We start from the raw sequence: 113,410 nt of genomic DNA on the forward strand, positions 1-113,410 counted from the left end.
ACCAGCGCGACCTGCCGCTTCTTCGACGCGTCCAGCCGCGCCTGCGCGTCGATGTGCGCCTTCGCGGCCTCCTCCAGCGCCTTCCGCAGCGTCCGGGTGCCACCCTCGTCGTCGCCGCGGTCCGGTTCCCGTCGCCCGGCCACCGCCACCGCCCCGGCCGGCGGCACCGCCACCGCCCCGGCCGGCGGCACCGCCGCCGCACCACCGCCCGGAACCGCCGCTGCGGCGTCCGGAGGTGAGAGCGGCGGAACCGCGCGCGCCGGCGGGACTGTGCTGAGAAGGACGAGCGTCGCCCCGACGACCGGAAGAATCCTCCTCATGGCGCGCGCCCGCCTCCTCGGTAGACCTGGATCGCGCGCCAGCCTATCTAGACTTACCCAGGTCAGAGCCCATACCGCGCGTACGGGGGACAACATGTTCCGAGAGCTCTACCCGATCCTGAGCACCACCCGCATGACCGATATGATCCATTTCTACGGCGACCTGCTCGGCGCACGCCAGACCTACCGGTTCCCGGACGACGGCCCGCCCGCCTACGTCGGCCTCACGCTCGGCACCGTCTCGGAGTTCGGCCTCGCCGCCACCGAGACCCCGCCGCCCGCGCGACGCCACATCGACCTGTGCGTCTACGCCGACGACTGCGACGCGGCCGTCGCCCACCTGCGCGACCACGGCGTCACGATCACCGAGGAGCCCGCCGATCAGCCGTGGGGGGAGCGCACAGCCCGCGTCACCGACCCCGACGGCAACCCGCTGGTCATCCTCTCCCGGCTCTGACCCCACGCCCGACGGCCCAGATCGCCAGTCCCGCCCCGGCCATCGCACCGGCCGCGGCCGCCACCCGGCGTCGCGTCGTCCGCGCTCGGGCACGCGCCTGACGCGCCTGGAAGGCCGCTCGTTCATTCGCCTTCGGAAATGGTTCGTCCGGCACCGGGACACCGAGGAACGCGCAGAGCGGCTCCCACCCGTCCCGGACCTCGAACACCAGCAGGCGTTCGGCCGCGACATGCGTCCGTACCGCATCGGTATGTCCCCGAAACGCGGCGACGGCACGGTCCCGGTCGGCGAACCGGCCGCCTTCGCGATCGCGCACCAGGTGCTGGACCTCGTCGAGCGCCGCCGCCCGACGCCATGGGAGCCGGAATCGCGGCGCCGAGGTCAGCGCCCGACCGATCGTCCCGGCCGCGCTCTCGTACCAGGTTTCCGGCTCACGCACGGTGAGGATGACCTTCGCCGCCGGGTAGGCGTCGACGAGATGCCGCCAGAAGGCGGTGCCCGGCGAGCCGACACTGGACCGGTAGCCAGCGAAGATCCGCTCCCATTCGGCGGCCTCCGGGTTACGCGCCGCCTCCGCCCAGTCCTCGGCACGCCACGGTTCGCCGTTGAGCACCCGCATGTGGTAGCACGGTCCGTAGCCGAGCCGCTCCAACGCCAGCATGAGCGAGGTGGTGCCGGTGCGCAGGAAACCCACGCCGATCACGTCGAGACTCACCGCAGACTTCCCTCCTCGGCGGCCTGCCCGGTGGTGGCCGGCACACGCCAGGCCAGCCAGCCCGCACAGGCGGTGGTGATGACAATCATCAGGATGAGCAGCGCCCGGTAGCCGAGGACGAGCGACAGTCCGGCGCCGAGCGCGATGGACACGGTCTGCGGCAGGCTCACCGCGCCCATCGCCGTGCCGAGCGCCCGGCCGCGCAGGTCAGCCGGCGTGCGACGTTGCACGGTGGTGATCAGACCGGCCGTCGTCCAGCAGATCGCGGCGCCGAACAGCAGCGCGCCCGCGGCCACGCCGGCCAGGTGCGGCACGAGGTAGAGCAGCGCGGCGGCGGCGATACCGGCGATCCCGGCCGTGACCAGGCGGATGTCGCCGAACCGCCGGGTGAACCAACCGGTGACGAGACCCGCGACGATAGTGCCGGCACCCTGGACACTGCTGAGCACGCCGACGAACGCGGCCGGTCGGTGCAGACCCTGGTCCACGATGGCGAAGATCAACGTCTGGGAGAAGCCCATCACCAGCAGTGCGAGGCCGAGCGCGAGTACCACGTCCCGCAGCACCGGCGTACCGAAGACGTGGCGCAGGCCCTGCGCCGTCTCCGCCGCCCAGCCGGCCGGCGCGGTGGACCGGCCCGGCCGGGCCGGCACGCGGACACCGAGCACGCAGAGCGCGGCGACCACGAACGTGAGCGCGTCGATCATGGCGACCACATGCCCACCGACCAGCGTGAACAGGCCCGCCCCGACCAGTGGCGCGAGCAACCGGACACCGCCGGACACGGTCTGCATCAGGCCGTTGGCGTCCGCCAGTTCGTCCTCCCGCGCGATCGTCGCCACGATCGTCGCCTGCGTCGGTCCGATCACGATGCCGGACAGTCCGTAGCAGAGAATGACCAGGTACAGCAGCCAGATCTGCTCCGGGCCGCGTACCAGCAGGGTCAGCAGCATGACGGCGGCCATGGAGAGGTTGGTGACGAGGAAGACACCGCGCGCGGAAAATCGGTCGATCAGCGCCCCGGCGAACGGTGCCAGCAGGTACGGGAATGCGACGAAGAAGAACGCCACACCGGCGGCCGCGTCGCTGCCAGTCAGCTCCTTGGCCCAGATCCCGAACGCGATGATCAGTGCGCGGTCGCCCAGCTGAGACAGCGTCTGCCCGATCAGCAGCAACCGGAAGCCCGGGTTACCCAGCAGCGCGCGCACCGACTCACACTCCTTCCGTCCGGGCCGCGGCAAGCACGTCGTCGACCTCCATGGCGAAACGGCCCACCTCCCAGCCGACCGCGCGTGCGTTACGGTCGTACTCAGCCATGTCGATGTTCGCGAGCCGGTCGCACGGCTGGTGATAGCAGGGGTCGAAGAGCCTCCCGACCTCTCCGCCGTAAAGTTTTACCTGCTCAGCGGTCTTCACCGCGTTCGCCCCACCGTCGTATCCACCGATCGGTATCCCCGCGTCGGCGAACGGCTCGTGGTCGGAGCCGAGGGCGGAGGCCGGCACCAGCTCATGCGCCAGCGTTCGATCCGCGTAGTGCTCCGAGATGACCGCGGAGACGACCGCCGACCCGGGCGGCACGCCCACACCGTCCACCACGAACCGTCCGAAGTTCGGCGATCCGAGCAGCTCCCAGTTCAGGTACAGTGCGATCTGTGACCGCTGTTCCGCGGTCAGCGTCGCCACGTAGTGGGTGGACCCCACGACGATCAGCTCCTCCGCGCCCCACCAGGCGAAGCGCACCCGGTTACGAACCCGGTGGCCGTCCGGAGCCAGGCGTAGCGCGGTCTCCAGCAGCGCCGCAGCGCTACTCGCGTTGTCGTTGATGCCGGGGCTCTCGGTCACGCTGTCCAGGTGCGCACCGGCCATAACCGTGCGATCCGCCCGGCCACCGGTCGTCTCGGCCAGGATGTTCTCGGTGACGCCGGACACCACATGCCCACGCAGGTCCAGGTGCAGCCGTACCGGTGCCGGCGCGGCGGCGAGTTGCTCAGCCCGGCGTTGCGTGATCGTGGCGACCGGCAACCTGGCGGCCGAGGTGTAACCGGCGTGCAGTGCCACCCGCAGCGTGGTGGCGAGCACGGCAGGCGCAACGCCGTAGGAGTCGGCACGTCGCGCGACGAAGCCGACCAGTCCGCCCGGCTCGGGGTCGGCGAGCCAGCGGGCGGTGAGCGAGGCCAGTTCGGTCCGCGCCGCGGTCGCCGTCGGCAGCTTCTCCGGGTAGAGGTGACCATCCATGCCGTCGGAGATGCTGTCGGCCAGCGGGACGAACCACGCTGGATCCGGTGCCGGTACTCCGAGCAGGCGGGAGATGGTCGACAGGGCGAGGGGCGCGGCAAAGTCCGTGACGAAGTCGAACGAATCGCGCCGCGCGAGAACGGCGAGACGGCTCGCCGCCTGCTGGGTCACCTCCTGCCGTACGCCGTCGTCGAACGCACCTCGCATGGCCTCGACGAACAGACGGCGCACCGGGGTCTGCTCCGGCGGATCGAGCGACTGGATGCTGCGGCCCGCCGGCGGAACGGTCTCGCCCACCCGCGACCAGTCCGCACTGAAGGATTCACCGTCGCGCAGCACCGCGACGCAGTCGTCGTAGCGACACAGCACCCAGGACTTCAGTGGCTCGTACCAGAAGGTCGGCTGCTCGCGGTGCAACACCGCGTACCAGCTGTTCGGATCATGCTGTGCGGCCGGTTCGGCCAGCGCGCGAAGCGGATCGAGCCGCGTGCGTGTATCACCGGCTGCCGTCATGACCGTCGCCCCGTCCCGTATGCCGGCCGAGACCGCGGCCGGTAGAGCATTTCGACGCTCGCCATTGTGTGGATCTTCGGCACAGCGTCGTCACAGGTTTTTCACCGGTCGCACGTGTTGACTGTTGTTAATTGGTGTTAACAATGCGTTCGATTCCCGCGCACCGTCGGTACACTGTGGACCTTGAGCCGTATAGGGGATCTCGGATGAAGTACGCCGTCTTGGGGCCGCTGCTCGTGTCGGCCAGCGGGCGGGAGGTCGCGATCGGCGGACCTCGATCGCAGCGCATCCTCGCCATGCTCCTGCTGCACGCCGAGCAGGTGGTCTCGGTTGATCAACTCGCCGAGGCCGGGTGGGACGACCGGTTGCCGAAGACGGTCCGGCGGCAGGTGCAGAACCGGGTGGCCGCGTTGCGTACCTGCCTGACCCGCGTCGGTGGCGTGATCGAGACTCATCCGGGCGGCTACCGGTTGCGGCTGACCGGCGACGAGCTGGACCTGCGGGTCTTCGACCGGCTTGTCGTACAGGCGCAGGAGGAGACCGATCCGTCGCGGGCCGCACCGGCCTTGCGGGCCGCGCTGGCGCTCTGGCGCGGGCCCGCCCTCGCCGGCCTCACCGGCTACGTCGTGGAAACGCTGGCCGGCGGGTTGAACGAGCGCCGGCTGACCGCGTACCTGGCATGCGTCGATGCCGAGCTGGCCGGTGGCGGCCATGCCCGGCTCGTGCCCGAGCTGCGCGAACTGGTCCGCCGGCATCCGCTGCGCGAGCGGTTCGCCGGCCAGCTCATGCAGGCGCTGGCCCGGTCCGGGCGCCGCACCGAAGCCCTGGAAACGTACCGTGACCTGCGGGATCGGCTGGTGGGTGAGCTGGGCGTCGAGCCGTCGGAGCCGGTGCGCGCCGTGCACCGGGCGGTGCTGTCCGGCGACGCCGAGATGACCGGTCCGGTGGCCGCGTTGCCGGTGCCACGTCAGCTTCCCGCCGACGTACCGGCGCTGGTCGGCCGGGCGGACGAGCTGGCCAAGGTGCGGGAAGCGCTCACCGCCGGCGCGGGCACGCCGCTCGTGGTGATCGAGGGAGTCGGCGGCGTCGGCAAGTCCGCGCTCGGCATCCGGGCCGCCCACCGGTCCGCCGAGGCGTTTCCCGACGGGCAGCTGTACGTCGATCTTCAGGGCTCCAGCGACGTCCTGCCGGCGCTGTCACCGCTGGACGTCCTCGGCCGTTTCCTCCGTGCGATCGGCGTCCGGCACGACGCGATCCCGGTCCAGCTGGCCGAGGCCGCCGCGCTGTTCCGTTCCGAGCTCGCGCGCCGCCGGCTGCTCGTGGTGCTGGACAACGCCCGCGACGCGACCCAGGTGCTGCCGTTGCTCCCCGGTGCGCCGGGCTGCGCGGTACTGATCACCGCGCGTCGCACCGTGGCGAACCTGCCGGGCGCGTATCACCTGCGCCTCGACGTCCTGACCGCGGCCGCGGCCGCCGAGCAGCTGGCGTTGCAGGCACGCCCGGCCCGGATCGACGCCGATCCGGCCGCGGTCGCGGAGGTGGCGCGGTGGTGCGGCTACCTGCCGCTGGCGCTCCGGGTCGCCGGGGCCCGGCTGGCGGCACGCCCGCACTGGACGGTCCGGGACCTGGCCGACCGGCTAGCCGACGCGCACCGCCGGCTCGACGAGCTGGAACTGCCCGACCTGGGGGTACGCACGAGTTTCGCCGCCTCGCACCGGGAGCTGGCCACCGGCGGCGACCGGGACCGGGCCGCGGCGGACGCCTTCGTGGCGCTCAGCCTGCTCGACGGGCCCGACGTACCGGTCATCCTGGCGGCGTGGCTGATCGACCGGCCGGTGCGGAAGACGGAACAGCTGGTCGAACGTCTGGTGGACGAGAGTCTGGTCGAGACGTCGGCGCCCGGCCGCTACCGGCTGCACGACCTACTCCGGCTGTACGGACGCGAACTGGCCGCGTCGTACCCGCCGGATCGGATCGCGGACGCTGTGGTCCGGGCGGTCCGTGGGTGCACGGCGACGGCCTGGACCGCGGTGGAGCTGATCGCCCCCGGGGACCGGCTGCTCGTCCACGCCGGGACGCGGGCGGACGGCGGCGTGCGTTTCGCCGGCACCCGCGCGGCGCTGGACTGGCTGGAGTCCGAACGGCACAACCTGACCGCCCTGGTCGTCCAGGCGGCCGCCACACCCGGCGTGCCCGGCGTCCTCGCCGCCCACCTGGCTCAGGCGCTGTACCCGTTCTTCCGGCTGCGGGGTCACTGGGGTGATGCCGCAGCGGCGAACCGGGTCGCCGTCGCGGTCGCTGAACGCGCCGGTGACCGCGACGCGCTGGCCGAGGCCCGGGTCTCACTCGGCGCCGCGCTCCGGCACCTGAACCGGCCGGCCGAGGCCGAGGCCGAGTTGCGGGCCGCCCTCGCCGCCCATCGCGAGTCGGGCAACGACGCCGGCCGGGCGCACGCGCTCCAGGTGCTGGGTCTGCTCCGGCACGACCTCGGCGACCGTGACCGGGCCGAGGAGTGCTACCGGGAGAGCCTGCTGCTCTACGACAGGGCCGGCAACATCCGCGGTCAGGCGACGGTGCTGGACAACCTCGGCACGGTCCATCGCGATCTGGGCCGGCATCGCCAGGCCCGCGACTGCCACGACCGGGCGTTGAGGATCTTCGAACAGCTCGGCGACCAGTACGGCATGAGCACGACGCGCCTGCTGCTCGGCATCCTGCTGCGGGAGAGCGGCTCGTCCGGCGCGGCGCTGGTGCACATGGACGCGTGCCTGGCCGGGTACCGGCGGCTGAGCGACCGACACGGAGAGATGGAGGCTCTGCATCATCGCGCGCTCCTGCATCGCGACGAGGGCCGGTTCTCCGCGGCGATGCGGGACCACGAGGCGGCGCTGTCCGCCTGCCGCGATCTGCAACGCCGCGACGCGGAGGCGCGGGAGCTGCGGGAGATGAGCCGGACCCTGGCCACCCGGGGGTACGCGGAGCGCGCTGATGCCACGCGGCGCCGAGCGGCCGCCCTGGCCGGCACCGGGCCGGCCATCGCCGACATGGTGCGCGACGTGGCCCGGCCGGGCGAATGAGCTAGCGGGTGCCCAGCAGGGTCGCGCGGACGTCCGCCCAGATGTCGTCGTTGGCCGCGACCAGCAGGCCCTTCTGCGGGTCGGTGACCTGGAACTCGGTGCCGTCGAGGCGGCGTGCGACGCCGCCAGCCTCGCGGGTGAAGAGGACGCCCGGCGCGTGGTCCCAGGGCAGCGTCTTCCAGAACAGCACGAAGTCCTGGACACCGCTGACCACGTCCGGATATTCCGCGCCCGCGCAGTGCTGGCTGGGCAGGATCGCCGCGATGTCGCCCGCGCGCATGCTGATCTCCGCGGCCATCTCCTCGGGCAGGTATTTCAGCATCACCGCGCCGCGCAGCGTGCTGACCGGCGCGGGACCGCCGCGGGTGGTCACGCGGACGCCGTCGACCCAGGCGCCGGAGCCGCGCTCGGCGACCGCCATCCGGTCGCGGGTCACGTCCAGGATCCAGCCGGCGCAGAGTTCGCCGTCCGCGATCAGCGCGGCCATCACCGCGAACGGCGTCCGGCCGAAGGCGAAGTTGCCGGTGCCGTCGAGCGGGTCGACGAGCCAGACCGGGCCGGTCTCGCAGATGCGGCGCAGCAGGCCCGGGTCCTCCGCGACGCTCTCCTCGCCGACCACGGTGGAACCGGGCAGCAGCCGCAGCAGGCCCTCGGTGAGCAGCTTCTCGGAGCGCTGGTCGGCGACGGTGACCAGGTCACCCGGTGCCTTCTCGCGCACGTCGGACGCGTCGAGCTTCTTGAAGAGCGGGAGCACGACGGTCTGGGCGGCCTCGCGGACGAGGTCGCCGACCCGATCGATCAGCTCACTCAAGGCCGCGGCGGCAGCTTCACGACGCTGACGAAGAACTCGTCGATCTGACGGACCACCGCGATGAAGCGGTCGAAGTCGACCGGCTTCGTCACGTACGCGTTCGCGTGGAGCTGGTAGCTGCGGAGGATGTCCTCGTCGGCCTGGGAGGTGGTGAGGATGACGACCGGGATGCGGCGCAGCTTCTCGTCCCGCTTGATCTCCTCCAGCACCTCGCGGCCGTCCCGCCGGGGCAGGTTGAGGTCGAGCAGGATCAGGTCGGGCAGCACCACGCCCTCGTACTTGCCCTCCTGGCGGAGGTAGGCCAGCGCCTCCGCACCGTCGGACACGACCGTGAGCCGATTGCGCAGCTTGTGCTCGTCGAACGCCTCCTGTGTCATGAGCACGTCGCCGGGATCGTCCTCGACGAGGAGCACCTCGATCGGGCTCTTGCCATCGGCCGGCGCGGTCATGCGGTCTCCTCCTGAAGCTGCGGGGTGCCCTGATCGGAGGGCAGTTCGGCCGCCTCGGAGGCGATCACCGGGAGCGTGAACCTGATGGCCGTGCCCCCGCTGTAGTCCGAATCGATCCAAATCCGGCCACCATGGTACTCGACGATCTTCTTGGCGATGGCCAGTCCGATCCCGGTACCGGGGTAGGCGTCCTTGGCATGCAGCCGCTGGAAGATCACGAAGACCTTGTCCGCGAACTCGGCCTCGATGCCGATGCCGTTGTCCTCGCAACTGATCTCCCACTGGTCGCCGACCTGGCGGGACTTGATCTCGACGCGCGGCGGCACCTCCGGCTTGCGGAACTTCAGCGCGTTGTTGACCAGGTTGGCCAGCAGGTTGGTGAGCAGCGGCTCCTCGCCCCGGATGGTGGGCAGGTCATGGAAGACGATCTCGCCGTCCGCGTACTCGCGGGCCGCGTCGAGCTGGCCGCTGACCTCGTCCATCACCTTGTTCAGGTCGACCTCGGTGAAGCCGGATGTGATCCGGCCGATCCGGGAGAACGCCAGCAGGTCGTTGATCAGGCGCTGCATGCGCTGGGCGCCGTCGACCGCGAAGTAGATGTACTGGTCGGCGCGTTCGTCCAGCTTGCCGCCGTACCGCCGCTGGAGCAGCTGGCAGAAGCTGGCCACCTTGCGCAGCGGCTCCTGAAGGTCGTGCGAGGCGACGTAGGCGAACTGCTCCAGGTCGCGGTTGGACCGGGTGAGCTCCTCGTGCTGCTCCTCCAGCCGCTTGTTGGTGGCCTCGATCGCAACGCGCGCCGCGATCACCTCGGCCAGGTCTTCGGCGATCTTGCGGCGCATACCGTCGATGTCGTCGGCGAGCGCGGCCAGCTCCGGCACGCCGGAGGCGGAGATCCGGTGCTGGTAGTCGCCGGCCGCGACCAGGCGGGCCTCGGCCGCGAGGTCGGTGACCGGCTTGATGACGAATCGCTCCAGCAGCAGGAGCAGCGCGGCACCGGCCACGATGATCACCACGGCCGCGAGGATCAACAGGAAGATCAGCAGGTTGGCGGTGGCCTCTGTCTGGTCGGCGAAGAGGTTGCGCAGCGCGAGGATGTCGCCCTGCAGCGTGGCGACGTCCGCCCGCAGCACGTCGAACCGTTGCCGGCTGCCCTGGTCGATGATCTCCTGGGCACGACGGCTGTCACCGTCCTGCACCGCCTTGATCACCGGCTCCGCGATCACGGCTCGCCACTCCCGGGAACCGGAGGTCACCGCTTCGAGCTGATCGGCCACGGCCCGGTCGTGGGAGCTGTCGCCGAGCAGGTCGGACATCTCCGCGATGAGCTGCTGCTCAGCGGCGAGACCGCTCCGGTACGGCGCGAGGTCCTCCTCGTCCGCGGTGAGCACGTACCCGCGGATCGCGGTCTCCTGGTCCAGCAACGCGCTCTGCAGGCTCTGACCGGCGACCCGCATCGGCCCGGTCTTCTCCAGGATGACCCGCAGCCCTTCGCGGTTCTCCGCCGCGGTGATCGCCGCGACCACGGCGAGCGCGCCGAGGATCACCGCCACCACGACCGTCAGCGCGATCGCCCGCGTCCGCAGCGTCCAGCCCTTACCGGCCGCCATCAGCGACCCCTCCCCCGCGAGATCAACAGCATGGCGACGTCATCGGCGAGCGCGCCGCCGTTCAGCTCCTCCGCGCGCCCGACCAGCCACGGCGGCAGTTCGGCGAGCGGTATGTCGGTGGCCGGCGGCTCGGCGAGCAGCCGGCAGAGGCCGGAGACGTCCAGCCGCTCGGTGCCCTGGCCGACGTGGCCCTCGATCAGGCCGTCCGTGTACATCAGGATCGACCAGTCCTCGGACGGGAACTCGATGTCGAACGACCGGACCGGGCGCGGGCTGACGCCGAGCAGCAACCCGTTCGGCGCCGGGATCGGCTTCACCTCGCCACCGGCGAGCAGCAGCGGCTGCGGGTGCCCGGCGAGGCGGACCGTGGCCCGGTTCGCGTCCAGGTCCAGCTTGATCGCGGCGACCGTGGTGAAGATCTCCGGCAGCCGGCGCTCGCTGATCAGCACCTGCTCCAGCGCGGGCAGGATCTCGTCGTCCGGCACACCGGCCACCACCAGAGCGCGCCACGCGACCCGCAGCTCGACGCCGAGCGCGGCCTCGTCCACGCCGTGCCCGCAGACGTCGCCGACGATCAGCTGCAGGTGCCCCTCCGCGGTCTGCACCACGTCGTAGAAGTCGCCGCCGATCAGGCCCCGGCTGCGGCCCGGCCGGTAGAACATGTGCACGGCCGCCTGCTTGGTGTCGCGCAGCAGCGGCTGGGGCAGCAGGCCACGCTCCAGGCGGGCGGACTCGGCCTGGCGCAGCTCCGCCTCGCGCAGACGCAGCGCGTTCTCGTCGGCGCGCTTGCGCTCGACCGCGTAGCGCAGCGCCCGGGTCAGCAGCACGCCGTCGACCTGGCCCTTGACCAGGTAGTCCTGGGCGCCCTCGGCGACCGCGTCCACGCCGAGGTGCTCGTCCTGCCGGCCGGTGAGCACGCAGACCGCGGACCGGCCGGCCATGGTCAGCACGCGGCGGAGACCGTCCAGGCCCTGCGCGTCGGGCAGACCCAGATCGAGCAGGATGCAGTCGACACCGGCGATCCGGCTCTGCGCCTCGGTGAGGCTGCGCGCCACCTGCAGCTCCACCGACGCGTTCGCCTCGGCCAGCAGCTCGCTGACCAGGAACGCGTCACCCTCGTCGTCCTCGATGAGGAGCACATGAAGGCGCCCGGCCACCGTGGGCAGGGCGCCGTCGCGGGGCAGCCCCCGCGTCGCGGGCGGGATGCTCATGCCCCGACCTCACTGTTATGGGTCACCGCTACTCGTTCCGGGTGATGGGCGGGAGAAGCATCGCTGATCGTGGCCCAAACGGAGCGGACGCACAACACGTCTATCCGTTTCATGAGGGAGGCGACGCTCCCCAGGACCGGATGTGTTCGGCGCGGGCCGCGAGTGTCGCACCGAAGATGCCGCCCACCGTCCCGCAGTCGTAGCAGGTCAGTGACGTGTCCAGTCGGCGTGAGCCGCAGGAGGGGCATTGCCCGCGGTCGCCGGGGTCGGTGTAGGCGTCCAGCGCGGCGGCGAGTGCCCGCGCGGTGTACCCGGTCAGGTCGGCCCGCAGCCCCGCCACCTGCACCGTGGCAACCGGCCCGTCGCCGGGCGCGGTGTCGTACGGCTCGACCCGTTCGAGGAATCGCTCGAGCGCGGCCGCGAGGTCGGGGATGCGCGACATGTGTCCACGCTAGGGCACTCGCCGTAGCGGCCCCCAGCGGGGCGTCCCGGGAGCGGTCGGCATACCGCCCCCGGAACGCGTCCTTCACCCGCAGACGGTGCCGTTCAGCCGGAAGAGGCCGGGCGCCGGTGCCGCGCCGTCACCGGTGAACCCGAAGGTCACGGTGGCGCCGGGCTTGATGACCGCGTTCCACGGGTACGCCGCGGCGGTGACGCCGGTCCCCTTCTGGGTGATCTGGGCGCTCCACCCGCGGGCGATGCTCGCGCCGGCCGGGAGTTCCCAGCCGAGCCGCCAGCCGTCGATCGCGGTACTGCCGGTGTTCCGCACGCTGACCTGCGCGGTGAAGCCGCCCGGCCAGCTGCCGTGGTTGCGGTACGTGACGTCGCAGCTCTGGGTCGAGCCCGCGAACGCCGCCATCCAGGCCAGCGGCGCGTTCCAGTTGATGGTCAGCTCGTTCGTGGCCCAGCTCTCGATGTCGTCGACGTAGCAGAACTGTGCGGCGCACCCGGTGAGCAGCCGCTGCGCGACCGGGTCCTGGATGTCCGAGTTCGGCCCGCCGGCCAGCGTGCCGGGCGGCGGATTCGGCAGATCCGGGTTGAGCTGCCGGGCATACCAGCGGCTGTGCTGGTTCTTCGAGTCCTGCTCGCCGTACCCGGTCACGTAGGACTGGCCGAGCGCGTTGCGGCCGAGCACGTAGTCGAAGCCCTGCAGCGCGCCGTCCCGGAACCGCGCGTCGCCGCTCAGGTCGTACGCGACGGCCAGCACGATCGCGTTGTTCAGGACGCTGCTGTTCGAGCCCCAGTCGAAGCGGTGGTTCGCCGGGTCGTAGGTCAGCCCGAACGCGGAGCCGGCCTGGATCGCCAGGTACTTCTCCGCACCGGCCAGCACGGACGCCCGGACCCGGTCCCGGTCCGGCAGCGCGTTCGGCACCGTGGCCAGGTCGAGCCGGCCGAGCTGCGCGACGCTGCCCCAGCTGAAGCCGCGCTCGTCCCAGATGTCCGCGGTGTGCAGCGGCGACGCGGTCAGGTAATCCTGGAACGCCCGCTCGCCGGTGGTGATGTAGAGCTCGGCCGCGGCCCAGTAGAACTCGTCCGTGACGTTGTCGTCGTTGTACGCGCCGCCGCCGATGCCGTCCGACGCCGGGGCGTAGATCGCCGGGTTCGCCAGCGCGGCCGCCCAGGCCGTGCGCGCGGCGGCGAGGTTGCGAGCCGCGAAGTCCGCGTCGTATCCGGCGAACACGCGGGCCGCCTGCGCCGCCGTGGCGGCCAGGTTCAGCGTGGCCGCGGTGGACGGCGCGTGCAGCTCGCGCGGCTGCGGGTCGAGGTGCGGCAGCAGCGGCAGACCGGTCCAGGCCGCGTCGTGGATCTTGTGGTGCGCCATGCCGGCCCGCTCCTCACCGGCCGGGACCTGCATGCTGAGCAGGAACTCCTGCTCCCAGCGGGCCTCGTCGAGCAGGTCCGGCACGCCGTTGCCGCTCTCCGGGATCGCCAGCGCACCGTCGCGGTGCAACGCGGGGGCACGCTCGAACTCGCTCATCAGCTGATACACCGAGATGCCGCCGTTCACCACGTACTTTCCGTGGTCGCCGGCGTCGTACCAGCCGCCGGAGACGTCCAGCGTGTAGTCGCACACGCCGGGCTGGCACGGCACCTCGATGTCACCCTGATTCGGCGCGACCTGCACGTGGCCGGCCGGGCGGCCATAGCCGGGGCGCAGCTCGTCGGAGATCTCGATGCCGCTGCGCTGCGTGTAGTAGAACTTCAGCGCGTCCGTGGCCAGCGTGCCGTAGAGGTCGGCGGCGATGTCGAACGGATGGCTCGTCTCACCGTCCGCGACCAGCGTGAATCCACGGCCGGTGGCCCGCGCGGCGCTGAAGTCGATGCTGTGCGTGGTCAGCCCGGAGCTGGCGTCCGCGCCGCGTGGCACGGTCCGCCCACTCGCCTCCTCGGTGCCGTCGGCCGCGCGGAGCGACCACTCCACCGGCTCGGTCGCGTCCGTGACCAGCGTGGCGTTCTTCGGGCCGGACGGCAGGTAGCCGACCTGGTTGACCTTGACGCGCGGGCCGGTCTCCGGCTCGTACGGCTCCTCCTCGGCGCCGCCGGTCAGCGACACGTCGTCCAGGCACAGCCGCCACGGGTTCGCGCTGCCGCCGATCTGGAACGCGACCTGCGCGTTCGGCAGGTCGACCGGCGCGGTGAACGTGTACGAGTAGACGTCACCGGAGACGTTCACCACCGGCACCTGCGCGAGGTACTGCGTCCACGGGTCCACCGGCAGCTGAACCAGCGCGCGAACCGGCGTGGCCGGCGTGGCGATGCCGAAGAACGAGAACGCGTACGTCTCGCCCGCGGCCAGCGGAATGTCATCCTGCCCGATGATCACGTCCCACGGGTTGACGGTGCCGCCGGGCACGTCCACGCAGAATCGCCCGTCCACCACCGCCGGTGTCAGGTTCGGGGTGGTCCACCAGGGCGCGGTGAGCCCGTTGTCGAAGGTGCCATTGACGATCTGCTCCGGGCCGGGGTCGGCCTGCGCGGGCGCGGGGCCGGTGGTGATCGCGACGGTGGCGACGAGCGCCGCTGCGATCGTGCGTAGCGGTCTATTCACGCGATGTCACTCCTTCTGATATTGGGAGCGCTCCCACATGTCAGGCATCGTGACAATTTGTTTCGCACATGTCAATGGATCGATGTTACGGCGCGCAGTGCGGCCGCGAGTCGCGCCACGCCCTCGGCCAGCTGTGCCGGGGCCGCCAACGCGAACGTGAGCCGCAGATGTGGCCCCTCCGGCTCGGCCGCGAACCAGGGGCGGCCGGGCGAGACCACCACGTCCCGGGCCAGTGCCTCGGCCGCCAGCGCGGTGTCGTCCACGCCGTCCGGCAGTCGCCACCACAGATGCAGACCACCCGCCGGTACGGACAGCGTGCGCGCCTCGGCCGGCAGCTCCCGGTGCAGCGCCGCGACCAGCGCGTCCCGCCGCTGCCGCAGGTGCAGCCGCAACGTGCGCCGGTGCCGGGCCCAGGCCGGCGACGTGACGAAGTCCAGCGCGGCCTCCTGCAGCGGGCCGGCCACGAAGAAGTCGTCCAGCACGCGCACCGCACGCAGCCGGGCACCGGCCGCACCGCGCGCGCCGATCGCGGCCACCCGCAGCCCGGCCGCGGCCGCCTTGGTCAGTGAGCGCAGGTAGACCACGTGCCCGGCGGTGTCCGCCGCGGCCAGCGGGGGCGGCGGGTCGCCGTCGATGGCCAGGTCGCGGGCATAGTCGTCCTCGATCAAGAAAGCACCGGCCCGGCGCACCGCGGACAGCACGTCCGCGCGCCGCCGCGGCGCCAGCGTGGCGCCATGCGGGTTCGCGTACAGCGGCTGGCAGTAGTAGAGCCGGGCGCCGGTCCGGTCGAACGCGGCCGCCAGCAACTCCGGGCGCACGCCCCGCGCGTCCGACGGGACCGGCACCACGCGCAGCCCGGCCGCGCGGGCGGCCGCGATCGCACCGAGGTAGGTGGGCGCGTCGACCAGCACGGTGTCGCCCGGCACCGTGAGCGCGCGGAACGCGGTGGCCAGCGCGGACTGGCCGCCCGGGCAGATGCTCATGTCCTCGGCGCGCAGCGCGGACCCGGTCTGGCGGGCGAACCAGGCGCGCAGGTCAGCCCGCCCCTCGACCGGTCCGTGCTCCCAGGAGGCGGGCCGCCGGGCCGCGCGGGCCAGCGCGGCGCCGAGCGCGGCCGTCGGGGCCAGCTCGCCGTCCAGATAGCCGCCGGAGAGCGGTATCGCTCCCGGTCGCGGAAGCGATAACAGTGCCTGCATCGACTCCTCGCCACCGGGACGTTCGCCGAGCGCGACGGCCTGCCAGCCGAGATCGTCGACGTCGGCACCGACCGGCTGCGGCAGCACGAACGTCCCGCTGCCGGGCCGCGACTCGACCAGCCCTTCCGAGATCAGGCGCCGGATCGCGGCCTGCACGGTGAGCGGGGAGACGCGGTGCCGGGCGATCAGCTCACGCACCGAGGGCAGCCGGGTGCCGGGCGGTGCGGCGGCCACCCGATCCCGGAGATCTTGGATAACGCGCGCCGCTGCGTTATCGTCCTTCATGAAGGACGAGAGTAACGGTATCGCCCACAACCCGATAACGGGTGTCGGGCTCGGACTGCTCGGCGTGGCCGGTTTCAGCTTCTCGCTGCCGGCCACCGCGCTCGCGCTCGACGGCTTCGACCCGTGGCTGGTCGGCGTGGGCCGGGCCGCCGGTGCGGGCCTGCTCGCGGTCGTCTACCTGCTCGCGGTGCGCGCGCCCCGGCCGGCGCGCGGGCACTGGCCGCGGCTCGCGCTGGTCGCGCTCGGCGTGGTCTTCGGCTTCCCGGTCTGCACCACGCTCGCGCTGCTCACGTCCACGTCCGCGCACGGTGCCGTGGTGATCGCGCTGCTCCCGGCGATGACCGCGGTCTTCGCGGTGCTGCGCGGCGGCGAGCGTCCGCCGCCCGCGTTCTGGGGCGCGAGCCTGGCCGGGCTGGTCGCGGTACTCGGGTTCCTGCTCGCCGGTGGCGGCGTCGGCGGCGGGTTGCACCCGGCCGACCTGCTGCTGATCGGCGCGGTGCTGCTGGCCGCGCTCGGCTACGCCGAGGGCGGTGCGCTGGCCCGCGAGCTCGGCGGCGCGCGCACGATCTGCTGGGCGCTGGTGCTGTCGCTGCCGGTCACGATCCCGGTCGCCGGCGTCTCGCTGGCGCTGCACCCGGTCGCCGCGCCGTCCGGCACCGCCTGGTTCGGCCTCGGCTACGTCACCGTGGTGTCGATGTTCCTCGGCTTCTTCGCCTGGTACGCCGGCCTGGCCGCGGGCGGCGTCGCGCGGGTCGGGCAGGTGCAGCTGATCCAGCCGGTGCTCACCCTCGGCTGGTCCGCGCTGCTGCTCGGCGAGCAGGTCAGCGGCCTGACGATGGCCGCGGCCGCGCTGGTCTTCGGCTGTGTGCTGCTGACCCAGCGCACCCGGTCCGCGGCGAGGCGCCCCACCCGGGACACCCCGCCCGCGGCACCGGTCAGCCAGCCGCGCGCCGGTCGGCCCGCTCGTGAATGTTGACCAGGCCCTCGACGCGGCGCAGCGCGTCCTCGTACTCCGGCTGCTGGTGCATGGCCAGCGCCAGCCGCAGGTACGGCAGCGCCTCGGTCAGCCGGCCGCCGCGCTCCAGCGTGCGCCCCAGGACGTGGTGCGCGTAGTGGTCGGTCGGGTCGAGCTCGATCAGCGCCCGCAACTGCTTCTCGGCGCCCTTGAGCTGGGCGGACATAAAATAGGCCCGGGCCAGGAGCTGCCGCACCGAGGCATTGTGCGGCTCGGCCTCCACGATCGGCTCCAGCAGCCGGGCCGCCCCCAGGGGGTCGCCCGTCTCGAAGTACATCGTCGCCCGCCGGTACTCAGCCAGAAGATCCACAGCCGCCTCCTCCAACCGGGTGTCACGTCAACGCTTCCACAACAACGGTCAAACGGCGACTGTTCCGCGTAACGCTCAGGTGTCGTCACCCACGGCCGATGGGACGAGGAGCGACTCTCTACCACCCGGAGGAGGGCCCCTTGGGTCTGCCCACGACGCCCTCGGCCGAGACGAGACGCCTGCGCGCGATCGTCGCGATCGCCCGCGCGGTCAACGACGCCGTGATCGACGAGCGCCGGTTCGGTGACCTGGTCGCGCGCACGGTCGCCACCCACGTGGGGGACGGCGCCACGCTCTGGCTCTACTCGCCGGACAACTCCTCGCTGGTCCGGGTGGGCGCCGGCCACCGCGACGCGATCTCCGCGATGCTGCTGCGCGAGGGCGCGGCCAGCGTGCTGCGCGGGCGTGGCGACGCGGTGGTGGACGCGGTGCTGGATTCCGGCGCGGCAGCCGTGCTGAACCAGGAGGAGATGGGCCGGCACATCGCGGAGTTCGACCCGCAGCTCGCGCCCTGGCTCGCGGTCTGCGGCGTGAGCAGCGTCGCCGTGCTGCCGCTCGGCGACGGCGCCTGGCCGTGCGGCGTGCTGATCGCCACCCGGGACGCCGACCGCCCCTCGTACACCGACGACGAATTTGCCTTTCTGCAGGCGATCGCGGAGACCGCGGCCTCGACCGTGAACACCGCGTCGCTGCTGACCGGCTCCGCCGCCGCGGTCGAGGAACTGCGCCGCCAGGCCACCGCGCTGGACCAGCTCTCCGACGTGGTGGTGGCCTGGGACAACGAGGGCAAGGTGATCGGCTGGAACGCGGCGGCCGAGCGGGTCTACGGCTACAGCGCGATCGAGGCGCTCGGCTGCGACGCGTTCACGCTGCTGGACACGCACGTCATCGACCCGGAGACCGGGCAGCGCAACCCGGCCGACCGCGCGTACACGGACCTGCTGGACGGGCTGACCGGCGCCGGGTCCGTGACGCTCGACCTGACCCAGCGGCGCGCGGACGGTGAGACGGTCGCGGTCACCCGCACGCTCACCGGCCTCGCCGACCGGCAGGGACGGCTCATCGGCGTCATCGCGATCGACCACGACCTCGGCGACCGCGGGCCGCGCGAGCGGACCGCGCTGCACGACGCGGTCACCGGGCTGCCGAATGCGCGGTTCCTCCGCGACCACCTGGATCGTGTGCTGATCTCGTGGGCCGGCGGCGCCGGGCTCGCGGCCGCGCTGGTGATCCAGCTCGGCGACCTCAACACGCTGCTCAAGGGCCTGCCGACGGACGTGGCCGGGCAACTGGTCAAGGTGCTGGCCGGCCGGCTCGCCGCGTCGCTGCGCCGCGGTGACGTGATCGCCCGGACCGGCCAGGACGAGTTCGTGGTGATCGCGGAGAGCGTCGGCGACGTGGCGAACGTGGAGCGGCTGGCGAAGCGGCTGGTCACCGCGGCCCGGCAGCCGCTCGCCGCGGGCGGCCAGACCATGCTGCTGCACCCGGCCGTCGGCGTGTCCATGCTGGACGACCGCCAGCCGGTACAGATCACACCGGAGGAGCTGATCGGGCAGGCGGCCGACGCGCTCCCGGCCGCCCGCGCCGATCCCACTCACATCTCGTTCGCGCCACTCACGTCGTGACGGTGCCGATCAGGCCGTCGCCGCGGCCTCGGCGAGCTGCTCCGCGTCCGGGGTGACCTGCGGGGTGGACAACGAGACCGCGATGTTCACCACCGCGAACGCGGCCGCGACCAGGATGCCCCGGTGGAAACCGTCGACCAACGCCTGCTGCGGCCCGGCGCCCGCGGCGAGCTGATCGGTGACGAACGTCAGCGACAGCGTGGTCACGACCGCGAGCCCGAGCGCGCCGCCGATCTGGTAAACCGCGGAGACCAGGCCGGACGCGGCACCGGCCTCGTGGTTCGCCACCTCGGAGACCGCGGCGATCTGGGCCGGCACGCTGACCGCGATGATCCCGGCGCCGAACAGCAGCAGGCCGGGGAGCAGGCCGGTGGTGTACGCGTCGTCCGTGCCGACCAGCGTCAGCATCAGCAGGCCGGCCACGCTGAGCACGGCGCCGCCGAGCTGGACCGGGCGGGTGCCGACGCGGGTGACCAGCTGGCTGGCCACCACGGCCGCGAGGATCGCCGCGCCGCCCATCGGCAGGAAGTGCAGCCCGGCCTCGAGCGCGGAGTCGCCGCGCACCTGCTGCAGGTAGATCGCGGTCAGGAAGAACATGGACAGGAACGCGGCCCCGTTCAGGCCGAGCGCCACGCCGGACGTGGCCAGCGACCGGGACCGGAACAGCCGCATGGGTACGAGCGGGTCCGCCGACCGCCGCTCGACCAGTACGAACGCGGCGAGCAGCGCCACGCCGCCGATCAGGAAGCCGAGCACCTCGGCCGAGCCCCAGCCGCTGTGCTCCGCGCGCACCACGCCGTAGACCACCGCGAGCAGCCCGGCCGTGCTCAGCACCGCACCGGCCAGGTCGAACGTGCGCCGGCCGGGCGCGGCGTGCCGCACGTCCCGGACGAAGAACGGCGTGATCGCGACCAGCGCCACCACCAGCGGCACGTTGACCAGGAAGACCCAGCGCCAGTCCAGCGCGTCGACCAGCAGGCCACCCGCGACCACGCCGAGCGTGCCGCCGAGGCCGGCCAGACCGCCCCAGACGCCCATCGCGATGTTGCGGTCCCGGCCGGGCGGGAACGTGACGGTGAGCAGCGCGAGCGCGGCCGGGGAGAGCAGCGCGCCGCCGAGCCCCTGCACCGCGCGCGCCGCGATCAGGCTCTCCGAGTTCGGCGCCAGGCCCGCGCCCAGCGAGGTCACGCCGAAGAGCAGCAGGCCGCCGATGAACAGCCGGCGCGGGCCGAGCAGGTCGGCCGCGCGCCCACCGAGCAGCAGGAAACCACCGAAGAGCAGGGTGTACGCGCTGATCACCCACTGCAGGCCGTCCGGTGTGAAGTCCAGGTCGGACTGGATGTTCGGCAGCGCCACATTCACGATCGTCACGTCCAGGACGACGATGAACTGTGCCAGGGACAGCACGACGAGCGTGGCCCAGGGACTCCGTCTCATTCCGGAAAGCCTCTCTTTGTCTACGGCATACGTATACGTCGTACACGTACGCCGTAGACGCTAGGTCTACGGCGTACACTTGTCAACGTGACCGCACCCGCCACCTCCGCCCGCGAACGCCTCGACCCGGAAAAGATCGTGGTCAGCGCGCTCGCCATCGCCGACGCCGAAGGCCTGTCCGCCATCACGATCCGGCGGCTGGCGCAGGAGCACGGGGTCACCCCGATGGCGCTCTACCGGCACTTCCGCGACAAGGACGAGCTGATCAACGCGCTCGCCGACCACGTGCTGCTCACCGTGGCCGTGCCGGAGCCGTCCGGCGAGCCGTGGCACGTACAGTTGCGCGCGGTCTTCGCCGCACTGCTGGAGTCGCTCTCCGCACACCCGGTGATCGCGCCGCTGATCATGCCGCGCCTGCTGGTCTCCCCCGGCGGTCTCGCGCTGGCCGAACGCGCGCTGGACCTGCTGGCCCAGGCCGGCTTCGACACCGACCGGGCCGCCACGGCCGGCACCCAGGTGGTCTGCACTGTGATCAACCTGATCCCGTACCACCCGGGCGCCCCCGCTATCCAGGACGAGGAGCAGCGCGAGGACCGCATCCGCGCCAAGCGCGCCGCGCTCGCCACCCTCTCCCCCCGCCGCTACCCCCGCGTCACCGCCGCCGCCGACCCGCTCACCGGCTGCGTCGTCAAGGAGAACTACATCGAGCTGGGCCTCGACCTGGTCATCGCCGGCCTCCGCGGCCTCCCCACCAGCCGCACCGCGCCGGCGGTGGAGACCGTCGACGCCTGAGGTCAGGATGATTGGAGGGCGCGCAGCACCTCCTCCAAGCGCAACTCACCCTCGCGGGTCTGCACGCCCGCCTCGAGTTGCCGGTGCGCGAAGGCGGCCACGTCCGGGAAGGAGAACCGGGCGGCCAGCGCGCCCTCGGTAGCCACGTCGTAGACGTTGGTGTCGGCCGCGTTCACCGCGGTCTTGACCACGTCGATGATGACCGGCCCGAGCGCCGCGATTCGCCGGGCCAGATCGGTGACGAAGCCGTCCAGCTCGTCCGCGGGCAGCGCGCGGTTGATCAGGCCGTAGCGCTCGGCCAGTTCCGCGCCGGCCAGCTCGCCGCCGAGGATCAGTTCCAGAGCGCGGGCGCGGCCGATCAGCGCGGTCATGTACTGCGTACCGCCACCGCCGGGGTAGATGCCCTGCAGCGTCTCCGGCTGCGCCTGGCCGGACCGCCCGATCGCGGCGAACCGCATGTCCAGCGCCATCAGCAGCTCGTTGCCGCCGCCGCGGGCGTGACCGGCCAGCTTGCCGATGGTCACCTGCGGCAGCGACCGGACCGCCTCGTTCACCGCCTGAACGATGTTGGTGCCGGGCGGAAGGTCGGCGGGGAACGCGTGCTCTTCCGGTTCGGTGAGGAAGCGCATGTCACCGTGGGCGATGAAGAAGTCGGGGTCGGCGCTCTCGAAGACGATCACCCGGACCGTCCGGTCCTCCCGGACCCGGGCGACGAACCGGTGCAGGTCCGCGATGAGGGTCGCGTCAAGCAGATTGAGCGGGGGGTTGTCGATGGTCACGGTAGCGACGCCGTGCTGCACGTCGACGTGGAGCGCCGACAGGTCGGTGTAGGTCATGGGCGTACGCTAAATCCTCACATCCATGTGAGTTTCAACTGTCTGTGACCATCGACACGGAGGCTCGGCGTGCGGATCGGGGAGCTGGCGGACCGGACCGGAGTGAGCGTCCGGTCGCTCCGCTACTACGAGGAACAGGGCCTGCTGGAGAGCCGGCGCAGCGCGGGTGGCCACCGGCACTACGGCGAGGACAGCGTGGAACGGGTCGCCCACCTGCGGCAGCTGTATGCGGCCGGCCTGTCCAGCGCCACCATCGTCAGCATGCTGCCCTGCTGGAACTCGCCGAGCGTGGCCACGTCCGACGCCGCGTTCGCCCGTCTCGTCAAGGAGCGGGACAAGCTGATCGCGCACATCGCGGAGCTCACTCACACGCTGGATTCCCTGAACGGCATCATCGACCGCAACCGGGCCGCCCGCCCCTGACGGCCGCGCCCCCGGCGAGACGGTGACCCGATCGCCGGCGGTTCTACGACTCGGCTTTCCGGCGGGCGGCGGCGCGGCGTTTGCCCTCGTGCATGGCGGCTACCCGGGCGACCGGGATGGTACGGCCCTCGTCGATCAGGTCTTGTGGGATCGGCTGCGGGCCGGGGAGCGCGCCGGTCCACGGGTCGGTGGTGGTGAGCAGCGCCGGGGCGGTGTGGATGGTGAAGTCGGCCGGGGTGATGTCGCTGAGGTCGTCCCAGGCGACCGGGAACGAGACCGGGACACCGGGGCGCAAGCGCGGGCTGTAGGCGGCGGCGACGGTGGCGCCGCCGGCCCGGGTGGCGTCCAGGAAGACCTTGCCGTGGCGGTCCTCGCGGATGAACGCGGTGGTGGCCAGCGCCGGGTCGACGCGTTCCGCGCGGGCGGCGAGCGCGCGGGTGGCGGCGGCGACCTCTTCGGTGTCCGCGTCCCGGATCGGTACGAAGACGTGCAGGCCCTTGGCGCCGCTGGTCTTCACGGCGCCGGTCAGCCCGGAGGCGGTCAGCGCCTCGCGGACCAGCGCGGCGGCGCGGACGGCCAGGCCGAACGAGCCGTCCTCCTCGGGCGGGTCCAGGTCGATGATCAGGTGGGTCTGCCGGTCCGGCGCGTCCGCGCGGGCCAGCGCGGGGTGGTACTCGACGGCGCGCTGGTTGCCGAACCAGAGCAGCGTGCGGCGGTCGTCGCAGAGTGCGTAGCGGATCGCGCGGTGCGACGCCTCGGCCCACACCTCGGTGGTGCGCACCCAGGACGGCGTGTACTTCGGGACGTTCTTCTGCATGAACGCGTCCTGGCCGCGGAGCACCCGGATGACGGAGAGCGGGCGGCCGGCGAGCTGCGGCAGGAAATGGCCGGAGACCGCGTCGAAGTAGTCGATCAGGTCGCGCTTGGTCGCCCCGGCACCGTCGAAGAGTGGTGCGTCGAGGTTGGTCAGGTCCACCCCGTCCCGCGTCTCGCCCATCGTGTCACCTTCCCACGCGGTGGCCTATCCGGCGAGGCGAAGCGCGGCCCAGACCGCCTTTCCCTGCGGCAGTGCGGCGCAGCCCCAGCGGTGCGCCTCGGCCTCGACGACGCGCAGGCCACGGCCGCGTTCGGCGAGCGGTGCGCGCGGGTCACCGGCGCTGACCGGGCGGAGCCGGGGCGGTGCCGGGTTGCCGTCCGCCACCACCAGATAGAGGTACGGCCGGCGCAGCGTCACGGTCACGTCTATCGGTGTGCCGCCGTGCTCGACCGCGTTGTTGACCAGCTCGGAGATGACCGCACGAGCCGAGTAGAGCAGCTCGTGCACGTCCCAGCCGGTGCACGCGTCACCGACGATCGAGCGCGCGAACGAGGCCGCCAGCGGGCCGGCGTCCAGCCGCAGATGCTCCCAGCGGCTGGACGCGCGCAGGTCACCGGCGGCGGCCAGCGCCTTGTCCAGCGTGGGATGCACGCGTACGCCGCGGTTCAGCACGCGCAGCCGCGCGGCCACCGCGGGCCGGGCCACCAGCAGCAGCGGCGCCTCGGGTGAGTGACCGGCCCGCCAGCGCGGGGCGACGAAGACCGCGAGCGCGCCGTCGTGCGCGATCCGCACCCGGTCCAGCGAGACGATCACCACGACCGGGCACTCGGCCAGCGCCTTGGTGATCACGGATCGGGCGCGGGCGGCGCTGCGCAGCGTCAGCTCGCCCTCGAACGCGATGAGAACGGCACCGCGGCTGTCGTCGCGTGCCACTATCGCGGACAGCTGTCTGGTTCCGCTCACTCCGGGCCCACCCCGTCCGGTCGGGAACGTTGCCGGGTTCGTCATCGGACCGAGTCTCCAAGCCTGCCACCTCTGACAACAGACCGGAAGTGCGTCGTTCCCCCGGACGGGCGGCCGGGTCACCGGCCGCCCGTGGAACCTGAGGTGGCGGACGCGGGCCGGAGCGGCGCGCAGGCCTCGATCGCGGCCGCGGTGGTGGCGTCCGCGGTGTTCAGCGCGGCGGTGTCGGTCACGCCGTTCTCGGTGAGGCAGTTGTCGTACGCGGCCGCGGCACCGCCGTCATCCCCGGTGCCACCCGGAGCCTGATCGCCGCCGGGGCCGCCCTGGCCGCCGTTGCCCATCTGCGGCAGCGAGTCCGCGCATGCCTCGGTCGCGGTCGCCCAGGCCGCCTCGTCGACGCCGTCCGGCTTGAGCATGTTCGCGAAGCCACCGCCGCCCCGCTGCCCACCGTCACCGGGGCCGCCGGACGGGAACGCGGTCGGCCGCCCCGAGCCCTGCGGGCCGGGCCGGCCGGAGGAACCGGGCTGGCCGGACGGGCCCGGCCGACCGGAACCCTGCGGGAACGCTCCGCCGGACGGGCGGGTGCCGCGCTCCGGGTTGGCGGTCGGGATCGTCACCTCGATGCCCTGCTCCTTGAGGCAGGCCGCGTAGGCGGCGAGCGCGTTCTGGCCGTCCCCGCCGGAGCCACCCGCGGTGTCGGACGAACCGGAACCGTCACAGCCCGCGGCCAGCAGCAGCACCGCGGACCCGGCCAGCGCGACGGCCGCGAGCCGCCGGTGGACGTGAGAACTCACAGCTTCCTCCTAGGTCGGAAGAGCCCATGCAACCGGGCGGACCTCCGGGCCAGGTCGGACCGCACTCGGAGCGGGCTCGAAGACGTACCCTCGGAGGATTTTGATCTTCTGGGTCTCCCGCACGTCCACAGGTGTTACACAGGGTCGGTAAAGGTGCTGCTCAGATGGCGGGCACACGATCGGACCATGACGATGACGACGCACTCCGACACACGCCAGGACCTGCGCCGCGCGGACGGCAGCCCGGTCCGGGTGCTGGTGGTCGACGACGAGTCCACGCTGGCGGAGCTGCTGTCGATGGCGCTTCGCTACGAGGGCTGGGACGTGCGCTCGGCCGGTGACGGCGGCGGCGCGGTGCGGGCCGCGCGCGAGTTCCGGCCGGACGCGGTGATCCTGGACGTGATGCTGCCGGACATGGACGGGCTGGAGGTGCTGCGCCGGCTGCGTGGCGAGGCGCCCGAGGTGCCGGTGCTGTTCCTCACCGCGAAGGACTCGGTGGAGGACCGGATCGCGGGCCTGACCGCGGGCGGCGACGACTACGTGACGAAGCCGTTCAGCCTGGAGGAGGTGGTGGCGCGGCTGCGCGGGCTGATGCGCCGGGCCGGCCGGGCCGCGATGCGCTCGGACGCGGAGCTGGTGGTCGGTGACCTCACGCTGGACGAGGACAGCCACGAGGTGCGCCGCGGCGGCGACCAGATCACTCTGACCGCGACCGAGTTCGAGCTGCTCCGCTACCTGATGCGCAACCCGCGCCGGGTGCTCTCCAAGGCGCAGATCCTGGACCGGGTGTGGAACTACGACTTCGGCGGCCAGGCGAACGTGGTGGAGCTGTACATCTCGTACCTGCGCAAGAAGATCGACGCCGGCCGGAAACCGATGATCCACACCATGCGCGGGGCCGGCTATGTCCTCAAGCCCGCGGACTGACCTGCCGCGCGGTCCGAAGGGCTGGCCGCTGCGCACCCGGCTGGTCGCCACCATGCTGGCGCTGCTGGCCACGGCCTGCCTGCTGATCTCCGTGGTCACCGAGCTGGCACTGCACAAGAACCTCCAGGACCAGCTGGACCGGCAGCTGGACACGACCGCGGAACGCGCCGAGACCTTCGGACCACCGCCGGACGACGCGCCGATGCCGGGGAACGACAACCGGCCGGACGAGTGGATCGGGCGCGGCCAGCCGGCCGGCACGCTCGTCGCCTACCTGAACAGTGACCACCGGACCGGCGTCCGCATCCTCAGCGACGACCTGGCGGAGATCGACGCCACCGCGGCGCTCTCCGACGTCCTGGTCACCGTTCCGGTGGACGGCCGTCCGCGCACCTTCCACCTGCCGGGGTACGGCGACTACCGGCTGAAGGCGCAGTGGACCCGCAACGGCGACCTGGTCGTCACCGGTCTGCCCACCGCGCAGGTGGAGAACACGCAGGTGCAGGTCGCGGTGATACTGGCCGCGGTCACGGTCGGCGCGCTGATCGTCGCCGGGTTCGCCGGGGTGGTCATCATCCGGCGTACGCTGCGCCCGCTGCGCCGCGTCGCCGCCACCGCGGGCCGGGTCGCGGAGCTGGAACTGGACCGCGGCGAGGTGGCGCTGGCCGATCGGCTGCCGGACGAGTTCACCGACCCGCGCACCGAGGTCGGCCAGGTCGGTGCCGCGCTCAACCGCATGCTCGGCAACATCGAGGCCGCGCTGGCCGCCCGGCACGCCAGCGAGACGCAGGTGCGCCAGTTCGTCGCGGACGCGAGCCACGAGCTGCGCACGCCGCTGGCCGCGATCCGTGGGTACGCCGAACTGACCCGCCGCAGCCGCGCGGAGGTCGCGCCCGAGGTGGCGCACGTGCTGAACCGGGTCGAGTCCGAGGCGAAGCGGATGACGCTGCTGGTCGAGGACATGCTGCTGCTGGCCCGGCTGGACGCGGGACGCCCGCTGGAGCACGAACCGGTCGACCTGGCGATGCTCGCGGTCGACACGGTCAGCGACGCGCACGCGGCCGGCCCGCACCACGTCTGGCGACTCGACCTGCCACCCGAGGGTACGGACGTGGAGGTGCTCGGCGATCGGGCCCGGCTGCATCAGGTGCTGGCGAATCTGCTGGCCAACGCGCGCACGCACACGCCACCCGGCACCGAGGTGACGGTCTCCGTGCAGCGCCGCAACGACCGGGCCGCGGTGCTGGTGGCCGACACCGGGCCGGGCATCCCGGCGGAGCTGCTGCCGCACGTCTTCGAGCGGTTCGCGCGCGGCGACAGCTCCCGCTCGCGCGCCGCGGGCAGCACGGGGCTGGGGCTGGCCATCGTGCACGCGGTGGTCACCGCGCACGGCGGACGCATCGACGTGCGCAGCCGGCCGGGCCGGACGGAGTTCCTGGTGTCGATGCCGCTCGCGGTGGGCGCGGTCCCCGCGGGGGCGTAACCTCACGGCCGTCGTCCCATCGGCGAGCGCGTATTCCCAGCTTCTTTACAGCTTCGCCAGAGCGCACGGTGAGATGTCCGGTCGATCCTGGTTACCAGGGCTGAGGTCTGACCGAATGGCCCGTCTTGTCGTGATTCCACATGCCCGCCGCACCGATCTCGCTGAGCGAAGGACGAAGCTCATGACCTCGACGTTGCCCACCTCGCCTCCGCCACCCCCGGAGGCGCCGGCCACCGCGGAGGTACCGGCCACCGCGGAGGCACCGGCCACCGCGGAGGCACCGGCCACCGCGGAGGCACCGGCCACCGCGGAGGCACCGGCCACCGCGGAGGCACCGGCCACCGCGGAGGCACCGGCCACCGCGGAGGCACCGCTGGATGCGCCCGCGGCGGCGCCGGCCGTGCCGCGGTCGCGGCGGGAGCGGATCCTCCGCGGGCCGGATGACGACCCGGCCTGGGCCCGTCCCGCGCTCTACGCGCTGCTGATCGCGACCGGCGTCCTCTACATCTGGGGCCTCAGCGCCTCCGGCTGGGCGAACTCGTTCTACGCGGCCGCGGTGCAGGCCGGCTCGGAGAGCTGGAAGGCGTTCTTCTTCGGCTCCTCGGACGCGGCGAATTTCATCACCGTCGACAAGACGCCGCTCTCGCTGTGGCCGATGGCACTCACCGCCCGGATCTTCGGCATGAGTTCGTGGAGCATGCTGGTCCCGCAGGCGCTGATGGGCGTCGGCTCGGTCGCGCTGCTCTACGCCACGGTCCGGCGCTGGTTCCCGCCCGCGGCCGCGCTGCTGGCCGGCGCGGTGCTGGCCACCACCCCGGTCGCGGCGCTGATGTTCCGCTTCAACAACCCGGACGCGCTGCTCGTACTGCTGATGATCGCGGCGTGCTGGGCGATGGTCCGCGCGCTGGAGACGGGCGCGACCACCTGGCTGCTGCTCTGCGGCGCCTTCATGGGCCTCGGCTACCTGGCCAAGATGCTCCAGGTGCTGCTGATCCTGCCCGCGCTCGGCCTGGTCTACCTGATCGCCGGCCCACCGCGGCTCGGCAGGCGGATCCTGCAGTTGCTCGGCGCGGCCGGCGCGATGATCGTCGCGGCCGGCTGGTGGATCCTCGCGGTCGAGCTGTGGCCGGAGGACTCCCGGCCGTACATCGGCGGTTCGCAGAACAACAGCATCCTGGAGCTCACACTCGGCTACAACGGGCTCGGGCGGCTCAACGGCAACGAGACCGGCAGCGTCGGCGGTGGCGGCACCGGCGGTCCTGGCGGCATGGCCGGGCCGGGCGGCGGCGGTGGCATGTGGGGCGAGTCCGGCATCCTGCGGATGTTCGACTCCGCACAGGGCGGTCAGATCGCCTGGCTGCTGCCGGCCGCGCTGCTGCTGATGATCGCCGGACTGGTGATCACCGCGCGCCGGGCGCGCACCGACCGTACCCGTGCGGCTTTTGTGCTCTGGGGTGGCTGGCTCGTCGTCACCGCGCTCACGTTCAGCTTCATGCAGGGCATCTTTCACGCGTACTACACGGTCGCGCTGGCGCCGGCGATCGGCGCGCTGACCGGCATGGGCGGAACGCTGCTCTGGTCCCGGCGGCGCAGGCCGTGGGCGATCGCGCTGCTGGCCGTGACGGTCGCGGGCACCGCGGTCTGGGCCTGGGTGCTGCTCGGGCGCAGCGCGGACTGGCTGCCCTGGCTGCGCTGGACCGTGCTGATCGGCGGGATCGCGGCCGCGGTGGCGCTGGCGGCGACCAGCCGGCTGGCCGCGCGGATCGCGGTGCCGGTCGGCGTGGTCGCGGCCGCGATCACGCTGGCGGCACCCGCTGCCTACGCCATCGACACCGCGGGTACGCCGCACACCGGCTCGATCCCGTCGGCCGGGCCGATGACGGCCGGTGGCTTCGGCGGCGGTCCGGGCGGCGGCGGACGCGGCGGCCGAGGCGGTTTCCCCGGCGGCTTCCCGGGCGGCGGCCAGGCCATCCCCGGTGGAGGGCAGACCATGCCCGGCGGCGGCCAGGCCATGCCGAACGGCGTTTTTCCCGGCGGCGCGCAGGGGCAGCCGTTCTACGGCTTCGGTGGCCGGGGCAACGCCGGAGGCATGGGTGGGCTGCTCAACGGCTCCGCGCCGAGCGACGAGATGATCGCGCTGCTGGAGAAGGACGCGGATCGATACACCTGGATCGCGGCCGCGGTGGGCTCGAACCGCGCCTCCGGGTATCAGCTGGCCACCGGTGACCCGGTGATGGCGATCGGCGGCTTCAACGGCACCGATCCGGCACCCTCGCTCGCGCAGTTCCAGGAGTACGTCGAAGAAGGAAAGATCCACTACTTCATCGGGGACGGCGGCTTCGGCGGCGGCGGACGCGACGGCAGCAGCCAGGTCAGCGCGGAGATCGCCACGTGGGTCCAGGCCAACTTCGCGTCGCAGACCGTGGACGACACAACCGTCTACGACCTGACCGTGCCCGCCTCCGCGTCGCAGGAGAGCTGAGCCATGCCGATCACCGCCGGAGAGAGCGCACCGCCGGCGACCGCACCGGTCACCGCCGCGCTCGACGTGGTCATCCCGGTCTACAACGAGGAGCGCGACCTGGAGCCGTGCGTGCGCCGGCTGCACGAGCACCTCAGCGCGTCCTTCCCGTACCCGTTCCGGATCACCGTCGCGGACAACGCCAGCACGGACGGCACGCTCGAGGTCGCGCGGCGGCTCGCGGCGGCGCTACCCGGCGTGTCGGTCACCCACCTGCCGCGCAAGGGCCGCGGCCATGCGCTGAAGGAGGTGTGGTCCGCGTCCGGCGCGCCGGTGCTGGCGTACATGGACGTGGACCTCTCCACCGACCTGGCCGCGCTGCTGCCGCTGGTCGCGCCGCTGATCTCCGGGCACAGCGACGTGGCGATCGGGTCCCGGCTGTCCCGCAACGCGCGGGTGGTCCGCGGCGCCAAGCGCGAGATCATCTCCCGCGGCTACAACCTGATCCTGCGCGGCACGTTGCAGGCCAGCTTCTCCGACGCGCAGTGCGGCTTCAAGGCGATCCGCAAGGACGTGGCCGACCGGCTGCTGCCGCTGGTCGAGGACACCGGCTGGTTCTTCGACACCGAACTGCTGGTCCTGGCGCAGCGCGCCGGCCTGCGGATCCACGAGGTGCCGGTGGACTGGGTCGACGACCCGGACAGCCGCGTCGACATCGTGTCGACCGCGGTCGCGGATCTGAAGGGCATCGCCCGCCTCGGCCGCGCGCTCGCCACCGGCCGGCTGCCCGTGGCCGAGCTGCGCACCCAGCTCGGCCGCGCGCCGCTCGCCCCGGTCCCTGGCGTACCGGTGGGGATGACCGGCCAGCTGCTGCGGTTCGCCGCGGTCGGCGTGGCCAGCACGCTCGCATACCTGGTGATCTATGCACTCCTCCGGCTCGGTCTCGGAGCGCAGGCCGCGAACCTGCTGGCGTTGCTGATTACCGCGGTCGGCAACACGGCCGCGAACCGGCGCTTCACGTTCGGCGTGCAGGGCACCGAGGGCGCGGCGCGGCACCACCTCCAGGGATTGATGATCTTCGGTCTAGGCCTCGGCTTGACCAGCGGATCACTGGCCGCGTTGCACGCAGTCACAGAGACCCCACACAGGGTCATTGAGCTGCTGATACTCGTCGGCGCCAACCTGATGGCCACCTTGCTGCGGTTCCTCCTGATGCGGGCCTGGGTCTTCACGAAGGCGTGACGAAACACCCCCGTTCCGACGCCGTCCGGCTCCCCGGAAACGACTAGAGTGGTCGCTCCGGGGAGCGCTGGAAGCAGATTCGAAGACGGGGTGAGTCCTGCCGTGGGCGATTCGTTCGTGCACCTCCACGTGCACACGGAGTATTCGATGCTCGACGGAGCGGCCCGGTTGAAGGATCTCTTCAAGGAGGCGAAGCGGCTCGGCATGCCGGCCGTGGCGATCAGTGACCACGGCAACATGCACGGGGCGTACGACTTCTACAAGCAGGCCAAGGCCGCGGAGATCACGCCGATCATCGGCGTCGAGGCGTACGTCGCACCCGAGTCCCGCTTCCACAAGCAGCGCGTGAAGTGGGGTCGGCCGGAGCAGAAGTCGGACGACGTCTCCGGTAACGGCGCGATCACCCACATGACCATGTGGGCGCAGTCCGCGGAGGGCCTGAAGAACCTCTTCAAGCTGAACTCGCGCGCCTCGTTCGAGGGCCACTACGTCAAGTGGCCGCGGATGGACATGGAGCTGATCTCCGAGCACGCCAAGGGGATCATGGCGACCACCGGCTGCCCGTCCGGCGCGGTGCAGACCCGCCTGCGCCTGGGCCAGCCCGAGGAGGCGCTCAAGGTCGCCGGGCAGTACCAGGACATCTTCGGGAAGGACAACTACTTCCTGGAAATCATGGATCACGGGCTGGAGATCGAGCGCCGGGTCCGCGACGGCCTGCTGGAGATCAGCCGGAAGCTGAACATCAAGCCGGTGGTCACCAACGACTCGCACTACACCTACGAGGAGCAGTCCGCCGCGCACGACGTGCTGCTCTGCGTGCAGACAGGCGCGAACGTGGACGACCCGAACCGGTTCCGGTTCGACGGCAACGGCTACTTCGTGAAGTCCGCGGACCAGATGCGGGCGATCGACTCCTCCGACGCCTGGCAGGAGGGGTGTAAAAACACGCTGCTGGTGGCCGAGAAGGTCGACACCACCGGCATGTTCACGTTCAAGAACCTGATGCCGCGCTTCCCGGTGCCGGAGGGCCACACGGAGGAGTCGTACTTCCGGCAGGAGGCGTTCGAGGGGCTCAAGCGGCGCTTCCCGAACGGCATCCCGGAGACGCACGTCGCGCAGGCGGAGTACGAGCTCGGGATCATCATCCAGATGGGCTTCCCGTCATACTTCCTGGTGGTCGCGGACTTCATCCAGTGGTCGAAGCGGAACGGCATCGCGGTCGGCCCGGGTCGTGGCTCCGCGGCCGGCTCGCTGGTGGCGTACGCGCTGGGCATCACCGACCTGGACCCGCTGCCGCACGGCCTGATCTTCGAGCGGTTCCTGAACCCGGACCGCGTCTCGATGCCCGACGTCGACATCGACTTCGACGAGCGCCGGCGTGCCGAGGTGATCCGCTACGTGACGGACAAGTGGGGCGAGGACCGGGTCGCCCAGATCGCCACGTTCGGCACGATCAAGGCGAAGGCCGCGATCAAGGACTCCGCCCGCGTGCTCGGCTACCCGTACGCGGTCGGCGACCGGATCACCAAGGCCATGCCGCCGGCCGTGATGGGCAAGGACATCCCGCTCTCCGGCATCTTCGACTCGAACCACCCGCGGTACTCCGAGGCGACCGAGATCCGCGCGCTCTACGAGGCGGAGCACGACGTCAAGAAGGTGATCGACACCGCGCGCGGGATCGAGGGCCTGATCCGGCAGACCGGCGTGCACGCCGCCGGCGTCATCATGTCCGCCGAGCCGATCATCGAGCACATCCCGCTGATGCGCCGGGACGCGGACGGCGCGATCATCACGCAGTTCGACTACCCGACCTGCGAGACGCTCGGCCTGCTGAAGATGGACTTCCTCGGCCTGCGCAACCTGACGATCATCGACGACGCGGTCAAGAACATCGAGATCAACCACGGTCTCAAGCTGGACCTGCTCGCGCTGGAGCTGGACGACAAGGCCACCTACGAGCTGCTGGCCCGCGGTGACACGCTCGGCGTGTTCCAGCTCGACGGCGGCCCGATGCGCTCGCTGCTGCGCCTGATGAAACCGGACAACTTCGAGGACATCTCGGCGGTGCTGGCGCTCTACCGGCCCGGCCCGATGGGTGCGGACTCGCACACCAACTATGCGCTGCGCAAGAACGGCCTGCAGGACATCATCCCGATCCACCCGGAGCTGGAGGAGCCGCTCAAGGAGATCCTCGGCCCGACCTACGGGCTGATCGTCTACCAGGAGCAGGTGCAGCGCGCCGCACAGAAGCTGGCCGGTTACTCGCTCGGCCAGGCCGACCTGCTGCGCCGCGCGATGGGCAAGAAGAAGAAAGAGGTGCTGGAGAAGGAGTTCGTCCCGTTCCGCGACGGCATGCGCGGCAACGGCTACTCCGACGAGGCGATCCAGAAGCTCTGGGACGTGCTGGTCCCGTTCGCGGACTACGCGTTCAACAAGGCACACACCGCCGGCTACGGGCTGGTCTCCTACTGGACCGGCTACCTCAAGGCCAACTACCCCGCGGAGTACATGGCCGGCCTGCTCACCTCGGTCGGCGACGACAAGGACAAGATGGCGCTCTACCTCGCCGAGTGCCGGCGGATGGGGATCAGCGTGCTCCCGCCGGACGTCAACGAGTCGGCCGGCCCGTTCACCCCGGTCGGCAAGGACATCCGGTTCGGTCTCGCCGCGGTCCGCAACGTCGGCACGAACGTGGTGGAGGCGATCCGCCGCTGCCGGGACGAGAAGGGCAAGTACACCGACTTCTACGACTTCCTGTCCAAGGTCGACGCGGTCGCCTGCAACAAGAAGACGATCGAATCGCTGATCAAGGCCGGCGCGTTCGACTCGATGGGCCACACCCGCAAGGGCCTGCTCGCCGTGCACGCGGAGGCGATCGACGCGTACTCCGGCGTCAAGAAGAACGAGGCGGTCGGCCAGTTCGACCTGTTCGGCGCCGGCTTCGGCGACGCGGCCCCGTCCGCCACCGTGGCCATGCCGACCATCCCCGACTCGGAGTGGGACAAGCGCGACAAGCTGGCGTTCGAGCGCGAGATGCTCGGCCTCTACGTCTCCGACCACCCGCTCTTCGGCCTCGAGCACGTCCTCCAGCAGCACGCCGACACCAGCATCGCCGCGCTCGCCGAGGAGGGCACCGTCCCGGACGGCGCCGTCGTCACGCTGGCCGGCATCCTCTCCGGCGTCCAGCGCCGCGTCACCAAGCAGGGCAAGGCCTGGGCCTCCGCCACGCTGGAGGGCCTGGCCGGCGGCGTCGAGGCACTGTTCTTCCCGAACACCTACGAGATGGTCGGCCAGTACATCGCCGAGGACGCGATCGTCGTCGTCAAGGGCCGCATCGACCGCCGCGACGACACCCCGCGCATCATGGCGATGGACATGATGATGCCCGACGTCACCGCCAACCCCGACGCCAAGCCCGTCGTGCTCACCATGCCGATCACCCGCTGCACCCCACCCCTGGTCGAACGCCTGAAGGAGGTGCTGATGCTGCACCCCGGCGACAACGAGATCCACGTCAAACTCGTCAACGGCGGCCGCACCACCGTCCTCCGCCTCGGCACCCGCGTCGCTCCGACCACCGCCCTGATGGGCGACCTGAAGAGCGTCCTCGGCCCCGCAGCCGTCGGCTGAACCCTCGAAGTGATCTACCGGTTCCCACCGTTCATAGCCGCGTCCCACCGTGCGGCAGGCGCCATTTGTCACGGTCAGGCGCGGCAGAGGAGTTCGCCGTGGAGGATGGTGAACCAGCCGTCGGGCGCGTCGGACCAGCGGCGCCATGCGGTGGCGAGGCGTTGGAGGTCGTGCTCGGTGGCGGTGCCGGCGGCCAGGATCTGGTGGGCCATGGCGGACTGGGTGATCCGGTCGGCCCAGAGGGCGCCCCACCAGCGGCGGTCGTCGGGGGTGGCGTAGCACCAGACGGCGGCGCCAGGTGTGATGTCGGTGTAGCCGGCGGCCAGGGCCCAGGAGAGCAGGCGGCGGCCGGCGTCGGGCTCGCCGCCGTTGGCGCGGGCGGTGGCGCGGTAGAGCGCGAGCCACTCGTCCAGTTCCGGGACTGCGGGGTGCCAGGCGAAGCGGTCATAGTCGCTGTCGCGGACCGCGACCACGCCGCCGGGCCGGCAGACGCGGCGCATCTCGGTGAGTGCGCGGACCGGGTCGGTGACGTGCTGGAGCACCTGGTGGGCGTGGACCACGTCGAACGTGTCGTCGGGGAACGGCAGCGTGTGCACGTCGGCCACCGTGAAATCGACGGTGGTGATGCCGCGGGTGGCGGCCTCGGCCCGGGACAGTGCCAGCGCGTCCTCGCTGATCTCGGTGGCGGTGACCCGGCCCGGTGCGACCAGCGCGGCCAGGTCCATGGTGATCGTTCCGGGGCCGGCGCCGATGTCCAGCAGTGACTGGCCGGGGCGCAGGTGCGGCAGCAGGTGGGCGGCCGAGTTCTCCGCGGTGCGCCAGCGGTGCGAGCGCAGCACCGACTCATGATGACCGTGCGTGTACATACCCCGACGGTAGACCCGACATCCCGTACAGCGGGATAGACCTCTCATATAATAAGATTCGCGCATGCGCATCCTCTTCTCCTTCATCGGGGGGTTCGGGCACTTCCTGCCGCTCGTCCCGATCGCCCGCGCGGCGCAGCGGGCCGGCCACACCGTCGCGGTGCTGGGCGGGCCGCAGATGGCCGGCGCGATCCGGGACGCCGGGTTCGTGCCGCTGTCCGACGGCGGGCCGCCGCCGGCGGAGCCGCGGCCCGAGCGCGAACCGCTCGCTCCGCTGGACCTGGAGCGCGAGCGGCGGGTCATCACGGATCACTTCATCCGCAAGTCGGGACGGGAGCGCGCGGCGCAAATCCTGGAACTGGCGGACCGGTGGCGGCCGGATCTGATCGTCTGCGACGAGGTGAACGTGGGCGCGATGATCGCGGCGGAGAAGCTGGGCCTGCCGTATGCGACCGTGGTGGTGCTGGTGGCCGGCTCGTTCATGCAGGCCGGATACACGGCGGAGGCGATCGGCGAGGTGCGCGCCGAGTTCGGCCTGCCGCCGGACCGGGAGCTGGCCATGCTCGGGCGGCACCTGATGCTGGAGCCGGCCCCGCCCGGCTTCCGCGACCCGGCGTTCCCGCTGCCGCCCACGGCCCGCGCGATCCGGCCGGCCTCGGCGTTGCCCGTGCCGGCGGAACGCGGCGAACGCCCGCTGATCTACTTCACGCTCGGCACCGCGTTCAACACCGAGTCCGGCGACCTGTTCGAGCGGATGCTCGCGGGCCTGCGTGAGCTGCCCGCCGACCTGGTGATGACCGTGGGCCGGCACATCGATCCGGCGGTCTTCGGCCCGCAGCCGCCGCACGTGCGGATCGAACGGTTCGTGCCGCAGGACGAGCTGCTGCACCGCTGCGATCTGGTCATCTCGCACGGTGGCTCGGGCAGCGTGCTCGGCGCGATCGCGCATGGCCTGCCGATGCTGCTGACCCCGCTCGGTGCGGACCAGCCGGACAACGGCGCCCGGGTGGAGGCGCTGGGCCTCGGCCGGGTGCTGCACGCGGAGACGGTCAAGCCGGAGCGGGCCGCGGCCGAGGTCGCCGCGGTGCTGGCCGACGACGGTTATCGTCAGCGGGTACGCGACCTGCGCGCGGGATGGGAGTCGCTGCCCGGCCCGGACGAGGCGGTCGCGATGCTGGCGAGCATCGGGCTCAGCTGATCGTTTCCGGTCGCGGACTCTCCGCGTACGCTGGCCGCGGTTTTATGGGTTTTGGTCTGTTTTCTGACGTGGGAATCGGTTGCCGTCAAGACGTCTTGACGGGCACGCTGGAGACATGCCTGCGCCGGATGATCTCGAGTACGAGTACACCCTGTTGACTGCCGTGGCCCGCTACGACATTCTGCGCACCCGCGATGCCCTGGCCTCGGCATCGTCGTCCCCGGACGAGACCCCGCTCGACCCCGGTCTGGCCCCGCTGTCCAAGGAGGAGGCGCTGGAGCTGCTGGCCCTCGGCGAACTGATCGCCCGCAAGGCGACCTACGGCCGGCAGCTCGACGTGCGCACCGCTCGCAAGGCCGGCGCGTCGTGGGCCCAAATCGGACAGTCGCTCGGTTGCACCAAGCAGTCCGCGTGGGAGACCCACGCGAAGTGGCTGGACGAGCAGGTCTGGACCCAGCAGCAGTAGCACCGTCGCAACAACTCATTCAAAGGTGGCAATTAGCCTCGGGTGGCGCCGCAGCGGCGCTCGGCACAACCCTAAAGTTGCGCCATGAGACGGTCGATCGCGGCTGCCACCGCGCTCGGGGTGATCGCAAGCCTGCCGGCCGCGGCACCCGCGAGCGCCGGTGGCGGCCATGGAGACCCGCCCGGTGACGCCAGCGATTGAATTAAGTGGATATTAGTCAGATCCACCGGTTTGCTACCGAAATGCACCTCGGAAGCAACACCGGAACGGAGAGCTGATGTCCACCCGACTCGCGCGGGCCTGCTTCGGCGTGTGGATGGTCGCGCTGACCGGCGCCTACTACGCGGTTCCGGCGTACGAGGGCGCGGTGTGGGCCGCGCTCGGCTTCTCCGCCTCGATCGCGGTGCTGGCCGGGGTGCTCCTCAACCGGCCGGGACGGGCGCTGCCCTGGTTCCTGCTGTGCGGCGTGCTGGTGACGTTCACGCTCGGCGATGCGATCTACAACCTGCTCGGCGGCGGTGCCCGGTTCCCGTCCGTGGCGGACGCGTTCTACCTGCTGTCCTATCCGCTGCTGGCCGCCGCACTGCTGATCTTCATCCGGTTCCGGTCCGGCGCGGCGGATCGGGCCGCGCTGCTCGACGCGCTGGTCCCGACGGCCGCTATCGCGCTGCTGGTCTGGGTGTTCTGGATCGGCCCGTTCGTCCGGGACACGGACCTGAGCACGGCGGAGAAGCTCACCGCGATCGGCTATCCGATCGGCGACGTGCTCGCGCTCGCCATGCTGGTGCGGCTGCTCGGCGCGCCCGGCACCCGGCACACCTCGATCACCGCGCTCACCGCCGGCGTGACCGCGCTGCTCGGCACCGACATGCTCTACGGCCTGCACCGGCTCAACCGGGACTGGCACACCGGCAGCTCGATCGACCTGGGTTGGGTCGTCTTCTACACGCTGCTCGGGTACGCGGCGCTGGACCCGTCGATGACCCGGCTCACCGCGCACACGCAGGCGGGAGCCCTGCCGCGGGCCGCCGGGTGGCGCCGGCTCGCCACGCTGGTCGCGGCCGCGCTGGTCGCGCCGGCCGTGCTGGTCTACGAGAACCTGGACGGCGCGGTCTCCGACGCGCCGGTCATCGCGGCGTTCTCCGCGCTGATGTTCCTGCTGGTCATCGGCCGGCTCGCCGGGCTGCTCGCGGACCACCGGCAGATCAGCCACCGGGAGCGGGTGCTGCGCGAGGCCGGTGCGCAACTCGTCTCCGCGGCCACCCCGGCCGAGGTCGCGGCCGCGGTCCGGGCCGCGGTCGCGGAGCTGATGCCGCCGGACGAGCCGTACGTGCTGGAGAGCGCCGGCATCTTCACCGGCATGACCCGGGAGGAGTTCTTCGCGGACGGCGTCACGCTGCAACCGGTCGAGGCGCTACCGCCGACGCACGGCGAACCGCTGGACGGCTTCACGGTCGCGCTGCGCGCACCGGGACCGCTACTGCCCGAGGAGGGCTCGTCCACGCTGCAGTTCACCTGGATCTGCCTGGCCGCGCGCGAGCCGGTGCTGTGGCGGCTGCGACCGGTGTTCGAGGCGCTGGTGTCGCAGGGCACGATGGCGATCGACCGGATAGCGCTCGGCGCGGAGATCAGCCGGCGGAAGCACGAGTCCTACTTCCGGACGCTGATCCAGAACACGTCCGACGTGATCCTGATCGTCGGCGACGACGACCGGATCGGGTACGCCAGCCCGTCCGCCGCGAACGTCTTCGGCACGGCCGCGCCCACGCTGGCCGGCACGCCGGTCACCGACCTGATCGTGGGCGAGCAGCACGAACGGCTGCGCGAGGCACTGCAGCGACTGCGCGCCGGCCGGGGGCAGGCGACCGCGTTCGACCTGGTCGGGCTGGGCGCGGACGGCCGCACCGTGCAGGTCGAGTGCACGATCCAGGACATGCGCGACGAGCCGACCGTACGCGGCGCCGTGTTGACCATGCGCGACGTCACCGAGCGCCGCCGACTGGAGAGCGACCTCGCCCACCAGGCCTTCCACGACACGCTGACCGGCCTGGCGAACCGGCTGCTGCTGCAGAACCGGCTGGAGCACGCGCTCACGCTGGCCCAGCGCGACCGGTCCGTGGTCGGCTTGCTGTTCATCGACATCGACGACTTCAAGGTGGTCAACGACACGCTCGGCCTGGTCGTCGGCGATCGGCTGCTGGCCGCGGTCGGCGCCCGGATCGCCGGCGTGGTCGGCCCGCAGGAGACCGTGGCCCGGATGGGCGGCGACGAGTTCGCGGTGCTGATCGAGCAGTCGCACGGCCCGGCCGAGGCGGACGACGTGGCCGCCCGGATCGTCGAGGCGTGCGCGGAACCGTTCGAGCTGCGCTACGACAGCGGCGGCTCCGCGATGGTCGGCGGTGCGGTCAGCATCGGCGTCACCACCAGCGTGGAGGCGCACGACGCGGCCGAGATGCAACGCCAGGCCGACCTCGCGCTGTACGTCTCGAAGGGCGACGGGAAAGGTCGCTACCAGCGCTACCAGACCGACCTGCACACCGCGATGGTGGAGCGGCTGGAGATGCGGGCCGCGCTCAGCACCGCGGTCGAGGACCAGCAACTGGTCCTGCAGTACCAGCCGATCGTGGACCTGGCCACCGAGGACATCGTCGGGCTGGAGGCGCTGGTCCGCTGGCAGCACCCGACCCGCGGCCTGATCGGGCCGGGCGAGTTCATCGAGGTCGCGGAGGAGAACGGCGCGATCGTGCCGATCGGCGCCTGGGTGCTGCGCGAGGCGCTGCTGGCCATCGCGAGCTGGCGGCAACTCGTCCCGGCCGCGCCGCTGCGCTACGTCTCGGTGAACGTCTCCGCGCGGCAGTTCCGCAGCCCCGGATTCGTCGACGAGGTGGCCAAGGTGATCACGGAGAGCGGCGTGGCACCGTGGCGCCTGCTGTTGGAGATCACCGAGAGCCTGCTGCTGCGCGACGACGAGTCGGTCTGGCAGGACCTGGCCCGGCTGCGCGAGATGGGCGTGCGGATCGCGATCGACGACTTCGGCACCGGCTACTCCTCGCTCAGCTACCTCCGCCAGATGCCGGTCGACATCCTGAAGATCGACAAATCGTTCATCGACGACATCTCCAGCAGCCGGCAGCAGCGCGCGCTGGTCGCCGCGATCGTCAGCATCGCCGACAACCTCAACCTCGGCGTGGTCGCGGAGGGCGTCGAGGACCCGGCGCACAGGCAGATGCTGCTGGACATGGGCTGCCCGTTCGGCCAGGGCTATCTCTTCTCACCCCCGGCCTGGCCGGACGCGGTCCTCTCCTGGCTCAACACCGGCATCCGCGACCAGATCGCCGCCTGAAAACCTTTCAAAACGCGGATACACCCGCTTCCGGCGTGGCCGCGATCCGTATGCTCCCGCGGGCACCGGTCGTCGCTGGCGCTCCTCCCTTCCACTCCCGTCGCGGGTGGCGGACGGCCGCCGGGCGCACCGAAACGCCATGGCGATCTGCTTCATGCCGAAATTTCGGCACGAAGTGCCCCGTTGAGGTGGCGGGCGGCGCAACGCCTCAACGCGGCAACGGGCACGTGCGCGGCGAGCGCGGGTAACGCGGCAAGCAGGAACTGCGGCAAGCACGGGCAACGCGGCAAGCGCGGGCAACGCGGCAAGCGGGGGACGTGGCAGGTGCGGCAAGGGTTGCGGGCGCGATTTTGGGTGGTGGGGTGGGCGGGACCGGTGCCCGCGGGAGCACCGTGACCCGGCCACGCCGGAAGCGGGAATATCGACTTCTGAAGGAATTTCGGTTCTTAGCACATCATGTCGTCTCTTGGCCGGTAAGACCGATTAACGTTATACAGGGCTTCGATCGGTCTTACGCTGCCGGTGTGGCGGTGTCGGCGCAGCGGTGGCCGGAGCGCGCCCTCCTCTGTGAACGGACCGTCGCCGGCTGGCATGAACTTGCTCCCGCCGAGCTGCAGACCCGGATCAGCAAGCGGGCGGGCGGGCTGCTCGCGGCCGGGCTCGGCGCGGGGGACCGGATCGCGATCCTGGGCCCGCCGGGGTACGAGTGGGCGGTCACGGACCTGGCGGCCTGGTGGATCGGGGCGATTCCGGTCGCGTTGCAGGAGGAGGTGCCCGGTGAGCAGCTGGACTGGATGCTGCGGTGCTGCGGCGCGGCTGCCTGCGTGGTCACCGTCGACGATCCGGCGCTGACCACGCGGGTGGCGGCGGCCGGTCTGCCGCACGCCTGGCAGGCCGGTGTGGGCGGGCCGCTGACGCCGCTGTCCGCGCTGGACGTGCCGACGCTCGGCACGATTCCGCCGGCCGCGATGCCGTCCGGTGCGGTCGCCACCGTCGTCTACACGTCCGGCGTCGGTGGGCGGCCCGCGGCCTGCCGGCTCACCCACGCGAATCTCGACACGGCCGCGCGCGCGATCCGGGAGGCGCTGCCGCAGCTGTTCGGCGGCGAGCCGCGCACGGTGCTGTCCGCGCTGCCGCTGTCGCACATTTTCGGGCGGATCGTGCACCTGGCGGCGCTGATCGGCGGCGCGCGGGTCGCGCACACCGGTCCGGAGCGGATCCTGGCCGATCTCGCCGAGCTGCGGCCCGCGGTGCTGGCCGCGCCGCCGCGCTTCTTCGAGCACCTGTGGGGCCGGCACCTGGGCGGCGACGACGCGGCCGAGCGGGCCGCGCTGGCCGGGACCGGCGGGCTGCGCGGACGGCTGCGGCGCGGGCGGCACGAGCGGGCGTTCGCGGCGCTGCGGGAGGCGCTCGGCGGCCGGACCGAGTACCTGATCACGGGTGGCGCACCGGTCAGCGACCGGCTCGGCCGGCTGTACCACGGTGCGGGCCTGCCGCTGCTCACCGGCTACGGGCTGACCGAGGCCACCGCCGCGGTCACGCTGAACACGCCGGCGCTGCACCGGCCCGGCACGGTCGGCACGCCGCTGCCCGGCGTCGAGGTGCGAGTCAGCCCGGACGGTGAGGTCTTCGTGCGCGGCCCGGGCGTCTTCCCCGGCTACGACGGACCGTCCGAGGTCGACCGGGAGCCGGTGGTGGACGCGTCCGGCTGGCTGCACACCGGTGACCTCGGCGCGCTGGATGACGACGGCTACCTGCGGATCGCCGGCAGCGTCGAGGACATGATCACGCTGCAGTCCGGGCGGCGCGTCGCCGCGGTCGCGCTGGAGGAGGCGGTACGCGCACACCCGCTGGTCGCGCACTGCCTGGCGGTCGGCGAGCGACGGCCGTACGTCGCGGGGCTGATCGCACTGGAGGAGAGCGCCGTCCGGCGCGCGTTCCCGGACGCGGAGAGCCCGGCCGCGGACCCACGGGTGATCGAGGCGATCCGGGTGGCGATCGACGCGGCCAACGCGCGGACGTCGGCGGCCGAGCAGATCCGCCGGTTCGAGATCCTGCCCGGCGGCCTGTCCCGGCGGTCCGGCCACCTCACGCCCACGCTCCGGCCGCGCCGCCGGCTGCTCTCCGCGCTGTTCGCCACGGAGATCGAGCGACTGTACGCGGTGGAGACCCAGCCGCAGGTGCTGCTGGAGGAACCGGTCGAGGCGGTGGCGATCGAGGCCCGCGCGGTCACCGCGAAAGGGCCGCACGGGCTGCTGCTGCGGCCGACCAGCGTCGGCGTGGTCGCGGGCCGCCGGGTCGCGGTCGCCGGGCCGCCCGGCCACGGCCACACCGCGCTCGCGCTGGCGCTCGGCGGCCGGCTGGAACCGGGCGCCGGCGACGTCACGCTGGACGGCCGGCACTCCGGGAAGCGGCTGCGCGAGGCGGTGGCACTGGTCGACGTGCCCGGTATCAGCGAACCGGACGAGATGCTGCCGCTCGCGGCCGTGGTCGGCGAGGAACTGTCGATGGCGCGAGCCCGGGCCGGCCGGCGGGCGGTCCGGGAGTGGCTGGACCGGCACGGCGCGCTGGTCTACGCGGAGACCCGCACCGAGCACGTGCCGGGCCCGGTGCGCACCCGCGTGCTCGCCGAACTGGCCGCGCTCCGGCCCGGTGTCGGCGTGCTCGTGCTGACCCTCCCGGACCGGCACGGCGGCGGGCCCGGCGCCTGGTGGGACCTGGCCGGCGTGCTCGCGGCGCGCGGCTACGGCGTGATCGTGCAGTGCACGGACACCTCGGCGGAGCTGCTCGGACTGCGCGCGGTCCGGCTCGGCAACGCCGACCCGGACGCACCGGCGGCCGGTGGCTTCACCATCGGCACGGTCCGCCGCCGGGAGCTGGGCACGTCCGGCCTGACCCGGGACACCGCATCGATGGGCCGACACACCGAGGAGATTTCGTGAGTGCTGTCCGGTTGGCCGTCTCGGAGCTGCGCAGGCTCACCGCCGGCCGTACCCCGAGGCTGGTGGTACTGGCGCTGGCCGCGGTCCCGCTGCTCTACGGCGGTCTGTACCTCTACGCGAACTCCGACCCGTACGCGCGGCTGGACCGGGTGCCGGCCGCGCTGGTGATCGACGACGTCGGCGCCACCCAGCGGGACGGCTCGCTGATGCAGGCCGGTGCGCAGGTCGGCACGGAACTCGTCGAGGACGGCGCGTTCGACTGGCGGCGCACCACCGCGGACGCGGCGGAGGCCGGTGTCCGGGACGGCGAGTTCGACTTCGCACTGCGCATCCCGGCCGACTTCTCCGCCGCGCTGATCTCCACCACCGAGGCGGTCGAGGGCGGCGGTCCGCCGCGTGCCGGCACGATCGTGCTGACCACCAACGACGCGAACAACTATGTGGTGCACACGATCGCGGCGCAGGTCGCCACGAAGATCCAGGACTCGCTGTCCCGCCAGATCGGCACGCGCGCGGCCGAGCGGTTCCTGCTCGGTTTCCAGCACATCTACGAGCGGACGTCCGAGGCGGCGGACGGTGCGGACAAGCTCGCCGAGGGCGCGGGCAAGGCGCACGACGGCGCGGAGAAGATCGCGAACAGCAGCGCCAAACTGGCCGGCGGCGACCACGACCTGCTCGGCAGCGCTCGTGACCTGGCCGCGGCGGCGCAGGCCGGTGGCGCCGGCGCGCGCACGCTGGCCACCGGCGCGGACGACCTCGCCGGTGGGCTGAGCACGCTGCGCACGTCGTCGGCCGCGCTGCCCGGGTCGGCACGCACGCTCGCGGACGGCGCCGCGTCGGTCGCGGCCGGCGCGCGCGAGGCTGCCACCGCGGCCGGTGGGTTCGCCGATCCTGATGTGCCGGCCGGTGCCGCCGTGAGCAGCCCCGACGCCGAGTTGACCGGGCGGCTGGCCGCGCTCGGGGTGCCCGAGGGGGAGGTGGCCGCGCTCGGCGCCAGGCTGGACGAGATCCGCGCCGCGCTGGCCACCTCACGGGCGAACATGGCCGCGCTCGCCACCCGGCTCGACTCGCTCGCGCTCGGCGCGGAACAGGTCGACGCGGGCGCGACCGCGCTGGCCCGTACCGTGCCCGGGTTCACCGCCGGCATCAACGACGCCGCGGTCGGCGCGGCCGCGCTGAACACCGGCGCCACCCGGCTCGCGGACGGTAGCGACACGATCAGCAAGGGCGCGATCGCGCTCCGGGACGGTCTCGCCGCGTCCGCCAGCGGTTCCGCGAAGCTCGCGGACGGTTCGGCGGATCTGGAGCAGGGCCTCGGCACGCTCGCCACGAACGCCCGCGACCTGGCCACCGGCCTGCGCGGCGGACTGGCCGAGATCCCGAGGCTGGACGACAGCACGCGCGCCGCCACCGCCGGCACCATCGCCGACCCGGTCGACGTGCAGACCGTGCGCCAGAACGAGGCCGCCAACTACGGCGCCGGCCTAGCGCCGTTCTTCCTCTCGCTGGCCGCGTGGATCGGCGGGTACGTGCTGTTCCTGCTGGTCCGTCCGCTCTCGACGCGTGCGATGGCGGCCAACCAGTCCGGCCTGCGGGTCGCGGTCGGCGGCTGGCTCGCGCCCGCGCTGCTCGGTGCCGCGCAGATGGGCCTGCTCTTCGCGGTCGTGCTGTTCCCGCTGCGGTTCGATCCGGTGCACCCGGCCGGCATGGCCGCGTTCATGATGCTGGCGTCCGCCACGTTCATCGCGATCATCCACATGCTCAACGCCTGGCTCGGCGCGGTCGGCCAGTTCCTCGGCCTGGTGCTGATGGTCCTGCAGCTGGTCAGCGCGGGCGGTACGTTCCCGTGGCAGACCATCCCGGCACCGCTGCACGGGCTGCACCACGTGCTGCCGATGAGCTACTCGGTCGAGGGCCTGCGCCATCTGATGTACGGCGGCGACCTGATGGCGGTCGGCCGCGCGGTCTCCATCCTGGTCGCGTACCTGCTGGGCGCGTTGCTGCTCACGGCGCTCGGCGCGCGCCGCCACCGAGTGTGGACGGTGGCCCGGATCAAACCCGAGGTGGTGCTCTGAGGACACGCGGCTGCCGGGCCCGAACCGGACCCGGCAGCCGCCGCACCCCCCGGAGCGTCAGTTCACCTCACGGCGCATGATCCGGATCGTGCCGAGGACGAGCGGGACCGCCACCCAGAACAGCGCGGACACGCCGAACCGGGCCCACTCGCCGGACGTCACATCCGCGTTGCCGATCGGCAGCGAGGTGGTGTTCATGTCCAGCCACGCGGCCACGTCGCGGAGCCGGGAGATCATCGCGCCGAGCGTGCTCCACAGCGTCGGGACCACGAAGTAGAGCACGATCGCCAGCGGCGAGTTGAGCAGCAGCGCGCCGAACGCGGAACCCATCAGGACGTACGCGATCTCCAGTGCGACGAAGCCGAGCAGTGCCTCCGGCTGGAGCGTCCAGGAGCCGTCGCCGTCCACCGCGATCGCGACCAGATTCGCCAGCGCGGACGTGCCCGCGGTCACCGCCGTGGTGATCAGCGCGATCACGATTGCGGCCAGCAGCTTCGCGGCGATCACCCGGCCCCGCGCCGGGACCAGCGCGAACGTGGTCAGCGCGGTCCGCTGCGACCATTCGCCGGTCATCGCCAGGATGCCCAGCACCGGCAGCAGGATGCTGACCGGGATCTGCGCGAAGCCCATCAGCTCGGCGAAGTTCGCGGCGCTCCGCGGCTCCTCGGTGGCCAGCATGACCACGTGCGTCAGCACCACGCAAAGCGCGATCACGATCAGCAGCCAGAGGCCGGCCCGGGTGTCCGCGAGCTTGCGCAGCTCCACGCCGGTCAGCGTGAGCAGCGAGGCCCGCCTGTGGCCGCGTCCCTCGTGCGAGGCCGGCAGCGTGGCCGGCCTCTCCAGCTCCACGGTCCCGGTCATCGCGCGCCCTCCTTGACAGCGTCGCCCGCGGCGGCCGGTGCGGCCGTCAGGCTCAGGAACATCTGCTCCAGGCCGCCGCCGTCGGCGGGCCGGAGTTCCAGCAGCACCACGTTGTTCTCGGCCGCGGCCCACCCGATCGCGCCCGGTTCCGCGCTGACCAGCAGCGCGCCGTCCTGGGTCCGGGTGTGGGACAGCCCGGCGCGGTCCAGCGCGGTGACCAGCGCGGCCGGGTCCACCGCGCGGACCAGCGTCCCGCCGCCGGCCAGCAGCTCGGCCTTGTCACCCTGCGCCACGATCCGGCCGCCGCCGATCATCACCAGCCGGTCCGCGACCGCGTCCACCTCGCGCAGCAGGTGCGAGGAGAGCAGCACGGTGCCGCCCCGGTCGGCGAAGTCACGCAGCAGGCCGCGCATCCAGAAGATGCCCTCCGGGTCGAGGCCGTTCGCCGGCTCGTCCAGGATCAGGATGCCGGGCTCGCCGAGCAGCGCGTGAGCCAGGCCGAGCCGCTGTCGCATGCCGAGCGAGTACTGGCGTACCCGCTTGCGCGCGGCCTTGCCGTCCAGCCCGACCAGGTCCAGCACGGCCGACACCCGGGATCGCGGCACGCCCATGGTCATCGCGGACAGCGACAACACCTCCCGGCCGGTACGGCCGCCGTGCTGCGCGGACGCGTCCAGCAGCACACCGATCCGGCGGCCCGGGTTGTCGAGGCGCCGGAACGGCACGCCCGCCACGGTCGCGCTGCCCGCCGAGGGTGCGGTGAGTCCACAGATCATGCGCATGGTGGTGGACTTGCCCGCGCCGTTCGGGCCGAGGAAGCCGGTGACCGTGCCGGGCTCGCAGGTGAACGAGACATCGTCGACGGCGGTGTGCGCGCCGTACCGTTTCGTCAGGTGGTCAGCCGTAATCATGTCGACAAGCCTGGCCGAGCCACCCGGTCGCCCGCGTCGGCCCGCGGTTGACGTCGCGGTCACCAAAGTCGCGTTTCCGCTTCGACTTTGGTCGGTACCGGCCCCCGGCGCCCGGTCCGTAGCCTGAGAATCATGGTGGCGACCTCACTGCTCGGTGCGCTGGACGCGCTGGACGACGACGAGCCGGTCCGCCCGCGCACCACCCGGGACTGGGTGGTCGACTCGCTGACGTTCCTCTTCGCGACGGGCTTCGCGATCGCGGTGACCGCGCAGGAGTTCTACGGCTGGGGCGCGGACGGCGTCCGCCGCGGCCCGGCCTGGCTGCTCTGCGTGGATCTCGCGCTCAGCCTGGTGCTCTGCGTCGCGCTCTGGTGGCGCCGCCGCCGTCCGGTGTCGCTGGCGCTGCTCGGCGTGCTCTTCGGCGTCTTCTCCGCGGCCAGCGGCGGCGCCGCGTTGATCATCCTGTTCAGCGTGGCCGTGCACCGCCGCTTCCCGGTCGCGGCCGCGCTGACCGCGCTCAACGTCGCGCCCACGCTGGTCTACGCGGCGGTACGGCCGGACCCGGCGATCGGCTACTGGGCGACCATCGCCTGGACCGCGGTCTTCGCGTCGATCAACCTGCTCTGGGGTTCACTGATCCGGTCCCGCCGGCAGCTGGTCCGCTCGCTGCGGGACCGGGCCGAGCGCGCCGAGGCCGAGCAGCAGCTGCGCGTGGCACAGGCCCGGCAGCTGGAACGGACCCGAATCGCGCGCGAGATGCACGACGTGCTCGCGCACCGGATCTCGCTGCTCAGCCTGCACGCGGGCGCGCTGGAGATCCGGCCGGACGCCCCGGCCGCCGAGGTGGCCAAGGCCGCCGGCGTGATCCGGGCCAGCGCGCACCAGGCGTTGCAGGACCTGCGCGAGGTGATCGGCGTGCTGCGCGAGCCCGCGCCCACCGGTGAGCCGGAGCGGCCGCAGCCGACGCTGGCGGACCTGACCGCGCTGGTCGAGGAGTCGCGCGCGGCCGGCACCCGGGTCACGCTGGAGCTGCCGGACGGTCCGGAGAACCCGCCGGACGCGGTGGGGCGCACGGCGTACCGGATGGTCCAGGAGGGTTTGACGAACGCCCGCAAGCACGCGCCCGGCGCGCTGGTCACGGTGTCGGTCGCGGGCGTGCCCGGCTCCGGCCTGACGATCCGGGTGCGCAACCCCGGCCCGCTCACGGTCGGAGCGCCGGTGCTGCCCGGCGCGGGGACCGGCCTGGTCGGGCTGACCGAGCGTGCCACACTGGCCGGTGGACGACTCGATCATCGCCGCGAGCCCGGCGGCGGCTTCACGCTGGAGGCATGGCTGCCGTGGCCGAAGACCTGACCCCGCCGGTACGCGTGCTGATCGTCGACGACGACGCGCTGGTCCGGACCGGGCTCTCGATGATCCTCGGCGCCGCGCCGGAGATCACCGTGGTCGGCGAGGCCGCGGACGGCGCGGAGGTGGCCGCCGCGATCGAGGCGTACCGCCCGGACGTGGTGCTGATGGACATCCGGATGCCGCGGGTGGACGGCCTGGCCGCGACGGAGGCGGTCCGCACCCGCCCGGACGCGCCCGAGGTGATCGTGCTGACCACGTTCGACCTGGACGAGTACGTGCTGCGTGCGCTGCGCGCCGGCGCCAGTGGTTTCCTGCTCAAGGACACGCCGCCCACCGAGATCATCCACGCGGTCCGCCGCGTCGCGTCCGGCGAGGCCACGCTCTCCCCGACCGTCACCCGCCAGCTGATCGCGCACGTCGCCGCGCCCGCACCCGCACCGGCCCGCAACCGGCCGCTGGCACTGCTCGGCACGCTCAGCGAGCGGGAACGCGAGGTCGCGATCGCGGTCGGTCAGGGCAAGTCCAACGCGGAGATCGCCGGCGAATTGTTCATGAGCGTCGCCACGGTCAAGGCACACGTCTCCCGCCTGCTGACCAAGCTCGGCCTGAACAACCGCGTCCAGATCGCCATCCTGGTCCACGACGCGGGCCTGGTTTGACCCTATTGTGCGGTATTTTCTACCGCAATGGGACGGCCGGAAAAGACGATCACCACCGGGGTACGGGAGCTGGCCGCGCTGGCCGAGCACCTGCGCCGGCTGCGGAGCGCGTCCGGCAAGACATACCCCGAGCTGGAACGCACCGGCGGCTACTCCGCCTCGGTCTTCAGCCGCGCCGCATCCGGCGACGCGCTGCCCACCTGGCAGGTCACCCACGCGTACGGCACCGCGTGCGGTGCGGACGAACGCGCGCTCCGGCTCACCTGGGAACGGGCCCGCGACGCATTGACCCGGCAGCGAGTGTCGCCGGCCGCGGACGACCCGGTCACCCCCACCGACTTCAACCAGCGGCTACGCGACCTGATCCGCCGCCGCGGCACCCAGCGCGCGATCGCCGCCCGCGCCAACTACTCACCCAGCACGGTCAGTGCCGCTCTCAACGCCGCCCGCGTCCCCTCCGCCGACTTCGTCGACCGCATCCTGACCTCCCTCGACCTGCCGGCCGACGAACACGACCGCTGGCACACGTGGCGTACCGCGCTCGCCACCCCGGATCCGCGGCCCACGCCGACCGTCGCCGTCACGCCCGCCGAGCCCCAGATCCCCGCGGCACGCGCGTCCGAACCCGGGCTGGCGGTGCCGCCGGCGCCACCGGCCGCCGCGGTGCTGCCGATCGTGCTGGCCGCCCTCGTCCTGGCCGCGCTCTTCACTCTGCTTCCGGCGCTCATCGACTGGTGGATCCCGGCTTGCTGAGACCCGCCCCTCCTGTGGCGGGCCGCAGGCCGGAGGCGGAAAGACCGCAGTGCCGAGTGCGGAGACCCACAGCGCGGCTGTGCGGTCCGTACCATCGATTCGGCCAGCGGTGATCAATAGCGTTCCGGGACGGCCGTGGAGATCCAGTCGGCCGTCAGGGTGCGGCCGGGCTCGCCACGTTCGGCCGGGTGCAGAGCATGATGGCGACACTGCCGGGCACCGAACCGACCGGCACGCTGCTGCTCTCCGCGCACTACCACTCGGCCGCGGCCGGGGCCCGGCGCCTCCGACGACGCGCGGCCGTGGCCACGATCCTGGAGACGGTACGGGCGCTGCTGGACGTGCCGGCGGCCTGATCCGTCCAGCCCGGCGGGGTTGTGCGGACCACCGCGAAACCGGCAGGGAGGCCGCCCGCGGCCGAGCGGTGCCCGCGGGAGCATGCGGAACTCGGCCACGCCGGAAGCGGGAATATCCGCGTCTTCGCCCATGAGAAGGCCCGCCCCGGCGAACCGGAGGCGGGCCCTGGGAAGCGTTACAGCGTGACGGAGCCGTAGAGCGGGAACGGCGCGAGCAGCTCGGTGGCCTGCTTGGAGACGCGGTCGGAGACGGCCGGGTCGAGGTGGAACTTGGCCTTGGAGCCGGCGTCCGGCGTGGTCTGGGTGAGGACCGTGTGCATCAGGTCGGCGATCTGATCCATCTCGTCGATGCCGAGGCCGCGGGTGGTCAGGGCCGGGGTTCCGACGCGGATGCCGGACGTGTACCAGGCGCCGTTCGGGTCGTTCGGGATGCTGTTGCGGTTGGTGACGACGCCGGAGTCGAGCAGGGCCTGCTCGGCCTGGCGGCCGGTGATGCCGTACTTGTCGACGTCGATCAGCACGAGGTGGTTGTCGGTGCCGCCGGAGACGACGGTGGCACCGCGCTTGATCAGGCCCTCGGCCAGCGCCTGGCTGTTGGCGACGATGCGCTGCGCGTAGTCGGCGAACTCGGGGCGGCGGGCCTCGGCGAGCGCAACCGCCTTCGCGCCCATGACATGCGCCAGCGGGCCGCCGAGGACCATCGGGCACCCGCGGTCGACCTGGTCGGCGAGCTCGGGCTGGCAGAGCACCATGCCGCCGCGCGGACCGCGGAGCGACTTGTGCGTGGTGGTGGTGACGATGTGCGCATGCGGGATCGGGTCGAAGTCGCCGGTGAAGACCTTGCCGGCGACGAGACCGGCGAAGTGCGCCATGTCGACCATGAACGTGGCGCCGACCTCGTCGGCGATCTCCCGCATGATGCGGAAATTCACCTTCCGGGGGTATGCGGAGTAGCCGCCGACGATCACGGCCGGCTTGAACTCCTTCGCGCTCTCCCGCAGGCCGTCGTAGTCGATCTGGCCGGTGGCCGGGTCGACGCCGTAGGAGCGCTGGTCGAACATCTTGCCGGAGATGTTCGGCCGGAAGCCGTGGGTGAGGTGGCCACCGGCGTCCAGCGACATGCCCATCAGGCGCTGGTTGCCGAACGCGGCGCGCATCTCGGCCCACTCGGCGTCGGTCAGGTCGTTGATCTGCCGCTTCTCGAACTTCTGCAGCATCGGCTTCTCGACCCGGTCGGCGAGAATCGCCCAGTAGGCGACCAGGTTGGCGTCGATGCCGGAGTGCGGCTGGACGTAGGCGTGCGGCGCGCCGAACAGCGCCTTCGCGTGCTCGGCCGCGACCGACTCGACGGTGTCGACGTTCTGGCAGCCGGCGTAGAAGCGGCGGCCGATCGTGCCCTCCGCGTACTTGTCGGAGAACCAGTTGCCCATGGCCAGCAGCACGGCGGGCGAGGCGTAGTTCTCGGACGCGATCAGCTTCAGCGACTCGCGCTGGTCGGTCAGCTCGGACGCGATCGCGTCGGCGACCCGGGGCTCGACGGAGCGGATGACATCGAGCGCGGCGCGGAAAGCGGTCGACTCGGCGTTCAGTTCGGACATTGGACCTCCCTATCACAGGTGGAAGAGGCCCAGGCGCGCGGCAGACGCCCGGTGCGGGCGGGACCGCTCCCCGATGGTTGCTCCATCTGACAGCGCCAGTCACGGTCCGCTTCGCAGCATACCCGCTTGGCCGCGGTTCTCGGCGAGGCTGAATGATGAATTCATGCGTGAGGTCACCATCAGCGACGACATGATCCGGCTCGGGCAGTTCCTCAAGCTCGCGGACGTGATCGAGGCCGGCTCGGACGTGAAGTATCTGCTCAACACCGAGGACGTAACGGTCAACGGCGAGCCGGAGGACCGCCGCGGCCGGCAGCTCTTCAAGGGTGATGTAGTCACGGTCGGTGACGACATCACGCTAGTGGTCGCCTAGCCGCGCCACCGCCACGGCCAGCGGCTCCCGCTGGCTCGGGTCCCTGTCGACGGTCCAGCCGCGGATCCCGTCCGGCGCCGGCAGCCGCCGGCCGGGCAGCAGGCTCCGCAGCCGCCGGGACAGCCGCACATCGTCCGGCTCGGCCAGCAGCGCGGCGTCGTAGAGGTCCGTGCCCGCGGACACGCCCGGCGTCGCCTGGTCGGTGACCAGCCACTTGAGTTTCCAGGCCAGCGACAGCGCACGCGACGCGGTCCAGATCACGGTCGGCCGGCGGCGGGAGGCCGGGGCGGGATCAGCACCGGGACCGGCGGCTCCGGCAGCGGCTCGTCGTAGGCGAAGTCCAGTTGCAGCGTGCCGGTGGGCAGGCCGGGCGCGTGCCACGGCACCGCGATCCGCAGGCCGGCGATCCCGGCGTACCGGTATTCGTCGCCGTCCCCGAGTCGTGCGCAGTCCGCCCCCGCCGGGTCGAGCCGGATGTCGCCGCCGGCCCGGGGCGACTCCTCATCGGGGTACGGGTCGCGCTCGTCCCGGGGCACGCCGTCCACCGGGCGCACCACCCAGTCCAGGTCGCCCGGCTCGCGGGCCCGGTCGCCGGCCCACGCGCCCATCGACGCGCTGCCGCGCAGCACCAGCCGGTCCGCGCACGGCGCCTCGCTGATCAGGTGCAACACGTGATCGAGCGTGAGCCGGTGCGCGATCGTCCTCGCGTCCGCCATCGCCGGACAGGCTAGTAGTTTCGGGCCATGGGCACCTACATCGGCAACGCCACGTTGTTCGCCGCGGACGGCACCGCGCAGACCGTGAAGCACACCAGCATCCGGACCCGGCGGGACACGGACACCGGCGTGGTCACCTGGACCGGCACGGTCGACCTGAGCGACGGTGAGATCGCGGATCTGCTACTGCCGTCCGGCGAGGGCACGCTGCGGCTGCCGGACGGTGCGGAGGCGGCCGTGCGGTTCACGCCGGGTGGCGCGTTCACCGGCACGGCAGTGTCCGCATAGACGAGAAGGGCACGCCGACCGTCACCGGTCGACGCGCCCTTCCGTGTACATCGTCAGGCCGTGAAGTTCAGCTTCCGGCGACGGGCCATGAAGAACAGACCGCCACCGATGGCGAGCAGCAGGACCGCGGCACCCGCGATGGTGCCGACGGCCGCACCGGTCAGCGGCAGCTCCGGCTCGTCACCCGGGGTGTACGCGACCGGCGTGGTCGACGGCTCCGGGGTGCCCGGCGTGGCCGGCGTGGTCACGCTCGGGCTCGGGCTCGGGGTGCCCCCGGCCGGCGGGGTCGGCTCACCGGCGCAGTTCTCCGGCGCGGTCCAGGCGACCTCGCCGTTCAGCACGGCCAGGTCACCCTCGACCTTGACGGTGAGGCCCTCGGAACCGGGGAACGGCACCGTCTTGTCCTCGCCCGCCTTGACCGTGACGGTCTGCGCCGTACCCGTGTTCGGGGTGAAGGTCGCGGTCAGGTCCTTGCCGTTGGCCGGGTTCTTGATCGTGAAGGTCAGCCCCTCACAGGTCTGAGTCACGGACGCGTCCGGCGTGCCGACCTCGGGAACCTGGCAGTCCTGCGGCTGGGCCCAGCCGCCGCGGTAGATCTCCTTGCCGCGGGACGTGACCACGATGTTCTTCGCGTTCGCCGGCACCAGGTTCACCGTCACCGGCTCCTGGCGTGCCTTCAGCGTCTCGGTCTTGGAGAAGCCGCCGTCCGCGGTGATCGTGAACGTCTCGCTGAACGTGCTGCGGTTGATCAGCTTGACCGCGACGTTGCCCTCGCAGTCCGGCAGCGCCTCGACGGCCGGCTCGGCCTTGCAGGTGCCCTGACCGCCGTTGTAGAACGCGGTCTTCGGCTGGCCCGGGGCCGGCTTCGACCGGTTGCCCGGCGCCGCGTTCTCGCCGACCTTGCGGCTGTTGTAGCGGTCGCTGGTGTCGGTCAGCGGGTTGATGATCTGGTCACCGAAGACGAAGTCGACCTGGGTGAAGCACTCCGGCACCTCGACCTTGAAGTCCAGCTTGTTCACCGTCAGCTCGCCGCGCTTGGCCGGGACGAACTTCTGCACCGAGCTGTCCAGCACGTGCTGCGGGGTGGCGAACGTGGCCGACGGCGCGGTGTAGGAGACCAGCGCGAACGACTGGTCCGCGCAGAGCGGCTTGTTGCCGAGCAGCTTGATGCTGGCGGTGCCGGCCGGGCCGTTGAACCAGTGCTGGTACTTCGCGTCCTGCGGCTGGACGCACTGCGGGCCACCGTGGTTGCCGGGGGTGGCGCTCGCCGGGGAGCCGAGAGTGGCCAGCCCGGTCAGTCCGAGGAGGACGCCGGCCGCGAGAGCGACGACACGGCGGATGCGGGGGACGGATCTCATGGGTGCGACGCTCCAAAAGAGGGGAACGAACGGAACACGCCGATTCGCGGATCGGCGTGCTCCGGGTGATGCCGTTTTCGATGAAGCCTCAGGAACCAGCGGCGGACGTCACTCTCCGAAAGCACTTAAGTACAAAGAGGACGTTCACGACGCAGAGTCACGCGTTCTCCTACAGAGGAAATCCAAGGGGGGTGGGGAATCATCCGGCTGTCTCCACGACAGCGGCTCCCGCAACGCGGCCTGACGATATCCATTTCTCGGACATCAAAGAAATCTTTTAGGATGCACTTAATCTCTTGATATAAGTCCGTGATCTTCGGTAGACCCACCGAGACGGTGTGGTCGCCCACCGTACCGGCGCCGGGCGGAAAGTTCCCGCGAATGTCACTTCACGCCGGTCGTCCGCCGCACGGCGCCGCACACCGCCCGGTCGGGTAACATGACCATCCGCGCCCTCGTAGCTCAGGGGATAGAGCAACGGTTTCCTAAACCGTGTGTCGCAGGTTCGAATCCTGCCGGGGGCACCGATCACCCGCGCCGGACCCGGTTGCGTGACCGGGTCCAGGAGCGGCGGCCCGCCAGGTGCCACAGCAGCCGTACCGGTGGTGGCAGTTCGGTCATGAAACGGCGCTGTTCCTCCGCGGTCGCGTCCTCCACCATCGCGCCGAGTGCGGCGAACGCGGAGCGCAGGTCCTTCGGGCGGCTGCCGCGGGCCCGCGCGTTGAGCGCGTCCCACTCCTGCTGTGACACGTGTGGAGGGACCAGCGGCAGCAGGTCCCGTTCCTCGTCGTCCAGGTGTTCGTCGAGCACCGGGGACGCCTGGGCCAGTACGTCCGCGAGCTCGTCCCGGACGGTGGCGGCGGCGGACGCGCGCCAGGCGTCGTTCAGCTCGCCGAGGCGGTGCAGCAGGCGGTAGAGCCGGTGCGCCATGACCATTTCCCAGGTGTCCACGCCGGCCGTCGATGTCGTCGTCATGGTGACACCGCGCCGGGGTGGCCTTGCAGGATTCTTGCAATCTATCCTTGCCGATCGTGGTGTTCTGCCGGGTGCTCGGGCCACTGGAGATCACGGACGGTGGCAGCCGCGTGGACCCGGGTGGCCCGCAGCCACGCCGGCTGACCGAGGCGCTGGTCGCGGCGCACGGCGTGCCAGTCTCCGAGGGCCGGCTGGCCGAGGCTGTCTGGGGCGGCAGGCCGCCGGCGAACCCGTCCGCGTCGCTGCAGGCGTACGTGCCCCGGCTGCGCAAGGCATTCGGCGCGGGCGCGCTGACCCGGGGCCCGGGCGGGTACGCGCTGGCCGCCGGCTCGGACGCGGCCGACTTCCGGTCCGGTGTGGAGCGTGGGCTGGCGGCGGCCCGGCCGCGGCACGCGCTGCACGCGTTCGCCACGGTCTTCCCGGTGTACGCCGTGAGCATGCACCAATACCTGCCGCGCCCGCTGTGCCCGGGAACGCGCGCTCGCCGCGGAGCGCGGACGCGTGCTGATCGAGTCGCTGCGCGGCCGGGAGACCGTGTACGCGTACGACATGCCGGACCTGCAGACCGGCCGGGTCGAGGCCGCGTCCGGTGCGGCGCTCGACGTCGGTCTGCGGGCGCTGCGCCTCTACGTGTGGTTCAGCAAGTCGATGAACGCGACCGACGATCGGCCTGGCCGCGATCCTGCTCGCCGGGTGGTGGCTGGTGCGCACCGACCTGATCACGGTCGGTGCCCGCCGCGGCAGCGCTGCTGTTCCACCGCCTGTTCACGCCGCTCGGCACGCTGCTGCTGTCGTTCGGCGAGGTGCAGCGCGCCGGGGCCGCGCCCGTTTGCACCGTCGGCGTGCTGCTCGTGCCGCCCGCACCGGCCGGCCTCGACCCCAAACCCCGGGGCACGGTACGGGTGACCGTGGCCGGGTTGCGCCACACATACGACCCGGAGGTTCTGAAAGGTGTTGATCTGGCCGTCGAGGCGGGGACGTCGCTCGCGCTGGTCGGCGTCAGCGGGGCCGGCAAGGCCACGCTGGCCGGTATCGTGGCCGGGGTCCTCACGCCCTCAGCCGGCCGGGTGACGCTGACCGACGCGGACGGCTCCGAGACCGTATCCACGCTCGACGCCGGCGTGCTCCGCGACTGGGTGTGCCTGGTGTCGCAGGAGACCCACGTGTTCGCCGGCACGATCCGCGACGACCTCGCGCTCGCCGCGCTGGACGCGGTCGGCTGTGACCGTGAGCTGGACGCGGACGCCACGCTCCCGCCCGCGGAGGCGCAGCGGCTGGCGGTGGCCCGCCTGCTGCTGCGCGACCCGCCGGTGGTGATCCTGGACGAGGCGACCGCGGAGGCCGGCAGCGCGGGCGCCCGCCAACTCGACCGCGCCGCCGAGGCCGTGGCCCGGGGACGGACCGCGATCGTGGTCGCACACCGGCTGAGTCAGGCCCGCGCGTGTGACCGCATCGCGGTGCTCGACGACGGCCGCGTCGTCGAGCACGCAGCCATGAGGAATTGGTCGCGGCCGGCGGGGTGTACGCCCGGCTCTGGGCGGCCTGGTCCTGACACGGTTTGTCCGGCGTCGCGCCCGGTGTCCGGTGGCGGCACCGGAGAATTACCGGGTCGGCCGGTGCAACAACGGCTGAAATGGCTGGTCAGAGCGGGTTCCCGGGTCGGTACGCTCCGCGGAATGGAACGTTCGGGGGGCCTCGTGGACGAGGACGCGACCCAGGTCATCGAGGCGGTCCGGCCGGCTCGCAAACGCGCCCGCTGGGCACGCGTCCTGATCTTCGCGGTGGTGACCGGGCTGGTGATCGCGGGTGGGGCGACCGCGGCCACCGCGCTCTACGTCAGCTCGGTCGAGCGCAGCATCGAGAAGGTGGACGCGTTCACCGAGGTCCCGGAGGAGTCCCGGCCGGTCAAGGTGGAGGTCGCCGCGAACGCGCTCAACCTGCTGCTGCTCGGCAGCGACTCGCGTGACCCGGAGAACACCACCGGCTCCCGCAGCGACACGATCATCGTCGCGCATCTGCCGGCCGACCGGTCCGGCGCGCAGCTGATCTCGATACCGCGCGACACCTGGGTGCACGTGCCACGCTCGCCGGACGGCCGCAACGGCGACACGGAAGCGAAGATCAATGCGGCGTACGCGTGGGGCGGCGTGCCGCTGATGGTGCAGACCGTGGAGGACTTCACCAAGGTCCGGATGGACCACGTGGTGCTGGTCGACTTCGGCGGCTTCCAGCAGATCGTGGACGCGCTCGGCGGCATCGACATCCAGGTCGAGCAGGACTTCACGTCGATCCACGAGCCGTTCCGCGAGTTCACCGAGGGCAGCATGCACATGGACGGCGCCACCGCGCTCGACTACGCGCGGCAGCGCTACCAGTTCCAGGACGGCGACTTCGCCCGCATCCGGCACCAACAGCAGGTGATCAAGGCGATCCTGGACCGGGCCGCGTCCGGCGGCATGCTCTCCAGCCCGGCCGCGGTCAACGACTTCGTCAAGGCCACGGCGGACGCGGTCTCGGTCGACCAGACGCTGTCGATCCTCGACCTGGCCACCCAGATGCGCAACGTCCGCGGCGGCAACCTGACGTTCCTGACCACTCCCACCACCGGCACCGGCCGGGTCGGCGACGAGAGCGTCGTCCTCGCCGACACCCAGGCCGCGACCGCACTGTACGACGCGGTCCGCACCGACTCGGTCCCGGACATCCTGGCCGCGGCGGAGAAGTAGCGGCGCCGCCGCGCTCAGCGCCGGCGGCGGTTCCCCGGGCGCCGGGTACTACGCGCCCTGCCCTGGGGACGGCGAGCCTTGTTCTCCGCCTGACCGGCGCCGGCCACCGCCTCGGGTTCCGCTGCCGTCTCCGGTGTCGCGGCCACCGCCGCGGACTCCGCGGCCGTTTCCGGCTCGGCGGCCGCCGCTGGCTCGGCCGTCGCCGCGATCGGGTTCTCAAGCTCAGCCGTCGCCGCGACCTGCTTCTCAAGCTCGGACCTCTCGGCCGGCTTTTCGGGTTCGACCGGCGCCTCGATCGGCTCTTCGAGGTCGATCCCGCCCTCGATCCGATCCTCAGGAACGGCCGTCCCCTCGACCGGCTCCTCACGCTCATCCGCGATCTCGACGGCCTTGATCGGCGCGTTCGGCTCGACCGGCTCGACCGGCTCGGCCGGCTCGACCGGCTCGGCCGGCTCGGCCGGCTCGATTGCCATGATCGGTTCCGCCGGCTCGACCGGCTCGACGGGCGCGGTTGGCTCGGGATCGGCCGCGGGCACAGGCTGATCAGCGGGAATGGCCACCGAGACCAGCTTCGCAGGTGTCGCGTCAGCCGTGCCGGCCTCTGGATACGGCCTGGACGTAGGTTCCGCCTCCGCGAGGGAATCGGCCGCGAAGTCGTCCACGCCTGAAGCCACATCATCATTCGCCGCAGAACCAGGGACGTCCCGAGGCTCCCGAGCAAAACCGGCGACTGCGGTCTCGCCGACAACGGAACCGGCGGCCACGCCATTGATGTAATCAGCATCGCGGACGGCCGCATCACCGCCCGAACCAGCCGCGCGGACGGCCGCATCGTCGATGGAATCGGCATCGACGGCGGCGGGGTCGTCGCCGGTGGCAGGAGCGCGGCCGAAGACATCGCTGCCGTCGCCGCCGGAGGCGGCGGCGGAGGCGGGCGGCGGGGGTGTGGCGGCGCGAGGGATGGCGGTGAAGGGGTTGGGGGCGGCGATGTCGATCTGGGCGCCGAAGTAGCCGGCGAGCAGCGTGAGGGCGAGCGGATACGGATCCCAGCCGGTCACTCCGGCGAGCGGCAACCCGGGCGCGACGCTGATCAGCAGCCGGGACGGCAGGTCGCCGCCGCGGGTCACCCAGGCGCGGCACGCCGCGGCGATCAGCACCAGCGCCACCGGCGCCCAGAACAGCAGCGCGCCCGGCAGACCGAGTTCCGTCACGCCGCGCAGCACGACGTTGTGCACGTCGCCGGTGGCGGCCAGCTCTCCCGCACCGGCGCCGGCCAACGGATCGAGACCGGACACCGAGGCCGCCGGAGCCGCCGCGGTGATCAACCATGGCAGCGCGGCCGCGGTGAGCGCACCGGCCAGCGCCAGGATCGCCACGCGTCCGCGCCGCCGGTCGCCGGACAGCCGTTCCAGCAGCACGAACAGCGCGACCAGCAGGAGCGTGCCGGCCAGCAGGCCCCAGCTGCGGGCCAGCCAGACGCCGAGGAACGCGGCGGTCAGCGTGGCCCAGCTCCACCACCGGTCGCGCGGCAGCGTGAGCGCGCACAGCGCGGACAGCAGGAACAGCCCGCCGGGCGTGCCGGTGAACGCGACGACCGGCAGCTGCACCACGGCGATCAACGCGACGGCCCAGGCCAGCACCGGTGGCCGGGGATCGCCGTCGGTGTGCAGCAGCCGGACCTGCGCGGCGGCCCAGCCGACCGCGAAGCTGAGGCCGGCCAGGCCGGTGTACAGCACGCCGGTGACCGCGAAGCGACCGTGCAGGAGCAGGCCGACGGCCAGCCAGGCGACCAGCGGGAGCCAGGGCAGCAGGCCGCCGACCAGGCGGCGCGGCATGCGCACGGCCATCACCGCGGCCGCGGCGAGCAGCGCGGCCGCGTGCGGGTAGACCGCGCCCGGCATCGACGGTGGGACGAGGCCGAGCGCGAGGACGACCGCGCCGAGCACGACCGTGGAGGGGCGGTCGAGCACGCGGCCGGTCAGTGCGCTCAGACGTACCGTGGCCATGTCTGTGTCGTTGTTCCGTTCTTCCGCTCATCGAAGACGCCGACGACGGCCACAGTATCCGCCCGTCAGAGCCCGGCGGTGTCGCGGATGCCGGCCGCGATCCGCCGGAACTCGTTGTTCCAGGCGACGTCGGCGGTCATCCGCATCACGACCTGGCGATCCACCGAGCCGCTGCGGTAGTAGCCGATCATCACGATGCCGTACCCGGTGCTGCCGTTGAGTTTCTCGGTCTCCGCGATGGTGATGTCGTCGCCGGCGAATCGCCAGTGTGCGCCGAACGCGTCCTCGGTGGCGCGCAGCGCGGTGCGGCGGGCCTCGTCGCAGGGCGAGCCGCAGTCCCGGGCAATGATCTCACCCCCCGCGATCAGCGTGCCGTTCTCCACGTAGCCGCAGACGTGCCCGGCGCCGCTCTGCTTGCATTTCCAGTTCGACGGCATCCGTACGCCGAAGCCGAGGCCGGGCAGCGTGTAGACCTTCGTCGGGTCGCCGCTGCGGTACTCCGGCCAGCCGGCCGGCCAGGTGCCGGTGTACGGCGGTTCGATGCCGGGCCGGACCGAGCGGGCCGGCACGGTGAAGTCCGTGGCCGGTGCCGGTGCGTTCCCGGCCGGTGCGGGAGCGGCCTCACCCGCGGCCGGTGCGGTGGGAGCGGCGGCGGAGGAGGACGCGACGGCAGATGGCGTGACCGAACCCGACGACGGGGTCGCGTTCATCGCGCCCGGCGACGGGGACGTGGCACCGGCCGGCGCGCTCGCCGGCGCCGGAGCGGCCACCGCATCCGCCGGCGGGGTGCCGCCCGCGTCGTCACCGCCGAACCGGGTGATGCCGACGACCACGCCGACGCCGACGAGCAGGACCGCGGCACCGGCGGCGACGCCGATCCAGAGCCGGTTGCCGTGCTTGCGGGCTGCGGGTGTGCCACCGAACGGGTCCTCGGCGCCCTCGCCGAAGTACGGGCGCCGGGGTGCGGCGCCGCCGAGCCCGAACGGGTCGTCGCCCATCTCCATGTTCGCGGCCGACACCGAGCCGGAGACCGGCGTGCCGAACGCGCGGGCCGGCGTGTACGTCCGGCCGAGTGAGGCGAAGACGCGCTCCGCGCCGGGCTCCTCGGCGCCGTCGAACGCGACCCAGGGCACCGCGGCGGTGAAGTCGGCGCCGGCGTGCGCGGTGCCGGCGTGCGCCGCGAACGCGTCCCGCCAGCGCGGGTCGGCCGCGGCCGCGGCGTTCAGCACCGCCACGGTGACCGGGAGCCCGCGCTGCTCGTCGACGGCCGACCAGACCGTGCCGACGTCGCACGAACCGAGCTCACCGACCACCCGGTACGGAATCTCCGGCGTCATCGACTGCCTCCCCGCTACGAACGACCTGCGGAGTCTAGCGGCCGATGCCAACTCCGCCGGCCGCTCCGAGCTGCGGTGATCTCAGCCGGCGTACCACTTCTGGTGCGGGCCGCCGTTGCACTGCCAGATCTGGAGCGGCACGCCGTTCGCGGTATCGCCGTCCACCACGTCCACGCACCGGTCGACCCGGACGTTGACGAGGTCACCGGCCGCATTGAGCGTGAAGACCTGCTCCCAGCCGCCGTCGCAGGCGGCCGTGCGCAGCCGGCTGCCGTCGTCCTCGCCGGTGACCTCCAGGCAGCGGCCGAGCGTACGCAGCCGGCCGTCCGCCGCCAGCTCGAACGTCTGGCCGGCCGTGCCGTTGCAGTCCCACATCTGGATCGCGCGGCCGGCGGACGTGTCGCCGCCCGGCACGTCGACGCACTTGCCGCTGCCGGCGTTGACGATCGCGCGGCCGGTGAAGACCGGCGGCGGCCCGTCCACCGCGGCCGCACCGGTCGCCGGCGCCGGTTTGCTGGTCGCGGGCGCCGCGATCTCCGTCGTCTGCGGCCGCGGAGCGCCCGCACCGGCGCCGTCGGTGGCCGGGACCGGCGACGCGGACCCGACCGCGGTGCCGGTGGCGGCCGGTGTCGGCGCCGGCCTGGAGCCGCCGGGACCGGCCCAGACCGGAGCGCCGACCGCCGGCTCCTCCGCACCGCCGTCGTCGCCGGTGCTCTCCCCGGCCAGCAGCGGGCGGGCCAGCAGGCACCCGATCAGCACCAGCAGCAGCGGGATCAGGATCAGGATGGTCAGCCGGCCACGGCCGGCATGCGGGCCGATCAGCCAGTCGGCCAGGCCACGACCAGCGGCCGGTGCGGCCGGCGCCTGCTCGAAGCGGGACCGGGCGGGCCGGGCGGCAGGCCCGGCGGACGTGCCGGCACCAGCGGTGGTGGACGAGCCGGTGCCGCCCGTGTCCAGGCCGCGGAAGCCGAAGCTGCCCTCGACACCGGGGATGGCCGACCCCGGCGCAGCCGTCGCGGGTGCGGACGCGCTCGCCTCCGCGCCGCGGTAACCGAACCGCGCGTCCACCGTGCCCGCGGCCGGGGCGGCACCGGTGGCCTCGATGCGCTCGTCGCGGCGCTGCTTCGGGATCGCCGGCGCCGCCATCGAAGCGGTCAGCTCGTCCCCCGATGACGCCGCGGCGGTGAGCAGCGCCTCCGTCTCGGCCGCGTCGATCCGCCGGGCCGGATCCTTGCGCAGCAGGCCCTCCAGCACCGGGAACAACGCACCGGCGCGCTGCGGCGGCGCGGGCAGCTCGGTGGCGAGCGCGGCCAGCGTGGCGATGGAGGACGACCGCGCGTACGGCGAGCGACCCTCCACGGCCGCGTAGAGCGTGGCGCCGAGCGACCACAGGTCGGACGCGGGCCCGGCCGGCTCGCCGATCGCCCGCTCCGGCGCCAGGTATGCCGGGGAGCCGAGCACGATGCCGGTGCGGGTCATGCCCGGATCGTCCTCGACCGTGGCGAGCCCGAAGTCGGTGAGCATGATGCGGCCGTCCGTGCCGAGCAGCACGTTCGCCGGTTTGACGTCGCGGTGCAGCACACCGACGCGGTGTGCGGCGCGGAGCGCGGCGAGCACCGAGAGGCCGATGCGGGCGGCGCGGGCCGGTGTCATCGGCCCCTCGGCGCGCAGCACGCTGTGCAGCGGCTGGGACGGGATGAACTCCATGACGATCCACGGGTCGCCCCCGTCGATCAGGACGTCGAAGATCCGGACGGCGTTGGAGTGGCTGAGCTGTGCGATCGCGCGCGCCTCGCGCAGTGAACGCTCGCGGAGCTGGGCCGTCTCCTCCTCGCTGAGGCCGGGCGGCGGCACGAGCTCCTTGACGGCGACGTCGCGCCGGAGCATCTCGTCACGGGCGAGCCAGACCCGCCCCATGGCGCCCTGCCCGAGCGCGCGAATGAGGGTGTAACGACCGGCGAGCGACCGCTCCGAGGTTTCGGGCACCACCGAACCGTACCGGCTTGAATATTGCGGGATCATATCGACGTGGTCGGCAATCGGCCACAGTCGGGAAACTCACAATGGACGACGCAGCAGGTACCTGGCGATGACAAATATCTGTTGACCTGCAACGGCTTGAGGATTCTCCGACGCTACTTACAGGTAATCGGCTTCGCTATTTCCATCTCGCGCCGAAATCATTTAACTGACCGTGGCGGAAACCGTGTGCGAGAGCGCGTTCTGTGACTGTTAGTGAAACTTTAGGGTCCAAGGCTTGATCTTCCCGGCCGTCCCCGCCCGTAGGAACCGGTGCCGCAACGACGCAGGGCGAACGGACGGAGAAGATCATGAATTGGCGCCAGCTCCTCATCGGCCGCAATCGGAAGATCATCATCGGAGTGACCGCGGTCGCGCTCGCCGGCGGGGCCTTCGCGGTCGGCACCGGCATCAGCGGTGCGGCCGAGGGGCCGTGCACCGGCATCGAGGCGGCCCGGCAGCGGAACCTCGACTTCATCGCGGAGCAGCGGGCCAACCCGGACGCGCTGTCCGAGGCCCGGATCAAGAACCGGCAGGACGTCATCGCCGTGATCGATCAGCAGCTCGCGGCGGCCGGTTGCGCCCCGGGCCAGGGAGGCGACGACGTGATCGCGCAGCCACCGGTCGCGGACGCGCCGCCGGCCGAGGAAGCGCCGCCGGCCGAGGAAGCGCCGCCGGCCGAGGAAGCGCCGGCCGAGGAGGCCGACGGCGACCAGGGCGCCGGAGACGTGGTCTGCGACGGCTCGACGGTTACGCTCTCCGGAGAGGCCGGCGCGCCCGCCGCGTCGAGCAGCGAGTTTCCGGCCGGCACCCGGCTGCGGGTGACGAACCTGGACAACGACAAGAGCATCACGGTGGAGGTGACCGGCGTGTCCGGCAGCTGCATCCTGCTGAACGACGCCGCCTTCGAGCAGGTCCGCGAGCCCGGCAAGTTCCTGATCCGGCGCGCGGTCATCGAACTCGTCGGCTGATCTGCTCGTAGCTGACTGCGTCACTCCGGTTCGGAGTGGGTGGTCGGGGCGCGGCCGGGACCTGACCTGGAGAAGAGCAACCGAGGGGTTTGGTGTGCCGGAAGAGCAGGCAGAAGAGCAGGCAGAAGAGCAGGCTGAGCGGACGGAACAGCACCCGGTACGACGGCCCGCCGCGGCGGCGATCACCGTGCTGGCCGGTTTGCTGGTCCTGGCCGCGTTACTGCTGCCCAACCAGCTGACCGGCCTCACCGCCGCCACGTTCCTCCGCGTCCCGGTCGAGGCGCTGGCCGTCACCGCGCTCCTACTGCTCCTGCCGGGCCGTGCGCGGATCGCCGGCGCGATCGCCGCCGGTCTGGTCCTCGGCCTGCTGACCCTGATCAAGCTGGCCGACATGGGCTTCTTCACCGTCTACGCCCGCCAGTTCGACCTGGTGCTGGACTGGAGCCTGGCGGACGACGGCATCACGTTCCTGACCGGCTCGATCGGCCGGGCCGGCGCGATCGCCGCGGTGGTTCTCGCGGTGGCGCTGCTGCTCGCCGTACCGGTGCTGATGTCGCTGTCTCTGATCCGGCTCGGCCGGGTCTTGGCGCGGCACCGCACCGGGAGCACCCGCGCCGTCGCGCTGCTGACCACCGCGTGGCTGGTGCTGGCGCTGGCCGGCAGCCCGGTCGCGGACCGCGGCGCGACCGCGTTCCTCACCCAGCGCGCCGAGCTGGTGAACGCCGCGCTGCACGATCAGGAGACCTTCGCGGCCGCGGCCGGGGTGGACGCGTTCCGGGACGTGCCGCCGAACGGGCTGCTGACCGGCCTGCGCGGCAAGGACGTGCTGCTCACGTTCGTGGAGAGCTACGGTCGCAGCGCGGTCGAGGACGAGTCGATGTCCGAGCGGGTCGGTGCGGTTCTCGCGGACGGCCGGCAGCGCCTCGACGCGGCCGGGTTCGCGGCACGCAGCGGCTGGCTGACCTCGTCCACGTTCGGCGGCTACAGCTGGCTCGCGCACTCCACGTTCCAGTCCGGCCTACGCGTCGACAACCAGCAGCGGTACCGCACGATCGTGGCGAGCGACCGGCTCACGCTCTCCGAGTCGTTCCGCCGGGCCGGCTGGTCCACGGTCTGCGTCGCGCCCGCGAACACGTACGCCTGGCCGGAGGGCGACTGGTACGGCTTCGACACCGTCTACGACTCCCGCAACCTGGGGTACGCCGGGCCGAAATTCGGCTGGACCACCATGCCGGACCAGTACACGCTGACCGCGTTCGAGCGGCTGGAGCACGGTCGCGCGGACCGTGGGCCGATCATGGCGGAGCTGGACCTGCTCTCCAGCCACTTCCCGTGGGACTCGATCCCCGAGATGATCGACTGGGACGCGGTCGGTGACGGCGCGGCCTTCGCGGGCATGCCGGAGCGGGTCGACGTGCCGGACGAGCCGCGGGACGCGTACCGGATGTCCATCGAGTACTCGCTGACCGCGCTGTTCACGTATCTGGAGCGGCACGGCACCGACGACACCGTCGTGATCTACCTCGGCGATCACCAGCCGGCCACCACCGTCACCGGCCCGGACGCCAGCCACGACGTGCCGGTCACGATCGTCGCCAAGGACCCGGCGGTGCTGGACCGGATCGACGCCTGGCAGTGGACGGACGGCCTCAAGCCGGCGCCGGACGCCCCGGTCTGGCCGATGGAGTCGTTCCGCGACCGGTTCCTCACCGCGTACGGCCCGAACGGCTCCTGATCCTGACGAGCGGTGAGGACTTCGACACGGAACCGCAACATTGAATCGCTAGATCGAGATACATGACATTTTAAGCTGTCCATCCAGCCGATCTGGAGGACATCAATGAGAAGGCAAGTCAGCGTGGTCGCGGCCGGCACCCTGGTCGCGGCTTTGATGGCGGCCCCGGCGCAGGCCGCGCCGAGCGCACTCACCCCGGACGTGGAACCCACGGCCGTGCTGGGCGAGGACAACCTGCCGCACCCGCTCGCCGACGTGCGCGAGGCCGAGCGGACCGAGGCGCTGGACCGGCTGATCGCGGGCACCACGACCACGGAGAAGCGCAACGGCTCCGAGGTCATCCGGCTGGGCGGCAACCGGTTCGTCGAGTACAAGAAGCGGGAGACGAAGACCGACCCGGTCCTGACCTTCCTGGTCGAGTTCGGCGACCAGATCTACCCGCGGGCCGGGGGCACGCCGGGACCGCTGCACAACGCGATCCCGGAGCCGGACCGGGTGTGGGACGGTGGCGCCACCGACGACAACACCACCATCTGGGAGCCGGACTTCAGCCCGGAGCACTACGAGGAGCTGCTGTTCGCCAAGAACAAGGAGTCGATGGCGAACTTCTACGCCAAGCAGTCCGGTGGGCGCTACACGGTCGGCGGTGACGTCTCCGACTGGGTGAAGGTGCCGTACAACGAGGCGCGGTACGGCAGCAACTCCGTACCGCAGAACGACGGCTACTGGAACTTCATCAAGGACAGCGCCACCGCTTGGTACGACGCGCAGCTCGCCGCCGGGAAGACGCCGGAGCAGGTCAAGGCGCAGCTGAAGACGTTCGACATCTGGGACCGGGACGACTTCGACGACGACGGCGACTTCAACGAGCCGGACGGCTACGTCGACCACTTCCAGGCCGTGCACGCCGGTGCGGGCGAGGAGGCCGGCGGTGGCGCCGAGGGCACGGACGCGATCTGGGCGCACCGCTGGTACGCGTTCTCCAACCTGCGCGGTACCGCGGGCCCGGCCGGCAACCTGGCCGGCGGCGTGCAGATCGGCGACACCGGCATCTGGATCGGCGACTACACCACCGAGCCGGAGAACGGCGGACTCGGCGTCTTCGTCCACGAGTACGGCCACGACCTGGGCCTGCCCGACCTGTACGACACGGCCGGCGGGGAGAACGGCACCGGCTTCTGGTCCGTGATGTCCTCCGGTTCGTGGCTGGGCCGCGGCAACCCGACGATCGGCTCGACGCCCGGCTACATGGGCGCCTGGGAGAAGATCTGGCTCGGCTGGTCCGACTTCGTCACGATCAACCCGGGGAAGTCGAAGTACGTGACGCTGGGCAGCGCGGCGTACGGTGACGGGATCCTGCCGGAGGCGGTGGTGATCCCCCTCGGCGACGGCTCCTACTACGCGGCCGAGTACCGCAGCTACACCGGCTACGACGAGACGCTCAAGCTCGGGCCGTACAACTGGGGCTGGGCCAACTCCAAGCCGGACTGGGCCGAGCGCTTCCCCTACCAGGACGGCCTGCTGGTCTGGTACGTCAACCCGGCCGTGGGCAACAACAACACCAGCGTCCACCCGGGCACCGGCCTGACGCTGCCGGTCGACGCGCGCCCCGCACCGATCTCGTTCGCGGACGGCGTGCTGCTCGGCAACCGGCGCCAGCCGTTCGACGCCACGTTCGGCCTGCAGTCGACGGACCCGGTGACGTTCCACCGCAACGGCGTGCCGGTATCGGTGCCGCGCCAGCCGGCCATCCCGGTCTTCGACGACTCCGACCCGCTGCGCTACTGGAATGCGGCGAACCCGCAGAGCTCGGTCAAGGTGGCCGGCGCGGGCGTCAAGATCGAGGTCAAGACGCAGATCGGCGGTCTGATCCCGCTGATGACGCTGAAGGTGACGCCGCCAGTGAAGTAGGTGGTGCGCAAGGGCCCGGCGCTCCCCCGCCGGGCCCTTGCGCCATCAACGACCGAGGAGAGCACCGCCGTTGACCTGCACGATCTGCGCGGTCACGTGGCTCGCACCGGGCGAGGCCAGCCAGTGCACGGTATCCGCGACGTCCAGCGGAGTGCCGGCACGACCGTTGTGCGTCTGCGTCCGCAGCTGCTCCCGCCGCTCCTCCGTCATAGTGTCGCCGAAGAACTCGGTCTCCTCGACATAACCGGGCGCGACCACGTTCACCGTGATACCGCGCGCGCCGAGCGTGGTGGACAGATCGAACGCGTACGGGTGCAGCGCCGCCTTGGCCGCGCCGTACGAGCCGTTGCCCGAGCCCCGGTACGCCGCGATCGAGCTGAGCAGGACGACCCGGCCGTGGTCCGCGAGCACGTCCGCCAGCGCCTCGACCAGCAGGACCGCGGTGAGCACGTTGGACTCGAAGTTGCCCTGCCAGTGCTCGCGCACGGTGAGCAGCCGGTCCAGCTCAGGGCGGTCCGCGCCGGTCACGCTCGGTGGGCGCTTCCGGGTGACGTTGCCGCCCGCGTTCGCCACCACCACGTCGGCGCGGCCGTGCCGTTCGACCACCTCGTCGCGGACCCGCAGCGCCTGATCCGCGTCGGTGAGGTCGGCCGTGATCGCGTGCACCGAGCCGGCCCCGTGCGCCTCGATCCCCTCGGCGGCGCGGGCCAGCGCGTCCGCACGCCGGCCGACGATCACCACGTCCGCGCCGTCCCGCGCGAACCGGGCGGCCGTCGCCTGCCCGATGCCGGTCCCGCCGCCACTGATCACCACGACACGACCCATACGTTCCTCCCGAGGAATATCGATCAGCCGAAAATCATTGTCAGAACCGGAAAGAAAGGGGTACGACCATGAAGGTTCGCAGCTCGCTCCGGTCCCTGGCCCGCAAGCCCGGTTCGCAGGTGGTCCGCCGCCACGGCCGGGTCACGGTCGTCAACCGCACCAACCCGCGCTGGAACGGCCGCCAGGGCTGATCCCCGTTTCCGGCGTCGTTCAACCACGAGGCGTCTCCCATTCCCGGGAGGCGCCTCATTCACGATCTGAACCCGTGCCGCACCGTGCGGAATGAGCGTCACCGGCCCGGTCAGCCCGTAGGCCCGCCGGGCCGTGCGACCCGCGACCTCGATCGTGTTCGGCCGCGGCGCGGGCGCCGCCCGCCGGATCGCCCGGTGCGGCGGCGCGTCGTGGCCGACGAGAGAAGGCGCGTCCGCTGTGGCCAATACCTCAGGAAACTCGCGCGACATGGACGCCGCGCGCGTGATCGCATGGTGGGCATGCTGGTCTTCGACGCGGACGACACGCTCTGGGAGAACAACGTCCTGTTCATCCGCGTGGTCGACGACTTCCTCGCCTGGCTCGCTCACCCGACGCTCGACCATGCTGCGATCCGCGCCGTACTCAACGACGTCGAGCGCGCCAACGCCGCCACCCACGGCTACGGCAGCCGCGTGTTCCTGCGCAATCTGCACGAGTGCTTCGAGAAGCTGAGTGAACGCCCGGCCACCGACGCCGAGCGCCGCGAGATCGAAGAGCTGGCCGCCGCACTCGTCTTCGACGAGGTCGAGCTGATGCCGGAGGTCGCGGAAACGCTCGCCGACCTCGGCACCCGCCACGAGTTGGCGCTGCTGACCAAGGGCGACGACACGGAACAGCGTCGCAAACTGGCCGCATCCGGCCTGGCCGGGCATTTCGGTAGCGTGCACGTGGTTCGCGAGAAGGATCTGCCGACATACCTGGCACTGACCGAGTCGCTGTCACTCGACCCGGCCACCACGTGGATGATCGGCAACTCCCCGAAATCCGACATCATCCCGGCCCGCCGAGCAGGCTGGAACGCGGTCTTCATCCCGCATCCACACACGTGGGAACTTGAGCACGCCGCCCTCGACCCAGCCGACACGGGCGTACTGGAACTCCCCTCCTTCACCACCCTGCGCAACCACTTCTGACCACACCCGCAGTTAACGGGCAGCGGCCGGCGGCGACAGCGGCCACTGGAACGGCGGTGGGGTTCGGGGTGATCGCCGGCGAACCGGCGGGGAGGAGCCGCTGGGCGACGACCGGTGCCCGCGGGAGCAAGCCCAGCGCGACCACGCCGGATGCGGGAAGAGAGTCGGGAATTTCGCTTCGGTGGAAACGAAGGAGCCCGCGGTGGGCGGCCGCGGGCTCCGTTGCGTCAGATGATCGACAGATGGACGTGGTTCGTATGGTCGCCGGAGGGTGTGCCGCCGCCGGCGTACGATTGCCAGCCGCTCGACGGTAGCCAGATCTGGCTCCACCAGATCACGTAGAGCACGCCGAGCCGGTCCGCGTTCTTGATGTAGAAGTTGGCCAGGTTGTCGCCGTAGGCCTTGTCCGCGCCGACGGCGACGCCGCCGAAGCCGCTGGCCTGGGCGGACCAGTCGCAGGCGCGGCCGCGGGGGTGCTCGCCGCCGTCCTCGGCGCTGCGGTAGCAGGAGACGAAATGGTCGAAGCCGGCCGACTTGGTCTGCTTGTAGGCGTGCAGCGTGCGGGGCGTGATGCAGCCGCCGGTCGTCGGGTCGTCCACGGTGCAGCTCTCGGACGGGAACGACCCGTCGGCAGCCCGCTCGACCGCGACCGCGACCGCCGCGGAGCCGCTGCCGGACTCGACGTTCGCCGCGGCGCCGCCGCCGGCGGCCTTCAGCGCGTTCTCGGCCTGCTTCTTCCGCTTGTCCATGGTCTCGACCTGCTTCTTCTGCTCACCGATCTCCTTGTCGATGGCAGATTTCGCACGGGAGGCCTCGTCCTTGGCCACGACCAGCTCGCGGACCTGCTTCTCCTGGTTGATCGCCATGGTCTCGAGCAGCGTGGCCCGGTCCATGAAGCCCTCGCCCTCGGAGGCGTTGAGGATCGCGACCATCGGGCCGAGGCGCCCGTTGCGGTAGGTGCGGCCGGCGAGCTCGCCGACGGTCGCCTCACGCGTCTTGAGGTCGGCCTCGATCGTCTTGAGTTCCTCGGTCAGCTCCTTCTGGCGCTTCTCCGAGGCCGCGAGCTTGTTCTTCGCCTCGACGAAACCCTTGCTGGCCGCGTCGAGCTGTTCCCTGAGCTGTTCCGTGCCGCCCTCGTCGATCGCGTAGGCGGGCGTTGCGAGCGCGGCCGTGGCCACAGTCGCCAGCAGCACCGAAAGCGCTGCCATTCGCCGTAGGCGCATCATGTTCCTCTCTCGGACCGCCGGCCGGGTTAGCTGACGGGTTCGGGATGGGAACGACACCCCTACCGCTGACGCGGATTCACCCCACAAACGTGGTTCCCCGACTCGCTGAGCGATTTGGCGGTGGTCGCCACGGGCACCGGGCGTGCCCGCCGATGACAACCGGCGGCAAGACTACCCAGTCGCGCCAAGGACGACCGCTCAAGATCCGTAAAATTAAGAATTCCCTATAGTGACGCAAAGTGCCCGCTCAATGACCGGAAAACATAGAGAAACATCGACGCGATACGGGAAAGGCCGCCCCGGCGAACCGAGACGGCCTTCCTTGCACTAATCGTCGAGCAGGCAATTACAGAGAGCTTGCGCGACGAGCCGGGGCGCGGCCCGCGGGCTGATGCGGCTCCGGTCCCACGCCCGTCCGCTCCGGGATTCCCATCGTCACCGGCTTGTCCGCCGACACCGTCACCAGCTCGCCGTGGTGCACGAGTGTGACGCTCTTCTCACCCGTGCCGTTGCGCAGCGAGTAGGTGACCTCGTCGCTGCGCACGTCCACCCGCAGCCGCAGCCCGCGCCAGAGCAGCGCGAACTCCATCCGGGTGATCCGCTCCGGCAACCGTGGGTTGAAGGTCAGCTGACCGCCGTGGTCGCGCATGCCGCCGAGGCCCATCACCAGCGAGATCCACGAACCGCCCAGCGACGCCACGTGCAGGCCCTCGCGCGCGTTGTTGTGCAGGTCGTGCAGGTCCATCAGCGCGGCCTCACCCAGGTAGTCGTGGGCGAGTTCCAGGTGACCGGTCTCCGCGGCCAGCACCGCCTGGGTGCAGGCGGACAGCGACGAGTCGCGGACCGTGCGGGCCTCGTAGTAGGCGAAGTTACGCTGCTTCTCCTCGTCGCTGAACGCGTCGCCGCGCCACAGCATCGCCAGCACCAGGTCCGCCTGCTTCACCACCTGCTTGCGGTACAGGTCGAAGTACGGGTAGTTGAGCAGCAGCGGGTAGTTCTCCTGCGGCGTGCCCTCGAAGTCCCACTCCTGCAGCCGGGTGAAGCCCTCGGACTGCTGGTGCACACCCAGCTCGTGGTCGTACGGCAGGTGCACGGCCGCGCCCGCGTCCCGCCAGCCGGCGATCTCCTCGTCGTCGACGCCGGCCGCGCGCGCCTTGTCCGGGTACTTCAGCGCCACGTCCGCCGCGGCGTAGAAGTTCAGCTGGGCCATCAGGTTCGTGTAGATGTTGTCGTCGACCACGGCGGTGTACTCGTCCGGGCCGGTCACACCGTCGATGTGGAAGCGGCCGTGCCGATCGTGGTGGCCGAGCGAACGCCACAGCCGCGCCGTCTCGATCAGCAGGTCGAACCCGTAGTCGTGCTCGAAGTCCTCGTCACCGGTGGCCAGCACGTAGCGGCGGGCCGCGTCCGCGATGTCCGCCGCGATGTGGAACGCCGCGGTGCCGGCCGGCCAGTACGCGGAGCACTCGTGCCCGCGGATGGTCCGCCACGGGAACGCGGCACCGCGCAGGCCGAGCGTCTCGGCCCGTTCCTTGGCCAGGTCGAGCGTGGCGTGCCGCCAGCGCAGCACGTCCTTGGCCGCGTCCGGCTGGGTGTAGGTCAGCACCGGCAGCACGAACGTCTCGGAGTCCCAGAACGTGTGGCCGTCGTACCCGGGACCGGTCAGTCCCTTCGACGCGATCGGCCGCATCTCCGCGCGGGCGCCGGCCTGGAGGACGTGGAAGAGCGCGAAGCGAACCGCCTGCTGCACCTCCGGGTCGCCCTCGACCCGTACGTCCGAGTGGTCCCAGAACGCGTCCATGTACTCCCGCTGCGCCTGGACCAGCCCGTCCCAGCCGGTGAGCCGGGCGCTGGCCAGCGCGGCGCCGACCTGGTCGCGCAGCGCGGGCACGGAACGGCGGGAGGACCAGCCGTACGCGATGAACTTGATGATCCGCAGCTTCTGGCCCGGCTCGAGCATGCACGCGACCGTGGTCCGCAGCCAGTCCGGGTTGCCCTCGGTCTTGACCATGTGCCGGCCCTCGGTCTCCACCACGTGCTCCATCGCGGCGGCCATCCGGAGCTTGCTGGTCTTGGTGCTGTGGATCAGCAGCCCGCCCAGATCCTGGGTCAGGTATTCCTCGCTCTCCAGCGGGGACTCCAGCAGCGCCGCGACCCGGGGGTCACGCTTGGTCGGCGGCAGCTGCTCGTTCGCCACCAGCTCGGACTGCAGGATCACCCGGGCCGGGCCGTTGATCGGCTCGACCTCGTAGGAGATGGCGGCGATGGCGCGCTGGGTGAACGACACCAGACGGGTCGAGCGCACCCGCACCGACCGGCCGGCCGGCGAGCACCACTCGACCTCGCGCTCCAGCGTGCCGGACTGCATGTCCAGCACCCGCTCGTGCGAGACGAGGTCGCCGTAGCGCACGTCGAACGGCTCGTCGTCGACCAGCAGCCGGATCGGCTTGCCGTTCGTCACGTTCACGATGGTCTGGCCCGACTCCGGGAAGCCGTAACCGGCCTCCGCGTACGGCAGCGGCCGCAGCTCGTAGAAGGAGTTCAGGTACGTACCCGGCAGACCGTGCGGCTCGCCCTCGTCCAGGTTGGCCCGGAGGCCGATGTGCCCGTTGGAGAGCGCGAACACCGACTCCGACTGTGCCAGGACGTCCAGGTCGAGCCGCGTCTCGCGGACATGCCAGGGCTCGACCGGATAAGCCCGCTCTCGGATCACAGCGATCCCTTTCAGTGTTGATCTGAGCCCGTCGGTGAACCACCGGCGGGTTGCCGTCCCTATCGGGGCTCGCCGCCGTCCAGGAGTTCGGCGAGATCCGATACGACGATGTCGGCGCCGTGTGCGCGCAGCGCGTCCGCGTGCCCGACCCGGTCCACTCCGACCACAAACCCGAAGCCGCCGGCCCTGCCGGCCTCGACGCCCGCCAGTGCGTCCTCGAACACCGCCGCGTTGGCCGGGTCGACGCCCAGTCTCTTCGCGGCGGCCAGGAACGTGTCCGGCGCGGGCTTGCCGGGCAGTCCCTCGGCCCGGGCGACCACACCGTCGACCCGTTCCTCCAGTAGATCCTCGATGCCGGCCGCGCGCAGCACGTCCTGGCAGTTGGCGCTCGCGGAGACGACCGCGGTCCGCATCCCCGCGTCCCGCACCGCGTGCAGATAGGTGACCGAGCCGGGGTACACCTGCACCTTGCCCTCGGCGATGTATGTCAACACCAGCACGTTCTTCCGGTTGCCGATGCCGTTCACCGTCTCGGCGTCGACGTCGTCGTCGGGCGTGCCCTCCGGCAGCACGATGCCCCGGGACGCCAGGAACGTACGTACGCCGTCGGCACGCTGACGGCCGTCCACGTACTTCAGATAGTCGGAGCCGGAGTCGAACGGGACGAAGGGCGTGCCCTCCGCTGCGGCACGCCTGCTCAGGTACGCGTCGAAGGTCTCCTTCCAGGCCGCGTTGTGAACGAGCGCGGTCTGGGTGAGGACACCGTCCAGATCGAACAGGCAGGTAGTCACGTGAGGTGGAAGACCAAGCACCCGCTCAATTTAACCGTGAAACGGAAAGTTAACCGGATTTCGGCGGTGTCGAACCCCGGGCGCGGCGTCTCGTATGGTGTGCCGATTCTGAGGTTATCGCCGGTCAGCACGCCTCCGCGGGAAAACGTTGAACCTTTCGGGTCGCCCGGACGGCACAAGAGATCGCACAAAGGGTCCGTCGCACCCCGGCCATTCGACCCAGTATGTTGATCTTTATCTCCATCCGACGTCGATCCGGTCACCTCGCTCGTCGAAGAAGTGCAGCGCGTCCATCCGCACGCCGATCGCCAGCGCGCTGCCGGCCCGGATCGCCGGGTAGGGCGCCAGGCGGACCGCCAGCTCGGCCGGGCGCCGGTGATGCCGGCCCGGGTCGCTGAGCACGCTGGTCCGGCCGCCACCGCCGGCCGGCTCCCCCTCGGACCGGTCGCCGAACCGTCCGGTGAGCCGCTGCACCGCCTGCCCGAGCCGCTGGAACGGCGAAACCGGCTCCTCCTCCACCTCGACCGCGGCCGCGCCGAGTTCGTCGACGATCACCGCGGTCGCGCCCACGTCGACGAAGGCCAGCGACTCGTGGCCGTGATGCTCGAGGTATCGGATGCGGCCCTGCAGCACATCGCCGGGCGCGTCCGGCGCCACCGGGGTCAGCGCCTCCGCGCGCATGCCGATCACGATGCGCTCACCGTGGTAGTGCGAGATGACCCGCGCCCGGATGTCGTCCCACGGCAGGTAGAGCGCCTGCTCGCCGAGGTTGAGCGCGACGTACCGGTCCAGGTGCACGTAGACCGAGGCCTCGATCAGGTTCATCCGCGGGCTGCCCAGGAACGCGGCCACGTAGAGCGTGGCCGGGCGGCCGTAGACCTCAGTGGGCGTGCCGACGTCCTGCAGCACGCCCTTGCGCATGATCGCCACGCGGTCCGCCATGGTCAGCGCCTCGGCCTGGTCGTGCGTGACGTACATGCAGCTGACGCCGAGCTCGCGGACCAGACCGGAGATCTCGGCGCGCAGCTCGGCGCGGAGACCGCTGTCGAGGTTCGACAGCGGCTCGTCCATCAGGAACAGGCCGGGGCGGCGCACGATCGCGCGGCCCATCGCGACCCGCTGCCGTTGCCCGCCGGAGAGCTGACCCGGCCGCCGGCCGAGCAACTCGCCGATGCCGAGCGCACCGGCCACGTCCGCCACCCGCTCCGCGCGCGGTGCCGGCTCGACGCCGGAGAGCCGGAGCGGGAACGAGATGTTCTCGTTCACCGTCATGTGCGGATAGAGCGCGAAATCCTGGAAGACCATCGCTATGCGCCGATCACGCGGCGGGATCTCGTTCGCCACCTCACCGTCGAGCAGCACGACTCCGCTGCTCGGATCCTCCAGGCCCGCGACCATTCGCAGGACCGTGGACTTGCCGCAGCCGGACGGCCCGAGCAGGACCAGGAATTCGCCGTCCTCCACGTCGAGATTGACCCTGTCCACCGCCACGGTGCCATCGGGGAACACCTTTGTGACGTCTTTGAGCGCGACGGTAGTCACCGCCACCTCCCCGCAACTTCGTCGGCCGGCCCCCAGGTTCTGTCCACTGTGACGGTCATCATCGCAATTACCCCATCGGGTAAACGTGCCATGTTCGGGCAGTAACCATCCCGTTACAGAATTCACCCGACGGCCGCTTTGACCCTTTAATGGGCAATTTATCGGCACGAATCCAAAAACTTGATCTTGTGATTGATCGCGGTGAACGTCCGTCGCAGGCGGGACGGCCCGGCCCGGTAGAGCCGGCGCGGCAGATACGGCAGCCCGGCGTCCAGGTAGGGCAGCGCCCGATAGCGCCGCAACCCGCGCCGGACCACCGGCACGCCGCCGTCCCGGCTGGCCCGGATCACCTCCAGCAGCTCCGGCACGCGCCGCTGCCGCACCAGGTGCCACTGCACCCGGGTCGCGGCGGGCAGCCGGTCCAGCACGCGTGGCGGCACCCGGTCCAGGAACTCATTGCACCGGTCCAGGAACACGTGGATGTACTCGTCCGGGGCCTCGGGCAGGACGCGCAGGTAGAAGGCGAGGTCGGAGCGGACCGCGGAGGCGTCGTACCAGCGGCGCAGGTCCGCCCAGCCGCCCTCGCCGAGGAACCGGCTGACGCCGTCGACGCCGTCGAACCGGTCCACGAAGTTCCGCGTCTCCTCCCGGCGCTGGGTGATCGACCGGTCGCCGCCCTCCCGCCGCCGCCAGTGGTAGACCGGCGTGTGCACCACGTCCACCGACCGCGCCAGCACGTGTGCCGGCACCATCACCGGCGTGTCCTCGTAGAGCACGCCCTCCGGGAACGCGAACCCGTGCCGGTCCCAGAACGCCCGGCGGAAGACCTTGTTCCAGGCGGTGCGGTCGCCGAGCAGCTCCGGATCGCGGGTGACGTGCGTGCGCAGCCGGGTGTGCGTGAAGATCCGCGCGTGCATCCGGGACGGCCGCAGCCCGCGCGAGTCCAGCCGCAGCGTGTTGCCGGTGGCGAAGTCGGAGCCGGTGCACGCGATCGCGGCGGCCAGCGTGCGGGCCGCGTCCGGCGGGAGCACGTCGTCGCTGTCCACGAACTGCAGCAGCTCGCCGCGCGCGGCCCGGACCCCGGTGTTGCGGGCCGCGCCGAGCCCCGCGTTCGGCTGGCTGACCAGCCGGAACCGCTCGTCCCGCGCGGCGAACCCGGCCGCGATCCGCGCACTGTCATCGGTGGAACCGTCGTCGACCAGCACGACGTCGAGGTCGCGGTAGGTCTGCGCCGCGATCGACTCCAGGCACTCGGCGAGGTAGGGCGCGACGTTGTAGACCGGCACGACGACGCTGAGCAGTGCCATCAGCGGGTCACCACGCGAATCGCCAGCATGCACAGCGTGTAGGCGGCGACCACCGGGAACGCCGCGCCGCCACCGGCCGCGACCGCGATCGACCGGCCGTCCCAGCCCGGCTCCCAGCGCCGCCGGTATCCCGCACCACACCGAGCGATCAGGTCGTAATGATGCATCGAGAGCGCGAAGAGCAGCACGAACGTCAGCCACGGCGGCACCTCGCGGAGCACGGCGACGCAGATCACGACCGCGAACTCGGTCAGTCGCAGGCCGGCCGGGACGAGCCAGTCGAGCGGCCCGGTGACGGCCGGCAGCCGGCGTGCGCACCACCCGTCGTCGCGCAGCGTCACCGCGTCCACGGTCGCCAGCACGCTCACCCGCATCGCTCGCGACCGCAGCCCGCGCAACGTCAACGTGTAGATCATCGCGGCGCCGCCCCAGGCCAGCACGGCCAGCAGCGCGGTACGGCCGTTCGTGCACGCGGCCAGCACACCGATCAGCGCCCACCGCTCGCCGATCGGGAAGACCACGATCCGTTTCAGCCAGTAGACCGGGGAACGGCCGTCCGCGATCACCCGGTCGGAGAGCCGGCCGAGCGCGCCGCCGGTCCGGCCCAGTGGCGCGGCCGTGTCCTGCAGCGCGCCGTACCAGGAGTCGGTCGCGTGCCGCACGGTCTGCAGCGCCATCGCCGCGATCGCCAGCCACCAGACCCCGTCGTGCCCGAGCCGGGCCGCACCGGCCGCGAGCCCGGCGTAGACCGTGTATTCCTTGGCGCGGTCCGCCATCGTGTCCAGCCAGCCGCCGAGCGGCGTGAACCGCCGGGTGAACCGGGCCAGCTGCCCGTCCACGCAGTCCAGCACGAAGCCCAGGTAGAGCAGCACCGCACCGGCGATCATGGCGGGCCGGCCGGCCTGCGCGAAGCCGAGCGCGGCCGCGACGGCGCAGAGCACGGAGAGCGCGGTCACCGCGGTCGGCGTCAGCCCGAGCCGGGCGCAGGCCCGGGTGATCATCGGGGACCAGGAGCTGACGAAGACCGTGGTGAAGAAGTCGTCGTGCTCCTTGACCGCGATCCGCAGCCGCGCCCGCTCCTCGTCGACCCCGGCGATCTCCGTCTCCGCTTCGGCCACCGCGGCGCCGCTCCGGCAACGCCGGGCTTTCAGATTCCGCAACGGGTACGTGGTGAGCTGCACTCCGCCCGCCAGCAGACCGATGAGCAGCGCGTCCGGATCCGTCCGGACCCCGCCCGGCACCGCGCTCGCAACGGCCGGCATCCCGCTGTTCGCGGCCGTAGGTCCCATCGGCGACGTCGCCTGCCGCCCGGCAGGCGCCGCTGCCGGCATCACGTGTTCCGCGGTGGGAACCACCTGTTCCGCGGCGGGTACCGCGTGCTCCACGGCCGAGGCCGCGTGCGGGCGGTCGGGGCCGGCCAGCCGCAGCGCGCCGAGAAAGGTGACACCGTCGTCCACCTCGGTCACGCCGGTGATCACGCCCCGCGCGGTCCGGAGCCGTGGCCCGTGCGCGGCCGCGCTCTCCGGGCCGGTCAGTGCCACGCTGCGGGTGCCGGGCTCGGTGATCAGGTGGTGGAGCACCGCGTCGTGGGCGACCAGGTCGGCCGCGACCAGCAGCACCGGGCCGGTGCCGGTGCGCAGCAGGTGGGCCAGGTCGTGGGGGGTATCGGGCTCGGCGACCGCGGTGGCACCGGCCCGGCGTAGTTGGTCTCTCAACCGGTCGCGCCGGTCGGTTCCGGCCAGCAGCACTGCGAGCGTCACGCTCCGGTAAACCCGGAATCGGCCGCTTAGTGGCGACTCCCTACGGGAATCACAGAGAAGATCCCCTTCAAGACGGAGGGCGGAGATGGCACCCGTTTCCTACCGTTGAGTTATCGGCACACCACACAGTGCCACGAGCTGAGGAGTTGAAGCACCATGGCCTCGTCGCCTCGCCGCCTTTCCCGGCCGCGCGACAACCGTTGGATCGCCGGTGTCTGCTCCGGCCTGGGCCGCCGTTTCGGGCTCGGTGCCGGCATGGTCCGGCTTCTCTTCGTGCTGTCGTGCCTGCTGCCCGGTCCACAGGTGCTGCTCTACATCGCCCTGTGGATCCTGCTGCCGAACGAGGAGCGGTACTCCGCCGCCTACTGACGTCCCCACCCACACGGAAGGCCGCCGGGATTCCCGGCGGCCTTCGCCTTGCTCAGGGCTCAGGGCGCGGTGTAGGTGACCGTCACCTGCTCGTAGCCGAGAGACTTGAGCAGGCCCTGCAGCATCTTCGTGGTGTTCTCCTGGGCGCGCTGCGGCAGCTCGCTCTCCCGTGCGGCCGCCTCGATGCGCTCCTCGGAGAGCACGTAGATCGCCTGCTGCTTGTTCGGGTCCTGGCCGAACATGTCGCCGATCCGGTTGAGCAGCCCCTTCTCCTCGGAGAAGACGTAGCTCTTCTCCTGGTCCAGGTTGGCCTCGCCGAGCTGCGGCGCGGGCAGCGTGATGGTGGCGCTCTTCCCGTCCTCCGAGACCACGATCGCGTCCTCGGAGATCGTGCTGAAGTCGACGTAGGACTCGACCGAGCCGGCCGCGACGAACAGCGTGCGCTCGTTGAGCAGGAAATCGGGCACGTTCTCCCGGTTGCGCTGGGTGTCCACCACCACCTGGAAGTTGCCCTCGGCCGCGACGTATCGACTCAGGTCCTGGATCGACTCCAGCAGCGGGGGCTGACTGCGGTCGGTCTGCTGCTCCGCGAACGGGTTGGTCAGACGGTCCAGCAGACCGGTCGTCGTGCGCAGCACGAACAGGCCGGCCAGCAGTGCCACCAGTAGGATCGCGACCAGCCAGAACAGGCCGCGCCGACGGCGTGCCGGCTCCGGCTCGGGGGTCTCGGCGAGACCCGGCGCCGGCATCTCCGTGGTCGGCTGATCGATTCCCTTGTTGCCGCCCATCGCGGCTCACCCGCCCTTTTTCAGCGCTGCTACTACCTACCTCAAACGGTACGGGTGGGGTACGACAGTTGCGAATCGAGCGCGAAGCGTACCCTTATGGTCGGTTTTGTGTCTTCTGGTGTTAACCGTCCCGAAGGATCACGATCTTGCACAGCTTCACGACCGGGCAGGTCCGCGCCACGCTCAAAGACCGCGACGCCTGGTGGACGGTGCTCCTGGTCGATCCGGTCGCGACGCCGGTCGTGCGGCGGGTGGCGCGCTACCGCTGGGTGACGCCGAACCGGATCACGTTCGCCGCGTTCCTGCTCGGCCTCGCCGCCGCGGCCGCGTTCTGGCAGGCCACCTGGGGTGCGCTGGCGCTCGGCGCGCTGCTGTTCCACCTGAGCTTCGTGCTCGACTGCATGGACGGCAAGGTCGCCCGGCTGCGCGGCAACGGCTCCGCGTTCGGCGCCTGGCTCGACTTCATCGGCGACCGGATCAAGGACCTGACCTGCACTGCCGGCCTGTTCGGCGGGCAGTGGGCGGCGACCGGCGACGACCGCTGGCTGACGCTCGGCGCGCTGGTGCTGTTCGTCAACATGTTCCGCTATCTGAACGGCGCCCAGATGACCAAGGTGCGCGCGGACATGCGGGAGAAGATGGCGGCGGCGCGGCGCGCGGCCGGGCTGTCCCAGGACGGCGAGCTGCGCTGGGTCGAGGAGACGATGGACCAGATCCCGGCGGGTGCGGTGCCCGCCGGCGTCGCGGACATCAACGGCGACTTCCGGGCCCGGTACGGCCGGTTCATCGGCCTGCGGAACGCGCTGCGCCGGTACCGGATCCGGCCGCACCTGGTCAGCGGCATCGAGTTCCAGATGTTCGTCTTCATCGTCGGCCCGCTGACGAACCAGGTCGCGATCGTCACGCTGGTCACCGGCGCGCTGCTGCTGGTCTTCGAGGCCGGCCTGATCTACAAGCTGTGGCTGTCCACCCGGTCGTTCGAACGGCAGATGGCGACGCTGCGGGAGTCCGTCACCGTGGGGTGACGGACTCCGGCTCAGCCCTCCGGCAGTTCGCTGAACAGGAACACCCGAGCGTGGATCTGGTTACGCTGCTGAAGCGCCGCACGCAGCGCCCGGTGCAGGCCGTCCTCCAGGTACATGCCGCCGTTCCACTGCACGACGTGCGGGAACAGGTCGCCGTAGAACGTCGAGTCCTCCGCCAGCAGCTTGTCCAGCGCCAGCTCACGCTTGGTAGTGATCAGCTGATTCAGCTGAATGGGTCTCGGCGGGATCTCCGCCCACTGCTTCAGTGTGAGCCCGTGCTCCGGGTAGGGCCGACCGTCCCGAACCCCCTTGAAGATCACGACGGCACGCTCCCCTCCCATGTCGCCGTTCCGTGCGCGGCCGTAGTCAGCCTAGCGACCCCGGCCGGCGGTTGATTCGTCCCCGTTCGCCGTGTGCTCACCCGGACCAGCGACCACGATGAATGACCTCGGTCTGCGGCCGGCGGCCCCGTTTCAGCGACGGCGAGCGACGATCTGGTGCACGGTATCCGATCGTCAGCGCGCCCACGGGGACGAACTCCCCGGGCACGCCGAACTCCTCCCGGTACGCCGCGGTGCGCTCCGGCGGGATGCCGAAGAAGCACGCGCCGAGCCCCTCGTCCACCGCGGTCAGCAGCATCATCAGCGCGGCCATGCCCGCGTCCACGTCCCAGTACGGCACCGGCCAGCGCGCGGCGTCCCGGTCGGTCCAGCCCTTGTCCGGCTCCGCGTACCGGTCCAGGTAGGCCGAGCGGTTCGAGTGCGGCACCACGATCAGCGGCGCCCGGCTCATCCCGGCCAGCCAGTTGGTCATCGCCTGCTCCGCGCCGTCCGGGCTGGTCGCGGCCCAGAACCGCGCCCGGTCGGCCGCGTCCTCCAGCACCAGGAAGCCCCAGCCCTGGGAGAACCCCGCCGAGGGGGCGCGCACCGCGTGCTCCAGCAGCCGGTCCACCACCTCGGGCGGCACCGGCCGGTCCGGGTCGTAGTTGCGGACCATCCGGCGCCTGCGCACCACCTCGGCGAACTCCATGCCGCCGCCTCAGGAGGCCGGGACCGGCGTGATGCCCCAGGTGCCGCGCCACACGTCACCCGGATCGATCACGATCAGGCCGCGGCCGGACCGGAACGCGTCCGGCGGGCAGGTCATCGGCTCGACCGCGACCGCCGTCCGGTACCGGTCGCCGCTCAGCGTGTCCGACGTGAACACCTGCCACCACCCGAACGAGTCGTCGCCCCAGATCCGCACCTCGGCGCCGCCACCGGCCAGCACGACCGTGGACGTGCCGTCCGCCGCGTGCTCCACGTCACCGAACGCGGTGTCCAGCACCGCGGAGCCGATCCGCCGGCCCTCGGTGTAGTCGAACTCGGTGCCGGCCACCTTTGCCGCGCCGACCGGCAGCAGCCGCGAGTCGACCAGCAGGCGGTTGCGCGCCGGCAGCGTCAGCGTCAGCTCGTCCACCGGCACGCCGGGGATCTTCAGGTACGGGTGGACGCTGAAGCCGAACGGGACCGGCTGCGCCGCCAGGTTCGTCACCTCGTGCGTCGCGGTCAGCCCGGCCGCACTCACCCGCCAGACCGTGCGCAGCCGCAGCGGCCACGGGTAACCGGGCTGGGCCGGCATCAGGTACTCCAATGTCACCGAGTCGGCCGACTGCTCCACCGCGTGCCAGCGGGAGTAGTTGACCAGGCCGTGCAGTGCGTTGTGCCGGGCCGGCTCGGTGAGGAAGAGCTGGTGCTGGGTGCCCTGGAAGGTGTACTGCCCGTCGCGGATCCGGTTCGGCCAGGGCGCGAGGATCTGGCCCGCGCAGCCGGCCGCGAGCTCGTCGTCGGCGTACCCCGCCACGTAGTCCACGCCGTTCACCCGGTAGGACCGCAGGCCACCGCCCACCTCGACGACGACGGCCTGATGGCCGTCCGCGGCGATGGTCCACTGTGCTCCGGAGAGCGGCTCGGCGGCGTCCCCGGACTGGTGCGCGACAGATGTCATGGACGAACTTTAGCCAGGTGAGGGGTTAACGCGGGCTCAGGGAGCCAGCCGTTCGAGCACCCATTCCGCCGCTACGCGCCGGTAACGCAACCGGTCGTGCAGCCGGCTCGGCCGGCCCTGCCAGAACTCCACGCTCTCCGGCACCACGCGCAGTCCGCCCCAGTGCGGCGGGGGCGGGATCTCCGCGTCCGGGCCGAACCGCGCGGCGACGTCCTCGAACGCGGCGTCCAGCTGCTCGCGGCCGGTCAGCACGCGCGACTGCGGGCTGGCCCAGGCGCCCAGCCGCGAGCCGCGCGGGCGGGAGGCGAAGTAGGCCTCGGTCTCCGCCCGGTCGACGCGCTCGATCGCGCCGGTCACCAGCACCTGACGGTGCATCGGGTGCCAGGGGAAGAGCAGCGCGGCGTACGGGTTCGCGGCCGCCTCCGTACCCTTGCGGCTCTCGTAGTTGGTGAACAGCGTGAAGCCGCGCGCGTCCACGTCCTTGAGCAGCACGGTACGGCTGCTGGGCCGGCCGTGCGCGTCCGCGGTGGAGAGGACCATCGCGTTCGGCTCCGGCAGCGGGAACGCCTGGGCCTCCGCGAACCACCGGGTGAACTGCGTGTGCCAGTCGGCGGCCAGGTCGGCGCGACGCAGGCCACGATCGGGTTGATATTCGCGGCGCATGCCGGCGAGCTCGGACATGTCGTGCACGGTAGTCGGCGTACCACCGGATGGTTTTGACTTTTGGTCCGCCGCGGCGATGTGGGATCGTCGTCATCGCACGAGAGACCCCCGGAAGGAAGACCCGTGGCTGACATTCGCATCCCAGACTCCCTGCTACCCGAGGACGGCCGGTTCGGCTGCGGCCCGTCCAAGGTGCGGCCGGAGGCGGTGGAGGCGCTGTCCCGCGTGTCCCGCAGCTACCTCGGCACGTCCCACCGGCAGAAGACGGTGAAGGACGAGGTCGCGCGCCTGCGCCGGAGCCTGGCCGAGTTCTTCTCGCTGCCGGACGGCTACGAGGTGATCTTGTCCAACGGCGGCGCGACCGCGTTCTGGGACACCGCGGTGTTCGGGCTGATCCGCGACCGCGCGCAGCTCGCCACGCACGGTGAGTTCAGTGCCAAATTCGCCGCCGCGGTACGCAGCGCGCCGTTCCTCGGCGACCCGACGGTGATCTCCTCGGCGCCCGGCACGGCCGCCTCCCTGATCGCGGAGGCCGGCGTGGACGTCTACGGCATTCCGCACAACGAGACCTCCACCGGTGTGTCGGTGCCGGTGCGGCGGGTGGCCGGGGCCGACCCCGACGCGCTGCTGCTGATCGACGCGACGTCCGGCGCGGGCGGACTGGACGTCGACGTGGCCGAGTCCGACGTCTACTACTTCGCGCCGCAGAAGTGCTTCGGCTCGGACGGCGGCATCTGGATCGGGCTGTTCTCGCCGGCCGCGATCGAGCGCGCGCAGCAGATCAAGTCGTCCGGGCGGTACATTCCGGCGTTTCTCGATCTGGTCACCGCGATCGAGCAGTCCCGGCTGGAGCAGACGTACAACACGCCCGCGCTGTCGACGATCTTCCTGGCCGCGGAGCAGACCGACTGGATGCTGTCGCAGGGCGGGCTGGGCTGGGCCGCGAAGCGTACGGCGGAGAGCGCGTCGATCATCTACGGCTGGGCCTCGCGATCGTCGGTCGCAACCCCGTTCGTGCCGGACCCGGAGATCCGGTCGAACGTGGTGGCCACCATCGACCTGGACGCCTCGGTGTCCGCGGACGCGGTCAACGCCGTGCTCCGGGCGAACGGCATCGTGGACACCGACTCGTACCGCAAGCTGGGCCGCAACCAGCTGCGGGTGGCGCTGTTCCCGGCGGTCGAGCCGTCGGACGTGGAGCGGCTGACGCAGTCGATCGACTACGTGATCGAGCGGCTTTAGTGGGCTTTTGTCCGCTTTAAGCGTAATCGGTCGCTTAGCGAGATCAATTCCGGCTGGTCAGCGACACGCGGTGTGGCTTACTCCCATCGTGGGAAGATTGCGCGTACCGTGTCCGGGAAGGCCCCGAGTGAATCATGTGGTAAGGCTGAAGTCAGCCAGCTCAGGGGTCAGGCCAGCCCAGCGACACCGACGGGACGGAGGCAACGCATGCGGCCGGTTCGCTTCGTCGCCCTTTCCGAAGACGGCCAGGCCCTGGTGCTCGCCGACGAGGTCGGGCGGCTCCTGGCACTCCCCATCGACGAGCGCATCGCCGGTGCGCTGCACACCGAGCCCGGTGGTGGCGGCGTCGCCCTCGCCGTGGCCGGCACCGCCACCGAGATCAAGGCCACGCTGGCCCCGCGGGACATTCAGGCCCGCATCCGGGCCGGCGAGTCCGCCGACGACGTGGCGCGGGTCGCCGGCGTCCCGGTCGACCGCGTGCTCCGCTACGCGGGCCCGGTGCTCCAGGAGCGGGCCATGCTCGCCCAGCACGCCCGGCGCACCCGACTGAAGACGTCCGAGCGCGGCGCGCCGCTGGCCGAGGTGGTCGACGGCCGGCTGGCCCAGCACGGCATCGACACCGAGAAGATCTCGTGGGATGCGTACCGCCGCGAGGACGGCACCTGGCGGATCATCGCCACCTGGCCGTCCGGCAAGGCCACCGCGCAGGCCTCGTGGGACCTCGACAAGTCCCGTCAGGTGGTCTCGCCGCACGACGACATGGCGCAGTACCTGTGCGCCGAGCGGCCCACGCCGATCCTCGGCCAGGAGCCCGCGCCGGAGCGCAGCGGCCACGGCCTGCCGACGCCTGCCCGCACCGAGCCCGGTCGCGGCGGCCACGGCCTGCCCGGCGCCGCGCCGGAGAAGCCGCGGTCCGGCCGTGACCTCGGCCGCGACCCGATCCGCGCGGGCCGGGACGCGCTGCTCGCCTCGCTCGACCGCCCGCTCGGCCAGAGCTCCGGGCGCTCGCTCGACCCGGCCGCGCTGACCGAGTCGGTCCGGCCGCGGTCCGCGCCCACCGTGGGCGGCGCGGCCTCGCTGCTCGGCGGCGGCGCCGGCTCCGCCTTCGACGACGACGCCGACCTTCCCAAGGAGGTCCCGGCGGTCCCGTCGCTGGCCGTGCTCCGCCCCCGCCGCACCACGGCGAACCAGGGCCCGGGCGAGTCCACCGACGCCTCCGGCAAGCCGCGCAAGCGCTTGCCCAGCTGGGACGACGTCCTCTTCGGCGGCGGGCCGGCGGCCCGCGAGACCAGCTGACCCATACTCGTACGAAACGGCGGCGCGGACCTCGGATCGCGTCGCCGTTCCGGTCTCCACCCTCGTTGCCCGCGGCATGCGCGGCATGACACGCCGGCGGCTCGGCGCCGGCGTGTCCGGTCCACTTACGGCGGCCACGGGGTCAAGCGGTGAACCTTGCGGGCGGATTCAGCAGCGGCAGGCCGAAGTGGGCGATCACCCGGGTGGCGACGTCGGCCGCCTCCAGGTGGGTGTTGTCCAGGCGCAGGTAGTCGGCCCGGCCGTCGAAGCGGCCGCCGGAGTCCAGCTGGTATTGCGCGTCCAGCTCCACCAGCTGGCGTCGGGCCGTCTCCAGGTCGCGGCGGGACGGTTTCTCAGCCAGCCGGGACTCGCCGGCACTGCGGCGCAGCCGCTCCTCCTGGCTGGCTTGCAGCTCGACGTAGTGCACACGTCCGCCGCGCCGGAGGAACGGCTCCGCGAAGTCGCGCACCGCCTGCTCGTCCTCGGGCAGATCGTATGCCCATACGAAAGTGAAGATGAGCCCCGGAAGGTCACTCGCGGCGACCTCCTCGATCAGGTCGCGGCGGAAGCGACCGACCAGCCGGCCGAACGGCGGGCTGCCGAACGGGAAGAAGCGCAGCACCGGCTCGATCGCAAGGTGGTTGTGAAACAACCGCAGACCGGTGCGGGCCGCGATCTCCGCGCCGACGGTCATCTTGCCGGCCGCGGGCGGGCCGAGAATGAACAGCAGCGTTCCGCTCATCCGGCGACGCTAGCCAATCCGCCGCGGTGACGGCGACCCGTTTTCACCGGCTTCCGCCGGCTTCGGACGACCCGCGATCGCGAGCGAAAAACCTGGCCACGACGTTCGCCGCGAAGGCCTGTCCGGTCGCGGCGGCAACGCCGGCCGTGGTAGCCACGTCGACACATTTCGGGCACAGCGCGTCCGGGCTGCCCGGCCTTCCGCACGCGTGACCGGCCCGATACGGTGCGGCCGGCGAGGCGGCCGCACCGCGCCCAATTCAAGATCAATAAGGGCTGGCGGCCATGGACCGGCGCTCGCGCCGGGCACTCGGAACGCGACCACGACGGAAGCGGGAAAGGATCTCCGTCGATACAGGCGCTAGATGTCGTAGCGGCCCATCTCGGTGTAGACCGGGGACGGGCCGAGCCGGCTGCGCATCAGGCGCAGGGTGCCGGCCGGCCACTCCGGGCCCCGATAGGCGTCCAGGGCCGCGTGGTCGGCCGCTACCAGCGACCGGTCGATTCGGTCGCCGGGGCGGGCCAGTGTGAGGTGCGGCCGGAACGGCTTGTCGTCGAACGGCAGTCGGGCTCGTTTCAGCGACTGCCGCACGTCGCGGGCCAGCGACGTCAGGCGGTCCACCTCGCCGGACAGGCCGGCCCAGAGGATGGTGAAGCGGCCGCGGCCGAACCGCCCGCCGCCGGCGACGCGGAGCCGGGCGGACGGCGTACCGCCGGGCGGTGTCGCCTCCCGGAGAGCGGTGTCGACGTCGGGCAGCCGGTCGTCCGGGACCTCGCCGAGGAAGACGAGCGTGACGTGCCACTGGGCGCGCGGCGCGAGGCGGGTGTTCACCGCCGCGGTGCTCACGTGCAGCGTCCGGACGTACGCCGCCAGGTGGGCGCACGCCTCCTCGGGCGGGTAGATGCCGGCGAACAGGCGCACCCGCCGACGTTAACGCGGTGCGCGCAGCACCAGGCCGGCGGCCTCCAGCTCGGACTCGATGCGCAGGCGCTCGATCTCCAGGTCCATGCCGGAAACCGTGTCCAGGTGCTCGGGGACGCCGAGGCAGCGGCTGGCCAGGCGCAGACGTGCGTCGTACGCCCGGAGGACCGCGATGTGCCAGACCAGCGACTGGGTGGCGATGCCCAGCCGGTGTCGGTACAGCCGACGGAGGTCGGCCGCGAGGAATTCGATCGCGGGGGTCGGCGGGCTCGGGTCGGCCGGGGTGCCGTCCCAGCGCCGGTCGAGGCGCCGCAACAGCATTCGGTTACGCATTGTCATGCGCCGGTCACTCCGGAGACCTGCCTCGCCGGAGCCCCGCGCGCACCTGATCGTGATGACGGGCAGGCACAACATCGCCAGGAGCAGGAGTGCCAGCACCACCATGTGCTTCTCGCCCACGCACTGACGGTAGGCGCCGAATGTCAATGATCACTACCGATAAACGGATTGCCGACAAGAATCAGCCACCTGGCTGACTGCGATTCTGCCGATCGGGTGATGGACGACCGCAACCATGCATTCGTGGAACCGGCAGTCATGAAACTGGCGCCTTGGCCTCGGCCGGCGCGACCACCGAGAACCGCGGCAGCGGGCGGAGCGTGAGCCGCAGCCGCTCGCCGGACCGGCGCAACTGCCAGACCAGCGCGGCCAGCGCCGCCAGCAGCGAGATGCCACCGCTCAGCGCGATGCTCACCGCCGGGCCGAACAGCTCCGCCCACCAGCCCGCGATCGGCGCGCCGATCGGCGTGGTACCGAGGAAGACCAGTACGTACAGCGCCATCACGCGGCCGCGGTAGGCGGCGTCCGTGCCCAGCTGCACGCGCTGGTTCGCGGCCTGCGCGAAGAAGATCATGAAGAACCCGGTGGGCACGAGCAGCAGCGCGGCGGCCCAGAACGCGGGCGCGAAGCCGACCAGCACCTCCAGCGCCGCGAACGCCACGCCGGGCAGCAGCACGGTGTAGACCGACGGCCGCGCGGTACGGCCGCTACCGGCCAGTGCGCCGCCCAGCGCGCCGAGCGCGAGCGCGGTGGTGAGCAGGCCGAACGAGGCCGGGCCGGCGTTGAACGAGACCTTGGCCAGCACGGCCAGCGTCACCGGGAAGTTGAACCCGATCATGGCGACCACGGACATCACCACGATCACCAGCAGCAGGTCGCCGCGGGCGCGGACGTAGCGCAGGCCGTCCAGCACGCCGGAGCTCTTCCGGGAGGCCGCGGACACCGCGGCGCGGATCAGGTCCGGCACGTGCATGCGCAGGTACGCGAAGACCGGTGCGATCGCGAGCACGGTGCTGATCAGGAAGACCGGGCCGATGCCGAGCGTCGCGATCGCCACGCCGGCCAGCGCGGGACCGCTGACCCGGGCCACGTTGAACGTGGCGGCGGAGAGCGAGAGCGCGTTCGGCAGCAGCGTCATGCCGACCAGCTCGGAGACGAACGACTGGCGCACCGGCGTCTCGATCGCGTTCGCGACGCCCAGCAGCCCGGCGAAGACGAAGACGTGCCACAACTCGACCGCACCGGCCGCGACCAGCACCGCGAACGCGATGGCGAGCAGCGCGTAGGCCACGTTGGCGGCGATCAGGATGTGGCGCTTGTCGTACCGGTCGGCGAGCGTGCCGGCGTAGAGCGTGAGCAGCAGCACCGGCAGGAACTGCAGCGCGGTGACGATGCCGAGCGCGGATCCGGAGTTGCCGGACAGGTCCAGGACGAGCCAGTCCTGGGCCGTGAACATCATCCAGACGCCGACCAGCTTCACCAGCTGACCGGTGGCGAACAGCCGGTAGTTGCGTACGGTCAGGGATCGGAACGTGGTGCTCAGCGTGGCCCGCACGGGATCGTGCGCCTCCCTCGTCTCGGCGTGTTGAGCTGCCGTGTGACGAGGCGTGTCAGGCGGCCCGGGCAACCCTCCGCATGATCTCGGCGGCCCGGTGGAGGGTCTCCAGATCCTCCGCGGACAGGTCGGCGAGATGGTCGGCGAGCCACTCGTTGTGTGCCCGCTGCACCTGCTCGTACTCCTGCCGCCCCTGCGCGGTGGTGCGCAGGATGACCTGCCGGCCGTCGGTCGGATGCGGCTCGCGGAGCACCATGCCCCGCTCCTCCAGCTTCGCGATGATCTTGGTCATCGTCGGCGGCTGGACGCGCTCGACGTCCGCCAGTTCACGCGGACTGAGCGAACCGGCCAGTTCCAGGCTGGTCAGCGCGGACAGCTGCGCCATGGTCAGGTCGCCGACCGGCCGCGCCTGGCGCAGTCGTCGGTTGAGCCGGGTGATCGCTTCGCGCAGCCCCAGGGCGAGCTGCAGCGCTGTCGTGCGCTCCGCCATCACCGTCCCGCTCCGTCACATTCCTTAGCCTAGCTAATAAGCCTGGCTAACTACCACCGATATGACCGCTCTCACCGGCGATGCCGGTCGCCGGGGAGCTCGGAAAACCGTACCCCCCGGCGCCGCCGTTCCTACAGAAGCGCGGCCTCGATCGGACCGCGCAGGAAATAGAGGACGAAGAAGAACGCCACGCCGTACAGCAGCGGGTGCACCTGACGGGCCTTGCCGGAAACCGCCTTGAGCAGCACGTACGTGATCACACCGGCGCCGATGCCGTTCGAGATCGAGTAGGTGAACGGCATCAGCACGATGGTCAGGAACGCCGGGATCGCGATCTCCCAGTCACTCCAGTCGATCGTCCGGACCGCGGTCATCATCAGGAAGCCGACCACGACCAGCGCCGCGGACGCCGCCTCGAACGGCACGATCTGCACCAGCGGCGACACCAGCACCGCGACCAGGAACAGCGCGCCGGTGACCAGGTTCGCCACGCCGGTCCGGGCGCCCTCGCCGACACCGGCCGCGCTCTCGATGTAGGACGTGTTGCTGGACGTGCTCGCCGCACCACCGGCGGCCGCCGCGATCGAGTCGACGAGCAGGATCTCCCGGGTACGCGGCGGGTTCCCCTCGGCATCGAGCAGACCGCCCTCCTGACCGACCGCGACCATCGTGCCCATCGTGTCGAAGAAGTCCGTCAGCAGCAGCGTGAAGACGAACATCACGCAGACCAGCACGCCGGCCCGTTCCCACGAGCCGAACAGGCTGAAGTTGCCGAGCAGCGACAGGTCCGGCGTGACCGACCAGTCCTTGTCCAGGCTCGGCACGTTCAGCGACCAGCCGTGCGGGTTACCGGCCGGGCCGCCCGCCGGGCCGACCTTCGCGATCGCCTCCACGATCAGCGCCAGCACGGTCGAGGCGAGGATGCCGATCAGGATGGCGCCCTTCACCTTGCGCACCATCAGGACCAGCGTGAGCAGCAGGCCGAGCACGAAGACCAGCACCGGCCAGGTGACCAGCTGTCCGCCGATGCCGAGCAGCAGCGGCGGCGAACCGGCCGAGCCCCGGGCAAAGCCGGCGTCGACGAATCCGATCAGCGCCAGGAACAGGCCGATGCCGACGCCGATCGCGGTCTTCAACTCCGTGGGTACGGCGTGGAACACCGCCTGCCGGAAGCCGGTCAGCACCAGCAGCGCGATGATCACGCCCTCGATGACGACCAGGCCCATCGCGTCGGCCCAGGTCATCTGCGGCGCGATCTCGTACGCGACCAGCGCGTTGACGCCCAGACCGGCGGCCAGCGCGAGGGGGAAGCGCGCCACCACACCCATCAGGATCGTCATCAGGCCGGCGACCAGCGCAGTCGCGGCCGCGATCGCCGGGATCGCCAGGGACGCGCCGGCGCCGTCCACCGCGGCGCCGAGGATGAGCGGGTTGAGCACCACGATGTAGGCCATCGTGAAGAAGGTGGCGAAACCACCGCGCACCTCGCGGCTCAGCGTCGAGCCGCGCGCGGAGATCTCGAAGAATCGGTCGAAGGCGTTGCGGGGCGTCGTTGCCTCTGCCGGTGAACCGGCCATGGGCACCTCACTGGGAATGATCGAGACGTACGGAAGGCGTCATGGTCCCAAACACAGTGCGTCCGCAAAAGCTCACAAATGTTTCGGATACGTACCGCTGACCTGGCGTGGTGCGTCGTGGCCGTACCCTTGGGTAGTGGCCCGATCCTCAGTTCCGCTGCCGACGTCCGACATGACGCCGGATGATCGGCCCTCCGATGCGCCCGGGCCGCGTCCGCGCCCCAGGCCGCTCGACCCGCCGATGGTCCCGTTCGCGGTCGGCGGCACCATCGCCTGGGCCGTCGCCGGGCTGGTCCTGTTCCTCTTCTTCCGCGACTGGCTGGAGTCCACCGGCCGTACCGACTGGCTGTGGATCTGCCTGACCGGTTTGCTGCTCGGCTTCCCGGGCACCGCCACGATGATGCGTCACGACGCGCACCGGCGTCGGCGGCGTGCGGGCTCCGCTCAGCCGTGACCGTACGGCTCGGCGGGCTCGTCGCCCTCGACCGAGCCGGACGCGCGGCTGACCGCCACGGCCTCGACCTCACTGTCGTCGTAGATCGTCGGTAGCTCGTCGACGTGCGCCTCCGGCTCCTGCAGCGTCTCGGAGTGCGCGCCGCAGCCGTGGTCGATGCTGACCGCGCGGCCGTCGTCCGGCGCGTAGAGGTTGCCGCAGACGCCGAATGCCTGCCGCAGCGCACCGGCCAGCGGCAGGTAGAAGCCGCACGAGCCGCACCGGGCCGCGCGCGGCGCGGCGACCGAGATCGGCGCCTCCGGGCCGGCGTCGCCGTCGTACCACCGCTGGGCCGTGTCCTGCCGGCCGAACCGGGACATCACCCGCGGCCGGCTCAGGCCCAGCTCCCAGTTGGCCTCCTCGACCGCCGGGTCGTCCGACTCCAGGTAGCCGGGGGCCAGCCGCTCGTCGTCCGGCGCGGTCGGCAGCAGGTCGCCCACGCCGAGGTCACCTGGCTGCAACCGCTCGTTCCACGGCAGCCAGCCGGGCGCCAGCAGCGCGTCCGGCCCGGGCAGCAGCACGGTCTCGCAGACCGTCACGTGCTTGCTGCGTGAGACGCGCGTCACCGTGACCGCCCACCGCCAGCCGCGGTAGCCGGCGAGGTGACAGTCGAAGAGGTGCGTGACCAGGCGATCCCCCTCGGCGATCACCTCTAGGTGCTCGCCCACCTCCGACGCGTCCACATCCGTGATGGCGTCGCGCGCGATGTCGACGGCATCGGCGCAGACCTGGTCGAGTTTTGCGGGCCGGGCGGCGATCCTGCTCACCCGTCCATTCTTCCCTACGCATCGGCCGCTCTCCCACTTGACCCCGATCGGGCGCGGCCGGGTAGGGCGAATGTGGCCCGGATGGGCGAGGATGGACGGCATGGACTTCCTGGCGCTGTTGATCCGGGGTGTCCGGCTCCTCCTCCGCGGTGCGGTCTCCAGCACCAGGTGGGCCGGGCGGCATGCCGGAGTGGTTCGCGCCAAGGGCGCCGGCGGTGAGACCGGCATGATCCGCCTGATGGACCTGCACGCCGCGTCCGTCGCCGGCGACACGCTCATCACGCTCGGTCTGGCCGGCACGATCTTCTTCGCGGTGCCGCTCGGTGAGGCGCGCGGCAAGGTCGCGCTCTACCTGCTGATCACCATGGTGCCGTTCGCGCTGCTCGCCCCGGTCGTCGGCCCGCTGCTCGACCACTTCCGGCACGGCCGGCGGTACGCGCTGGCCGTCACTATGCTCGGCCGCGCGTTCCTGGCCTGGCTGATCTCCGACAACCTGGACGGGTTCGCGCTCTACCCGGCCGCGTTCGGCGTGCTGGCGCTGTCCCGGGCGTACGGCGTGGCCCGCGCCGCCGCGGTGCCCCGGTTGCTGCCCGCCGGGCTCAGCCTCTCCCAGGCCGGTGCGCGCGGCAGCGTCTACGGCACCATCGCCGGCACGATCGTGCTGCCGCTCGGCCTCGCCGCGGTCTGGGTCGGCCCGCAGTGGCCACTGCGCGTCGCGGCGATCATTTTCCTGGCCGGCATGGTGATCGCGCTGCGGCTGCCACCCAAGGCCGACTCCGAGCCGCCGGAGGCGGTCCCCCGTCCGATCATCGCGATCTTCGGGATGCGGCGCGGCGGACCGCGCGCGCTGGACGGCCCACTGGTCCTCGCGGCCGTGGTCGGCGCGTCCTCGCTGCGTGCGGTCTACGGCTTCCTGCTGCTCTTCTCCGCGTTCGCGATCAAGGGCGACGACCTGGCGCCGATGCTGTTCGGCCGGACCATCGGCGACCAGGCCGCACTCGGCGTGGTCGGCGCCGCACTCGGCATCGGCACGTTCCTGGCCACCGCGGCCGGCACCCGGCTGCGCATCCACCGGCCACTCTGGTTGCAGTCCACCGGCCTGGTCATCGTGGCCGGCCTGGCCGTACTCACGGTCATCCGCCCCACGCTCGCGATGCTGGCGCTGCTCGCGCTGGTCACCGCGGCGATGTCCGGTCTGGCGAAGCTCACCGTGGACGCCACCATCCAGGAACGCATCTCGGAGCGCCTCCGGGCCAGCGCTTTCGCCCACTCCGAGACGCTGCTGATGCTGGCCTGGGTGGCCGGCGGCGCGGTCGCGCTGATCCCGCTCGGCATCCGTCCCGGCCTCGCGGTCCCGGCGATCTTCGCGGTCCTGGCCGCGATCCGGGCCGGCTGGACCGTCACCCGGCTACGCGGCGAACGCCTCACCGGCCTCCCGGCCGCGCCCCTCGGCACACCGGAACTCACCGCAGGCCCTTCCGCCGGTACGCCTGACGCCGGCGCCTCTGAGGCCGGTGGGCCGCAAGCCGGCGCTTCCCACGCCGGTGGGCGGCAGGCCGGCGCGTCAGGAGCCGGCTCGCCGCAGGTCGGTGCTTCCCCGGCGCCGCCGCGCGCACCCGAGGACGTGACCCCGGCGGATCCCTGGGCGCTGCCACCGCGCCGGCCGTCGCCGTACCGCAGCGGCGGGACCGACACCCGCATCGACCCGGCGGGCGCGATCCGCGCCGACGCCGGATCGCGTCCACTCGGTCCGCCCGGCGTCCCGGCCGGTGGCAGCGGCACCGGTCGCCCCGCTGAAGCGGCCGGCTCGGGCGCGGAGGCCAGTGGCGGAAAGACACGATGGTGGCAGCGCTGGAGGCGCGGTCACGAGAGCGCGCCGGCGAACGCCCCCACGGTGCCGGACCTGCGGCGCGAACCGCAGCCGCACCGCGACGCGGGCCGACGGCCGGATGCGGACCCGCCACGCGACGCGGACCGGCCACGCAACCAGCAGCCGCGGGATGCGGACCGGCCGTGGGATCACGACCTGCCGCCCACCCTGATCGACAATCCGCCGACGGCGGTCGACGACCGGGGGGCGCCGCCACCGGGTTTCCATGTCTACCGGCCGTCGTCGTCCGGCCGGAACCGCCCGGAGAAGCCGGACGATTCCGGCCAGGCATGATCGGACGGTGACCACTGAGCCGACAGCCGCCGCCGGGACAGCGAGATTTCAGCCGATGCTGGTGGTGACCGCCGTCGAGCCGGAAGCCGCGGCGGTACGGGCCGGGCTCCCCGCCGGCGGTGCGGCGGTGGTCGAGGTGGCCACGGTGGGTGTCGGCTCGGCCGAGGCGGCGGCCGCGACCGCGCGGTTGCTGGCGCTCGCGGAGGCCGCGGGCCGCCCCTACGCCGCGGTGATCTCCGCGGGTATCGGCGGCGGGCTACCCGGGCGAGCCGTCATCGGTGACACCGTGATCGCGACCCGGAGCGTCGCCGCGGACCTGGGCGCCGACTCGCCCGACGGCTACCTGCCGATCGAACGGCTCGGCTTCGGCACCAGCGTCGCGTACGCGGACGCCGCCCTGGTCGCGCTGCTCCGCGAAGCGTTACCGGCCGCCCTCGCCGGCGACGTGCTCACCGTCAACACGGTGACCGGCACCGCAGTCCGCGCCGGGGAGCTGGCCGGGCGGCATCCGTCCGCGTCGGCCGAGGCGATGGAGGGATTCGGCGTCGCCGTGGCCGCCCGCGCGGCCGGCATCCCCTTCGCCGAGCTGCGCACCATCTCGAACCCGGTCGGCCCGCGCGATCGTGCGGCCTGGAACCTCCCCGCCGCCTTCACCGCCCTGACCATCGCCTTCACCGCCCTGACCGCGGCGCACGCCGCCGCTTTCGCACCGACGACTCCGCCGGACCGACCATCGTCGTGAGCCCCACGCCGCGACGGCCGGGCGGGTGTTTCGGGTGACCGCGGCGGGACCGGCAGGGAGGCCGCCCGCGGCCGACCGGGGCCCGCGGGAGCACTCGGGGCTCAGCCAGGCCGGAAGCGGGACAGCATGAATTTGATCTTGGGTTTTGGCCGGCGTGGGGGTGGACTGGTTACGGTGGCGGGATGGAACCGCTGTCTGTGGCGTATTCGCCGTGTCCGAACGATACGTTCGTCTTCCATGCGCTGGCGCATGGGCTGGTGCCGGGGGCGCCGCCGCTGGACGTGACGTTCGCGGACGTGGACGTGACCAACACGGCGGCGGAACATGGCGAGTTCGATCTGGTGAAGGTGTCCTACGCGGCGCTGCCGTGGCTGCTGGACAAATACGAGTTGCTGCCGTGCGGCGGTGCGCTGGGGCGGGGCTGCGGGCCGCTGCTGCTGGTGAACGACGACCGGCAGGACCTAACCGGTGCGACCGTGGCGGTGCCGGGCGACCGGACCACGGCCTACCTGCTGTTTCGGCTGTGGGCCGGTGAGCGGCAGCCGGCGCGCGTGGAGGTCGTGCCGTTCCACGAGATCATGCCTGGGGTGGCCGCGGGGCGCTGGGACGCGGGGCTGGTGATCCACGAGGCGCGGTTCACGTATCAGGACCACGGGCTGCGGTCACTGGTCGATCTCGGCGAGTGGTGGGAGTCGGACACCGGGCTGCCGATTCCGCTGGGTGCGATCCTGGCGCGGCGCGGGAAGGTCGACCCGGTGGCCGCGACCGGGTGGATCCGGGAGTCGGTGCGGGCCGCGTGGGCGGATCCGGCGGCGAGCCGGTCTTACGTAATGGCGCACGCGCAGGAGATGGACCCGGCGGTGCAGGAGCAACACATCGCGCTGTACGTCAACGAGTTCACCGCGGAGCTGGGCGACGAGGGCTACCGGGCGGTCGACGCGCTGCTCGGGCGGGCGGCGAAGGCCGGGTTCGCGCCGGAGGTGCCGTCGCTGCGGCCATGAGAAAAGGGGCCCGAGGGCCCCTTTTCCTAGATCTCCAGTTCGCGGGCGACCGCGTGCACGACTTGGGCGACCTTCTGCGCGCTCCGCTTGTCCGGGAAACGGCCGCGGCGCAGGTCGGGCTGGATCTTCGCCTCCAGCACCTTGATCATGTCTTCGATGAGGCCGTGCAGCTCCTCGGCGGGACGCCGGCGCAGCTCGGAGACGGAGGGCGGGGCCTCCAGCAGCTTGACGCCCATCGCCTGGGCGCCCTTGCGGCTGTCGACGACGCCGAACTCGATCTTCTGCCCGCCCTTGAGCTCGGTGACACCCGCGGGGAGCGCGCCCTTGGGCAGGAATACGTCGCCGCCTTCATCACTGGTGACGAAACCGTAGCCCTTCTGCGCGTCGTACCACTTCACTCGACCCGTAGGCACCGCGGACCTCAACTCCGTTGGACATGCGGGCGGCCGGAGTGCCGCCCTGTGCCCACAAGGCTACTGACCGCGCCGGTGCGGACCAACCGCAATCCCGGCCGCCTCAGCCGGCTCCGCGGCCGAGGTACTGATCCAACCAGCCGGGGAACTCCGCGAGATCGGTGAGCACCGCGGTCGCGCCGGCCTCGGACAGCTCGGCGGCGCTGCACGGGCCGGTGGTGACGCCCACGCCAGGGACGCCGGCCGTGCGCGCGGCGATCATGTCGGCGGTGTGGTCGCCGACGTAGAGGCCGACGCCGTGCTCCAGGATCGCGGTCGCCTTGCCCTCGGCGAACAGGTCACCGGCGATCTCGTCGACCGGCAGGCCGAGGTGCTCGGCGTGCAGCCGAGCCAGGCGGCCGAGCTTTGACGTGACGACCACCACACGCCCGCCCCGGGAGTGCACCGCACGCAGCGCGTCAAGCGCGCCGGGCATCGGCAGGCTCGGCGCGACCGCGTGGTCCGGGTAGAGCGCGCGGAACAGCGTGACCGCGTCCTCCACCGCCTCCGGCGGGAACCAGTGCGCCAGCTCGGTGCGCAGCGGTGGGCCGAGCCGGCTGACCGCGAGGTCGGCGTCGACCGGGACACCGGTGCGTGCGGTCAGCTCCCGGTAGTTCGCGGCGATGCCGGGCCGGGAGTCGATCAGCGTCATGTCCAGGTCGAAGCCGACCGATATCACGTCAGTGCCCGGAGTCGCTGCGGTGGTACGTCAGACGGTCGACCGGCAGCGGGAACGTCTGGTCGTCGCCGAACGGCGAGGGTGCGCCCGGGCGGTCCGCCGCGAGCTCCGAGATCGGCATGTGACCGGGCTTCGGCTCCCGGGACCGCACCTTCTCCTGGGCGGCGGGCTTCTCCGTCCGTGCCATGCTGCTGCTCCCTAGCTGTCGGTGATGCTTCCGATGAGAATGTTCCCACCGGGTCCTCGTCCGGGGATCATCGTCCCATGGATCTCCAGCGCCGGGCGCGGCCGGATAGCGTTGAAGGACGATGACCACCTCACTCGCGGATCACCTGCGTTCCCGTACCGACGACGAGCTGAGCGATCTGCTCCGCCGTCGCCCGGACCTGACCGTGCCCGTACCCGTGGACGTCTCCGCGCTCGCCGCCCGCGCGCAGTCGCGCGTGTCGACCGCGCGGGCGCTGGAAGGGCTCACCCAGTTCTCGTTGCTGATCCTGGACGCGGCCCGGCTGACCCGGGACGCGGACGGGCACACCTCGGTCGCGGCGATCCTGAGCATGGCACCGAGCGAGGCGGCGGAAGCGCGCGAGGCGCTGGCCGAGCTGCGCGCGCTGTTCCTGATCTACGGCGACGACGACACGCTCGAACTGACGCCCGCGCTGGACGACGTGTCCTCGCCGTACCCGGCGGGTCTGGGCCGGCCGGCCGCGGACCTGAACGCGCGCACCGAGGCGCTCTGCGCAGACCCGGCGAGGCTGCGCCGGGCCGTGCTGGCCGTGTCCCCGTCCGGCCGCGCGGTGCTGGACCGGCTGGCCGCCGGCCCGCCGGTGGGCACGGTCTCCGCGGCCGCGCTGGCCGGGGTGACGCCGGGTTCCGCGATCGGCATGGCGGATGCCGGCCCGGGCGACGACGACGCGGACGAGCCGGGCGGCCCGGTGCGCCGGCTGGTCGAGGCCGGGCTGCTGGTGCCGGTCTCGGCCGAGACGGTGGAGCTGCCCCGGGAGATCGGCCTGCTGCTGCGCCGGGACACCGGCCCGCTCGGCGTGCTGCGCCCGCAGCCGCCGGTGATCACGCCGCTCGGCCGCGACCCGAAGGCCGCGGACTCCGCGGGCGCGGGCCAGGCGATGGAGACGGTACGGCGGGTGGAGGCGCTGCTGGAGGCGGTCGCGGCCGAACCCCCGGGCGTGCTGCGCGCCGGCGGCCTGGGCGTGCGTGAGATCCGCCGGCTGGCGCGGTCGGCCGGGCTGGACGAGGGCACGTCGATCCTGCTGCTGGAGGTGGCGTACGCGGCCGGGCTGCTCGGCGACGCGGAGGCGGCCACCGCGAAGAGCCGCCGGGTGGGCGGCCCGCCCGGCGAGATGATCTGGCTGCCGACCGCGGCCTACGACATCTGGCGTGCCACGTCGCTGGCCCGGCGCTGGACCGACTTGGCCGGTGCCTGGCTGGCGATGCCACGTCAGGTGATCCAGCCGGGCCAGCGCGACGAGAAGGACAAGCCGCTCAACGCGCTCTCCACGGACGGCGAGCGCCCGGGCGCACCGGCGAACCGGCGGGTGGTGCTGGAGGTGCTGGCCGGGCTGGAGCCGGGCGCGGCGCCGACCGGCGAGGAGATCCTGTCGATCATGGTGTGGCGAGCGCCGCGGCGCACCCGTGGCTGGGAGGGCGCGACGCACCTGACGCTGGCCGAGGCCGCGGCGCTGGGCGTGACCGGGCTGGGCGCGCTGACCTCGTTCGGCCGGCTGCTGGTCGAGGAGGAGGCGTCCACCGCCGCACGGGACGCCGCGATGGCCGGTGACCCGCTGGGCCTGCGCGCGGAGGCGGACCGGGAGCCCGGCGACCCGGAGGTGGTACGCGCGCTGGACAACCTGCTGCCCGCGCCGGTCGACCACGTGCTGATCCAAGCCGACCTGTCCGTGGTGGTGCCCGGCCCGCCGGAGCCGGAGCTGGCCGCGGAGCTGGAGACGGTGGCCGAGCACGAGTCCGCGGGCGGTGCGAGCGTGCACCGGCTGACCACGGCGAGCATCCGGCGCGCGCTGGACACCGGCTACTCCGCGGACGAGCTGCACCGGCTGTTCAAACGGCGGTCCCGCACACCGGTGCCGCAGGCGCTGACGTACCTCGTGGACGACGTGGCGCGCAAACACGGCGGGCTGCGCGTGGGTACGGCCGGGGCGTATCTGCGCAGCGACGACGAGTCGCTGCTGACCGAGGCGCTGGCGGACCGGCGGCTGGCCGCGCTGGCGTTGCGCCGGCTGGCACCGACCGTGCTGTGCAGCCCGTACGCGCCGGGCCGGCTGCTGCCCGCGCTGCGCGAGGCCGGGTACGCGCCGGTGCCGGAGGATGCGTCCGGCGCCACCGTGCTGAACCGGCCGAAGGCGAAGCGGGCGGCCGCGCGCGGCTCGCTGGCGGCGGCCGCGTCGGACTCGCTGATCGCGTCTCGGCTGACCCGGCCCCGGCTGCTCGGCATCGTGGAGCAGATCCGGCGCGGCGACGCGGCGGCCCGGGCCGCACGGCGGGCACCGGCCACGGTCCGGGACGCGGAGGGGCAGGCGCACACGCAGGCACTGGCCGTGCTGCAACAGGCGGTCCGGGACAAGGCGCTGGTCTGGGTCGGTTACGTGGACGCGCACGGCGCGACCGCGACGCGCCTGGTCCGGCCGGTGTCGATCGGTGCCGGCTACCTGCGCGCGGAGGACGAGCGCACCGAGATGCTGCACACCATGGCGCTGCACCGGATCACGGCGGCGGTCCTTCCCTCCTGAAGGAAGCGACGATCGAGACGATCAGCAGCGCGGTGACGGCGGAGCCGAGGGACTCGCCCATCGAGTCGACGAGTCCCTGGCGTTCGATGAACAGGCCGTGCAGAAACCAGCCGAACAGCACGACGCCGAGCGTCGCGTAGCCCGCCACGGTCGTCCAGGACACCGGAGTCCGGTCGTCTGCGTCCATGTCCACCCCCGCATAGGTGACCACCCATATCGAGAGTGACATCCGCGCGCCGGCCGGAACAGTGGGAAGACGCGCGCTCGCCCCCGTTGATCACACGAACGCGCGTCACCCCTTTTGAGCAGACGCCTTCGGCAGGTGACCGGTTGCACGCGAATTCCACGGTCGGCCCGATCGCGTGACAGACTGGAGGGTCGCGTGCGGAGGGAGTCACAGCTGTGGCCGATGGACCACTGATCGTGCAATCGGACAAGACGCTGCTGCTGGAGGTCGATCACAAGGACGCACAGGCGTGCCGGATCGCGATCGCGCCGTTCGCGGAGTTGGAGCGTTCGCCGGAGCACGTGCACACGTACCGGCTGACGCCGCTGGGCCTGTGGAACGCGCGGGCCGCCGGGCACGACGCGGAGGCGGTGGTGGACGCGCTGATCCGCTTCTCGCGCTACCCGGTGCCGCACGCGCTGCTGGTGGACGTGGCCGAGACGATGGACCGGTACGGTCGGCTCCAGCTGGTCAACCACCCGCAGCACGGCCTGACGCTGCACGCGCTGGACCGGATGGTGCTGATCGAGGTCGCGAAGTCGAAGAAGCTGGCCGGCATGCTCGGCGCGAGGATCGACGAGGACACCATCGTGGTGCACCCGTCGGAGCGCGGCCGGTTGAAGCAGGCGCTGCTCAAGCTGGGCTGGCCGGCCGAGGACCTGGCCGGTTACGTGGACGGCGAGGCGCACCAGATCGACCTGGCGCAGGACGGCTGGACGCTGCGGGCGTACCAGCGGGAGGCGGTGGACACGTTCTGGGCCGGCGGCTCCGGCGTGGTGGTGCTGCCCTGCGGCGCCGGCAAGACGCTGGTCGGCGCGGCCGCGATGGCGGAGGCGAAGGCGACCACGCTGATCCTGGTGACGAACACGGTCGCGGGCCGGCAGTGGAAGCGGGAGCTGATCGCGCGCACGTCGCTGACCGAGGAGGAGATCGGGGAGTACTCCGGCGAACGCAAGGAGATCCGGCCGGTCACCATCGCGACGTACCAGGTGCTCACGTCCCGGCGGAACGGCGCGTTCACCCACCTGGACCTGTTTTCCGCGCGGGACTGGGGCCTGGTCGTCTACGACGAGGTGCACCTGCTCCCGGCGCCCATCTTCCGGTTCACCGCGGACCTCCAGGCCCGCCGCCGGCTCGGGCTGACCGCCACGCTGGTGCGCGAGGACGGCCGGGAGGGCGACGTGTTCTCGCTGATCGGCCCGAAGCGGTACGACGCGCCGTGGAAGGACATCGAGGCGCAGGGCTGGATCGCACCGGCCGAGTGCATGGAGGTCCGGGTCACGCTGACCGACGCGGAGCGGATGAGCTACGCGACCGCGGAGGCGGAGGAGCGCTACCGGATGGCCGCGACCGCGCGGACCAAGCTGCCGGTGGTGAAGGCGCTGCTGGAGCGCCACCCGGACGACCAGAAGCTGGTGATCGGCGGGTACATCGACCAGCTGCACCAGCTGGGCGAGTTCCTGGACGCGCCGATCGTGCAGGGGTCGACGACGAACAAGGAGCGCGAGCGGCTGTTCGACGCGTTCCGGGCCGGCGAGATCTCCACGCTGGTCATCTCGAAGGTCGGCAACTTCTCGATCGACCTGCCGGAGGCGGCGGTGGCGATCCAGGTGTCCGGCACGTTCGGATCGCGGCAGGAGGAGGCGCAGCGGCTGGGCCGGGTGCTGCGGCCGAAGGCGGACGGGCGGCAGGCGCACTTCTACACCGTGGTCTCCCGGGACACGATCGACACCGAGTACGCGGCGCACCGGCAGCGGTTCCTGGCCGAGCAGGGGTACGCCTACACGATCACGGACGCGGACGACATCCTCGGCCCGAAGCTGCCGGAGTTCTAGGGGACCTCGGGACCGGGCCGCAGCAACGAAGCCAGCAGGTCCCCGTCGGAGTCCAGGCGTGCCAGGACCTCCGCCGGGGACAGCTGGCGGGCCTCGGCGTCCCCGCACGCGATCGACTCCACCTCGTCCCAGGTCAGCGGCGCGGAGGCGGTAGGGTGCGGGAGTGCCCGCAACGAATAGGGCGCCACGGTCGTCTTGAACGCGTTGTTCTGACTCCAGTCGATGAAGACCTTGCCGGGGCGCAGCTGCTTCGCCATCTTCGCCGTGATGCCGGCCGGGACCGCGCGCGCCAGTTCCTCGGCGACGCGCTTCGCGTACCCGCTGATGATCTCGGCGTTTTGAGTTCCCGCGACCGGGCAGCACAGCTGCATGCCTTTCTTGCCGGACGTCTTCGGGTAGCACGCGATGCCGTCCCGGCCGAGCCGGTCGCGCATCAGCACCGCGACCGCGCAGCACTCCTGCAGCCCGGCCGGTGCGCCCGGGTCCAGGTCGACGACCAGCAGGTCCGGGTCGGCGCCGACCCGCCACTGCGGCGTGTGCAGCTCCAGCGACGCGATGTTCGCGCACCAGACCAGCGTGGGCAGGTCGTCCACCACCACGAAGTCGATCTTCTCCCGGCCGTGCGTGGAGTTCGGCACCGGCAGCGTCTCGGTGTGCACCCAGTCGGGCTTGCCGGGCGGTGCGTTCTTCTCGAAGAAGAACGGGCCGGCCACGCCGTTCGGGTAGCGGATCCGGGTGAGCGGGCGGCCGCGCAGGTGCGGCAGTAGCGCGGGCGCGACCCGGGTGTAGTAGTCGATCACCTCGGCCTTGGTGAAGCCGGCGTCCGGGTAGAGCACCTTGTCGAGGTTCGACAGCTCGACCTCGCGGCCGTCCACCTCGACCAGCATCCGGCTACGCATCGTCGGTCACTTCCTCAGGCGATTTATCCGGACGAAGACGTAAAAATCGAGGAAAACGCAGGCGGGCGTCGAGTGTGCGCTGGCCGTACTTGACCTCGACCACCTGAGTGGGGTGTACCCAGATCGCGCCGCGCGCATCCTCCCGGGGCACCTCGGCGAACGGCGACGAGTCGACCACCAGCGGCTCCAGCAGCGCCAGCAGGGACCGTTCGGTCGCCGCGCCGATCCCGCCACCGACCCGGCCGCGGAACAGCAGCCGGCCGTCCGGCCCGGGCACGCCGACCAGCAGGCCGCCGATCCGGCGCACGCCCGGCCGCCAGCCGCCGATCACGAAGTCGCCGGTCAGATCCATCTTGACCTTGATCCAGTCCGGCGACCGGGTGCCCGGCAGGTAGACCGAGCGGAGACGCTTCGCGACCACGCCCTCCAGCCGGTTCTCCTCCGCCACCGCCTGTGTGACCGGGCCGTCCGGGAACGTCGGCGGCACCGCCCAGCGCGGCCCGTCCGAGACCAGCGCCTCCAGCCGCGCGCGCCGCTCCGCGTACGGCAGGCCGGTCAGGTCCACGCCGTCCTGGCGGAGCAGGTCAAAGATCATGTAGGTGATCGGCCGGGTCACCGCGAGGCGCGCGGCACGGGCCGGATCGCGCACGTGCATCCGCTCCGCGAGCAGCTGGAACGACGGACGGCCCTGGTGCAGCACCACGATCTCGCCGTCCAGCAGCGCGTCGCCGAGCAGGCCGCCGAGCGGTGCCAGCTCCGGATAGGCGACCGTGATGTCCGCGCCGGACCGGGCCGCGAGACGCAGTGCGCCACCGGCGGCGTCGGCGAGCGCGCGAACGCCGTCCCACTTGAACTCGAACGCCCAGCCGGCACCCGCGGGCAGCTCACCCGACGTGGCCAGCATCGGGCGTGGCCCGGCCGCCATGCGTCGAGCCTAGGCCCAAAACCTCGCGGGATGTGCCGATCGGTGCGATCCTCGTAGATACCGGGCCAAACGTCGGGCGGGGGTTCCGGCCGGTCAGCAGCGGTTTGGAGCGACAATGCGGGCTATCTGGAAGGGTGCCGTCTCGTTCGGCCTGGTGTCGATCGCGGTACGGCTCTTCTCGGCCACCGAGGAGAAGGACATCCGGTTCCACCAGGTGCACCGGGAGGACGGTGGCCGGATCAAGTACAAACGGGTCTGCTCCGTCGACGGCGAGGAGGTCAAGTACGACGACATCGCCAAGGGGTACGACATCGGCGGCGGCGAGATGGTGGTGCTGACCGACGACGACTTCGCGGACCTGCCGCTCTCCACCTCGCGGGCGATCGAGGTGCTGGAGTTCGTGCCGGCCGACCAGGTCGACCCGATCCTCTACAACAAGGCGTACTACCTGGAGCCGGACGGCGCCGCGACCAAGCCCTACGTGCTGCTGCGCGAGGCGCTCGGCGACGCGGACCGGGTGGCGATCGTCAAGGTCGCGCTGCGCCAGCGCGAGCAGCTCGCCACGCTGCGCGTCCACGACGACGTGCTGCTGCTCAACACGATGCTCTGGCCGGACGAGGTGCGCGCGCCCGACTTCGGCTTCCTCGACGACGACATCGAGGTCCGCCCGGCCGAGCTCGCGATGGCCTCGTCGCTGATCGACTCGATGGCCGCGAACTTCGATCCGGACGCCTACAGCGACAACTATCGTGCGGCGCTGCAGGAGGTCATCGACGCGAAGGTCGAGGGCCGGGAGATCGTCACGCCGGAGGAGGAAGAGGAAGCCGCGCCGGCCGCGACCGACCTGATGGCCGCGTTGCGCGCCTCGGTGGAACGGGCTCGCGCGGCGCGCGGTGAAACCACGAGCGGCGGCAACGGTACGAAGAAGGCCGCCTCGGGCTCCGGCGCGAAGAAGACGGCCGCGAAGAAGTCCGGCGACGGGGCGGCCCCGGCCAAGAAGGCGGCCCCCGCCAAGAAGGCCGCCGCGGCGAAGAAGACCACGGCGGCGAAGAAGACCACAGCGGCGGCGAAGAAGACCGGCGCCGCCAAGAAGGCCTCCTGAACGCCGTGCCCGCGGATGGTCGTCAGGTGTGGCGGCCGGGGAAGGTGATGCGGATGTCCGTGCCCTTCCCCGACTCGCTCTGCAGCGCGATCGTCGCCGCGTGCGCGTCCAGGATGACCTTCGTGACGGACAGGCCCAGGCCCGCACCGGCCGACTCGCTGTCCCGCGCCGCCGCGCCCCGGAAGAACCGCTCGAACAGCATCGGCTGCTCGTCCGCGGGGATGCCGATGCCGGTGTCCCGGATCCAAATCTCCGGCGTCGCGCCGTCGCACACCTCGACCGTCACCTCGCCGCCGGCCGGCGTGAACTTGACCGCGTTGGAGAGCAGGTGACCGAGCGCCTCGCCGAGCCGCGCGCCGTCCGCGCTGACCCGGGCCTCGTCGCGCCGGGTGACGTTGATCGTCACGCCCTTCGCGGCCGCGGCGCCGGTGGCGGACTCGATCGCCGACTCCGCCACGGAGATCAGCGTGACGTCGTCGCGGCGCAGGTCCAGCGCGCGCCCACCGGCGTCGCCGACCTGGGACAGCAGCATCACGTCGTCGACCATGCGCAGCAGCCGGCGGGAGTTGCGGTCGATCGCGCCGAGGAAGCGGTCCATCTGGCTGCGGGACAGGCCGTCGCTGTCGATCAGCACCTCGAGATAGCCGCGGACCGAGGAGAGTGGCGTGCGGACCTCGTGCGTCATCATCGTCACGAAGTCGTCCCTCATCCGGTCCGCCAGCGCCAGTCGCTGCCGGGCCCGATCAAGTTCGCGCAGCTCACGGCGCATGGCCAGCTGCCAGGCCGCCTGCCGGCCGAGCGTCTCCAGCATCTCCAGCTGGTCGTCGCCGAGCATGCGCGGGTGATCGTCCAGCACGCAGAGCGCGCCGAGCACGTGACCGTCCACGATCAGCGGTACGCCCGCGTAGAAGCGCAGGTACGGCACGCCGGCCACCAGCGGGTGCGCGGCGAAGCGCGGGTCGCGGGCGGCGTCCGGCACGATCACCGGCTTGGCGTACGCGACCACGGGGTGGCAGAGGGACGTGCCGGGCGGCAGTGCGCCGAACGTGGCCACGGCCCGCTCACGGTCCGCGTCGACCAGCGTCAGCGAGCTCATCGGCACGCCACAGACGTGCGCGGCGACCCGGACCAGATCGTCGAAGGCCGGTGCCGCCTCGTCCCCGGGCGCGTGTACAGCAGCCTGCATCTGTCGGTGATCCCGTCCGTGGGCGTTGCCGGCGGCGCCGCGGTTCCGTCCGGGCGCCCTGGTCGACCCTCCCATCGGCCGTTCGGTCAGGTGGTTGAGCGCTCTGCCCACTCCCGGTCGGCCGCGCGCTTGCGTTCGAGGCCGTCGCGCCCGTCGTACCGGAGGAAGGACGGCAGCGCGGCCGCGAGCGCGACCGTGCCGAGCACGCACAGGATGCCGCCGGTGACGATCGAGCCGCTCACGCCGGTGACCCGGGCGACCAGGCCGGCGCGCGTACCGCCGAGCAGCGGCCCGACCGAATACGAGATCATCTCGATGCCGGCCAGGCGCCCGCGCAGATGGTCCGGGATGGTCTGGCCCCAGATCGTCATCCGGAACACGCCGGAGATCATGTCCGCCGCACCGGCGAACGCCAGGCACGCCACCACCAGCCACAGCTCGCCGGCCAGGCCGGCACCGATGATGCCGACGCCCCAGGCACCGGCCGCCAGCACCACCATCAGGCCGTGCCGGTGGATCCGCCCGGTCCAGCTCGACGTGAGCGAGGCCAGCATCGACCCGATCGCGGGCGCGGCGTAGAGCAGGCCCAGCACCTCGGGGCCGCCGAGGTCGTCGGCCAGGAACGGGTAGAGCGCGGACGGCATGGCGAAGAACATCGCGTTGATGTCGACCAGGTACGTGCCGAGCAGCTCCGGACGGCTGCGCGCGTACCGGATTCCGGTGACCACGGACCGCACCGACGGGCGCTCCGCGGCCGGCGGCGGAGGCACCGCCCGCACCAGCCACAGGCAGCACAGCGACACCACGAACGTGAGCAGGTCGAATGCGTACACCCAATGCAGGTCCACGGTCGCCATCAGCACACCGGCCAGGCCCGGGCCGGCCAGCTGCCGAACCTGGCCGCTGAGCGAGTTCAGCGCGATCGCGGCGGGGAGCTTCTCCAGCGGCACCACGCGCGGGATCGTGCCCTCCAGCGCCGGGCGCTGGATGCCCTCGAACGCGGCGGCCAGCCCGGCAACCAGGAAGAGCACCCACAGGTGCGCTTCCGCCAGCAGCGAGTTGAGCAGCAGGACCAGCGCCAGCATCGCGAGCGCGGCCTCGCTGATCAGCACCAGCCGGCGGCGGTCCACGTAGTCGGCGAGCGCGCCGCCGACGAACGACATGAAGATCAGCGGCACCAGCTCGGCCACGCCCAGCAGACCGACCATCAGCGGGTCGTCGGTCATCTGCGCGACCTGGTACGGGATCGTGATGAGGCTGATGTACGAGCCGAGGCCGGAGACCGTGGACGCCGAGAAGATCAGCCGGAAGTCACGCGAGATCCGAAGCGGCGAGAGGTCCATCACGTACCGGAATCATTCCGGATCTTGAGGGGCCGGGCTACTTCATTACGAGCCTTCCGGTCCGCTCGAACTCCGCCAGGTCGTCAAGCGTGCGCTGCACCGTGCCCGGGATCGGGAACGGTGGGTCGGCGGGGTCGAACCACATCGCGTCCAGGCTCTCGTCCGTCACGCGCTGTAGTTCACCGTCCCACTCGTCGACCCGGAAACCGGTGACGAAGTGCTGGTAGGTATGACCCCACATGTTCGTGTACGTGTAGTCCGCGCCGGAGTACATCGCGTACGGCGTGACGCGGTGCGCGTTCAGCCCGGTCTCCTCCTGCACCTCGCGGATCGCGCACTGGGTGATCGACTCGCCCAATTCCATCGCACCGGCCGGCAGCGCCCAGTGCCCGTTGTCGGAGCGCTGGATCAGCAGCACCCGACCTCGGTCGTCGCGCAGCACCGCGCGCGCGGCGATGAACATCAGGACCCGATCGCCGGCCAGCTCGCGAATCTGGCCCATGTACGAGTCCGCCCACGGAATGCTGACCATGTCCGCAGTTTTTCACAGCGCCGGAACCCTTCCGCACTGTGACCCCGGTCACCTAACGTTGGTGCGCATGCGTAGCACGATGATGGCGAATCCGTTGCTCGTCTCCCGGCTGCTCGAACACGGCAGCACCGTGCACGGCCGGGCGCACGTGAGCACCTGGACCGGCGCCGGCGCACGCCGAACCACGTACGCACAGGTGGGGGCGGACGCCGCGCGACTCGCCCACGCGCTGCGCGACGAACTGGGCGTCACCGGCGACCAGCGCGTCGCCACGTTCATGTGGAACAACGCCGAGCACCTGACCGCCTACTTCGCGGTGCCGAGCATGGGCGCGGTGCTGCACACGCTCAACCTGCGGCTGTTCCCCGAGCAGCTGACCTACATCGCGAACCACGCCGAGGACCGGGTGATCCTGGTCGACGAGACGCTGGTCCCGCTGCTGGCCAAGGCGCTGCCCTCGCTGAAGACGGTCGAGCACGTGGTGGTGAACGGCTCGGCCGCCGCGGTCCCGGCCGGGCCCTGGCAGGTGCACTCCTGGTCCGAGCTGGTGGCCGGGCGGCCCGCCGTCTACGACTGGCCGGAGCTGGACGAGCAGGACGCGGCCGCGCTCTGCTACACGTCCGGGACCACCGGCAACCCGAAGGGCGTGGCCTACTCGCACCGCTCGATCTGGCTGCACTCGATGCAGGTGTGCACGCCGGAGTCGTTCGGGCTCAGCACGCACGACACCATGCTCGCGATCGTGCCGATGTTCCACGCCATGTCCTGGGGCCTGCCGTACGCGTGCTTCATGTCCGGCGCGTCGCTGGTGCTGCCGGACCGGTTCATGGCCGGTGCCGCGATCGTGCCGATGATCACGGCCGAGCGCCCGACCAAGGCCGCGGCCGTACCGACCATCTGGACCGACCTGCTCGCTAACCTGGACGCCGCGCCGGCGGACGTCTCGTCGATGACCGAGGTGATCGTCGGCGGCTCGGCCTGCCCGCCCGCACTGATGCACGCGTTCCAGGAGCGGTACGGGATCACGATCGTGCACGCCTGGGGGATGACCGAGACGTCCCCACTCGGCTCCGTGTCCCGCCCGCCGGCCGGTGTCGACCCGTGGCCCTACCGGTATACGCAGGGCCGGGTGCCGGCCGGCGTGGCCGCGCGGATCGTCGGCCCGCTCGGCGACGTGGTGCCGTCCGACGGCGAGTCGGTCGGCGAATTGGAGGTCCGCGGCCCCTGGGTCACCGCCGGCTACCTCGGCGAGGACCGGCCGGACCCGGAGAAGTTCCGGGACGGCTGGCTGCGTACCGGCGACGTCGGCACGCTCTCCCCCGAAGGCTTCCTCACGCTCACCGACCGCGCCAAGGACGTGATCAAATCCGGTGGAGAGTGGATCTCCTCGGTCGAGCTGGAGAACCACCTGATGGCGCACCCCGCCGTCCAGGAGGCGTGCGTGGTGGGTGTGCCCGACGACCGCTGGGGCGAGCGCCCGTTCGCCACCGTCGTGCTCCGCGAAGGGCTGTCCGCCACCGCCGCGGAACTCCAGGAATTCCTGTCCTCCCGGGTGGCGAAGTGGCAGCTGCCGGAGCGGTGGGCGTTCATCCCCGCGGTCCCGAAGACGTCGGTCGGCAAGTTCGACAAGAAGCAGGTGCGCTCGTCGTACGCCGAGGGCTCGTTGCCCGTCTCCACACTGTCCTGATCAGGCGTGCTGGCGGACGTGTGGCCCCTCGGCGATCGTCTCGACCATCTTCTCGCAGAAGGCCGGCAGGTCGTCCGGGTTGCGGCTGGTCACCAGTCCGTTGTCGACGTAGACCTCCTCGTCGACCCAGGTCGCACCCGCGTTCGCCAGGTCGGTGCGCAGGCTCGGCCAGGACGTCAGCGTGCGCCCGTCCACCACGCCCGCCTCGACCAGCGTCCACGGCCCGTGACAGATCGCCGCGACCGGCTTGTGCGCGTCGAAGAACGACCGCACGAACCGCACCGCGTCCGGGTCCGCGCGCAGGAAGTCCGGGTTCGCCACGCCGCCGGGCAGCACCAGCGCGTCGTACTCCTGCTCGCTGGCGTCGCCCACCACCTTGTCCACCGGGTACGTCTTCGACTTGTCCATGTGCTCCATCGCCTGGATCTCACCGGACTTGATCGACACCAGCTCCACCGTGCCGCCCGCGTCGATCACCGCCTGCCGCGGCCGGGTGTACTCGACCTCCTCCACCCCGTCCGTCGCCAGGAACGCGATCCGCTTGCCCTCCAGCACCGCACTCATCTCGGTCATCCCTTCCGTTCGGTTTCGCCCCCGGCATTCCCGCCCGCCCCGCGCCGAAACCCACCCCCGCTGTGACCTGCCCCGACGACCTTCCGACGCGCGGAGGGGGATCTCCGTGTCGGTCACCTCCCGGCGTGACGTATATTGAGTGGGCGTTGCCGCCTTAGCTCAGTCGGTAGAGCGTGTTACTCGTAATAACAAGGTCGACGGTTCGATTCCGTCAGGCGGCTCAGCAGCACGAAGCCCCTGGTCACTCCGGTGACCAGGGGCTTCGTCGTGTCAGCGTCAGAGCAGGGCGTTCTCGTAGGCGTAGATGACGGCCTGGATGCGGTCGCGCAGGCCGAGCTTGGTGAGCACGTGCGAGACGTGGGTCTTGACGGTCTGCTCGCCGACGTAGAGGCGGGCGGCGATCTCGGCGTTGGAGTAGCCGCGGGCCACCTCCAGCAGGATCTCGCGCTCTCGTGCGGTCAGCCGGCCGAGGTCACGAGATGCGCCGGCAGTTGCGGGAGCCAGGCCGTCGGCGAAGCGGGTGACCAGGCGGCGGGTCACGGACGGATCGATCAGGGCGTCACCGCGCGCCACGATCCGGATGGCACCGAGCAGTTCCTCGACGGGCATGCTCTTGAGGCAGAAGCCGCTGGTTCCGGCGCGCAGGCCGCGGTAGAGCGCCACGGCCGCCGCGGAACCGGTCCTGGCGAGGGCAGGCTGAACGTCTCCGGCCGGCCCGACGCCCCGTCATGACGGCCGGAACTGTCATCATCTGTGCGTGTCGTGTCACTCCGGGTCAGCGTTTTGGTATATGTAGGCCCGGGTACCGCACTTCGCGATGGCGCGCTGGGCGATGTGGGAGCGGGTGACGATCGTGGAGAGCCGGCTCAAGGTTTCGGGGCACTCGGTCCACCTGATGCTCTTCATGCTGCCGATGGGCCTGTTCGTGACCGGGATCATCTTCGATCTCTTCCATCTGATGGGTGGGCCGTCGCTGCTCGCGTTGGCGGGATACTGGCAGGTGGTCGGCGGGTTGCTGGCCGCGGGAATCGCTGGGCTGGCCGGTTTTGTCGACCTGCTGTTCCTGCGGGCGGGGACGCGGGCGCGGCGGGTCGCGATCGCGCACGGGCTGATCAACGGTGGCGTGCTGGCGATGTTCGCGGTGATCTGGCTGATCCGGGTCGGCGATCCGGAACGGGCGGCCGGGGCGATGCTGGTGGCGGTCGAGGTGCTGGTGCTGCTGTTCGGCGCGGTCGCGGCGTGGCTG

Annotated in this window: 98 protein-coding genes, 2 tRNA genes, 1 pseudogene and 2 riboswitches (2 of these 103 cut by a window edge); of the genes and pseudogenes, 43 read left to right on the top strand and 58 right to left on the bottom strand. The window is 71.8% G+C overall.

What is annotated here, in order from left to right; genetic code table 11:
- Positions 1–191, bottom strand: the 5' portion of a protein-coding gene (locus tag J2S42_RS19505) for a coiled-coil domain-containing protein (RefSeq protein ID WP_307241167.1). Its footprint begins 796 nt before the window's first position; the window shows 191 of its 987 coding nt (coding positions 1–191); it begins with the start codon at positions 189–191; its stop codon lies off the left edge, out of view.
- Between the two features lie 223 nt (positions 192–414).
- On the opposite strand from J2S42_RS19505, the gene J2S42_RS19510 reads away from it, so the two are divergent.
- On the top strand, positions 415–777 hold the full coding sequence (locus tag J2S42_RS19510; RefSeq protein WP_370879207.1) for a VOC family protein: 363 nt from the start codon (positions 415–417) through the stop codon (positions 775–777).
- On the opposite strand, the gene J2S42_RS19515 is transcribed toward J2S42_RS19510, so the two are convergent.
- The 3 genes from J2S42_RS19515 to J2S42_RS19525 are packed head-to-tail and all read right to left on the bottom strand — an operon-like array spanning position 758 to position 4,240.
- Positions 758–1,492 carry a sulfotransferase family protein gene (locus J2S42_RS19515; RefSeq protein WP_307241171.1) on the bottom strand — a complete coding sequence of 245 codons (735 nt, stop codon included), beginning with the start codon at positions 1,490–1,492 and terminating at the stop codon, positions 758–760. The two genes, J2S42_RS19510 and J2S42_RS19515, sit on opposite strands and share 20 nt — an antisense overlap.
- On the bottom strand, positions 1,489–2,700 hold the full coding sequence (locus J2S42_RS19520; protein ID WP_307241173.1) for an MFS transporter: 1,212 nt from the start codon (positions 2,698–2,700) through the stop codon (positions 1,489–1,491). Before J2S42_RS19520 ends, J2S42_RS19515 begins: the two co-directional genes overlap by 4 nt.
- Before the next feature lie 4 nt (positions 2,701–2,704).
- Positions 2,705–4,240 (bottom strand): M28 family peptidase, encoded by a 1,536-nt coding sequence (locus tag J2S42_RS19525; protein ID WP_307241175.1) that lies wholly within the window; start codon positions 4,238–4,240, stop codon positions 2,705–2,707.
- A gap of 206 nt (positions 4,241–4,446) precedes the next feature.
- On the opposite strand from J2S42_RS19525, the gene J2S42_RS19530 reads away from it, so the two are divergent.
- Positions 4,447–7,317: an AfsR/SARP family transcriptional regulator gene (locus tag J2S42_RS19530; protein ID WP_307241177.1), complete on the top strand. Its 2,871-nt coding sequence runs from the start codon at positions 4,447–4,449 to the stop codon at positions 7,315–7,317.
- Position 7,318: 1 nt separating this feature from the next.
- Here the strand turns inward: J2S42_RS19530 and J2S42_RS19535 are convergent, their stop codons facing one another.
- From J2S42_RS19535 to J2S42_RS19565, 7 genes are all read right to left on the bottom strand, one after another.
- The gene (locus J2S42_RS19535; RefSeq protein ID WP_307248857.1) at positions 7,319–8,119 is read right to left on the bottom strand and encodes an inositol monophosphatase family protein; all 801 of its coding nucleotides are present in this window, start codon (positions 8,117–8,119) and stop codon (positions 7,319–7,321) included.
- A gap of 5 nt (positions 8,120–8,124) precedes the next feature.
- The gene (locus J2S42_RS19540; protein WP_307241179.1) at positions 8,125–8,577 is read right to left on the bottom strand and encodes a response regulator; all 453 of its coding nucleotides are present in this window, start codon (positions 8,575–8,577) and stop codon (positions 8,125–8,127) included.
- Positions 8,574–10,184 (bottom strand): sensor histidine kinase, encoded by a 1,611-nt coding sequence (locus tag J2S42_RS19545; protein ID WP_307241181.1) that lies wholly within the window; start codon positions 10,182–10,184, stop codon positions 8,574–8,576. The genes J2S42_RS19540 and J2S42_RS19545 overlap by 4 nt, the downstream gene beginning before the upstream one ends.
- Positions 10,184–11,395 (bottom strand): PP2C family protein-serine/threonine phosphatase, encoded by a 1,212-nt coding sequence (locus J2S42_RS19550; RefSeq protein WP_307241184.1) that lies wholly within the window; start codon positions 11,393–11,395, stop codon positions 10,184–10,186. Before J2S42_RS19550 ends, J2S42_RS19545 begins: the two co-directional genes overlap by 1 nt.
- 109 nt (positions 11,396–11,504) lie before the next feature.
- Positions 11,505–11,837 (bottom strand): hypothetical protein, encoded by a 333-nt coding sequence (locus J2S42_RS19555; RefSeq protein WP_307241187.1) that lies wholly within the window; start codon positions 11,835–11,837, stop codon positions 11,505–11,507.
- An 84-nt stretch (positions 11,838–11,921) separates the two neighbouring features.
- Positions 11,922–14,444: a glycoside hydrolase family 9 protein gene (locus J2S42_RS19560; protein ID WP_307241189.1), complete on the bottom strand. Its 2,523-nt coding sequence runs from the start codon at positions 14,442–14,444 to the stop codon at positions 11,922–11,924.
- 71 nt (positions 14,445–14,515) lie between these two features.
- Complete coding sequence (locus J2S42_RS19565) at positions 14,516–15,925, bottom strand: aminotransferase-like domain-containing protein (RefSeq protein ID WP_307241191.1); 1,410 nt, start codon at positions 15,923–15,925, stop codon at positions 14,516–14,518.
- Between J2S42_RS19565 and J2S42_RS19570 the strand changes: the two genes are divergently transcribed.
- Positions 15,924–16,901 (top strand): DMT family transporter, encoded by a 978-nt coding sequence (locus J2S42_RS19570; RefSeq protein WP_307241193.1) that lies wholly within the window; start codon positions 15,924–15,926, stop codon positions 16,899–16,901. The genes J2S42_RS19565 and J2S42_RS19570 overlap by 2 nt on opposite strands.
- On the opposite strand, the gene J2S42_RS19575 is transcribed toward J2S42_RS19570, so the two are convergent.
- Complete coding sequence (locus J2S42_RS19575; RefSeq protein WP_307241195.1) at positions 16,861–17,250, bottom strand: tetratricopeptide repeat protein; 390 nt, start codon at positions 17,248–17,250, stop codon at positions 16,861–16,863. The genes J2S42_RS19570 and J2S42_RS19575 overlap by 41 nt on opposite strands.
- Before the next feature lie 140 nt (positions 17,251–17,390).
- Here J2S42_RS19575 and J2S42_RS19580 point away from each other — a divergent pair, with 140 nt between their 5' ends.
- The gene (locus J2S42_RS19580; RefSeq protein WP_307241197.1) at positions 17,391–18,875 is read left to right on the top strand and encodes a diguanylate cyclase domain-containing protein; all 1,485 of its coding nucleotides are present in this window, start codon (positions 17,391–17,393) and stop codon (positions 18,873–18,875) included.
- A 9-nt stretch (positions 18,876–18,884) separates the two neighbouring features.
- On the opposite strand, the gene J2S42_RS19585 is transcribed toward J2S42_RS19580, so the two are convergent.
- The gene (locus tag J2S42_RS19585; protein ID WP_307241198.1) at positions 18,885–20,312 is read right to left on the bottom strand and encodes a DHA2 family efflux MFS transporter permease subunit; all 1,428 of its coding nucleotides are present in this window, start codon (positions 20,310–20,312) and stop codon (positions 18,885–18,887) included.
- Positions 20,313–20,399: 87 nt separating this feature from the next.
- On the opposite strand from J2S42_RS19585, the gene J2S42_RS19590 reads away from it, so the two are divergent.
- Positions 20,400–21,104, top strand: coding sequence for a TetR/AcrR family transcriptional regulator (locus J2S42_RS19590; RefSeq protein ID WP_307241200.1), 705 nt, complete (start codon positions 20,400–20,402; stop codon positions 21,102–21,104).
- 2 nt (positions 21,105–21,106) lie between these two features.
- On the opposite strand, the gene J2S42_RS19595 is transcribed toward J2S42_RS19590, so the two are convergent.
- A complete protein-coding gene (locus J2S42_RS19595; protein WP_307241202.1) occupies positions 21,107–21,940 on the bottom strand; it encodes an enoyl-CoA hydratase/isomerase family protein in 834 nt (277 codons plus the stop codon).
- A 69-nt stretch (positions 21,941–22,009) separates the two neighbouring features.
- On the opposite strand from J2S42_RS19595, the gene J2S42_RS19600 reads away from it, so the two are divergent.
- A complete protein-coding gene (locus J2S42_RS19600; RefSeq protein WP_307241204.1) occupies positions 22,010–22,363 on the top strand; it encodes a MerR family transcriptional regulator in 354 nt (117 codons plus the stop codon).
- 43 nt (positions 22,364–22,406) lie between these two features.
- Here the strand turns inward: J2S42_RS19600 and J2S42_RS19605 are convergent, their stop codons facing one another.
- The 3 genes from J2S42_RS19605 to J2S42_RS19615 all read right to left on the bottom strand — a co-directional run bounded on the left by J2S42_RS19605 (position 22,407) and on the right by J2S42_RS19615 (position 24,937).
- Positions 22,407–23,360 (bottom strand): DNA polymerase domain-containing protein, encoded by a 954-nt coding sequence (locus tag J2S42_RS19605; RefSeq protein WP_307241206.1) that lies wholly within the window; start codon positions 23,358–23,360, stop codon positions 22,407–22,409.
- Positions 23,361–23,384: 24 nt separating this feature from the next.
- Positions 23,385–24,143, bottom strand: coding sequence for an ATP-binding protein (locus tag J2S42_RS19610; RefSeq protein ID WP_307241208.1), 759 nt, complete (start codon positions 24,141–24,143; stop codon positions 23,385–23,387).
- Positions 24,144–24,262: 119 nt separating this feature from the next.
- On the bottom strand, positions 24,263–24,937 hold the full coding sequence (locus tag J2S42_RS19615) for a hypothetical protein (RefSeq protein WP_307241210.1): 675 nt from the start codon (positions 24,935–24,937) through the stop codon (positions 24,263–24,265).
- 186 nt (positions 24,938–25,123) lie between these two features.
- Between J2S42_RS19615 and J2S42_RS19620 the strand changes: the two genes are divergently transcribed.
- The 5 genes from J2S42_RS19620 to dnaE all read left to right on the top strand — a co-directional run bounded on the left by J2S42_RS19620 (position 25,124) and on the right by dnaE (position 34,680).
- Entirely contained in the window at positions 25,124–25,864 is a 741-nt protein-coding gene (locus J2S42_RS19620) for a response regulator transcription factor (protein ID WP_307241212.1), read from the top strand.
- Between the two features lie 52 nt (positions 25,865–25,916).
- On the top strand, positions 25,917–27,347 hold the full coding sequence (locus tag J2S42_RS19625) for a sensor histidine kinase (RefSeq protein WP_442320104.1): 1,431 nt from the start codon (positions 25,917–25,919) through the stop codon (positions 27,345–27,347).
- Between the two features lie 181 nt (positions 27,348–27,528).
- On the top strand, positions 27,529–29,829 hold the full coding sequence (locus tag J2S42_RS19630; protein ID WP_307241216.1) for an ArnT family glycosyltransferase: 2,301 nt from the start codon (positions 27,529–27,531) through the stop codon (positions 29,827–29,829).
- A 3-nt stretch (positions 29,830–29,832) separates the two neighbouring features.
- Positions 29,833–31,050, top strand: a complete 1,218-nt coding sequence (locus J2S42_RS19635; protein ID WP_307241217.1) for a bifunctional glycosyltransferase family 2/GtrA family protein — start codon at positions 29,833–29,835, stop codon at positions 31,048–31,050.
- A gap of 102 nt (positions 31,051–31,152) precedes the next feature.
- Positions 31,153–34,680: a DNA polymerase III subunit alpha gene (dnaE, locus tag J2S42_RS19640; RefSeq protein ID WP_307241219.1), complete on the top strand. Its 3,528-nt coding sequence runs from the start codon at positions 31,153–31,155 to the stop codon at positions 34,678–34,680.
- 74 nt (positions 34,681–34,754) lie between these two features.
- Here the strand turns inward: dnaE and J2S42_RS19645 are convergent, their stop codons facing one another.
- The gene (locus tag J2S42_RS19645; RefSeq protein WP_307241221.1) at positions 34,755–35,546 is read right to left on the bottom strand and encodes a class I SAM-dependent methyltransferase; all 792 of its coding nucleotides are present in this window, start codon (positions 35,544–35,546) and stop codon (positions 34,755–34,757) included.
- Positions 35,547–35,610: 64 nt separating this feature from the next.
- Between J2S42_RS19645 and J2S42_RS19650 the strand changes: the two genes are divergently transcribed.
- From J2S42_RS19650 to J2S42_RS19670, 5 genes are all read left to right on the top strand, one after another.
- Positions 35,611–36,744, top strand: coding sequence for a glycosyltransferase (locus J2S42_RS19650; RefSeq protein ID WP_307241223.1), 1,134 nt, complete (start codon positions 35,611–35,613; stop codon positions 36,742–36,744).
- Between the two features lie 115 nt (positions 36,745–36,859).
- Positions 36,860–37,210 (top strand): hypothetical protein, encoded by a 351-nt coding sequence (locus tag J2S42_RS19655; RefSeq protein WP_307241225.1) that lies wholly within the window; start codon positions 36,860–36,862, stop codon positions 37,208–37,210.
- A gap of 277 nt (positions 37,211–37,487) precedes the next feature.
- Positions 37,488–40,553 carry a putative bifunctional diguanylate cyclase/phosphodiesterase gene (locus J2S42_RS19660; RefSeq protein ID WP_307241227.1) on the top strand — a complete coding sequence of 1,022 codons (3,066 nt, stop codon included), beginning with the start codon at positions 37,488–37,490 and terminating at the stop codon, positions 40,551–40,553.
- A gap of 524 nt (positions 40,554–41,077) precedes the next feature.
- Positions 41,078–43,495: an AMP-binding protein gene (locus tag J2S42_RS19665; protein WP_307241229.1), complete on the top strand. Its 2,418-nt coding sequence runs from the start codon at positions 41,078–41,080 to the stop codon at positions 43,493–43,495.
- Positions 43,492–45,570 (top strand): YhgE/Pip domain-containing protein, encoded by a 2,079-nt coding sequence (locus J2S42_RS19670; RefSeq protein ID WP_307241231.1) that lies wholly within the window; start codon positions 43,492–43,494, stop codon positions 45,568–45,570. The genes J2S42_RS19665 and J2S42_RS19670 overlap by 4 nt, the downstream gene beginning before the upstream one ends.
- Before the next feature lie 57 nt (positions 45,571–45,627).
- On the opposite strand, the gene J2S42_RS19675 is transcribed toward J2S42_RS19670, so the two are convergent.
- Both J2S42_RS19675 and J2S42_RS19680 read right to left on the bottom strand, forming a co-directional pair.
- Positions 45,628–46,431, bottom strand: coding sequence for an ABC transporter permease (locus J2S42_RS19675; RefSeq protein ID WP_307241233.1), 804 nt, complete (start codon positions 46,429–46,431; stop codon positions 45,628–45,630).
- Positions 46,428–47,342: an ABC transporter ATP-binding protein gene (locus J2S42_RS19680; RefSeq protein ID WP_307241234.1), complete on the bottom strand. Its 915-nt coding sequence runs from the start codon at positions 47,340–47,342 to the stop codon at positions 46,428–46,430. Before J2S42_RS19680 ends, J2S42_RS19675 begins: the two co-directional genes overlap by 4 nt.
- 132 nt (positions 47,343–47,474) lie before the next feature.
- Here J2S42_RS19680 and J2S42_RS19685 point away from each other — a divergent pair, with 132 nt between their 5' ends.
- The 4 genes from J2S42_RS19685 to J2S42_RS19700 all read left to right on the top strand — a co-directional run bounded on the left by J2S42_RS19685 (position 47,475) and on the right by J2S42_RS19700 (position 50,460).
- Complete coding sequence (locus J2S42_RS19685) at positions 47,475–48,695, top strand: sensor histidine kinase (RefSeq protein ID WP_307241236.1); 1,221 nt, start codon at positions 47,475–47,477, stop codon at positions 48,693–48,695.
- Positions 48,671–49,351, top strand: a complete 681-nt coding sequence (locus J2S42_RS19690) for a response regulator (protein ID WP_307241238.1) — start codon at positions 48,671–48,673, stop codon at positions 49,349–49,351. The genes J2S42_RS19685 and J2S42_RS19690 overlap by 25 nt, the downstream gene beginning before the upstream one ends.
- Before the next feature lie 27 nt (positions 49,352–49,378).
- Positions 49,379–50,104 (top strand): transcriptional regulator, encoded by a 726-nt coding sequence (locus J2S42_RS19695; RefSeq protein ID WP_307241240.1) that lies wholly within the window; start codon positions 49,379–49,381, stop codon positions 50,102–50,104.
- A gap of 197 nt (positions 50,105–50,301) precedes the next feature.
- Positions 50,302–50,460 (top strand): hypothetical protein, encoded by a 159-nt coding sequence (locus J2S42_RS19700; RefSeq protein ID WP_307241242.1) that lies wholly within the window; start codon positions 50,302–50,304, stop codon positions 50,458–50,460.
- Positions 50,461–50,636: 176 nt separating this feature from the next.
- On the opposite strand, the gene J2S42_RS19705 is transcribed toward J2S42_RS19700, so the two are convergent.
- A complete protein-coding gene (locus J2S42_RS19705) occupies positions 50,637–52,058 on the bottom strand; it encodes a glycine hydroxymethyltransferase (RefSeq protein ID WP_307241244.1) in 1,422 nt (473 codons plus the stop codon).
- A 20-nt stretch (positions 52,059–52,078) separates the two neighbouring features.
- Positions 52,079–52,171, bottom strand: a riboswitch (ZMP/ZTP riboswitch).
- Between the two features lie 50 nt (positions 52,172–52,221).
- Between J2S42_RS19705 and J2S42_RS19710 the strand changes: the two genes are divergently transcribed.
- Entirely contained in the window at positions 52,222–52,431 is a 210-nt protein-coding gene (locus J2S42_RS19710; RefSeq protein WP_307241246.1) for an RNA-binding S4 domain-containing protein, read from the top strand.
- Here J2S42_RS19710 and J2S42_RS19715 read toward each other — a convergent pair.
- Both J2S42_RS19715 and J2S42_RS19720 read right to left on the bottom strand, forming a co-directional pair.
- The gene (locus J2S42_RS19715; RefSeq protein WP_307241248.1) at positions 52,417–52,692 is read right to left on the bottom strand and encodes a hypothetical protein; all 276 of its coding nucleotides are present in this window, start codon (positions 52,690–52,692) and stop codon (positions 52,417–52,419) included. The genes J2S42_RS19710 and J2S42_RS19715 overlap by 15 nt on opposite strands.
- On the bottom strand, positions 52,689–53,147 hold the full coding sequence (locus J2S42_RS19720; RefSeq protein ID WP_307241249.1) for a nucleotidyl transferase AbiEii/AbiGii toxin family protein: 459 nt from the start codon (positions 53,145–53,147) through the stop codon (positions 52,689–52,691). The genes J2S42_RS19715 and J2S42_RS19720 overlap by 4 nt, the downstream gene beginning before the upstream one ends.
- A 27-nt stretch (positions 53,148–53,174) precedes the next feature.
- Between J2S42_RS19720 and J2S42_RS19725 the strand changes: the two genes are divergently transcribed.
- A complete protein-coding gene (locus tag J2S42_RS19725; RefSeq protein ID WP_307241251.1) occupies positions 53,175–53,435 on the top strand; it encodes a hypothetical protein in 261 nt (86 codons plus the stop codon).
- Between the two features lie 53 nt (positions 53,436–53,488).
- Here J2S42_RS19725 and J2S42_RS19730 read toward each other — a convergent pair whose 3' ends face one another.
- Entirely contained in the window at positions 53,489–54,793 is a 1,305-nt protein-coding gene (locus J2S42_RS19730; RefSeq protein ID WP_307241253.1) for an LPXTG cell wall anchor domain-containing protein, read from the bottom strand.
- Between the two features lie 451 nt (positions 54,794–55,244).
- Between J2S42_RS19730 and J2S42_RS19735 the strand changes: the two genes are divergently transcribed.
- A tRNA-Arg gene (locus tag J2S42_RS19735) sits at positions 55,245–55,317 on the top strand.
- 4 nt (positions 55,318–55,321) lie between these two features.
- On the opposite strand, the gene J2S42_RS19740 is transcribed toward J2S42_RS19735, so the two are convergent.
- A complete protein-coding gene (locus J2S42_RS19740) occupies positions 55,322–55,768 on the bottom strand; it encodes a hemerythrin domain-containing protein (RefSeq protein WP_307241255.1) in 447 nt (148 codons plus the stop codon).
- Positions 55,769–56,496: 728 nt separating this feature from the next.
- Here J2S42_RS19740 and J2S42_RS19745 point away from each other — a divergent pair.
- On the top strand, positions 56,497–58,494 hold the full coding sequence (locus J2S42_RS19745; RefSeq protein WP_307241257.1) for an LCP family glycopolymer transferase: 1,998 nt from the start codon (positions 56,497–56,499) through the stop codon (positions 58,492–58,494).
- Between the two features lie 14 nt (positions 58,495–58,508).
- Here the strand turns inward: J2S42_RS19745 and J2S42_RS19750 are convergent, their stop codons facing one another.
- The 3 genes from J2S42_RS19750 to J2S42_RS19760 all read right to left on the bottom strand — a co-directional run bounded on the left by J2S42_RS19750 (position 58,509) and on the right by J2S42_RS19760 (position 63,823).
- Positions 58,509–60,500, bottom strand: coding sequence for a hypothetical protein (locus tag J2S42_RS19750; RefSeq protein ID WP_307241259.1), 1,992 nt, complete (start codon positions 60,498–60,500; stop codon positions 58,509–58,511).
- A 65-nt stretch (positions 60,501–60,565) separates the two neighbouring features.
- Positions 60,566–61,837, bottom strand: coding sequence for a hypothetical protein (locus J2S42_RS19755; protein WP_307241261.1), 1,272 nt, complete (start codon positions 61,835–61,837; stop codon positions 60,566–60,568).
- Between the two features lie 81 nt (positions 61,838–61,918).
- Positions 61,919–63,823 carry a serine/threonine protein kinase gene (locus J2S42_RS19760; protein WP_307241263.1) on the bottom strand — a complete coding sequence of 635 codons (1,905 nt, stop codon included), beginning with the start codon at positions 63,821–63,823 and terminating at the stop codon, positions 61,919–61,921.
- A gap of 344 nt (positions 63,824–64,167) precedes the next feature.
- Here J2S42_RS19760 and J2S42_RS19765 point away from each other — a divergent pair, with 344 nt between their 5' ends.
- The 3 genes from J2S42_RS19765 to J2S42_RS19775 all read left to right on the top strand — a co-directional run bounded on the left by J2S42_RS19765 (position 64,168) and on the right by J2S42_RS19775 (position 68,473).
- Positions 64,168–64,827 (top strand): SCO2207 family protein, encoded by a 660-nt coding sequence (locus J2S42_RS19765; RefSeq protein WP_307241265.1) that lies wholly within the window; start codon positions 64,168–64,170, stop codon positions 64,825–64,827.
- A gap of 94 nt (positions 64,828–64,921) precedes the next feature.
- A complete protein-coding gene (locus J2S42_RS19770; RefSeq protein ID WP_307241267.1) occupies positions 64,922–66,562 on the top strand; it encodes a sulfatase-like hydrolase/transferase in 1,641 nt (546 codons plus the stop codon).
- A 105-nt stretch (positions 66,563–66,667) separates the two neighbouring features.
- Positions 66,668–68,473, top strand: coding sequence for an immune inhibitor A domain-containing protein (locus J2S42_RS19775; RefSeq protein WP_307241269.1), 1,806 nt, complete (start codon positions 66,668–66,670; stop codon positions 68,471–68,473).
- 45 nt (positions 68,474–68,518) lie between these two features.
- Here the strand turns inward: J2S42_RS19775 and J2S42_RS19780 are convergent, their stop codons facing one another.
- The gene (locus J2S42_RS19780) at positions 68,519–69,298 is read right to left on the bottom strand and encodes an SDR family NAD(P)-dependent oxidoreductase (RefSeq protein WP_307241271.1); all 780 of its coding nucleotides are present in this window, start codon (positions 69,296–69,298) and stop codon (positions 68,519–68,521) included.
- Between the two features lie 68 nt (positions 69,299–69,366).
- On the opposite strand from J2S42_RS19780, the gene J2S42_RS19785 reads away from it, so the two are divergent.
- Positions 69,367–69,489, top strand: coding sequence for a ribosomal protein bL36 (locus J2S42_RS19785; protein ID WP_307241272.1), 123 nt, complete (start codon positions 69,367–69,369; stop codon positions 69,487–69,489).
- Between the two features lie 300 nt (positions 69,490–69,789).
- Positions 69,790–70,464 (top strand): HAD family hydrolase, encoded by a 675-nt coding sequence (locus J2S42_RS19790; protein WP_307248859.1) that lies wholly within the window; start codon positions 69,790–69,792, stop codon positions 70,462–70,464.
- A 227-nt stretch (positions 70,465–70,691) separates the two neighbouring features.
- Here the strand turns inward: J2S42_RS19790 and J2S42_RS19795 are convergent, their stop codons facing one another.
- The 6 genes from J2S42_RS19795 to J2S42_RS19820 all read right to left on the bottom strand — a co-directional run bounded on the left by J2S42_RS19795 (position 70,692) and on the right by J2S42_RS19820 (position 79,803).
- Positions 70,692–71,672, bottom strand: coding sequence for a coiled-coil domain-containing protein (locus tag J2S42_RS19795; protein WP_307241274.1), 981 nt, complete (start codon positions 71,670–71,672; stop codon positions 70,692–70,694).
- 17 nt (positions 71,673–71,689) lie between these two features.
- A riboswitch (cyclic di-AMP (ydaO/yuaA leader) is annotated at positions 71,690–71,820 on the bottom strand.
- A 216-nt stretch (positions 71,821–72,036) separates the two neighbouring features.
- Positions 72,037–74,403, bottom strand: coding sequence for a glycoside hydrolase family 65 protein (locus J2S42_RS19800; RefSeq protein WP_307241276.1), 2,367 nt, complete (start codon positions 74,401–74,403; stop codon positions 72,037–72,039).
- A 59-nt stretch (positions 74,404–74,462) separates the two neighbouring features.
- Positions 74,463–75,215, bottom strand: a complete 753-nt coding sequence (locus tag J2S42_RS19805) for an HAD family hydrolase (protein WP_307241278.1) — start codon at positions 75,213–75,215, stop codon at positions 74,463–74,465.
- Between the two features lie 213 nt (positions 75,216–75,428).
- Positions 75,429–76,736, bottom strand: coding sequence for an ABC transporter ATP-binding protein (locus J2S42_RS19810; RefSeq protein ID WP_307241280.1), 1,308 nt, complete (start codon positions 76,734–76,736; stop codon positions 75,429–75,431).
- 158 nt (positions 76,737–76,894) lie between these two features.
- Positions 76,895–78,043 (bottom strand): glycosyltransferase family 2 protein, encoded by a 1,149-nt coding sequence (locus J2S42_RS19815; protein ID WP_307241282.1) that lies wholly within the window; start codon positions 78,041–78,043, stop codon positions 76,895–76,897.
- Complete coding sequence (locus tag J2S42_RS19820; protein WP_307241284.1) at positions 78,043–79,803, bottom strand: CDP-alcohol phosphatidyltransferase family protein; 1,761 nt, start codon at positions 79,801–79,803, stop codon at positions 78,043–78,045. Before J2S42_RS19820 ends, J2S42_RS19815 begins: the two co-directional genes overlap by 1 nt.
- A 156-nt stretch (positions 79,804–79,959) precedes the next feature.
- On the opposite strand from J2S42_RS19820, the gene J2S42_RS19825 reads away from it, so the two are divergent.
- Positions 79,960–80,172 carry a PspC domain-containing protein gene (locus J2S42_RS19825; protein ID WP_307241286.1) on the top strand — a complete coding sequence of 71 codons (213 nt, stop codon included), beginning with the start codon at positions 79,960–79,962 and terminating at the stop codon, positions 80,170–80,172.
- A gap of 59 nt (positions 80,173–80,231) precedes the next feature.
- Here the strand turns inward: J2S42_RS19825 and J2S42_RS19830 are convergent, their stop codons facing one another.
- Entirely contained in the window at positions 80,232–80,960 is a 729-nt protein-coding gene (locus tag J2S42_RS19830; RefSeq protein WP_307241288.1) for a DUF4230 domain-containing protein, read from the bottom strand.
- Positions 80,961–81,106: 146 nt separating this feature from the next.
- Here J2S42_RS19830 and J2S42_RS19835 point away from each other — a divergent pair, with 146 nt between their 5' ends.
- The gene (locus tag J2S42_RS19835; RefSeq protein WP_307241290.1) at positions 81,107–81,985 is read left to right on the top strand and encodes a CDP-alcohol phosphatidyltransferase family protein; all 879 of its coding nucleotides are present in this window, start codon (positions 81,107–81,109) and stop codon (positions 81,983–81,985) included.
- 11 nt (positions 81,986–81,996) lie between these two features.
- Here J2S42_RS19835 and J2S42_RS19840 read toward each other — a convergent pair whose 3' ends face one another.
- From J2S42_RS19840 to pdxH, 4 genes are all read right to left on the bottom strand, one after another.
- A complete protein-coding gene (locus J2S42_RS19840; RefSeq protein WP_307248861.1) occupies positions 81,997–82,305 on the bottom strand; it encodes a type II toxin-antitoxin system VapB family antitoxin in 309 nt (102 codons plus the stop codon).
- Between the two features lie 97 nt (positions 82,306–82,402).
- Positions 82,403–83,014, bottom strand: a complete 612-nt coding sequence (locus tag J2S42_RS19845; RefSeq protein ID WP_307241292.1) for a nitroreductase family protein — start codon at positions 83,012–83,014, stop codon at positions 82,403–82,405.
- Between the two features lie 9 nt (positions 83,015–83,023).
- Positions 83,024–83,971 (bottom strand): aldose 1-epimerase family protein, encoded by a 948-nt coding sequence (locus tag J2S42_RS19850; RefSeq protein ID WP_307241294.1) that lies wholly within the window; start codon positions 83,969–83,971, stop codon positions 83,024–83,026.
- Between the two features lie 36 nt (positions 83,972–84,007).
- Entirely contained in the window at positions 84,008–84,652 is a 645-nt protein-coding gene (gene pdxH / locus J2S42_RS19855) for a pyridoxamine 5'-phosphate oxidase (protein ID WP_307241296.1), read from the bottom strand.
- 105 nt (positions 84,653–84,757) lie between these two features.
- On the opposite strand from pdxH, the gene serC reads away from it, so the two are divergent.
- Both serC and sepH read left to right on the top strand, forming a co-directional pair.
- Positions 84,758–85,876, top strand: a complete 1,119-nt coding sequence (gene serC, locus J2S42_RS19860; protein WP_307241298.1) for a phosphoserine transaminase — start codon at positions 84,758–84,760, stop codon at positions 85,874–85,876.
- Between the two features lie 207 nt (positions 85,877–86,083).
- Complete coding sequence (gene sepH, locus J2S42_RS19865; RefSeq protein WP_307241299.1) at positions 86,084–87,172, top strand: septation protein SepH; 1,089 nt, start codon at positions 86,084–86,086, stop codon at positions 87,170–87,172.
- 142 nt (positions 87,173–87,314) lie between these two features.
- Here the strand turns inward: sepH and J2S42_RS19870 are convergent, their stop codons facing one another.
- The 6 genes from J2S42_RS19870 to J2S42_RS19895 all read right to left on the bottom strand — a co-directional run bounded on the left by J2S42_RS19870 (position 87,315) and on the right by J2S42_RS19895 (position 92,796).
- On the bottom strand, positions 87,315–87,914 hold the full coding sequence (locus J2S42_RS19870) for an ATP-binding protein (protein ID WP_307241301.1): 600 nt from the start codon (positions 87,912–87,914) through the stop codon (positions 87,315–87,317).
- Between the two features lie 360 nt (positions 87,915–88,274).
- Complete coding sequence (thpR, locus tag J2S42_RS19875; protein WP_307241303.1) at positions 88,275–88,835, bottom strand: RNA 2',3'-cyclic phosphodiesterase; 561 nt, start codon at positions 88,833–88,835, stop codon at positions 88,275–88,277.
- A 9-nt stretch (positions 88,836–88,844) separates the two neighbouring features.
- The gene (locus J2S42_RS19880; RefSeq protein ID WP_307241304.1) at positions 88,845–89,294 is read right to left on the bottom strand and encodes a hypothetical protein; all 450 of its coding nucleotides are present in this window, start codon (positions 89,292–89,294) and stop codon (positions 88,845–88,847) included.
- Between the two features lie 136 nt (positions 89,295–89,430).
- Positions 89,431–90,729, bottom strand: coding sequence for an MFS transporter (locus tag J2S42_RS19885; protein ID WP_307241306.1), 1,299 nt, complete (start codon positions 90,727–90,729; stop codon positions 89,431–89,433).
- 55 nt (positions 90,730–90,784) lie between these two features.
- Entirely contained in the window at positions 90,785–91,219 is a 435-nt protein-coding gene (locus J2S42_RS19890; protein WP_307241308.1) for a MarR family winged helix-turn-helix transcriptional regulator, read from the bottom strand.
- Between the two features lie 131 nt (positions 91,220–91,350).
- The gene (locus tag J2S42_RS19895; RefSeq protein WP_307241310.1) at positions 91,351–92,796 is read right to left on the bottom strand and encodes an NCS2 family permease; all 1,446 of its coding nucleotides are present in this window, start codon (positions 92,794–92,796) and stop codon (positions 91,351–91,353) included.
- A 172-nt stretch (positions 92,797–92,968) separates the two neighbouring features.
- On the opposite strand from J2S42_RS19895, the gene J2S42_RS19900 reads away from it, so the two are divergent.
- Complete coding sequence (locus J2S42_RS19900; RefSeq protein ID WP_307248863.1) at positions 92,969–93,250, top strand: DUF2530 domain-containing protein; 282 nt, start codon at positions 92,969–92,971, stop codon at positions 93,248–93,250.
- On the opposite strand, the gene J2S42_RS19905 is transcribed toward J2S42_RS19900, so the two are convergent.
- Complete coding sequence (locus J2S42_RS19905) at positions 93,241–94,104, bottom strand: DUF3027 domain-containing protein (protein ID WP_307248865.1); 864 nt, start codon at positions 94,102–94,104, stop codon at positions 93,241–93,243. The genes J2S42_RS19900 and J2S42_RS19905 overlap by 10 nt on opposite strands.
- Positions 94,105–94,147: 43 nt before the next feature.
- Here J2S42_RS19905 and J2S42_RS19910 point away from each other — a divergent pair.
- From J2S42_RS19910 to J2S42_RS19920, 3 genes and pseudogenes are all read left to right on the top strand, one after another.
- A pseudogene (locus tag J2S42_RS19910) lies at positions 94,148–95,584 on the top strand (MFS transporter); the annotation flags it as partial.
- A gap of 691 nt (positions 95,585–96,275) precedes the next feature.
- Positions 96,276–96,962 carry a futalosine hydrolase gene (locus J2S42_RS19915; RefSeq protein WP_307241312.1) on the top strand — a complete coding sequence of 229 codons (687 nt, stop codon included), beginning with the start codon at positions 96,276–96,278 and terminating at the stop codon, positions 96,960–96,962.
- A 182-nt stretch (positions 96,963–97,144) separates the two neighbouring features.
- The gene (locus tag J2S42_RS19920) at positions 97,145–97,963 is read left to right on the top strand and encodes a 1,4-dihydroxy-6-naphtoate synthase (protein ID WP_307241314.1); all 819 of its coding nucleotides are present in this window, start codon (positions 97,145–97,147) and stop codon (positions 97,961–97,963) included.
- 26 nt (positions 97,964–97,989) lie between these two features.
- On the opposite strand, the gene J2S42_RS19925 is transcribed toward J2S42_RS19920, so the two are convergent.
- The 3 genes from J2S42_RS19925 to J2S42_RS19935 all read right to left on the bottom strand — a co-directional run bounded on the left by J2S42_RS19925 (position 97,990) and on the right by J2S42_RS19935 (position 99,281).
- Positions 97,990–98,376: a cold-shock protein gene (locus J2S42_RS19925; protein ID WP_306837240.1), complete on the bottom strand. Its 387-nt coding sequence runs from the start codon at positions 98,374–98,376 to the stop codon at positions 97,990–97,992.
- Positions 98,377–98,479: 103 nt separating this feature from the next.
- Positions 98,480–99,094 carry an HAD family hydrolase gene (locus tag J2S42_RS19930; protein WP_307241316.1) on the bottom strand — a complete coding sequence of 205 codons (615 nt, stop codon included), beginning with the start codon at positions 99,092–99,094 and terminating at the stop codon, positions 98,480–98,482.
- Position 99,095: 1 nt separating this feature from the next.
- Entirely contained in the window at positions 99,096–99,281 is a 186-nt protein-coding gene (locus J2S42_RS19935; protein WP_307241318.1) for a hypothetical protein, read from the bottom strand.
- 121 nt (positions 99,282–99,402) lie between these two features.
- Here J2S42_RS19935 and J2S42_RS19940 point away from each other — a divergent pair, with 121 nt between their 5' ends.
- Positions 99,403–101,856, top strand: coding sequence for a helicase-associated domain-containing protein (locus tag J2S42_RS19940; protein WP_307241320.1), 2,454 nt, complete (start codon positions 99,403–99,405; stop codon positions 101,854–101,856).
- Here the strand turns inward: J2S42_RS19940 and J2S42_RS19945 are convergent.
- Positions 101,831–102,085 (bottom strand): hypothetical protein, encoded by a 255-nt coding sequence (locus tag J2S42_RS19945; protein WP_370879208.1) that lies wholly within the window; start codon positions 102,083–102,085, stop codon positions 101,831–101,833. The genes J2S42_RS19940 and J2S42_RS19945 overlap by 26 nt on opposite strands.
- Positions 102,086–102,258: 173 nt before the next feature.
- Between J2S42_RS19945 and J2S42_RS19950 the strand changes: the two genes are divergently transcribed.
- The gene (locus J2S42_RS19950; protein ID WP_307241322.1) at positions 102,259–103,917 is read left to right on the top strand and encodes a DNA repair helicase XPB; all 1,659 of its coding nucleotides are present in this window, start codon (positions 102,259–102,261) and stop codon (positions 103,915–103,917) included.
- Here the strand turns inward: J2S42_RS19950 and ligD (J2S42_RS19955) are convergent.
- Positions 103,914–104,816, bottom strand: coding sequence for a non-homologous end-joining DNA ligase (gene ligD / locus J2S42_RS19955; RefSeq protein WP_307241323.1), 903 nt, complete (start codon positions 104,814–104,816; stop codon positions 103,914–103,916). The genes J2S42_RS19950 and ligD (J2S42_RS19955) overlap by 4 nt on opposite strands.
- Complete coding sequence (gene ligD / locus J2S42_RS19960; RefSeq protein WP_307241326.1) at positions 104,809–105,741, bottom strand: non-homologous end-joining DNA ligase; 933 nt, start codon at positions 105,739–105,741, stop codon at positions 104,809–104,811. The genes ligD (J2S42_RS19955) and ligD (J2S42_RS19960) overlap by 8 nt, the downstream gene beginning before the upstream one ends.
- A gap of 115 nt (positions 105,742–105,856) precedes the next feature.
- Here ligD (J2S42_RS19960) and ku point away from each other — a divergent pair, with 115 nt between their 5' ends.
- On the top strand, positions 105,857–106,843 hold the full coding sequence (gene ku, locus J2S42_RS19965; RefSeq protein ID WP_307241328.1) for a non-homologous end joining protein Ku: 987 nt from the start codon (positions 105,857–105,859) through the stop codon (positions 106,841–106,843).
- A gap of 22 nt (positions 106,844–106,865) precedes the next feature.
- Here ku and J2S42_RS19970 read toward each other — a convergent pair whose 3' ends face one another.
- The 3 genes from J2S42_RS19970 to J2S42_RS19980 all read right to left on the bottom strand — a co-directional run bounded on the left by J2S42_RS19970 (position 106,866) and on the right by J2S42_RS19980 (position 109,904).
- A complete protein-coding gene (locus J2S42_RS19970) occupies positions 106,866–108,029 on the bottom strand; it encodes a sensor histidine kinase (RefSeq protein ID WP_307241330.1) in 1,164 nt (387 codons plus the stop codon).
- An 86-nt stretch (positions 108,030–108,115) separates the two neighbouring features.
- Positions 108,116–109,372: an MFS transporter gene (locus tag J2S42_RS19975; RefSeq protein ID WP_307248869.1), complete on the bottom strand. Its 1,257-nt coding sequence runs from the start codon at positions 109,370–109,372 to the stop codon at positions 108,116–108,118.
- 37 nt (positions 109,373–109,409) lie between these two features.
- Positions 109,410–109,904 (bottom strand): NUDIX domain-containing protein, encoded by a 495-nt coding sequence (locus tag J2S42_RS19980; protein ID WP_307241332.1) that lies wholly within the window; start codon positions 109,902–109,904, stop codon positions 109,410–109,412.
- A 67-nt stretch (positions 109,905–109,971) separates the two neighbouring features.
- Here J2S42_RS19980 and J2S42_RS19985 point away from each other — a divergent pair, with 67 nt between their 5' ends.
- Positions 109,972–111,591 carry a fatty acid--CoA ligase gene (locus J2S42_RS19985; RefSeq protein WP_307241333.1) on the top strand — a complete coding sequence of 540 codons (1,620 nt, stop codon included), beginning with the start codon at positions 109,972–109,974 and terminating at the stop codon, positions 111,589–111,591.
- Here J2S42_RS19985 and J2S42_RS19990 read toward each other — a convergent pair whose 3' ends face one another.
- Positions 111,592–112,155, bottom strand: coding sequence for a type 1 glutamine amidotransferase domain-containing protein (locus tag J2S42_RS19990; RefSeq protein WP_307241335.1), 564 nt, complete (start codon positions 112,153–112,155; stop codon positions 111,592–111,594).
- A gap of 157 nt (positions 112,156–112,312) precedes the next feature.
- Here J2S42_RS19990 and J2S42_RS19995 point away from each other — a divergent pair.
- Positions 112,313–112,385 (top strand) — tRNA-Thr (locus tag J2S42_RS19995).
- Positions 112,386–112,440: 55 nt separating this feature from the next.
- On the opposite strand, the gene J2S42_RS20000 is transcribed toward J2S42_RS19995, so the two are convergent.
- Positions 112,441–112,827, bottom strand: coding sequence for a LuxR C-terminal-related transcriptional regulator (locus J2S42_RS20000; RefSeq protein ID WP_370879209.1), 387 nt, complete (start codon positions 112,825–112,827; stop codon positions 112,441–112,443).
- A 190-nt stretch (positions 112,828–113,017) separates the two neighbouring features.
- Here J2S42_RS20000 and J2S42_RS20005 point away from each other — a divergent pair, with 190 nt between their 5' ends.
- Positions 113,018–113,410, top strand: the 5' portion of a protein-coding gene (locus J2S42_RS20005) for a DUF2231 domain-containing protein (RefSeq protein ID WP_307241336.1). The gene runs 105 nt beyond the window's last position; the window shows 393 of its 498 coding nt (coding positions 1–393); its start codon is at positions 113,018–113,020; its stop codon lies beyond the right edge, outside the window.

The sequence above is a fragment of the Catenuloplanes indicus genome, assembly GCF_030813715.1.
GTDB classification, from domain to species: Bacteria; Actinomycetota; Actinomycetes; order Mycobacteriales; family Micromonosporaceae; genus Catenuloplanes; species Catenuloplanes indicus.

What these genes read in the sequence shown, in the direction of transcription:
- J2S42_RS19510 (WP_370879207.1), top strand. Translation starts at nt 415, where the DNA reads ATGTTCCGAGAGCTCTACCCGATCCTGAGCACCACCCGCATGACCGAT.
- J2S42_RS19525 (WP_307241175.1), bottom strand. Translation starts at nt 4,240, where the DNA reads ATGACGGCAGCCGGTGATACACGCACGCGGCTCGATCCGCTTCGCGCG.
- J2S42_RS19530 (WP_307241177.1), top strand. Translation starts at nt 4,447, where the DNA reads ATGAAGTACGCCGTCTTGGGGCCGCTGCTCGTGTCGGCCAGCGGGCGG.
- J2S42_RS19540 (WP_307241179.1), bottom strand. Translation starts at nt 8,577, where the DNA reads ATGACCGCGCCGGCCGATGGCAAGAGCCCGATCGAGGTGCTCCTCGTC.
- J2S42_RS19545 (WP_307241181.1), bottom strand. Translation starts at nt 10,184, where the DNA reads ATGGCGGCCGGTAAGGGCTGGACGCTGCGGACGCGGGCGATCGCGCTG.
- J2S42_RS19550 (WP_307241184.1), bottom strand. Translation starts at nt 11,395, where the DNA reads ATGAGCATCCCGCCCGCGACGCGGGGGCTGCCCCGCGACGGCGCCCTG.
- J2S42_RS19555 (WP_307241187.1), bottom strand. Translation starts at nt 11,837, where the DNA reads ATGTCGCGCATCCCCGACCTCGCGGCCGCGCTCGAGCGATTCCTCGAA.
- J2S42_RS19570 (WP_307241193.1), top strand. Translation starts at nt 15,924, where the DNA reads ATGAAGGACGAGAGTAACGGTATCGCCCACAACCCGATAACGGGTGTC.
- J2S42_RS19565 (WP_307241191.1), bottom strand. Translation starts at nt 15,925, where the DNA reads ATGAAGGACGATAACGCAGCGGCGCGCGTTATCCAAGATCTCCGGGAT.
- J2S42_RS19585 (WP_307241198.1), bottom strand. Translation starts at nt 20,312, where the DNA reads ATGAGACGGAGTCCCTGGGCCACGCTCGTCGTGCTGTCCCTGGCACAG.
- J2S42_RS19595 (WP_307241202.1), bottom strand. Translation starts at nt 21,940, where the DNA reads ATGACCTACACCGACCTGTCGGCGCTCCACGTCGACGTGCAGCACGGC.
- J2S42_RS19605 (WP_307241206.1), bottom strand. Translation starts at nt 23,360, where the DNA reads ATGGGCGAGACGCGGGACGGGGTGGACCTGACCAACCTCGACGCACCA.
- J2S42_RS19620 (WP_307241212.1), top strand. Translation starts at nt 25,124, where the DNA reads ATGACGATGACGACGCACTCCGACACACGCCAGGACCTGCGCCGCGCG.
- J2S42_RS19625 (WP_442320104.1), top strand. Translation starts at nt 25,917, where the DNA reads ATGCTGGCGCTGCTGGCCACGGCCTGCCTGCTGATCTCCGTGGTCACC.
- J2S42_RS19630 (WP_307241216.1), top strand. Translation starts at nt 27,529, where the DNA reads ATGACCTCGACGTTGCCCACCTCGCCTCCGCCACCCCCGGAGGCGCCG.
- J2S42_RS19635 (WP_307241217.1), top strand. Translation starts at nt 29,833, where the DNA reads ATGCCGATCACCGCCGGAGAGAGCGCACCGCCGGCGACCGCACCGGTC.
- J2S42_RS19645 (WP_307241221.1), bottom strand. Translation starts at nt 35,546, where the DNA reads ATGTACACGCACGGTCATCATGAGTCGGTGCTGCGCTCGCACCGCTGG.
- J2S42_RS19650 (WP_307241223.1), top strand. Translation starts at nt 35,611, where the DNA reads ATGCGCATCCTCTTCTCCTTCATCGGGGGGTTCGGGCACTTCCTGCCG.
- J2S42_RS19655 (WP_307241225.1), top strand. Translation starts at nt 36,860, where the DNA reads ATGCCTGCGCCGGATGATCTCGAGTACGAGTACACCCTGTTGACTGCC.
- J2S42_RS19660 (WP_307241227.1), top strand. Translation starts at nt 37,488, where the DNA reads ATGTCCACCCGACTCGCGCGGGCCTGCTTCGGCGTGTGGATGGTCGCG.
- J2S42_RS19675 (WP_307241233.1), bottom strand. Translation starts at nt 46,431, where the DNA reads ATGACCGGGACCGTGGAGCTGGAGAGGCCGGCCACGCTGCCGGCCTCG.
- J2S42_RS19680 (WP_307241234.1), bottom strand. Translation starts at nt 47,342, where the DNA reads ATGATTACGGCTGACCACCTGACGAAACGGTACGGCGCGCACACCGCC.
- J2S42_RS19685 (WP_307241236.1), top strand. Translation starts at nt 47,475, where the DNA reads ATGGTGGCGACCTCACTGCTCGGTGCGCTGGACGCGCTGGACGACGAC.
- J2S42_RS19690 (WP_307241238.1), top strand. Translation starts at nt 48,671, where the DNA reads ATGGCTGCCGTGGCCGAAGACCTGACCCCGCCGGTACGCGTGCTGATC.
- J2S42_RS19695 (WP_307241240.1), top strand. Translation starts at nt 49,379, where the DNA reads ATGGGACGGCCGGAAAAGACGATCACCACCGGGGTACGGGAGCTGGCC.
- J2S42_RS19700 (WP_307241242.1), top strand. Translation starts at nt 50,302, where the DNA reads ATGATGGCGACACTGCCGGGCACCGAACCGACCGGCACGCTGCTGCTC.
- J2S42_RS19705 (WP_307241244.1), bottom strand. Translation starts at nt 52,058, where the DNA reads ATGTCCGAACTGAACGCCGAGTCGACCGCTTTCCGCGCCGCGCTCGAT.
- J2S42_RS19710 (WP_307241246.1), top strand. Translation starts at nt 52,222, where the DNA reads ATGCGTGAGGTCACCATCAGCGACGACATGATCCGGCTCGGGCAGTTC.
- J2S42_RS19720 (WP_307241249.1), bottom strand. Translation starts at nt 53,147, where the DNA reads ATGGCGGACGCGAGGACGATCGCGCACCGGCTCACGCTCGATCACGTG.
- J2S42_RS19725 (WP_307241251.1), top strand. Translation starts at nt 53,175, where the DNA reads ATGGGCACCTACATCGGCAACGCCACGTTGTTCGCCGCGGACGGCACC.
- J2S42_RS19730 (WP_307241253.1), bottom strand. Translation starts at nt 54,793, where the DNA reads ATGAGATCCGTCCCCCGCATCCGCCGTGTCGTCGCTCTCGCGGCCGGC.
- J2S42_RS19740 (WP_307241255.1), bottom strand. Translation starts at nt 55,768, where the DNA reads ATGACGACGACATCGACGGCCGGCGTGGACACCTGGGAAATGGTCATG.
- J2S42_RS19750 (WP_307241259.1), bottom strand. Translation starts at nt 60,500, where the DNA reads ATGGCCACGGTACGTCTGAGCGCACTGACCGGCCGCGTGCTCGACCGC.
- J2S42_RS19755 (WP_307241261.1), bottom strand. Translation starts at nt 61,837, where the DNA reads ATGACGCCGGAGATTCCGTACCGGGTGGTCGGTGAGCTCGGTTCGTGC.
- J2S42_RS19765 (WP_307241265.1), top strand. Translation starts at nt 64,168, where the DNA reads ATGAATTGGCGCCAGCTCCTCATCGGCCGCAATCGGAAGATCATCATC.
- J2S42_RS19775 (WP_307241269.1), top strand. Translation starts at nt 66,668, where the DNA reads ATGAGAAGGCAAGTCAGCGTGGTCGCGGCCGGCACCCTGGTCGCGGCT.
- J2S42_RS19780 (WP_307241271.1), bottom strand. Translation starts at nt 69,298, where the DNA reads ATGGGTCGTGTCGTGGTGATCAGTGGCGGCGGGACCGGCATCGGGCAG.
- J2S42_RS19785 (WP_307241272.1), top strand. Translation starts at nt 69,367, where the DNA reads ATGAAGGTTCGCAGCTCGCTCCGGTCCCTGGCCCGCAAGCCCGGTTCG.
- J2S42_RS19790 (WP_307248859.1), top strand. Translation starts at nt 69,790, where the DNA reads ATGCTGGTCTTCGACGCGGACGACACGCTCTGGGAGAACAACGTCCTG.
- J2S42_RS19795 (WP_307241274.1), bottom strand. Translation starts at nt 71,672, where the DNA reads ATGGCAGCGCTTTCGGTGCTGCTGGCGACTGTGGCCACGGCCGCGCTC.
- J2S42_RS19815 (WP_307241282.1), bottom strand. Translation starts at nt 78,043, where the DNA reads ATGGCACTGCTCAGCGTCGTCGTGCCGGTCTACAACGTCGCGCCCTAC.
- J2S42_RS19825 (WP_307241286.1), top strand. Translation starts at nt 79,960, where the DNA reads ATGGCCTCGTCGCCTCGCCGCCTTTCCCGGCCGCGCGACAACCGTTGG.
- J2S42_RS19830 (WP_307241288.1), bottom strand. Translation starts at nt 80,960, where the DNA reads ATGGGCGGCAACAAGGGAATCGATCAGCCGACCACGGAGATGCCGGCG.
- J2S42_RS19845 (WP_307241292.1), bottom strand. Translation starts at nt 83,014, where the DNA reads ATGGAGTTCGCCGAGGTGGTGCGCAGGCGCCGGATGGTCCGCAACTAC.
- J2S42_RS19850 (WP_307241294.1), bottom strand. Translation starts at nt 83,971, where the DNA reads ATGACATCTGTCGCGCACCAGTCCGGGGACGCCGCCGAGCCGCTCTCC.
- pdxH (WP_307241296.1), bottom strand. Translation starts at nt 84,652, where the DNA reads ATGTCCGAGCTCGCCGGCATGCGCCGCGAATATCAACCCGATCGTGGC.
- sepH (WP_307241299.1), top strand. Translation starts at nt 86,084, where the DNA reads ATGCGGCCGGTTCGCTTCGTCGCCCTTTCCGAAGACGGCCAGGCCCTG.
- J2S42_RS19870 (WP_307241301.1), bottom strand. Translation starts at nt 87,914, where the DNA reads ATGAGCGGAACGCTGCTGTTCATTCTCGGCCCGCCCGCGGCCGGCAAG.
- J2S42_RS19890 (WP_307241308.1), bottom strand. Translation starts at nt 91,219, where the DNA reads ATGGCGGAGCGCACGACAGCGCTGCAGCTCGCCCTGGGGCTGCGCGAA.
- J2S42_RS19895 (WP_307241310.1), bottom strand. Translation starts at nt 92,796, where the DNA reads ATGGCCGGTTCACCGGCAGAGGCAACGACGCCCCGCAACGCCTTCGAC.
- J2S42_RS19900 (WP_307248863.1), top strand. Translation starts at nt 92,969, where the DNA reads ATGACGCCGGATGATCGGCCCTCCGATGCGCCCGGGCCGCGTCCGCGC.
- J2S42_RS19915 (WP_307241312.1), top strand. Translation starts at nt 96,276, where the DNA reads ATGCTGGTGGTGACCGCCGTCGAGCCGGAAGCCGCGGCGGTACGGGCC.
- J2S42_RS19920 (WP_307241314.1), top strand. Translation starts at nt 97,145, where the DNA reads ATGGAACCGCTGTCTGTGGCGTATTCGCCGTGTCCGAACGATACGTTC.
- J2S42_RS19935 (WP_307241318.1), bottom strand. Translation starts at nt 99,281, where the DNA reads ATGGCACGGACGGAGAAGCCCGCCGCCCAGGAGAAGGTGCGGTCCCGG.
- J2S42_RS19940 (WP_307241320.1), top strand. Translation starts at nt 99,403, where the DNA reads ATGACCACCTCACTCGCGGATCACCTGCGTTCCCGTACCGACGACGAG.
- J2S42_RS19945 (WP_370879208.1), bottom strand. Translation starts at nt 102,085, where the DNA reads ATGTCACTCTCGATATGGGTGGTCACCTATGCGGGGGTGGACATGGAC.
- ligD (WP_307241323.1), bottom strand. Translation starts at nt 104,816, where the DNA reads ATGCGTAGCCGGATGCTGGTCGAGGTGGACGGCCGCGAGGTCGAGCTG.
- ligD (WP_307241326.1), bottom strand. Translation starts at nt 105,741, where the DNA reads ATGGCGGCCGGGCCACGCCCGATGCTGGCCACGTCGGGTGAGCTGCCC.
- ku (WP_307241328.1), top strand. Translation starts at nt 105,857, where the DNA reads ATGCGGGCTATCTGGAAGGGTGCCGTCTCGTTCGGCCTGGTGTCGATC.
- J2S42_RS19970 (WP_307241330.1), bottom strand. Translation starts at nt 108,029, where the DNA reads ATGCAGGCTGCTGTACACGCGCCCGGGGACGAGGCGGCACCGGCCTTC.
- J2S42_RS19975 (WP_307248869.1), bottom strand. Translation starts at nt 109,372, where the DNA reads ATGGACCTCTCGCCGCTTCGGATCTCGCGTGACTTCCGGCTGATCTTC.
- J2S42_RS19980 (WP_307241332.1), bottom strand. Translation starts at nt 109,904, where the DNA reads ATGGTCAGCATTCCGTGGGCGGACTCGTACATGGGCCAGATTCGCGAG.
- J2S42_RS19985 (WP_307241333.1), top strand. Translation starts at nt 109,972, where the DNA reads ATGCGTAGCACGATGATGGCGAATCCGTTGCTCGTCTCCCGGCTGCTC.
- J2S42_RS19990 (WP_307241335.1), bottom strand. Translation starts at nt 112,155, where the DNA reads ATGAGTGCGGTGCTGGAGGGCAAGCGGATCGCGTTCCTGGCGACGGAC.